General features: G+C 53.8%; 102 protein-coding genes (2 of these 102 cut by a window edge). 39 read left to right on the top strand and 63 right to left on the bottom strand.

From position 1 onward, the window contains the following. The 13 genes from FDW88_RS05280 to napF all read right to left on the bottom strand — a co-directional run. Window positions 1-1233 carry the 5' portion of a heme lyase CcmF/NrfE family subunit gene (locus tag FDW88_RS05280; RefSeq protein ID WP_115257952.1) on the bottom strand. It extends 723 nt beyond the left edge of the window, so only the first 1233 of its 1956 coding nucleotides appear in the window; it begins with the start codon at window positions 1231-1233; the stop codon falls past the left edge of the window. Next, window positions 1230-1709, bottom strand: a complete 480-nt coding sequence (gene ccmE / locus FDW88_RS05275) for a cytochrome c maturation protein CcmE (protein WP_096756438.1) — start codon at window positions 1707-1709, stop codon at window positions 1230-1232. Before ccmE ends, FDW88_RS05280 begins: the two co-directional genes overlap by 4 nt. Further along, window positions 1706-1918, bottom strand: a complete 213-nt coding sequence (ccmD, locus tag FDW88_RS05270; RefSeq protein ID WP_096756437.1) for a heme exporter protein CcmD — start codon at window positions 1916-1918, stop codon at window positions 1706-1708. Before ccmD ends, ccmE begins: the two co-directional genes overlap by 4 nt. Further along, the gene (locus tag FDW88_RS05265) at window positions 1915-2652 is read right to left on the bottom strand and encodes a heme ABC transporter permease (protein ID WP_096756436.1); all 738 of its coding nucleotides are present in this window, start codon (window positions 2650-2652) and stop codon (window positions 1915-1917) included. The genes ccmD and FDW88_RS05265 overlap by 4 nt, the downstream gene beginning before the upstream one ends. An 82-nt stretch (window positions 2653-2734) precedes the next feature. Then, window positions 2735-3394 carry a heme exporter protein CcmB gene (gene ccmB / locus FDW88_RS05260; RefSeq protein WP_045445367.1) on the bottom strand — a complete coding sequence of 220 codons (660 nt, stop codon included), beginning with the start codon at window positions 3392-3394 and terminating at the stop codon, window positions 2735-2737. Continuing rightward, entirely contained in the window at window positions 3391-4017 is a 627-nt protein-coding gene (gene ccmA, locus FDW88_RS05255; RefSeq protein WP_096756435.1) for a cytochrome c biogenesis heme-transporting ATPase CcmA, read from the bottom strand. Before ccmA ends, ccmB begins: the two co-directional genes overlap by 4 nt. A 13-nt stretch (window positions 4018-4030) precedes the next feature. Beyond that, the gene (gene napC, locus FDW88_RS05250) at window positions 4031-4633 is read right to left on the bottom strand and encodes a cytochrome c-type protein NapC (RefSeq protein ID WP_137362156.1); all 603 of its coding nucleotides are present in this window, start codon (window positions 4631-4633) and stop codon (window positions 4031-4033) included. A gap of 9 nt (window positions 4634-4642) precedes the next feature. Further along, entirely contained in the window at window positions 4643-5092 is a 450-nt protein-coding gene (gene napB, locus FDW88_RS05245; RefSeq protein ID WP_096756433.1) for a nitrate reductase cytochrome c-type subunit, read from the bottom strand. After that, the gene (gene napH / locus FDW88_RS05240; RefSeq protein WP_137362155.1) at window positions 5089-5952 is read right to left on the bottom strand and encodes a quinol dehydrogenase ferredoxin subunit NapH; all 864 of its coding nucleotides are present in this window, start codon (window positions 5950-5952) and stop codon (window positions 5089-5091) included. The genes napB and napH overlap by 4 nt, the downstream gene beginning before the upstream one ends. After that, window positions 5939-6634, bottom strand: a complete 696-nt coding sequence (gene napG / locus FDW88_RS05235; protein ID WP_115257949.1) for a ferredoxin-type protein NapG — start codon at window positions 6632-6634, stop codon at window positions 5939-5941. Before napG ends, napH begins: the two co-directional genes overlap by 14 nt. 6 nt (window positions 6635-6640) lie before the next feature. Further along, a complete protein-coding gene (gene napA / locus FDW88_RS05230; RefSeq protein WP_096756430.1) occupies window positions 6641-9127 on the bottom strand; it encodes a nitrate reductase catalytic subunit NapA in 2487 nt (828 codons plus the stop codon). Continuing rightward, complete coding sequence (gene napD / locus FDW88_RS05225) at window positions 9124-9387, bottom strand: chaperone NapD (RefSeq protein ID WP_096756429.1); 264 nt, start codon at window positions 9385-9387, stop codon at window positions 9124-9126. Before napD ends, napA begins: the two co-directional genes overlap by 4 nt. After that, on the bottom strand, window positions 9377-9868 hold the full coding sequence (napF, locus tag FDW88_RS05220) for a ferredoxin-type protein NapF (RefSeq protein WP_096756428.1): 492 nt from the start codon (window positions 9866-9868) through the stop codon (window positions 9377-9379). Before napF ends, napD begins: the two co-directional genes overlap by 11 nt. Before the next feature lie 415 nt (window positions 9869-10283). Here napF and eco point away from each other — a divergent pair, with 415 nt between their 5' ends. Continuing rightward, a complete protein-coding gene (eco, locus tag FDW88_RS05215) occupies window positions 10284-10781 on the top strand; it encodes a serine protease inhibitor ecotin (RefSeq protein WP_096759370.1) in 498 nt (165 codons plus the stop codon). A 100-nt stretch (window positions 10782-10881) separates the two neighbouring features. Here eco and mqo read toward each other — a convergent pair whose 3' ends face one another. After that, window positions 10882-12543, bottom strand: a complete 1662-nt coding sequence (mqo, locus tag FDW88_RS05210; RefSeq protein ID WP_135911709.1) for a malate dehydrogenase (quinone) — start codon at window positions 12541-12543, stop codon at window positions 10882-10884. 279 nt (window positions 12544-12822) lie between these two features. On the opposite strand from mqo, the gene FDW88_RS05205 reads away from it, so the two are divergent. Beyond that, window positions 12823-14070, top strand: coding sequence for a SulP family inorganic anion transporter (locus tag FDW88_RS05205; RefSeq protein ID WP_137362154.1), 1248 nt, complete (start codon window positions 12823-12825; stop codon window positions 14068-14070). On the opposite strand, the gene mgtE is transcribed toward FDW88_RS05205, so the two are convergent. The 6 genes from mgtE to FDW88_RS05170 all read right to left on the bottom strand — a co-directional run bounded on the left by mgtE (window position 14033) and on the right by FDW88_RS05170 (window position 21406). Then, window positions 14033-15469, bottom strand: a complete 1437-nt coding sequence (gene mgtE / locus FDW88_RS05200; RefSeq protein ID WP_137362153.1) for a magnesium transporter — start codon at window positions 15467-15469, stop codon at window positions 14033-14035. The genes FDW88_RS05205 and mgtE overlap by 38 nt on opposite strands. Window positions 15470-15620: 151 nt before the next feature. Further along, window positions 15621-17264, bottom strand: coding sequence for a multidrug ABC transporter permease/ATP-binding protein (locus FDW88_RS05195; RefSeq protein ID WP_115257945.1), 1644 nt, complete (start codon window positions 17262-17264; stop codon window positions 15621-15623). A 75-nt stretch (window positions 17265-17339) separates the two neighbouring features. Beyond that, on the bottom strand, window positions 17340-17990 hold the full coding sequence (alkB, locus tag FDW88_RS05190) for a DNA oxidative demethylase AlkB (protein ID WP_096756423.1): 651 nt from the start codon (window positions 17988-17990) through the stop codon (window positions 17340-17342). Further along, complete coding sequence (gene ada / locus FDW88_RS05185) at window positions 17990-19054, bottom strand: bifunctional DNA-binding transcriptional regulator/O6-methylguanine-DNA methyltransferase Ada (RefSeq protein ID WP_137362152.1); 1065 nt, start codon at window positions 19052-19054, stop codon at window positions 17990-17992. The genes alkB and ada overlap by 1 nt, the downstream gene beginning before the upstream one ends. 79 nt (window positions 19055-19133) lie before the next feature. Then, window positions 19134-20189, bottom strand: a complete 1056-nt coding sequence (gene apbE, locus FDW88_RS05180) for an FAD:protein FMN transferase ApbE (protein WP_137362151.1) — start codon at window positions 20187-20189, stop codon at window positions 19134-19136. Between the two features lie 116 nt (window positions 20190-20305). Continuing rightward, window positions 20306-21406, bottom strand: coding sequence for a porin OmpC (locus tag FDW88_RS05170; protein WP_137362150.1), 1101 nt, complete (start codon window positions 21404-21406; stop codon window positions 20306-20308). 740 nt (window positions 21407-22146) lie between these two features. On the opposite strand from FDW88_RS05170, the gene rcsD reads away from it, so the two are divergent. Continuing rightward, entirely contained in the window at window positions 22147-24816 is a 2670-nt protein-coding gene (rcsD, locus tag FDW88_RS05165; RefSeq protein WP_117343435.1) for a phosphotransferase RcsD, read from the top strand. A 16-nt stretch (window positions 24817-24832) separates the two neighbouring features. Further along, on the top strand, window positions 24833-25483 hold the full coding sequence (rcsB, locus tag FDW88_RS05160) for a response regulator transcription factor RcsB (protein WP_045445418.1): 651 nt from the start codon (window positions 24833-24835) through the stop codon (window positions 25481-25483). A gap of 113 nt (window positions 25484-25596) precedes the next feature. Here rcsB and rcsC read toward each other — a convergent pair whose 3' ends face one another. Continuing rightward, window positions 25597-28443, bottom strand: coding sequence for a two-component system sensor histidine kinase RcsC (gene rcsC, locus FDW88_RS05155; RefSeq protein ID WP_115257940.1), 2847 nt, complete (start codon window positions 28441-28443; stop codon window positions 25597-25599). A 167-nt stretch (window positions 28444-28610) separates the two neighbouring features. Here rcsC and atoS point away from each other — a divergent pair, with 167 nt between their 5' ends. The 6 genes from atoS to FDW88_RS05125 all read left to right on the top strand — a co-directional run bounded on the left by atoS (window position 28611) and on the right by FDW88_RS05125 (window position 35874). Continuing rightward, window positions 28611-30449: a two-component system sensor histidine kinase AtoS gene (gene atoS, locus FDW88_RS05150; protein ID WP_137362149.1), complete on the top strand. Its 1839-nt coding sequence runs from the start codon at window positions 28611-28613 to the stop codon at window positions 30447-30449. After that, window positions 30446-31831: an acetoacetate metabolism transcriptional regulator AtoC gene (gene atoC / locus FDW88_RS05145; RefSeq protein WP_137362148.1), complete on the top strand. Its 1386-nt coding sequence runs from the start codon at window positions 30446-30448 to the stop codon at window positions 31829-31831. Before atoS ends, atoC begins: the two co-directional genes overlap by 4 nt. Window positions 31832-32027: 196 nt before the next feature. Continuing rightward, window positions 32028-32687: an acetate CoA-transferase subunit alpha gene (atoD, locus tag FDW88_RS05140; RefSeq protein ID WP_117343431.1), complete on the top strand. Its 660-nt coding sequence runs from the start codon at window positions 32028-32030 to the stop codon at window positions 32685-32687. A 2-nt stretch (window positions 32688-32689) separates the two neighbouring features. Further along, a complete protein-coding gene (locus FDW88_RS05135) occupies window positions 32690-33340 on the top strand; it encodes a 3-oxoacid CoA-transferase subunit B (RefSeq protein ID WP_115257936.1) in 651 nt (216 codons plus the stop codon). Next, window positions 33337-34659 (top strand): TIGR00366 family protein, encoded by a 1323-nt coding sequence (locus tag FDW88_RS05130; protein WP_115257935.1) that lies wholly within the window; start codon window positions 33337-33339, stop codon window positions 34657-34659. Before FDW88_RS05135 ends, FDW88_RS05130 begins: the two co-directional genes overlap by 4 nt. Before the next feature lie 30 nt (window positions 34660-34689). Continuing rightward, window positions 34690-35874, top strand: coding sequence for an acetyl-CoA C-acetyltransferase (locus FDW88_RS05125; RefSeq protein ID WP_137362147.1), 1185 nt, complete (start codon window positions 34690-34692; stop codon window positions 35872-35874). Window positions 35875-35917: 43 nt separating this feature from the next. Here the strand turns inward: FDW88_RS05125 and gyrA are convergent, their stop codons facing one another. Further along, the gene (gyrA, locus tag FDW88_RS05120) at window positions 35918-38554 is read right to left on the bottom strand and encodes a DNA topoisomerase (ATP-hydrolyzing) subunit A (RefSeq protein WP_096756410.1); all 2637 of its coding nucleotides are present in this window, start codon (window positions 38552-38554) and stop codon (window positions 35918-35920) included. Window positions 38555-38712: 158 nt separating this feature from the next. On the opposite strand from gyrA, the gene ubiG reads away from it, so the two are divergent. From ubiG to yfaE, 4 genes are all read left to right on the top strand, one after another. Beyond that, on the top strand, window positions 38713-39441 hold the full coding sequence (gene ubiG / locus FDW88_RS05115) for a bifunctional 2-polyprenyl-6-hydroxyphenol methylase/3-demethylubiquinol 3-O-methyltransferase UbiG (protein ID WP_096756409.1): 729 nt from the start codon (window positions 38713-38715) through the stop codon (window positions 39439-39441). Between the two features lie 369 nt (window positions 39442-39810). Continuing rightward, the gene (nrdA, locus tag FDW88_RS05110) at window positions 39811-42096 is read left to right on the top strand and encodes a class 1a ribonucleoside-diphosphate reductase subunit alpha (RefSeq protein ID WP_096756408.1); all 2286 of its coding nucleotides are present in this window, start codon (window positions 39811-39813) and stop codon (window positions 42094-42096) included. 112 nt (window positions 42097-42208) lie between these two features. After that, on the top strand, window positions 42209-43339 hold the full coding sequence (gene nrdB, locus FDW88_RS05105; protein ID WP_137362146.1) for a class Ia ribonucleoside-diphosphate reductase subunit beta: 1131 nt from the start codon (window positions 42209-42211) through the stop codon (window positions 43337-43339). Then, complete coding sequence (gene yfaE, locus FDW88_RS05100) at window positions 43339-43593, top strand: ferredoxin-like diferric-tyrosyl radical cofactor maintenance protein YfaE (RefSeq protein ID WP_096756406.1); 255 nt, start codon at window positions 43339-43341, stop codon at window positions 43591-43593. The genes nrdB and yfaE overlap by 1 nt, the downstream gene beginning before the upstream one ends. Window positions 43594-43596: 3 nt before the next feature. Here yfaE and FDW88_RS05095 read toward each other — a convergent pair whose 3' ends face one another. Next, window positions 43597-44787, bottom strand: coding sequence for an MFS transporter (locus tag FDW88_RS05095; protein ID WP_117343430.1), 1191 nt, complete (start codon window positions 44785-44787; stop codon window positions 43597-43599). Window positions 44788-45004: 217 nt separating this feature from the next. On the opposite strand from FDW88_RS05095, the gene FDW88_RS05090 reads away from it, so the two are divergent. Then, window positions 45005-45883 carry a LysR family transcriptional regulator gene (locus FDW88_RS05090; RefSeq protein ID WP_137362145.1) on the top strand — a complete coding sequence of 293 codons (879 nt, stop codon included), beginning with the start codon at window positions 45005-45007 and terminating at the stop codon, window positions 45881-45883. Window positions 45884-45943: 60 nt separating this feature from the next. Here the strand turns inward: FDW88_RS05090 and glpQ are convergent, their stop codons facing one another. Together glpQ and glpT are read right to left on the bottom strand one after the other, a co-directional pair. Further along, complete coding sequence (gene glpQ, locus FDW88_RS05085; RefSeq protein ID WP_096756403.1) at window positions 45944-47011, bottom strand: glycerophosphodiester phosphodiesterase; 1068 nt, start codon at window positions 47009-47011, stop codon at window positions 45944-45946. A gap of 3 nt (window positions 47012-47014) precedes the next feature. After that, entirely contained in the window at window positions 47015-48373 is a 1359-nt protein-coding gene (gene glpT / locus FDW88_RS05080) for a glycerol-3-phosphate transporter (RefSeq protein WP_096756402.1), read from the bottom strand. Between the two features lie 274 nt (window positions 48374-48647). On the opposite strand from glpT, the gene glpA reads away from it, so the two are divergent. The 3 genes from glpA to glpC are packed head-to-tail and all read left to right on the top strand — an operon-like array spanning window position 48648 to window position 52712. After that, window positions 48648-50276, top strand: a complete 1629-nt coding sequence (gene glpA, locus FDW88_RS05075) for an anaerobic glycerol-3-phosphate dehydrogenase subunit A (protein ID WP_117343428.1) — start codon at window positions 48648-48650, stop codon at window positions 50274-50276. Then, window positions 50266-51525: a glycerol-3-phosphate dehydrogenase subunit GlpB gene (gene glpB / locus FDW88_RS05070; RefSeq protein ID WP_137362144.1), complete on the top strand. Its 1260-nt coding sequence runs from the start codon at window positions 50266-50268 to the stop codon at window positions 51523-51525. Before glpA ends, glpB begins: the two co-directional genes overlap by 11 nt. After that, window positions 51522-52712: an anaerobic glycerol-3-phosphate dehydrogenase subunit GlpC gene (glpC, locus tag FDW88_RS05065; RefSeq protein ID WP_096756399.1), complete on the top strand. Its 1191-nt coding sequence runs from the start codon at window positions 51522-51524 to the stop codon at window positions 52710-52712. Before glpB ends, glpC begins: the two co-directional genes overlap by 4 nt. Before the next feature lie 125 nt (window positions 52713-52837). Here glpC and FDW88_RS05060 read toward each other — a convergent pair whose 3' ends face one another. Both FDW88_RS05060 and FDW88_RS05055 read right to left on the bottom strand, forming a co-directional pair. Then, window positions 52838-54034 carry a nicotinamide mononucleotide deamidase-related protein YfaY gene (locus tag FDW88_RS05060; protein WP_117343426.1) on the bottom strand — a complete coding sequence of 399 codons (1197 nt, stop codon included), beginning with the start codon at window positions 54032-54034 and terminating at the stop codon, window positions 52838-52840. Window positions 54035-54158: 124 nt separating this feature from the next. Further along, window positions 54159-54701, bottom strand: a complete 543-nt coding sequence (locus tag FDW88_RS05055; RefSeq protein WP_137362143.1) for a YfaZ family outer membrane protein — start codon at window positions 54699-54701, stop codon at window positions 54159-54161. Window positions 54702-55017: 316 nt separating this feature from the next. Here FDW88_RS05055 and nudI point away from each other — a divergent pair, with 316 nt between their 5' ends. From nudI to arnF, 8 genes are all read left to right on the top strand, one after another. Next, on the top strand, window positions 55018-55443 hold the full coding sequence (gene nudI, locus FDW88_RS05050) for a nucleoside triphosphatase NudI (RefSeq protein ID WP_137362142.1): 426 nt from the start codon (window positions 55018-55020) through the stop codon (window positions 55441-55443). A gap of 288 nt (window positions 55444-55731) precedes the next feature. After that, entirely contained in the window at window positions 55732-56871 is a 1140-nt protein-coding gene (arnB, locus tag FDW88_RS05045; RefSeq protein WP_137362141.1) for a UDP-4-amino-4-deoxy-L-arabinose aminotransferase, read from the top strand. A gap of 2 nt (window positions 56872-56873) precedes the next feature. Next, window positions 56874-57857 (top strand): undecaprenyl-phosphate 4-deoxy-4-formamido-L-arabinose transferase, encoded by a 984-nt coding sequence (gene arnC / locus FDW88_RS05040; RefSeq protein WP_137362140.1) that lies wholly within the window; start codon window positions 56874-56876, stop codon window positions 57855-57857. Next, window positions 57854-59836: a bifunctional UDP-4-amino-4-deoxy-L-arabinose formyltransferase/UDP-glucuronic acid oxidase ArnA gene (arnA, locus tag FDW88_RS05035; RefSeq protein ID WP_137362139.1), complete on the top strand. Its 1983-nt coding sequence runs from the start codon at window positions 57854-57856 to the stop codon at window positions 59834-59836. Before arnC ends, arnA begins: the two co-directional genes overlap by 4 nt. Continuing rightward, on the top strand, window positions 59833-60735 hold the full coding sequence (gene arnD / locus FDW88_RS05030; RefSeq protein WP_137362138.1) for a 4-deoxy-4-formamido-L-arabinose-phosphoundecaprenol deformylase: 903 nt from the start codon (window positions 59833-59835) through the stop codon (window positions 60733-60735). The genes arnA and arnD overlap by 4 nt, the downstream gene beginning before the upstream one ends. After that, window positions 60732-62387, top strand: coding sequence for a lipid IV(A) 4-amino-4-deoxy-L-arabinosyltransferase (arnT, locus tag FDW88_RS05025; RefSeq protein ID WP_137362137.1), 1656 nt, complete (start codon window positions 60732-60734; stop codon window positions 62385-62387). The genes arnD and arnT overlap by 4 nt, the downstream gene beginning before the upstream one ends. Beyond that, window positions 62384-62719, top strand: a complete 336-nt coding sequence (gene arnE / locus FDW88_RS05020; RefSeq protein ID WP_137362136.1) for a 4-amino-4-deoxy-L-arabinose-phosphoundecaprenol flippase subunit ArnE — start codon at window positions 62384-62386, stop codon at window positions 62717-62719. Before arnT ends, arnE begins: the two co-directional genes overlap by 4 nt. Then, the gene (gene arnF, locus FDW88_RS05015) at window positions 62719-63117 is read left to right on the top strand and encodes a 4-amino-4-deoxy-L-arabinose-phosphoundecaprenol flippase subunit ArnF (RefSeq protein ID WP_137362135.1); all 399 of its coding nucleotides are present in this window, start codon (window positions 62719-62721) and stop codon (window positions 63115-63117) included. Before arnE ends, arnF begins: the two co-directional genes overlap by 1 nt. Here arnF and menE read toward each other — a convergent pair. The 8 genes from menE to FDW88_RS04975 all read right to left on the bottom strand — a co-directional run bounded on the left by menE (window position 63065) and on the right by FDW88_RS04975 (window position 71041). Next, a complete protein-coding gene (gene menE, locus FDW88_RS05010; RefSeq protein WP_137362134.1) occupies window positions 63065-64477 on the bottom strand; it encodes an o-succinylbenzoate--CoA ligase in 1413 nt (470 codons plus the stop codon). The genes arnF and menE overlap by 53 nt on opposite strands. Next, window positions 64474-65436 (bottom strand): o-succinylbenzoate synthase, encoded by a 963-nt coding sequence (gene menC, locus FDW88_RS05005; protein WP_137362133.1) that lies wholly within the window; start codon window positions 65434-65436, stop codon window positions 64474-64476. The genes menE and menC overlap by 4 nt, the downstream gene beginning before the upstream one ends. Continuing rightward, the gene (menB, locus tag FDW88_RS05000; protein ID WP_096756386.1) at window positions 65436-66293 is read right to left on the bottom strand and encodes a 1,4-dihydroxy-2-naphthoyl-CoA synthase; all 858 of its coding nucleotides are present in this window, start codon (window positions 66291-66293) and stop codon (window positions 65436-65438) included. The genes menC and menB overlap by 1 nt, the downstream gene beginning before the upstream one ends. A gap of 14 nt (window positions 66294-66307) precedes the next feature. Further along, entirely contained in the window at window positions 66308-67066 is a 759-nt protein-coding gene (menH, locus tag FDW88_RS04995) for a 2-succinyl-6-hydroxy-2,4-cyclohexadiene-1-carboxylate synthase (RefSeq protein ID WP_137362132.1), read from the bottom strand. Continuing rightward, entirely contained in the window at window positions 67063-68733 is a 1671-nt protein-coding gene (gene menD / locus FDW88_RS04990) for a 2-succinyl-5-enolpyruvyl-6-hydroxy-3-cyclohexene-1-carboxylic-acid synthase (RefSeq protein ID WP_115257916.1), read from the bottom strand. Before menD ends, menH begins: the two co-directional genes overlap by 4 nt. A gap of 84 nt (window positions 68734-68817) precedes the next feature. Continuing rightward, the gene (menF, locus tag FDW88_RS04985; protein ID WP_117343413.1) at window positions 68818-70116 is read right to left on the bottom strand and encodes an isochorismate synthase MenF; all 1299 of its coding nucleotides are present in this window, start codon (window positions 70114-70116) and stop codon (window positions 68818-68820) included. A gap of 104 nt (window positions 70117-70220) precedes the next feature. Beyond that, window positions 70221-70526, bottom strand: a complete 306-nt coding sequence (elaB, locus tag FDW88_RS04980) for a stress response protein ElaB (RefSeq protein WP_096756382.1) — start codon at window positions 70524-70526, stop codon at window positions 70221-70223. Window positions 70527-70579: 53 nt separating this feature from the next. Next, entirely contained in the window at window positions 70580-71041 is a 462-nt protein-coding gene (locus FDW88_RS04975; protein WP_096756381.1) for a GNAT family N-acetyltransferase, read from the bottom strand. Window positions 71042-71108: 67 nt separating this feature from the next. Here FDW88_RS04975 and rbn point away from each other — a divergent pair, with 67 nt between their 5' ends. Together rbn and FDW88_RS04965 are read left to right on the top strand one after the other, a co-directional pair. Next, complete coding sequence (rbn, locus tag FDW88_RS04970) at window positions 71109-72026, top strand: ribonuclease BN (protein WP_137362131.1); 918 nt, start codon at window positions 71109-71111, stop codon at window positions 72024-72026. Window positions 72027-72090: 64 nt separating this feature from the next. Beyond that, complete coding sequence (locus tag FDW88_RS04965; protein ID WP_137362130.1) at window positions 72091-73095, top strand: chemotaxis protein; 1005 nt, start codon at window positions 72091-72093, stop codon at window positions 73093-73095. Between the two features lie 58 nt (window positions 73096-73153). Here FDW88_RS04965 and nuoN read toward each other — a convergent pair whose 3' ends face one another. The 14 genes from nuoN to lrhA all read right to left on the bottom strand — a co-directional run bounded on the left by nuoN (window position 73154) and on the right by lrhA (window position 89958). Next, the gene (nuoN, locus tag FDW88_RS04960) at window positions 73154-74611 is read right to left on the bottom strand and encodes an NADH-quinone oxidoreductase subunit NuoN (RefSeq protein ID WP_115257911.1); all 1458 of its coding nucleotides are present in this window, start codon (window positions 74609-74611) and stop codon (window positions 73154-73156) included. A gap of 6 nt (window positions 74612-74617) precedes the next feature. After that, window positions 74618-76147, bottom strand: a complete 1530-nt coding sequence (nuoM, locus tag FDW88_RS04955; RefSeq protein WP_117343410.1) for an NADH-quinone oxidoreductase subunit M — start codon at window positions 76145-76147, stop codon at window positions 74618-74620. A 251-nt stretch (window positions 76148-76398) separates the two neighbouring features. After that, on the bottom strand, window positions 76399-78240 hold the full coding sequence (gene nuoL / locus FDW88_RS04950) for an NADH-quinone oxidoreductase subunit L (protein ID WP_096756376.1): 1842 nt from the start codon (window positions 78238-78240) through the stop codon (window positions 76399-76401). Continuing rightward, complete coding sequence (gene nuoK, locus FDW88_RS04945) at window positions 78237-78539, bottom strand: NADH-quinone oxidoreductase subunit NuoK (protein ID WP_006683663.1); 303 nt, start codon at window positions 78537-78539, stop codon at window positions 78237-78239. The genes nuoL and nuoK overlap by 4 nt, the downstream gene beginning before the upstream one ends. Continuing rightward, complete coding sequence (nuoJ, locus tag FDW88_RS04940; RefSeq protein ID WP_096756375.1) at window positions 78536-79090, bottom strand: NADH-quinone oxidoreductase subunit J; 555 nt, start codon at window positions 79088-79090, stop codon at window positions 78536-78538. The genes nuoK and nuoJ overlap by 4 nt, the downstream gene beginning before the upstream one ends. A gap of 11 nt (window positions 79091-79101) precedes the next feature. Next, entirely contained in the window at window positions 79102-79644 is a 543-nt protein-coding gene (gene nuoI / locus FDW88_RS04935; protein WP_096756374.1) for an NADH-quinone oxidoreductase subunit NuoI, read from the bottom strand. Window positions 79645-79658: 14 nt separating this feature from the next. Then, window positions 79659-80636, bottom strand: a complete 978-nt coding sequence (gene nuoH, locus FDW88_RS04930) for an NADH-quinone oxidoreductase subunit NuoH (RefSeq protein ID WP_003028063.1) — start codon at window positions 80634-80636, stop codon at window positions 79659-79661. Then, on the bottom strand, window positions 80633-83359 hold the full coding sequence (gene nuoG, locus FDW88_RS04925; protein ID WP_137362129.1) for an NADH-quinone oxidoreductase subunit NuoG: 2727 nt from the start codon (window positions 83357-83359) through the stop codon (window positions 80633-80635). The genes nuoH and nuoG overlap by 4 nt, the downstream gene beginning before the upstream one ends. A gap of 183 nt (window positions 83360-83542) precedes the next feature. Next, complete coding sequence (gene nuoF, locus FDW88_RS04920; RefSeq protein ID WP_096756373.1) at window positions 83543-84880, bottom strand: NADH-quinone oxidoreductase subunit NuoF; 1338 nt, start codon at window positions 84878-84880, stop codon at window positions 83543-83545. Then, on the bottom strand, window positions 84877-85377 hold the full coding sequence (gene nuoE / locus FDW88_RS04915; protein ID WP_003028069.1) for an NADH-quinone oxidoreductase subunit NuoE: 501 nt from the start codon (window positions 85375-85377) through the stop codon (window positions 84877-84879). Before nuoE ends, nuoF begins: the two co-directional genes overlap by 4 nt. A 2-nt stretch (window positions 85378-85379) precedes the next feature. Then, window positions 85380-87182, bottom strand: coding sequence for an NADH-quinone oxidoreductase subunit C/D (nuoC, locus tag FDW88_RS04910; RefSeq protein WP_096756372.1), 1803 nt, complete (start codon window positions 87180-87182; stop codon window positions 85380-85382). A gap of 89 nt (window positions 87183-87271) precedes the next feature. Then, window positions 87272-87934 (bottom strand): NADH-quinone oxidoreductase subunit NuoB, encoded by a 663-nt coding sequence (gene nuoB / locus FDW88_RS04905; protein ID WP_003028075.1) that lies wholly within the window; start codon window positions 87932-87934, stop codon window positions 87272-87274. A 15-nt stretch (window positions 87935-87949) separates the two neighbouring features. Further along, window positions 87950-88393, bottom strand: coding sequence for an NADH-quinone oxidoreductase subunit NuoA (nuoA, locus tag FDW88_RS04900; RefSeq protein WP_003028077.1), 444 nt, complete (start codon window positions 88391-88393; stop codon window positions 87950-87952). Window positions 88394-89019: 626 nt separating this feature from the next. Next, window positions 89020-89958 (bottom strand): transcriptional regulator LrhA, encoded by a 939-nt coding sequence (gene lrhA, locus FDW88_RS04895; RefSeq protein WP_117343408.1) that lies wholly within the window; start codon window positions 89956-89958, stop codon window positions 89020-89022. A 924-nt stretch (window positions 89959-90882) separates the two neighbouring features. Between lrhA and alaA the strand changes: the two genes are divergently transcribed. Beyond that, the gene (alaA, locus tag FDW88_RS04890) at window positions 90883-92100 is read left to right on the top strand and encodes an alanine transaminase AlaA (protein ID WP_096756369.1); all 1218 of its coding nucleotides are present in this window, start codon (window positions 90883-90885) and stop codon (window positions 92098-92100) included. Between the two features lie 207 nt (window positions 92101-92307). After that, window positions 92308-92907 carry a 5'-deoxynucleotidase gene (gene yfbR, locus FDW88_RS04885; protein ID WP_115257908.1) on the top strand — a complete coding sequence of 200 codons (600 nt, stop codon included), beginning with the start codon at window positions 92308-92310 and terminating at the stop codon, window positions 92905-92907. Window positions 92908-92995: 88 nt separating this feature from the next. Here the strand turns inward: yfbR and FDW88_RS04880 are convergent, their stop codons facing one another. The 4 genes from FDW88_RS04880 to yfbV form a co-directional block, all read right to left on the bottom strand. Beyond that, window positions 92996-94828: an SLC13 family permease gene (locus tag FDW88_RS04880; RefSeq protein WP_135911680.1), complete on the bottom strand. Its 1833-nt coding sequence runs from the start codon at window positions 94826-94828 to the stop codon at window positions 92996-92998. 77 nt (window positions 94829-94905) lie between these two features. Beyond that, complete coding sequence (locus FDW88_RS04875; protein ID WP_137362161.1) at window positions 94906-95583, bottom strand: sugar phosphatase; 678 nt, start codon at window positions 95581-95583, stop codon at window positions 94906-94908. After that, the gene (locus FDW88_RS04870; RefSeq protein WP_096756365.1) at window positions 95576-96070 is read right to left on the bottom strand and encodes a YfbU family protein; all 495 of its coding nucleotides are present in this window, start codon (window positions 96068-96070) and stop codon (window positions 95576-95578) included. The genes FDW88_RS04875 and FDW88_RS04870 overlap by 8 nt, the downstream gene beginning before the upstream one ends. 83 nt (window positions 96071-96153) lie before the next feature. Continuing rightward, window positions 96154-96609, bottom strand: coding sequence for a terminus macrodomain insulation protein YfbV (gene yfbV, locus FDW88_RS04865; protein WP_045445597.1), 456 nt, complete (start codon window positions 96607-96609; stop codon window positions 96154-96156). 340 nt (window positions 96610-96949) lie between these two features. Between yfbV and ackA the strand changes: the two genes are divergently transcribed. From ackA to yfcC, 3 genes are all read left to right on the top strand, one after another. Further along, on the top strand, window positions 96950-98152 hold the full coding sequence (ackA, locus tag FDW88_RS04860; protein WP_115257905.1) for an acetate kinase: 1203 nt from the start codon (window positions 96950-96952) through the stop codon (window positions 98150-98152). 75 nt (window positions 98153-98227) lie between these two features. Further along, window positions 98228-100372 carry a phosphate acetyltransferase gene (gene pta, locus FDW88_RS04855; protein WP_096756363.1) on the top strand — a complete coding sequence of 715 codons (2145 nt, stop codon included), beginning with the start codon at window positions 98228-98230 and terminating at the stop codon, window positions 100370-100372. A 214-nt stretch (window positions 100373-100586) separates the two neighbouring features. Further along, on the top strand, window positions 100587-102107 hold the full coding sequence (gene yfcC / locus FDW88_RS04850; RefSeq protein ID WP_137362128.1) for a putative basic amino acid antiporter YfcC: 1521 nt from the start codon (window positions 100587-100589) through the stop codon (window positions 102105-102107). 81 nt (window positions 102108-102188) lie between these two features. Here yfcC and yfcD read toward each other — a convergent pair whose 3' ends face one another. From yfcD to yfcF, 3 genes are read right to left on the bottom strand one after another with little or no spacing between them, the layout of a single operon-like run. Next, window positions 102189-102743, bottom strand: coding sequence for an NUDIX hydrolase YfcD (gene yfcD, locus FDW88_RS04845; RefSeq protein WP_096756361.1), 555 nt, complete (start codon window positions 102741-102743; stop codon window positions 102189-102191). 56 nt (window positions 102744-102799) lie between these two features. After that, window positions 102800-103351, bottom strand: a complete 552-nt coding sequence (yfcE, locus tag FDW88_RS04840; RefSeq protein ID WP_137362127.1) for a phosphodiesterase — start codon at window positions 103349-103351, stop codon at window positions 102800-102802. Window positions 103352-103406: 55 nt separating this feature from the next. Then, on the bottom strand, window positions 103407-104051 hold the full coding sequence (gene yfcF / locus FDW88_RS04835; RefSeq protein ID WP_135911678.1) for a glutathione transferase: 645 nt from the start codon (window positions 104049-104051) through the stop codon (window positions 103407-103409). 134 nt (window positions 104052-104185) lie between these two features. Here yfcF and yfcG point away from each other — a divergent pair, with 134 nt between their 5' ends. The 4 genes from yfcG to FDW88_RS04815 all read left to right on the top strand — a co-directional run bounded on the left by yfcG (window position 104186) and on the right by FDW88_RS04815 (window position 106740). Then, a complete protein-coding gene (gene yfcG, locus FDW88_RS04830) occupies window positions 104186-104821 on the top strand; it encodes a GSH-dependent disulfide bond oxidoreductase (RefSeq protein ID WP_137362160.1) in 636 nt (211 codons plus the stop codon). Between the two features lie 54 nt (window positions 104822-104875). Next, window positions 104876-105238 (top strand): dihydroneopterin triphosphate 2'-epimerase, encoded by a 363-nt coding sequence (gene folX, locus FDW88_RS04825; RefSeq protein ID WP_096756358.1) that lies wholly within the window; start codon window positions 104876-104878, stop codon window positions 105236-105238. A 19-nt stretch (window positions 105239-105257) separates the two neighbouring features. Beyond that, complete coding sequence (locus tag FDW88_RS04820; RefSeq protein WP_096756357.1) at window positions 105258-106151, top strand: TIGR01777 family oxidoreductase; 894 nt, start codon at window positions 105258-105260, stop codon at window positions 106149-106151. A 70-nt stretch (window positions 106152-106221) separates the two neighbouring features. Beyond that, window positions 106222-106740, top strand: coding sequence for a GNAT family N-acetyltransferase (locus FDW88_RS04815; RefSeq protein ID WP_137362126.1), 519 nt, complete (start codon window positions 106222-106224; stop codon window positions 106738-106740). Window positions 106741-106771: 31 nt separating this feature from the next. Here FDW88_RS04815 and hisP read toward each other — a convergent pair whose 3' ends face one another. The 7 genes from hisP to FDW88_RS04780 all read right to left on the bottom strand — a co-directional run bounded on the left by hisP (window position 106772) and on the right by FDW88_RS04780 (window position 112858). Further along, the gene (gene hisP, locus FDW88_RS04810; protein WP_096756355.1) at window positions 106772-107545 is read right to left on the bottom strand and encodes a histidine ABC transporter ATP-binding protein HisP; all 774 of its coding nucleotides are present in this window, start codon (window positions 107543-107545) and stop codon (window positions 106772-106774) included. Between the two features lie 7 nt (window positions 107546-107552). Beyond that, on the bottom strand, window positions 107553-108266 hold the full coding sequence (gene hisM, locus FDW88_RS04805) for a histidine ABC transporter permease HisM (RefSeq protein ID WP_096756354.1): 714 nt from the start codon (window positions 108264-108266) through the stop codon (window positions 107553-107555). Further along, on the bottom strand, window positions 108263-108949 hold the full coding sequence (locus FDW88_RS04800; RefSeq protein ID WP_096756353.1) for a histidine ABC transporter permease HisQ: 687 nt from the start codon (window positions 108947-108949) through the stop codon (window positions 108263-108265). Before FDW88_RS04800 ends, hisM begins: the two co-directional genes overlap by 4 nt. A 186-nt stretch (window positions 108950-109135) precedes the next feature. Beyond that, window positions 109136-109918 (bottom strand): histidine ABC transporter substrate-binding protein HisJ, encoded by a 783-nt coding sequence (gene hisJ, locus FDW88_RS04795; protein WP_096756352.1) that lies wholly within the window; start codon window positions 109916-109918, stop codon window positions 109136-109138. Window positions 109919-110164: 246 nt separating this feature from the next. Next, window positions 110165-110947 carry a lysine/arginine/ornithine ABC transporter substrate-binding protein ArgT gene (gene argT / locus FDW88_RS04790; protein WP_096756351.1) on the bottom strand — a complete coding sequence of 261 codons (783 nt, stop codon included), beginning with the start codon at window positions 110945-110947 and terminating at the stop codon, window positions 110165-110167. Window positions 110948-111234: 287 nt separating this feature from the next. Next, the gene (locus FDW88_RS04785; protein ID WP_096756350.1) at window positions 111235-111804 is read right to left on the bottom strand and encodes a UbiX family flavin prenyltransferase; all 570 of its coding nucleotides are present in this window, start codon (window positions 111802-111804) and stop codon (window positions 111235-111237) included. A gap of 40 nt (window positions 111805-111844) precedes the next feature. Next, complete coding sequence (locus tag FDW88_RS04780; protein WP_117343401.1) at window positions 111845-112858, bottom strand: LacI family DNA-binding transcriptional regulator; 1014 nt, start codon at window positions 112856-112858, stop codon at window positions 111845-111847. Between the two features lie 340 nt (window positions 112859-113198). Here FDW88_RS04780 and FDW88_RS04775 point away from each other — a divergent pair, with 340 nt between their 5' ends. Beyond that, window positions 113199-114602, top strand: a complete 1404-nt coding sequence (locus FDW88_RS04775; protein WP_115257898.1) for an MFS transporter — start codon at window positions 113199-113201, stop codon at window positions 114600-114602. A gap of 7 nt (window positions 114603-114609) precedes the next feature. Continuing rightward, window positions 114610-115343: the 5' portion of a glycoside hydrolase family 127 protein gene (locus FDW88_RS04770; protein ID WP_137362125.1), read on the top strand. The gene runs 1234 nt beyond the window's last position; 734 of the gene's 1968 nt are visible here — the first part of the coding sequence; the start codon lies at window positions 114610-114612; the stop codon falls past the right edge of the window.

Here is a 115343-nt window from a genome sequence, read left to right as displayed (position 1 = left end):
CAGCGGCCCAATCCCCAGCAACAGCGCGAACGGTGCCATCAGCCAGGTGAACATGGTATTAAAGAACGGCTCACCAATCGAAATACTGCCCAGCCCCAGCTGTTTATGCACCAGCGGCAGCAGCGTGCCCAGCAGGACTACCAGCATGGCGGCAATCAGCAAAACGTTGTTCCCCAGCAGCAGCGATTCACGCGACCACAGTGCGTTATTGACCCGCGAGCGAACCTTATGCCCACGTACCGCAAACAGCAGCAGTGAACCACCAATCACCAGCACCATAAAGGCCAGGATAAACATCCCGCGCGACGGGTCGGAGGCGAAGGCATGTACCGACACCAGCACGCCCGAGCGCACGAGGAACGTCCCCAACAGGCACAGTGAGAACGCGCAGATCGACAGCAGTAACGTCCAGGCCTTAAAGCTGGCGCGTTGCTCCGTAACGGCCAGGGAGTGCATCAGCGCCGTCCCCACCAGCCACGGCATAAACGAGGCGTTCTCTACCGGATCCCAGAACCACCAGCCGCCCCAGCCCAACTCGTAGTAAGCCCAGGCCGAACCGAGCACAATACCCAGCGTCAGAAACACCCACGCCGCCAGCGTCCACGGGCGTGAAAAACGGGCAAAGGTGCTGTCCAGACGCCCGCTCATCAGCGCTGCAATGGCAAAAGCAAAGGCAACGGAGAAGCCGACATAGCCCATATACAGCAGCGGTGGGTGGAAAATAAGTCCCGGATCCTGCAACAGCGGGTTCAGATCGCGCCCTTCTATCGGGAAGTCCGGCAGCGTGCGGGAAAACGGGTTGGAGGTAAACAGAATAAACAGCAGGAAGCCGACGCTAACCATCCCCATCACCGCCAGCACACGGGCGACGATATCCAGCGGCATACGCTGACTAAACAGCGCCACGGCAAAGGTCCAGCCACTCATCAGCAGCACCCACAGCAGCAGCGAGCCTTCATGCGCGCCCCACGTGGCCGCCACACGATACCAGACCGGAAGCTGGGTATTGGAGTTACTGGCGACGTAGGTCACGGTAAAGTCATTGACCACAAAGGCGTTAATCAACACCAAAAACGCGCCCATCACACAGATAAACAACAGCCAGGCAAAGGGCCGCGCAGAGGCCATCATCCGTACATCGCCGCGCGCAACGCCCCACAGCGGATAAACCGAGAGCAGCAATGCGACGCCAAGCGCCAGGCACAGCAGCCCGTTGCCAATTTCAGGCATCATGACGTTTTATCCTTATACACACTTTCCGGGCGACGATGGTTTTCCTGCATCGCTTTTTCGACTTCCGGCGGGGTGTAATTCTCATCATGTTTGGCGAGAACTTCTTTTGCCTGAACATGATTCCCCTCGCCCAGCTCACCCTGAACAACGACGCCCTGCCCTTCACGGAACAGATCCGGCAGGATGCCTTCATACGTCACATCCACCACGCCTTCGGCGTCATAGATGCTGAAATTCACCTTCAGCGATTGCGGGTCACGCTTTACACTGCCCGGCATGACCATGCCACCCACGCGCAGGCGTTGGCCGACTTCTGGCATCTGCTGGGTTTCACGCTTGCCGTAGAGGATTTCGCCCGGCGTATAGAACAAGTCGATATTGGAACGCAGCGCGTAAAGCACCAGCGTGATGGTCAATGCCAGGCCCGCCAGTACCGCACAGGCTATCCATAGCCGATTTTTACGTCGAATATTCACGCCGCCTCCCGTTGTACTTGCGCCGCACGCATGCGGGCTTCTCTTGCCCGCTGCTGCGCCACGCCGCGTAAAATCGCGCGGTGCTGTAGCGCGGAATGCAGTACCAGCACCGTCAGCGGGATAACGCTCATCGCCACGGCCAGCCAGACATACAAGGCGTAACCGCCCATGGCGAAAAAATCACTCCAGGATGCAAATGCAGGGGTCATTGGCGGCCTCTTTTTAAGATCAGTTCACTCACCCACGGGCGGCGTTTTTCCATCAACAAAATCAGGTTACGCATGCGCATCAGCGTCAGCGTGACAAACAGTAACAGGTAACCGACGATCGCCAGACGCAGCGGCGCGCGCATCGCCGGGTCGATACTTTGCTGCATACGGGTTGACCCCTGGTGCAGCGTATTCCACCACTCTACCGAGTAGTGAATGATCGGTAAGTTCACCACGCCAATCAGCACCAGAATCCCCGCGGCACGCCCTGCTACACGGCGGTCATCAAATGCGTGCCACAGCGCAATCGCGCCAACGTAGAGAAACAGCAGCACCAGTTCAGAGGTGAGTCTGGCATCCCACACCCACCAGGTTCCCCACATCGGTTTACCCCATGCAGAACCGGTCACCAGGGCAATAAAGGTAAACACCGCACCAATGGGCGCCATCGCCGCCAGCGCCAGGTTGGCCATTTTCATCTGCCAGACCAGGCCGATAAACGCGGCAACCGCCATCGAGGCGTAAATGCCCATCGACCAGATTGCCGCCGGGACGTGCAGGTAGATGATGCGATAACTCTGTCCCTGCTGATAATCCGCGGGTGCAAAGCCAAATCCCCAGATCCAGCCCGTTACCAGTACCACTGCGCTGGCAATGGCCAGCCACGGGATAAACCAGCCACAGATCTGATAGAGCCGTGGGGGCATCGCCAGTTGATGAAGTATTTTCCACATAGTTCAGTCACCAGACTCAAGCAAAACAAATGAAATTACCTTGGTGCCAGATGGCCGCGCTTGCGCCTTATCCGGCCTACAGTTACTGCACGCTAATACGTAGCGCCGCCGCTGTCGCAAACGGACTTAACGTTGCGCTGCCAACCAACAGTGCGCCCAGAATCGCCATGTAGCCTTCAACGGGTAAGTGCATTGAGGCAGCATCCATCGCGGCGGTAGCAAAAATCAGTAATGGAATCGTGAGCGGTAGCACCAGTACACTTAACAATACGCCGCCACGCTTTAATCCCACCGTTAACCCCACGCCCGGTGCCCCGAGAAAACCCAGTGTTGGCGTGCCGAGCAGCAGGGTTAGCGCCATAATTTGCCACCCGTACATATCCATGCCCAGCAGCAACGCCACCAACGGCGAGAGGATCAGCAGCGGCAGGCCAGTCACTACCCAATGCGCCATCACCTTCGCCAGCACCACAGCCGGTAACGGTAACGGCAACAGCATCAACTGCTCAAGGCTACCGTCCTGCAGGTCATCACGGAATAAGCGTTCCAGCGCCAGCAACGACGCCAGTAATGCCGCCACCCAGATAATCCCCGGCGCAATGCGCGCCAGCAGCTGTGGCTCTGGGCCAATGCTCAGCGGGAATAACGTAATCACAATCAGGAAGAACCATAACGGATTGGCGATCTCCGCACTATGACGAAACGCAACCCGCAGTTCTAAACGGAAAATTCGCCACATCATTGTGCTGTCCTCTCGCGGGTCAGCGCGATGCGCCGCACTTTATTGGTTTCTACATTGAGAGGTTGGTGAGTCGTCAGAATAACAACTCCGCCCTGCTCCGTATGCTGAGCCATACGTTGGGTGAGACGCTCAACGCCATTAACATCAATCGCGGTGAACGGTTCATCGAGGATCCACAGTCGGGCACGGGTTAGCCACAGGCGAGCCAGCGCAACACGACGCTGCTGCCCGGCGGAGAGCTGATTGACCGGAATATCTTCATATCCGGCAAGACCTGCCTGTGCCAGCGCCTCCAGACACTGGGCGATATCGCCATCATGATGGAAAAACCGCAGATTCTCCAACGCCGAAAGCCGGGTTTTTATCCCCGGCTGATGTCCGATCCACAGCAGTTCCTGATGGAAATTGTCCCGCACCTGATGCAGCGGTTGACCTTGCCAGAGAACGTCTCCGGCATCAGGACGAGCCAGCCCGGTAAGCAACCGCAACAGGGTCGTTTTCCCCGCACCGTTACTTCCGGTAATTTGCACCCATTCCCCTGCGTTAACGCGAAATGACAGCTCGCTAAACAGTATTCTGTCATCTCGCTCACAGAGCAGTTCTCTGGCTTCAAGCATCCTGATTATTTACATCCTGTTAAAAGCCCGGTTTGACTTCGCGCATATCAGGCAGCTTGTGTGCAATCCCTTTATGACAGTCAATACACGTTTGCCCTTCTTTTACGGCCTGGTCATGCATTTTAGCCGCCACGCCTTTCTGGGCAGTTAAATCCATAAACTCGAAGTTGTGGCAGTTACGACACTCTTGCGAATTATTGTCTTTCATACGCCGCCATTCATTTTGCGCCATCGTCAGACGATGGTCTTCAAATTTTTGCGGTGTATCTATCAACCCCAGTGCTTTCGCGTACAGTTCTTTGCTGGCCTTGATTTTACGGATCATTTTCGGGCCCCACTCGTGCGGGACGTGGCAATCAGGACACGTAGCTCGTACACCACTGCGGTTGTTGTAGTGTACGGTTTCCATGTATTCCTGGTATACCGTGTTGCGCATTTCGTGACAGCTAATGCAGAACTCTTCCGTATTGGCCTTTTCCATACCGGTATTAAAGCCGCCCCAGAAAATAATGCCGCCCACAAAGCCGATTAACAACAGCGTGCCGAGCGCCAGACGGCTGGGGCGACGCCACCATTGCCAGACGCGCTTAATCCAGCCTAGTTTACGGTTAGAATTTTCCATAATGACCTCTTATTTCCCGTAACCTTTCGAGGGGGTGAAGGTATTTTCGACAATCGGTGCAGCATCCGCCTGCGGGACATGGCACTGCAGACAGAAATAGCGACGCGGCGCGACTTCCGCCAGTACTTTGCCATCGCTATCCATAAAGTGCGTCGGGCTAATGCGCGGCGCGCCGGTGGTGCGATAGCTTTCGACGCCGTGGCATTGCAGGCAGCGGTTGGTGTTGGTCGTTACCTGGTAACCGTCAACGCTGTGCGGGACCATCGGCGGCTGGTTAACATAGTTCAGCGGCATACGCTCCTGCTCTTTCGGCATGCGAATCGCCCCTTCCTGGGTCCCCGAGACTTCCGGTGACTGGCTCAGATCCACTCCGTTTGCAGCCCAAACGGCCCCACTCACTACCAGGGCCAGCGCGGCCGCCATTTGACTCAGCGCTTTAATCAGGTCATGGCTTTTCATGATTTCGCTCCCGAACTCCATCGTGTTGTTATTGTAAAAACATCCTCAGAACAGACATCCACACAGCGACCGCAACCCATGCAATCGCGACTGGTTACCTGCACCGGACTTTGCTCATCCAGCACCGGGGCACGTAGCACATGCGGTTCCGGGCAAACATGAAAACAATCCATACAGCGGTTACATCTCTCGCGTTCTTTTGCTGACACGGTTAACACCCCTTTGCTTCCCAGCACGCTATACAGCGCGCCTAATGGGCAAAGGTGCCCGCACCAGCCATGCTCAACAACCAGTAAATCAAATAAAAACAGTGAAATAATCAGCAGGATACCGCTACCGAATCCCATTACCAGGCTACGTCCCAGCAAAGAGACCGGGTTTATCCACTCCCACAGCAGCGTACCGGTCAGCGCGGATCCCACCAGGATAACGACCAGCAGGACGTACCGTATATGGCGCGGAATAGTCGCAGACTGATTCAGGTCAAACCTTCTGCGTAACACACTTGCCAAATCAGTGACCGGGTTCATTGGGCAGACCCAGCTGCAAAACAACCGCTTACCGGCCAGGGCATACAGCCCCGTAATAAGTGCAGCACCGATTAACGCTACGGTCGCAGGCAGATGTCCACTGGCGAGGCTTTGCAGCGTAATCAGCGGATCGGTGAATGGGATGGTATCCAGCAACAGGCTGCTGCTGTAATTGCCATACAGGATCCACACCCCTAACCACGGGCCGCTGAGAAACATTGCCAGCACCAAAAACTGCGTCAGACGACGCAGCACCAGCCAACGGTGGCTGCGCCACCAGCCTTTTTTCTCCCGCGCTTCACGCCCGGCATCACGTTTACGATTTGCCATTGTTCCCCTCCAGCCAACCGAAGCGGTAATGGTGTCCCAACTCCCCTTTCGCCAGCGACAGCGGCAGCACTTTTATTGCCGGCTGTTCCAGCACGCAGACCTTTTCACATTTACCGCATCCGGTGCAGGCATCGCTGTGTACGGTCGGAATAAACCGCGCGTGCTTACCGGTGCGCATATTGCGATCCAGTTCCAGGGTGATGGCCTCGTCTATCTTTGGGCATTCGCGATAACAGACATCGCAGCGCAGCCCTTGATAGTTGAGGCAGTTCTCGTGATCCAGCAGTACCGCCAGTCCCATGCGTGAATCGTCAATGGATTCGATCTCCCTGTCCAACGCGCCGCTTGGGCAGACTTTGGCGCACGGGATGTCTTCACACATTTCGCAGGGAATGTCGCGCGCGACAAAATACGGTGTCCCCGCCGCCAGCCCGGAGGCCAGCGTCGCCAGTTTCAGCGTGTCGTACGGGCAAGCCTGAACGCACTGTCCACAGCGCACGCAGGCGCTGGCAAAGGCGTCTTCAGCCAATGCCCCTGGCGGGCGCAACCGCACGCCGGTTGCACGTGCAGTTTGCTGTTGCAACCCCAGCACCACGCCAACGGCAGCCAGCCCGCCCGCTGCGCGAACCATATCGCGCAGAAAGCGGCGGCGGCCATTTTGGGGTTTTGCTGACCGGGACATAACGCGTTACACCTTCGCCAGCTTCACGGCGCACTTCTTGAAATCCGTCTCTTTAGAGAGCGGATCCGTCGCATCCAGCGTCAGGTTGTTCACCAGCTGTGCGGCGTCGAAGAACGGCATGTACACCAGCCCCTGCGGTGGACGGTTACGACCGCGGGTTTCAACAATCGAAATCACTTCGCCACGACGGGAAACCACTTTCACCTTGTCGCCACGACGCAGATCGCGGGCTTTCGCATCCAGCGGATGAATAAACAGGACGGCTTCCGGGAAGGCGCGGTGCAGTTCAGGTACGCGGCGCGTCATGCTACCGGTGTGCCAGTGCTCCAGCACGCGACCGGTGGAGAGCCACAGGTCATACTCTTTATCCGGTGCTTCTGCGGCGGGTTCAAACGGCAGCGCGAAGATGACCGCTTTGCCATCCGGCTTGCCGTAGAACTTGTAGCTTTCGCCCACCTTCACGTAAGGGTCGTTACCTTCGCTGTAGCGCCACTGGGTCTCTTTACCGTCGACCACCGGCCAGCGTAAACCACGCGCTTTGTGGTAATCGTCAAATGGCGCCAGATCGTGACCATGACCGCGACCAAACCAGGCGTACTCTTCGAACAGCCCTTTTTGCAGATAGAAGCCCAGTTCGCGGGATTCATCGTTCAGCTGATCGTCAGCCAGTTCCGTCAGCGGGAATTTCGTCACCGCAGGCGTGGCGAACAGGACGTCGTACAGCGTTTTACCGCGCAGCTCCGGTTTCTGTGCCAGCAGTTCCTCCGGCCAGACCTCTTCGGTTTTGAAACGACGGGCAAACTGCACCATTTGCCATAGGTCAGACTTCGCTTCACCCGGCGCTTTAATTTGCTGACGCCAGAACTGAGTACGACGCTCGGCGTTACCGTAGGCCCCTTCTTTTTCTACCCACATTGCGGTCGGCAGGATCAGGTCGGCAGCCAGAGCGCTGACGGTCGGATACGGATCGGACACGATGATAAAGTTGCGCGGATCGCGCCAACCCGGCATACGCTCTTCGTTGATGTTTGGCCCGGCCTGCATGTTGTTGTTACACATCACCCAGTAGACATTCAGCTTGCCGTCTTTCAGCGCACGGTCCTGCGCCACGGCGTGCAGACCGACTTTCGCCGGGATGGTGCCGGTCGGAAGATTCCAGTGTTTTTCACAGATATCGCGGTGCTTCTCGTTAGTCACCACCATGTCTGCAGGCAGACGGTGAGAGAACGTCCCCACTTCACGGGCGGTACCACAGGCGGAAGGCTGACCGGTCAGCGAGAACGGTCCGCAGCCAGGCTGAGAGATTTTGCCGGTTAGCAGGTGCAGGTTATAGACCAGGTTATTGGCCCATACGCCGCGAGTATGCTGGTTAAAGCCCATCGTCCAGTAGGAGATAACTTTCTTCTTCGGATCGGCATACAGTTGCGCCAACTGTTCCAGCTGATCTTTCGGCACACCGGTCATTTCTGCGGTTTTATCCAGCGTATAGTCCGCAACAAACGCCTTGTACTCTTCGAAGCTGATCGGCTCAGACGCATCGGAACCTGGGTTTTTCGCGGCTTTTTCCAGCGGATGCGTTGGGCGTAAGCCGTAGCCAATATCCGTCGCACCTTTGCGCAGGTTAACGTGTTTGCTGAAGAAATCCTGGTTTATCGCATTGTTTTGAATGATATAGTTGGCGATATAGTTGAGGATCACCAGGTCGCTTTGCGGCGTGAAGACCATGCCGTTATCTGCCAGCTCAAAGCTACGATGCTGATAGGTAGAGAGAACCGCAACGTTGACGTTGGGATCGGACAGACGACGGTTAGTGATGCGCGACCACAGAATTGGGTGCATCTCCGCCATATTCGCGCCCCACAGCACGAACGCATCCGCATGTTCGATATCGTCATAGCAGCCCATCGGCTCATCCATACCAAAGGTACGCATAAAGCCCACCACCGCCGACGCCATGCAGTGACGTGCGTTCGGGTCGATATTGTTGGTACGGAAACCGGCTTTGAACAGCTTCGCGGCGGCGTAGCCTTCCCAGATGGTCCACTGACCGGAACCAAACATGCCGATGGCATCAGGTCCTTTCTCTTTCAGCGACGTTTTGAATTTTTCTTCCATCACATCAAAGGCCTGATCCCAGCTAATCGGGGTGAACTCGCCTTCTTTGTGATATTTACCGTCCTTCATGCGCAGCATTGGCTGCGTTAAACGGTCTTTTCCGTACATGATTTTGGGTAGGAAATACCCTTTAATACAGTTAAGTCCACGGTTAACCGGCGCTTCCGGGTCACCCTGGCATGCCACAACACGGCCTTGCTGGGTGCCAACCAATACGCCACAGCCAGTACCGCAAAAACGGCACGGGGCTTTGTCCCATTTGATCGCTTCTTGCTGACCGACTACCGCGCGGGCAACGCCCGGCACGCTTAACCCGGCAGCCGCCGCAGCGGCCGCAACGGCGTTAGCTTTCATAAAGCTACGACGACTGAGTTTCATGGTGTTTCCTCACCTTGCTCATCCTGCTGGTGATAAACCAGCGACACCGCCAGTACGCCCGCAACGTTGCGCACTGACTCAATTGTTTTCATTAGTGTTTCACTGTGTTCTGCTTCTACCACCACAATCAGTTGGCCGCTTTCCACATCGCTGAGTGCAACTTCACAACCTGGAAATGTACGTAACTGCGTAGCGATATCGTTGATGTGCTGACTTTTGGCCTGAACGACCAGGCTGCAAACCTGCCAGTTAGTGTCCATGGTGGTACTCCGCATTAATGGCTGATACCGGACAGGTCGCGACACACGCACCACATCCGCTACAGGCTTGATTGTCGAGCTGTGGCTGATATATACCGGACAGCGTGGGGCGAAAGGTAATGGCCATGGGTTCACAGCTATCCTGACAGCGATGGCACTCTACAGATTGATTGGCGAGACAGTTTTCACCGATCGTAACATTCAGATCCCAGGCCCTGGTGTGGCGCGGAAGAAAGAGTGATTCGGGACAGGCCTCTGCGCAGGCGTAACAAAAGCTGCACTCGCCGTGTTTGAAATTTACGCTCGGAAAACCGCCCTGGCCTCGCTGCAGGATGCCGGTTTCACACGCCTGGACGCAGGCGTCACAACGCAGGCAATGCGCCAGAAAGTGAGATTCTTCCATGCTCCACGGCGGACGGATCCCCGTACTGGCGTTACGCCAGCTACCTGTCAACATGCCTCGACGGGATAAATCAACCATGACATTGTCCTTCCATAAATGACGCTCTCCCTGAGCGGGTTGAACGACAATAAGTAACCGCACTATTTATGAGTAGTTATTTTTAACAGTAAGATATTTCAGGATGTGTTAGAGGTGCATACCCCAATCGGGGTAAATGCTGTTGCCGGATCAAAAGAGTGTAGGGTTGGTATAAAAAAACGCGCTTTTACTCACATTTCAATGAGTTATATAAACAACTATACAGCGAATGCACACGCAAGAGAATAATCTTAAAAATAGGATAATTCTTAGCACATGTCTCTACTTAATAAGTAAACATTCAATTAATACACCTTAAATATAAGTAAATTTAGATTAATAGCGCATGTGAATATGCTAACCTGCGACAAACACGTTCAGAAGACAGAAGAAAGGAAACACTGTGAACAATAAGATGAAGACCATCGTCCCTGCCATCCTGCTAGCCACGTTTGCCAGCACCTCTGCATGGGCAGCAACCAGTGATACTCCCGCGCAGCCGCTGGAAAAAGTCGCCCCGTATCCGAAAGCAGACAAAGGGATGAAACGCCAGGTTATCCAGCTTACTCCTGAGAAAGATGAATCTACTCTAAAGGTAGAACTGCTGATCGGCCAAACGCTGGACGTTGACTGCAACCAGCATCGCCTGGGCGGAGAACTGGACAGCAAAACGCTGGAAGGTTGGGGTTATGACTACTACGTATTCGACAAAGTTACCTCTCCGGTGTCAACCATGATGGCCTGCCCGGACGGCAAGAAAGAGAAGAAGTTTATTACCGCTCATTTAGGTGACGACGGTATGTTGCGTTACAACAGCAAATTACCGATTGTGGTCTACACCCCGGAAAACGTAGAAGTAAAATACCGTATCTGGAAAGCAGAAGAGAAGATTCAGGACGCAGTCGCGCGATAAATGAGAATGTGCCGGATGGCGGCGTACCGCCTTATCCGGCCTACGTATAGCGTGTTGTAGGCCGGATAAGCGCAGCGCCATCCGGCATGCAACCATGCGATTACAGTGCGATATCCGCAACCGCTTTCTGCTCTGGCTGCGGTTGAGCCTGAGGTTTTAACTGCGGTTGAGGCGTTTCATCAGCCACCTGCGGTTTATCGTATTTCAGACCCAGAACGCCACTGGTGTACTGCAGCTCTTGTTCCGTGGCCTCGACGTTACCGTTCAGCTTGGTGCCGTAAGACGGAATAATCGTTTTCAGCTTCGCCTGCCATTGCGGGCTGGCGACTTTATCTTTAAACACTTTTTCCATCAGATGCAGCATGATCGGTGCCGCCGTTGACGCGCCCGGTGATGCACCCAACAGTGCGGCAATCGTGCCGTCTTTGTCGCTCACCACTTCGGTCCCCAGACGCAGAACGCCGCCCTTGTCTTCATCACTTTTGATGATCTGCACGCGCTGGCCCGCCTGCCACAAACGCCAGTCTTCTTTCTTCGCCTGCGGGTAGTATTCCTGCAGCGCAGCAAAACGGTCGTCGTCGCTGAGCATGACCTGGCTGACCAGATATTTCACCAGATCGAAATTATCCAGACCCACATTCATCATCGGCATAACGTTTGAAGTGGTGGTAGAACTCAGCAGATCCCACAATGAACCGTTTTTCAGGAACTTGGTGGAGAAGGTCGCAAACGGTCCAAACAGCACCACGCGTTTGCCATCCAGAATACGGGTGTCAATGTGCGGTACGGACATCGGCGGTGCACCGACAGAAGCCTGACCGTATACTTTCGCCAGGTGGCGATTCACCACATCCGGGTTTTCCGCCACCAGGAACTGTCCGCCAACCGGGAATCCGCCGTAGCCTTTCGCTTCCGGGATGTCGGTTTCCTGCAACAGTTTCAGCGCAGCGCCACCGGCGCCAATAAAGACAAACTTAGCCTTGATGTCGCGTTCCGCTGCGTTGTTTTTCAGATCGGCAACCGTAACAGTCCAGCTGTTATCAGCGTTACGCTTAAAACCCCGTACTTCGGTACTGAGTTGCAGCGCAAAGTTAGGTTTTTTCTGTAACGAGGCGATCAGCTGGCGCGTAATTTCGCCGTAGTTGACGTCAGTCCCAATCTCGGTACGCGTTGCTGCCACTTTCTGGTTTGGATCGCGTCCTTCCATCACCAGCGGTGCCCACTCTTTGATCTGGGCGTGATCTTCGGAGTAGCGCATGCCACGGAACAGCGAACTTTGCTGCAGGGCTTTATAACGCGCGCGCAGGAAGTTAACGTTCTCATCCCCCCAGACAAAGCTCATGTGGGGAACGGTAGTGATAAATGAGCGTGGGTCATGCATCACGTCGTTGTTGACCTGATAGGCCCAAAACTGGCGGGAAATCTGGAAGGCTTCGTTAATTTCAACGGCCTTTTCAATGCTGACAGTACCGTCGGCTTTTTTCGGCGTGTAGTTCAATTCCATCAGCGCGGAGTGGCCCGTGCCGGCATTGTTCCAGCCGTTTGAACTCTCCTCGGCCACACCATCCAGTCGCTCGACCATGGTCATAGACCATTGTGGTTCCAGTTCCTGTAAATAGGTTCCCAATGTGGCGCTCATGATGCCGCCGCCAATCAACAGTACATCCGTTTCCTGCTCTTCCACTGCTTTCGCTTTTGCCGCCATCGAGACAACATTCAGCCCCAGGGCCATGGTGAAGAGCATGGCTGTCACTTTTTTCATAATGTTAATGCCTTACTTTTAGTATCGCTTTTTGCTTTTCATGCAGGTGAAAATCGAACGGCCCAACGGTAACACTTAAGTAAAAAATAATAAAATATTGTTTATAATTTATGTTTAAATTTTAAAAAATGTTATTAATAGGTTGATTCTTTATACGGTTATTGACAATCATTTCTGGAAACCTACCCGTCAGGCGGGTACTATGCAGCGCTTTGCTATTCACCGCACGGATGCCTGCCGGTCTGCTGTTATCAGGCCATTTCTGACCTGAGAGTAACTATGTCTGCGACTGATTCATCCCCTGCCGCCGTGGCGGAACATTCCGTCGGCGTTGTGCTGCGTCAACCCCGCCTGCTGATGCGCGAAACACTGGCCGGCGTGGTCACGGCGCTGGCGCTGATCCCGGAAGTGATCTCGTTTTCTGTTATCGCCGGCGTAGACCCCAAAGTCAGCCTGATAGCCTCGGTTGTCCTGTGTCTGGCGATGTCCTTTTTAGGCGGACGTCCGGCCATGGTTACCGCCGCAGCCGGATCGGTGGCGCTGGTGATTGGCCCAATGGTGCATCAGCACGGCGTACAGTACATCCTGCCCGCGGTGCTGCTGGCCGGGGTTATCCAAATCCTGTTTGGTGTATTGGGGATGGCACGACTGATGCGTTTTATCCCTGGGGCCGTGATGACCGGCTTTGTTAACGCGCTAGGCATCTTGATCTTCTTTGCTCAGGTTCCGCACTTCTGGAGTAAAAGCCCGTTGATTTGGGGGCTGTTTGTTCTGACGCTGCTTATCGTGCTGTGGGTACCGCGGTTTATTAAAAGTATTCCCGCGCCGCTGATTGCCATCGTGCTGCTGACGGTCTTCACCGTAACCAGCGAGCAGTTGTTGCCTACCGTCGGTGACGAAGGCTCATTGAGCGGTGGATTACCCGGATTCACGCAGCTGTTGGTGCCTCTCAACCTGCACACGTTGGCGATTATCTGGCCCTGCGCGCTGAGTATTGCCTTTGTCGGCTTGATGGAGTCGCTGCTTACCGCCCGACTGGTTGACGATCTGACGGTCACGCCCTCGAATAAAAATCGTGAAAGTACGGGGCTGGGGATAGCCAATATTCTGGCCGGGTTATATGGCGGTATCGCCGGATGCGCGATGATTGGTCAAACGATTGTTAACGTTGAGATGGGTAAAGGACGCAGCCGCGTCTCCACGTTCGCCGCTGGGCTGGTCTTGCTGCTGTTGGTCACTGCGTTAAGCGACATGATGGCAAAAATCCCCATGTCAGTGCTGGCAGGTATTATGGTCATTGTGGCGGTGAAAACGTTCAGTTGGCACAGCATTCAGCCAGCGACACTGGCGAAAATGCCGGTCAGCGAAACGCTGGTGATGCTGATTACCGTTGCTGCAACGGTGTCGACCGGCAACCTGGCTATTGGCGTGGTTGCCGGGGTATTGACGATGCTGGTCCTGCCACGCATCGTCAGAGGCAAACGCCCGACTACACCAAAAACAGCGTCGCCAGACCGAGAAAAATAAAGAACCCGCCGGTGTCGGTAATAGCGGTGATCATCACGCTTGAGCCGATCGCCGGGTCGCGCCCCAGCTTGACCATGGTCATTGGAATAATCACCCCCATCAGCGCTGCCATTAACAGATTAAGCATCATTGCCAGGGTCATCACGCCGCCGAGCGCCATGTCATCGTACAACCACCAGGTGATACCGCCCATAATCCCGCCCCAGACCAGCCCGTTAATCACCGCCACGCTCATTTCGCGCAGGATCAGGAACGTAAGGTTTCCTGGCTGAATGTTTTGCAGCGCCAGCGCGCGGACAATCATGGTGATGGTCTGATTACCGGTATTGCCGCCGATCCCCGCCACGATGGGCATGAGCGAGGCCAGCGCCACCAGCTGTGAAATCGTGTGTTCAAAACCGTCGATGACGCGCGATGCGATAAATGCGGTACAGAGATTAACGGCCAGCCAGGCCCAACGGGTTTTTACCGCTTTGGTAACCGGGGCAAAGACATCTTCTCCGGCGCTTAAGCCCCCCATCCGGCGCAGATCGGTGTCCGTTTCTTCATACACCACATCGACGATCTCATCGATGGTTAAACGCCCCATCAGCTTGCCGGTTGGGTCCACCACCGCCGCACTGACCAGGTTATCACGTTCAAAGGTACGCGCGGCGTGCTCGGCGATATCTTCCGGAGCAAAGGTGAGCGGATCGTCTTCCATCACCTCACTGACTTTGCGTTGCACGTCATTGAGCAGAATACGGGTTAACGTCAGCTCGCCCACCAGCACTTTATTGCGGTCGGTGACGAAGAGTTTATCGGTGTTCTCCGGCATTTTACCCAGCCGTCGCAGGTAGCGTTGTACCACCTCCAGCGTCACGTCCGGGCGCACGGTAATGACCTCGAACTCCATGATCGCACCGACGCGATTCTTCTCGTAGTGCATCACCTGGCGCACGCGCGCCCGCTCTTCCGCCGGTAACGTCGCCAGCAGTCGACCGGTCAGGTTACGCGGTAAATGCTGCACCACGTAAATCTGCTCGTCGATGTCGAGGTATTGCAGCGCGTCGAGCAATTCCCGGTCCGACATTTCATCGATCAGATCGTCCCAGACGTTTTCAGACGCCTCCAGCAACACATAACCACGCTTGTCGCTTTGGATCAGCCGCCACAGCGCGTGACGCTCTTCGGAGGGTAATGCTTCGAGGGTATCGGCCAGATCGGGTGGCGGCAAATGCTCCACCAGCGCCCCTACCTCAGCAATATCGTCGGCAAGCGTACCGACGTCATATTGCTCAGCCAGGGTAAGCTTGCCCAACAGCGTTGAAATAATGGCTTTATCAGTGGTCAGCAGCCAGATCAGGCGGGCACGTTCTTCATCACGTAGCCTGGCGCTATTTTTGTTTATTACGGACATCAATCATAAATCCATGATATGAAATATCATTAATCATGATGCCGAATTATGTAAATAACAATAAACGAAGCCGCCGGATGGATAAAAAACCGGCGGCACGCGGAGTTATAGGCCCGATAAGCGTAGTGCCATCGGGTAACAACTCACCGATTCAGGCAGTACGTGCGACGGCATCACGCGAGGCAGCGTCGCGATCGTCGCCCAACAGCTCAGTCAGCTGGCCATTGCGCATCTCAAGCAAGCGATCGGCATGAATAAAGTAGTGATCATCGTGGCTAATGGCAAAAATGGTTTTGCCCATCTCCTGCATCAACGGCAACAGCACCTGGTAGAATTCGCGCCGGAAGTGCGGGTCCTGATCGGCAGCCCATTCATCCAGCAGAATAATGTCGCGTTCCTCGGCTAACGCCAGCAGCAGTGCCACGCGTTTTTTCTGCCCTTTCGACAGCTTAAGATTCAGAATGCGCCCGTCGTTCAGCTCCAGCTTGTGCGCCATCTGCAGATGTTCCAGCCACTTATCGACCAGCGCCGGGTTGGCCGATTGACCTTCCGGCCCCAGCAGTTTGTCAAACAGCCAGACGTCGGTAAACACGGCGGAGAACAGCTTGCGGTAGTCTTCAGGTTTGTCGACCGCCACCGCCTTACCGTCGAGCAGGATCTCGCCAGACTGCGGCTGGTATAACCCGGTCAGTAACATGGCCAGCGTAGATTTCCCGCTGCCATTGCCGCCAATCAGGAAGATCAGCTCGCCACGGTGAATGGTCAGATTGACCGGCCCAACGGAGAAAGCATTGTCCTGATAGTGGAAAACTACGTTACGTAGCTCGAGCGTTTTCCAGTTTGGGAATGCAGTAGGACGAGGGAATTCAGCCTTGAACGGTGCCAGTGCAAATTTATTCAGTTTATTAAACGCCACCTGAGCGGTGAGCAGCGTGGGCAGCGCGCCAACGGCAGACAGCAGCGGCGTACGCAGGAACAGCAGCGTCAGCGAATAGGTTGCCGCGACGTTGGTATCCGCCCAGCCGAGGCTGTTAGCCATCCAGAACACCAGGCCAATGGCACCCAACATCATAATGTTCGACCAGTTGACCGCGCTCAGGTGGAAGGTATCGGCACGAATAATATGGTGGCGGTACTCTTTGGCATCCGGGACGTACAGTTGATTAAAAATATGCTCAGCACGTTCACGGTTAAGGGTCAGCTCTTTGCGCCCTTCCAGCACCGTCTGGTAATCGTTGTACAGCTTGTCTTCGGTTTCACGCAACGTGGCCATGTGTTTGTACACCCGCGCCACCAGCACAAATCCACCCCAGATGGTGATCGCCATCCAGATTGCCGTCACCAGCAACATTTTGGTCGACAGCATAGCCAGATATGCCGCAGACCCGACGGTCAATATAATCCCCTGCACCAGCTCCGGCAGGCGGACAAAGGCGATGGTGATATTGCGGATATCGCTGGTTAAGCCAGCCAGCAACGCGGCGCTACCGAGCTGTTCGATGCGCTCGACGTGAGTATCCAGAATACGTTTGATAAATTCGCTACGCAGACGGTAGACAAAGTGGTGTCCCAGCGTGGTCAACGCCAGCTGTGAACCAAGGGTCACGATCATCAGCAACAGCAGCAGGCCGAGAAACTCCGGCAGCACCATAAGCGTGGTGTCGACCGTTTCAATCAGGCGCTGGTTGATAAACGCAATCAGCCCAATCCCCAACGCAGCACTGGCAAGGCTGAGCGCCATGACGCTGATAAATGGCCAGCGATACTGCCGCCAGACAAGAAGTAAAAGTTCCATGTGTTCAACCCGGGCAAGTAATAACAGCCCGCAGTTTAAACATCTCTTCGCCGACAGCAATAATAATTCTTATTTTTATTCTTCTTTACTCGCCCGGCGAAAAGTCAGATTGTAACGGCAGTCCGTTGTCAACGGATGGTAGCCAGTCTTAAGCGGCTGTATACCATGATAAAACAAGCGCGATTTCCCGCCCCACACCACCACATCACCGTGTTCCAGCAGCAGCCGCTTTAACGGATCGTTGCGCTTCAAACCACCGAACTGAAAGATTGCCGGCAGGCCCAGCGAGACAGAAACAATAGGCGCTTGCAGGTCGGGTTCGTCTTTATCCTGATGCAAAGACAGTTTTGCCCCTGGCGTATAGCGGTTGATCAAACAAGCATCTGGTCGGAAATCGGGATAGCCCGCAGCGGTCGCCGCCTGTTGACACAGTTCGGCAAAAACGTCAGGTAAACGCGGCCAGGCGCTACCGGTCAACGGATCGACCGGAGAATAGAGGTAGCCATGCTGATCGGTCGTCCACCCCAATTGACCACAGTTGGTCATCGCCACCGACATCGTATATCCGCCGGGGGTCACCATCTGGCGAAACGGCGATTGTCTGACGACAACCGCCATTTCCTGTAATAAAGAAGGCGCGGCATCAAACGCAAAACGGCGCAAAATGACCGCACCGGACGCCAGCGGCTCCTGCCAGGGTTTTGCCTGCGCAAAGAGATCAAGCATTATCTGTCCTCACCTGTGGTTTCACGGTGCAGCAGTTGCGCCTTGCGGGCGACGCCCCAGCGATAACCCGAAAGCACGCCATCGCCGCGGATCACCCGATGACACGGGATCACAATCGCCAGCTTATTTGCTCCGCAGGCACTCGCCACAGCGCGCACCGCTTTCGGTTTCCCCACAGCATTCGCCAACTGCTGGTAGCTCACCGTTTCGCCACAGGGAATGTCACGCAGCGCCTGCCACACCTGCTGCTGAAACGCGGTTCCCCGAATATCCAGCGGCAGCGACAATGGGGTATTACGTGAGTTAATGACCGCGATCACTTCGCGCACACGCTGTTGAAAATCGGGATCCGCAGGCACACCACGTGCTGCAGGAAACAGTTCATGCAGCTCAGATACCAGCGTTGCATCGTCGTCGCCGAGTAAAATTGCGCAGATACCGCGTTCACTTTCCGCTACCAGGCAGCGGCCCAGTGCGCAGTCCGCCACGGTATAGCGAATCGCCAGCTTATCGCCGCCTTGACGAAACTGCTTTGCCGTCATGCCCAGCGCTCCATCCGCTTTACGGTAATAGCTGCTGCTGTCGGGGAAGCCGGCATTCAAAATCGCCTGGGTCACCGGTGCGCCTTTCGCCAGCGCGTCACGCAAACGCCTGACGCGCCAGGACTGCTGCCACGCTTTCGGCGTCATGCCCGTCGTAGCTTTAAACAGACGATGTAGATGAAACGGGCTCATCGCCACTTGCTGGGCTAAAGCCTCCAGCGTGAGCGGCGACTCCTGCTCTAACAGCTGGCACGCCAGGCTAATCTTCTCCAGCCGCTGCTGCTGCGCGTTGGCTTTATCCGGCTGACAGCGTTTGCAGGGACGAAATCCTGCCGCTAACGCCTGCCCGGCATCGGCAAAGAAACGGACATTTTTACGCAGCGCATGTTTAGCCCGACATGACGGTCGACAAAAGATACCCGTGGTCTGTACGGCAAAAACAAACTGACCGTCAGCGTCCGCATCACGCTGTAACACAGACTGCCAACGGTCCTCATCGGTTACGCGTTGAAGATTATTCATAATGGACTCCTTTGTTAAGCATAGTGCTTAGCCTCAGTGTGTCCGCATTGCAGGGCGTAAAAACCTGCAATCTTGCTTTTTAATTTTTATCGCTGACCAGAAAGCTTTCGAACTGCGGCGACATCCAGGTTTTAAACCCCTCGCCTTCTTTGACAATCATATAAACCGCCAGCCCTTCACGACGCACCACCTCTTTGGCTTTATCCGTGCCGAGCACCATCAGGCCGGTATCCCAGCCGTCGGCTTCCAGTGCCGTAGGCGCAATCACCGTCACCGAGACCAGATTATGCTCAATTGGCCGACCGGTTTGCGGATCGATCACATGCGACAGACGCTTTCCGTCCAGTTCGTAATAATTGCGATAACTGCCGGACGTGCTGATACCATGACCGTTAATATCGACAACCGCCTGCACCGCGTTTTCCCGATCGGTGGGTTTCTGGATCGCTACTCGCCACGGACGTCCCTCGGCGTTCATCCCCCGGCTGTTCAGCGCCCCACCAACGGACACCAGATAGCGGGCGATCCCCTCCTGCTCCATCAGTCGGGCCAGATGATCGGCAGCATAACCTTCACCAACGGTAGAGAGATCGACATACAGATCCGGTAGATCTTTCTGCAGATAGTTCTGCCGCGTGTCATTAATTACGCTCAGGTGCTGCAGCCCGGTTTGTGCTTTTGCGGCATCAATTTGTGCCTGCGTGGGGATATGCAGCGGCTGCTTGTCCGGACCAAATCCCCACAGGTTAACCAACGGGCCGACGGTGATGTCCATCGCGCCATCGGTTTTCGCGCCAATACGCAGCGCCGAGGTGATGATATCCGCCATGGCATCGTTGACCGGCCAGGGCGACAGGCTTTTCGACAAGTTAAAACGCATCAGCGCAGAATCGTTTTTATAGGTAGAGAGCAGCTGATCGTCAGCATCAAGCTGCGTCTGGATCTTGACCCGCAGTTCTTCGGCGCGTTTAGCATCAACGTTCACCACGCTAACCCGCCAGAAGGTGCCCATCGTTTTGCCTTCCAGTACGGTGGCCGCAGGCGGTGTGGTCTGAACCGGCTTTGGTGCGTTATCGCAGCCGACAAAAAAGATCGTCACAGCCAACAGGGCTGCGCGGCAAAAATTCATATCCATACGTGATTATCCTCATGCGAACGGACGCAAGAGTACACCAAAAAGGGTTGCCTGTACGCCGGAATAACGGCATTAAAAAAGGCCCCGCAGGGCCTTTTAATAACAATGAACGCAGATTAGAACTGGTAAACCAGACCCAGCGCTACGATATCATCGGTAGAGATACCGGCACGTTGGGTGAAGTTGTTGTCATCCAGCAGGTTGATTTTGTAATCAACATAAGTAGACATGTTTTTGTTGAAGTAGTAAGTCGCACCAACATCAACATACTTCAGGATATCCTGGTCGCCATAGCCATTGTTCAGGTCTTTACCTTTGGACTGCAGGTAAGCTACGGACGGACGCAGACCGAAGTCGAACTGGTACTGTGCAACAGCTTCGAAGTTCTGCGCTTTGTTAGCCCAACCCAAGTTGCCCGCACGCGTTGCGTTGTAGGTCTGGGTGTACTGTGCCGCCAGGTACACGTTGTTCGCGTCGTATTTCAGACCACCGGTGTAGGTTTCAGCACGATCGCCAGTACCGAAGTTCAAACGGTTCTGCTCGTCAGTACGTTTGGAGCTGGTGACTGCGGTACCCAGCGCGAAGCCTTCACCGATATCATACGTGATCGATCCGCCAACACCGTCGCCATTCTGACGCAGTGCATCACGACCGTTGCCGGTCACTCCCGTCATGCCTTCGCCTTCCGGGCTACCGTTTTTACCCTGGTACTGAATGGCAAAGTTCAGACCATCAACCAGACCGAAGAAATCGGTGTTACGGTAGGTCGCGAAGCCGTTACCACGCTGCTGCATGAAGTTGTCAGAACCGTAGGTGTCGCCGCCGAATTCCGGCAGAACGTCGGTCCAGGACGTTACGTCGTAAACCACGCCGTAGTTACGACCGTAGTCGAAAGAACCGGCATCAGCGAATTTCAGACCCGCAAACGCCACACGGGTCCAGGCGTTGTTTTCGTTTTCAGCAGAGTTACCCTGAATCTGGTATTCCCACTGGCCGTAACCGGTCAGTTGGTCGTTAACCTGAGTTTCGCCTTTGAAGCCGATACGCATATAAGTCTGATCGCCATCTTTAGAAGAGTCATCAGAGAAATAGTGCAGACCGTCGACTTTACCGTACAGGTCTAATTTGTTGCCGTCTTTGTTGTAAATTTCAGCCGCATTCGCGGTACCTGCTACCAGCAGAGCTGGGACCAGGAGGGACAGTACTTTGACTTTCATGTTATTAACCCTCTGTTATATGCCTTTATTGCTTTTTTTATGCCACTGCATACTGATTACGTTCATTAACCAGTCGGCAACTTCATTCTCCGCAAAAACACAGAATAATCCAACACGAATATGATACTAAAACTTTAAAGGTGTTTCATTTATCCACATAGATGTTTCAAAATGTTAATATCAGGGAACTTTTTAAAAATCAAAAAATGAGCAAAATAAGCACGAATAGTCAAGAAACATACAGATAACGATATAAATCAATCAATTGCATTCAAAAAACCCATAGCACTGAATGACAAAACAAAATCTTCACTCGCAACTAAAATAGCACTGCTATCATCATTAACTTTATTTATTACCGTCATTCATTCTTGAATGTCTGTTTACCCCTATTTCAACCGAATGCTCTGCGTTCGGTTTTTTTTTACCCTAATTTACACAAAACTGACAGTCCTGTGCTACCAACCAAAAACTATAACAATTATTAACTATTTCTCTGTGCATTAATCACATCTAAACTTATCTAATAATTTCTTGTTATTTAATGCTAATTTCTTAGGTTCAAGATTTCTATTTGTACCTGACACTGTGGACTGTACAGATTGACCACGGCGTGACGAAGCAAGATGTGCGGTAAACACATGCCATGCGTCCGGTGCTGCGAGAGTATGGCAATTCATCCATTACCCTTTATACTGCCCCTTCATCTTAAGCATCGTTCTAACAGGTCTTAAACACGAATGAGTCAGTCAGACACAACGGCTTCTACCCGATTTTCCCTACTTCCGGGAAGTATTACCCGTTTCTTCTTATTACTGATCGTTGTGCTGTTAGTGATGATGGGCGTGATGGTCCAGAGCGCGGTCAACACCTGGCTAAAAGATAAGAGCTATCAGATTGTCGATATCACGCATGCCATCCATAAACGAGTAGATACCTGGCGGTACGTCACGTGGCAAATTTATGACAATATTGCCGCCACCCCGCAATCCGCCACAGCGGATGGACTACAAGAAACCCGTTTGAAACAAGATATCTACTATCTTGAGAAACCACGCAGAAAAACCGAAGCGCTTATTTTTGGCTCGCATGACAGCTCAACGCTGGAGATGACCCAGCGTATCTCAACCTACCTGGATACCCTGTGGGGAGCCGAGAATGTCCCATGGTCAATGTATTATCTCAATGGCCAGGACAACAGCCTGATCCTGATTTCGACGTTGCCACTGAAAGATCTGACCTCCGGCTTTAAAGAGTCGACGATTGGTAATATCGTCGATTCGCGCCGTGCAGAAATGCTACAGCAGGCCAATGCGCTGGATGAACGTGAAAGCTTCTCCTCGCTGCGCCGCCTGGTCTGGCAAAACGGCCATTACTTCACACTGCGTACCACCTTTAATCAGCCGGGACATCTGGCCACCGTGGTGGCGTTTGACCTGCCCATTAATGATCTGATCCCGCCAGGCATGCCGCTGGACAGTTTTCATTTGGAACCTGATGCCACCTCAACGGTCGAGCACAGTAATGAAAAAGAGTCGCCTGACAGCGTCAGTATCAGCTTCAATAACGCCAAAATTGAGATTTCATCGGCGCTAAACTCAACGGATATGCGACTGGTCTGGCAGGTCCCGTTCGGTTCATTGCTGCTCGACACCTTGCAAAATATCCTGCTGCCGCTGTTGCTGAACATCGCATTGCTGGCACTGGCGTTGTTTGGCTATACCACCTTTCGCCACCTCCCTGCCCGCTCGACCGACGTGGCGCCAAACCTTGCCGCCAATAATGAATTACGCGTTTTGCGAGCAATCAACGAAGAGATTGTTTCACTGCTGCCGCTGGGCTTATTGGTGCACGACCAGGAAGCCAACCGTACGGTCATCAGCAATAAAATTGCCGACCACCTGCTGCCGCATTTGAATTTGCAAAACATAACCAGCATGGCTGAGCAGCATCAGGGCGTGATCCAGGCCACCATTAATAATGAACTGTATGAAATCCGACTGTTCCGCAGCCAGATATCACCGCGTACGCAGATCTTTATTATTCGCGACCAGGACAAAGAAGTGCTGGTGAATAAAAAACTGAAACAAGCCCAGCGCCTGTATGAGAAAAATCAGCAGGCCCGCGCCGCATTTATGCAGAATATCGGCAGTGCCCTGAAAGATCCGGCCAGAATACTGGCCGTTAATGCCGCCGCACTCAATACGCCTGACAGCCAAAAACTGGCAAATCAGGCCGATGTGCTGGTGCGAATGGTTGATGAAATTCAGTTGGCCAATATTCTCGAGAGCGACAGCTGGAAAAGCGAGTCCACGCTGTTCTCCGTTCAAACGTTAATTGATGAAGTGGTGCCTGACGTTCTGCCAGTCATTAAACGCAAAGGCCTGCAGCTGCTGATTAAAAATAACCTCAGTGCCAGCGATGAACGCCGCGGCGACCGTGACGCCCTGCGCCGTATTCTGCTGCTGTTGATTCAATACGCGGTAACCACCACGCAAATTGGGAAAATTACCCTCGAAGTTGACCAGGATGAATCAGAGGCAGAGCGCCTGACCTTCCGTATTCTGGATACTGGTGAAGGCGTAACGTTGAATGAAATTGATAATCTACATTTTCCGTTCATCAATGAAACGCAGGGCGATCGCTATGGCAAAGCCAACCCGCTGACCTTTTGGCTATGCGATCAGCTGGCCCGTAAACTGGGCGGGCACCTGAATATCAAAGCGCGTGAAGAACTTGGAACGCGTTATATCGTCCATGTTAAAATGCCGCTGCATGACCAACATGCTGACATTGAAGAGCGCCTGTTGGATGACGTCTGCGTGATGGTTGATGTCACCTCCAGTGAGGTACGTAGCATCGTATTACGTCAGCTAGAAAACTGGGGAGCCACCTGCATCACGCCCGATGAACGGTTGAGTAGTCAAGAATATGATCTCTTTTTAACTGATAATCCGTCTAATCTTACTGCCTCGGGCTTGCTTTTAAGCGATGATGAGTCTGGCGTACGCAAAATTGGCCCTGGCCAGCTGCGCGTCAACTTTAATATGAGCAATGCTATGCAGGAAGCTGTCCTCGAGCTAATAGAAGAGCAGCTGGCGCAGGAAGAGATCCAGGAAATCCCCCTCGGCGGAGATGAAAACGCCGAACTTCATGCCAGTGGTTACTATGCACTCTTTGTAGACACAGTACCGGATGATGTTAAGAGGTTGTATACTGAGGCGGAAACCAGCGATTTCGCTGCGTTAGCCCAAACCGCCCATCGCCTGAAAGGCGTGTTTGCCATGCTTAATCTGGTACCCGGCAAGCAGTTATGTGAAGCGCTGGAACATCTTATTCAAGAAAAAGATGCTCCAGGTATAGAAAAGTACATCAGCGACATTGACACTTACGTCAAGAGCTTGCTGTAGCAAGGTAGCCCAATACATGAACACTATGAACGTAATTATTGCCGATGACCATCCGATTGTACTGTTCGGTATTCGTAAATCACTTGAGCAAATCGAATGGGTGAACGTTGTCGGCGAATTTGAAGACTCCACTGCACTGATCAACAATTTGCCGAAATTAGACGCGCATGTGTTGATAACCGATCTCTCTATGCCGGGAGATAAATACGGTGACGGGATCACGTTAATTAAATACATCAAGCGCCATTTCCCAAGCCTGTCGATCATCGTCCTGACCATGAACAACAACCCGGCGATCCTCAGCGCGGTGCTGGATCTCGACATTGAAGGGATCGTGCTGAAACAGGGTGCGCCAACGGATCTGCCAAAAGCACTGGCGGCGCTGCAAAAAGGCAAGAAATTTACCCCAGAAAGCGTTTCTCGTTTGCTGGAGAAAATCAGTGCCAGCGGGTATGGTGACAAACGTCTTTCGCCGAAAGAGAGCGAAGTTCTGCGCCTGTTCGCGGAAGGTTTCCTGGTCACTGAAATCGCCAAAAAGCTCAACCGCAGCATTAAAACCATCAGTAGCCAGAAAAAGTCCGCGATGATGAAACTGGGCGTTGAAAACGATATCGCCCTGCTGAATTATCTCTCGTCCGTGACGCTAAGCCCGTCCGACAAAGACTGATTCCTTTTCCATCAACATGCCTGATGGCGCTACGTTTATCCGGCCTACGAACGATACCTCATTGAGGTATGTTCCGTAGGCCGGATAAGGCAAACGCCGCCATCCGGCATTTTTTATCCCCTCGTTTTTCTCACTCTTTCCGCATACACCGTCAGCGTCTGCTTCAGCACATCCAACGTCACCGGCTTGGATAAGCAACTATCCATCCCTGACTCCAGACAACGCTGCTTCTCTTCTGCCAGTGCGTTCGCCGTTACGCCAACCACCGGCAATGTGAGCCCCAGCTGACGAATGCGCTGCGTCAGGCGGTAACCGTCCATATTCGGCATGTTGACGTCGCTCAACACGATATCGATATGATTTTTGCTCAGCACATTGAGTGCGTCTACACCATCATTGGCCGTTTTACACTGATACCCCAACGATCCCAACTGATCGGCCAACAAGCGGCGGTTGATCGGATGATCGTCAACCACCAGAATCATCATGTCATCGTGGGTACTGCCGATTTTATCCGGGGCAGGCAGCGCGCTGGAGAGATTTTCATCCTCCAGCTCAACGCGATATATATGCGCCAGCAGCGCAGGCAGCTCGTGCGGTGAGGCCACGCTGTGCACCCACTCACCCGGCGCTCTCTCCTGCGGAATGCCGATATGTCGGCGACAGAAAATCACCGCGGCGCGTCCCTGCCATGCCTGTTCCTGCACATCATCGGCAATCAGCACGTCATCAGCGTCGGGTTGCTGACCTTCATAGCGCAGCACCGTCATCCCGTTACGCGTCAGGCTGGCTTCGATAAAGCGATACAGTGAAGCATTACGTACCGCCAGCCAGCAGCGGGTATTGGCCAGCCCTTCCACACTTTTCTTCAGCGGATACTGCGCACCATACAGTGGAATACGCACCGTAAACTGGCTGCCCATTCCGGGTTCGGAATCGACGGATATATCACCATCCATCATGCTGATCAGTTTTTCACAAATCGCCAGCCCCAATCCGGTCCCCTGGAAATTACGCTGAACCCCGGTGCCGACCTGAAAGAACGGATCGAACAGACGCACGACTTCTTTGGCCGGAATGCCCACGCCGGTATCACGTACGCGAATACTGAGATAATCACCATGACGCTGCACATGCAGCACAATGCAGCCGGTATCGGTGAACTTAATCGCATTGCTCAACAGATTAGAGATCACCTGCTGCAAGCGCATGGGATCGCCATTCAACGCCACCGGCACATCCGGTTCGATGAAACAGTACAATCCCAGCTGCTTACGTACCACCAGCGGCAGGTAGTTGGCCGTTATGTGGTTCATCACCTCGCGCGGTGAAAACTCACGCGGCTCAATCTTAAGCTGTTCAGATTCAATTTTTGAGAAGTCGAGAATATCGCTGATAATTTTCAGCAGCAGGCTTGAGGAGTTGTTCATCGCCGTGACCAACCGATCGACACCACTCGGCAACTCTTTGGTTTGCAGCAAATCCAGGTTGCCGATAATGCCGTACAGCGGCGTACGCAGCTCATGGCTGACCGTGGCGAGGAACATCGATTTAGACTGGCTAGCCTGCTCCGCTGCCTGCGCCATCTCCTGCAGCGACTCTTCCATTTTGACACGTGCGCTAACATCAACCAGTACGCAAATCGCCACGTTTTCATTGCGATAGCGCGAATGCACAAAGCTGATTTGCAGATTGGTATTATTGCTGGTGAGCACATCAACGAAATTAACCTGCTGACCGCAGATGATCTGTGTTAGCCGCTGCCTGTCCTCGTGGGTCAACATATTCAGATAGGTATGCGCCAACTCGTTACTCAGGATGTTAATACCGTCGATAGTGCGCAGAATACAAATACCGACTGGCGCAGAGGCAACAATTTTACGGTTAAACTGTTCATGTTCTTCCAGACGCTGGGCATCGCTTTCCGCAGGGATAAAAATACGTCGCTCATACATACGTGCCAGCATAAACAACGCCGCGCCCACAAGCACATTCAACAGAATAGCGTTGAGGATCAACATGCGAATACGTTCCAGCACCAGATCGACCGGGACGGAATACACAATACTGAGCGATGATGGCGGCAGATTTTTCTTCAGCACCAGCTCGCGAAAACCCGGCGTATAACCAAACCAGGAACGCTCCTGCATCCAACGCGGTTCAGCTTTGATCGTCCCCTCAGGGCCAGCCAGCGAAATCAGCGCGTGACCATTTTCATCAAGGATAGTCACGCCCATCGGCAGATTACCCGGCGTGAAGAAGTTTTCCATACGAATCGGCTGCTCAACGCCAAGCAGCGCCTGCAGGCGATTCGCCAGATACACCGGCGTCAGCGCATAAAAATAGCCCACGCCCGGACGCGGCCCCTGGCTTATCCAGAACAGGTTATTGCCGTTTTCGTCCTGCGGCGCATTGCGGTACTTAACGATGCGTTCATGCAACGCTTTCAACGCCTCATCGCGTTCAACGGGCATATCACGCAGACCAAAGTTGGCCATACACAGGTTATCGCTGCCGATCAGAAACACGCGATTTAAGTCATAGGCGGCGGAGAAATTGTCGCGCCAGTAGCGCATAAACCACGCCAGCGATTCCAGTGAACCACGCCAGGCGTTGCCCATCACCGCACAGTCGGAATCAGCAAACAGCGGCTCAAAATTGGGCACAACGGTTTTGTCATCCCGCGCCCGCAACGACATCACGCCGTTTTCCGCTGTTAAGCGGTTCTCTGCAATATATTTCAGCTCTTTGATCACATCAGACGTGCGCTGAATGTAGCGCTGCGCCTGATCGGAGCTAAGCGTAAACTCCTGACGGATCTCCGATTCTCGCTGATGCAGCGCATTCACAATGTAGAACACACTCGCAAAAGCAATCAGAAGCCAGACCAGCAGCGCCAGCGCTCTGAACAGGTAGCGTGAGACTTTTAGGGTTGCATGAACAGAAGCAAGGTATTTCAAAGGGGCGAAGCTCCGCCTCAGGGTATGAATAAGTGTGGTTAAGGTAGCGGTAAATGCCCGGCGTCGCAATGCCCTCTCTTTACGGGAATATGATACACCGCTGAGAAAACATTATCTTAACCCCTGATAATCGTCGTTTGACTTAAATACCTTGTACGGATGTCAGAATGCCCGACCTGAAATGGCTGACGCGTCGTTTAACCCCGCGACGTTTACGCAACCAAATGATCATGATGGCCATTCTGATGGTGACAGTACCGACGATATCCATTGGTTATATCGTAGAAACCGAAGGCCGTTCAGCAGTCTTATCTGAAAAAGAGAAAAAACTGTCATCGGTGTTAGCCCTGCTAAACGATGCCTTGGGCGATCGTTTTAGCGACTATGCAAATTTGCCGCGTGACGCGCGCATTCGTGCGCTTAATCAGGCGCTGGGCCCCATCACCGAGCGCATCACACAGGCGTTTCCCGGCGTGGGCGCGGGCTACTACCACAAAGCCCTCGATGCCGTGATCACCTACTCCCCTTCTGCGCTTTATCAGGGCAATGTGGGACTCACTATCTCACCTGACCACCCAGGACGTGACGTGATGAGCACCCAGTCGGCCATCGTCGTCTCAGGCCAACAGGTGCGCGGCGACATCCTTAATTCAATGCTACCGATCAAACGTCATGGTGAGGTTATTGGCTATATCTGGGCCAACGAACTGACGGAAGATATTCGCCAGCAAGCGAGAAAAATGGACGTCAGAATCGTCGCCGTGCTGGCGGCAGGACTGCTCATCAGCCTGCTGCTGATCGTGCTGTTCTCCCGCCGTCTCAGCGCCAATATCGACATCATCACCGACGGTCTGTTAACGCTGGGACAAAAGACGCCAACCCGACTGCCAGAATTGCCCGGCGAACTGGGGCAAATTAGCCGCAGCGTCAATGCGCTGGCGCAAACGCTGCTGGAAACCAAAACCCTTAACGATCTGATTATTGAAAACGCCGCCGACGGGGTGATTGCTATCGACAGGCAGGGTGATGTCACCACGATGAACCCCGCAGCGGAACAAATTACCGGTTACACGTTGCATGAGTTAGTCGGGCAACCTTATGCCAGGATTTTTTCCAACACCCCATTTTCCAGCCCGGTGCTGGATACGCTGGAACATGGTACCGAACATGTCGCTCAGGAAGTCAGTTTTCCCGGACGCGACCGTGTCATTGAGATAAGCGTCACTTCCAGCCGGATCCATAATGCACACGGTGAACTGATCGGCGCATTGGTTTTCTTCTCCGATTTAACCGCCCGTAAAGAGACCCAGCGGCGACTGGCACAAACTGAACGGCTTGCCATCCTCGGCGAACTGATGGCCGGAGTGGCTCATGAAGTGAGAAATCCGCTGACGGCAATCCGTGGTTATGTGCAGATTATCCGCCAACAAACGACCTTGCCGGAGCATCAGGAATATTTATCCGTGGTGCTGAACGAAATTGATTCAATCAATAAAGTTATCCAACAACTGTTGGATTTCTCACGCCCGCGACAAAGCCAGTGGCAGCAAGTGCAGCTCAATGCGTTAATTGAAGAGACGCTAATCCTGGTGCAAACCTCCGGTATTCAGGCGCGTATCACCTTTACCACCGAATTAGATACCCACCTGCCAGCAATCGTCGCCGATCGCGAACTCCTCAAGCAGGTGATCCTCAACATTTTAATCAACGCGGTACAAGCCATCAGCGCACGCGGTGACATTAAGATCCGTACCTGGCAATACACGGCATCACAACAGGCGGTGACCATCGAGGATAACGGCTGCGGCATCGATATTGCGCTGCAGAAAAAAATATTTGATCCGTTCTTCACCACCAAAGCCTCGGGAACAGGGCTTGGTCTGGCCCTCAGCCAACGGATTATTAACGCCCATCAGGGCGATATTCGCGTCGCCAGCATGCCGGGCTGCGGTGCAACCTTCACCCTTATTTTACCGACTCATCCGCAGGAAACCCCGTCAGAATGAAAACCACCTACCGTATTCTCATCGTTGATGATGAAGCCAATGTTTGCCGTATGCTGACTACCGCGTTTTCTCTACAAGGACATGAGACGCACAGCGCCTGCGACGGTGAGGCTGGCCTGGCGCTGTTTAACGAAAAGCAGCCTGACGTAGTGTTGATGGACATTCGCATGCCGGTCATGGACGGTATTGAGGCACTGAAAGTCATGCGTACTCAGCAACCGCGTATCCCCGTCATTTTGATGACTGCTTACGCTGAAGTCGAAACGGCGGTAGAAGCCTTACGCAGCGGCGCATTTGATTACTTGATCAAACCTTTCGATCTGGATGAGCTTAACCTGGTTATCCAGCGCGCGTTGCAGCTACAGGCGATGAAGCAGGAGATCCGCAACCTGCATAAAGCACTAAGCACCAGCTGGCAATGGGGGCATATCCTGACCAACAGCCCGCTAATGCAGGATATCTGTAAAGATACGGCGAAAATCGCCCTCTCGCAGGCCAGCGTGTTGGTAAGCGGTGAGAGCGGCACCGGAAAAGAGCTGATCGCCCGGGCGATCCATTACAACAGCAGACGCGCCAACGGCCCTTTTATCAAAATCAACTGCGCCGCCCTGCCGGAATCGTTACTGGAAAGCGAGCTGTTCGGTCATGAAAAGGGGGCGTTTACCGGGGCGCAAACGCTACGCCAGGGTTTATTCGAACGCGCCCATCAGGGTACGCTTTTCCTTGATGAAATTGGCGAAATGCCACCAGGCCTGCAGGCGAAGCTGCTGCGCATTTTGCAGGAAAGAGAATTTGAACGCATCGGCGGGCATCAAACCATTCGCGTCGATATCCGCATTATCGCCGCCACCAACCGTAGCCTGCAAACAATGGTGAAAGCAGGCACTTTCCGCGAAGATCTGTTTTATCGTTTGAATGTCATCCACCTTCAGCTGCCACCGTTACGTGAGCGGCGGGAAGATATCGCCCTGCTGGCCAACCATTTTTTACAAAAATTCAGTTCTGAGAATCAGCGCGATATCATCGATATCGACCCAACAGCAATGTCGATCCTCAGTGCCTGGTCGTGGCCGGGCAATATCCGTGAACTCTCCAATGTGATTGAACGCGCGGTGGTAATGAACACCGGCGCGGTGATTTTTGCCGACGATCTTCCCGACCAGTTCCGTTCACCCATCAGCGCAATAACCGAAGTAAAACCCACTCAAACGGGGGAACGTAGCCTGAAAGAAGAAATTAAACGCGAGGAAAAACGGATCATCGTGGAGGTTCTTGAACAACAGGACGGAAACCGCACCCGCACGGCGCTGATGCTGGGTATCAGCCGACGCGCCCTGATGTATAAACTTCAAGAATATGACATCGACCCGACAGGGGTTTGAGACAGAAAGTTGCTATGCAGAATTTTGCACACTGCGCAAAACTCTGCATAGCCCCCCCATCACTATCACATAGCCTGAGAACAAATAACCCTACAGATTCAATGAATTAACGATATTCCTTTCTATTTCACCATTCTGGCATCCCGCTTGCAATTCCCTGATGTACCCAAAATGGACCAGGCAACAGGGAAATAGAATGAAAACAAAACTTCTTACCTTACAAGACGCTACACATTTCTTTCGCGACGGCATGACCATCATGGTCGGGGGCTTTATGGGCGTAGGTACCCCACCCCGTTTGGTTGAAGCTTTACTTGAGTCCGGCGTCAGAGACCTGACACTTATCGCTAACGATACCGCCTTTGTCGATACCGGGATCGGGCCGCTGATCGTCAATGGCCGTGTGAGCAAAGTGATTGCTTCGCACATTGGCACCAATCCTGAAACCGGTCGACGCATGATTGCCGGTGAAATGGAGGTTCAACTGGTGCCGCAAGGTACCCTGATAGAGCAAATCCGCTGCGGCGGCGCGGGGCTTGGCGGTTTTCTGACGCCTACCGGCGTTGGCACCATTGTCGAAGACGGCAAGCAGACCCTGACGCTTGATGGCAAAACCTGGCTGCTTGAACGCCCGTTGCGTGCAGACCTGGCGCTGATTCGTGCGCACCGCGCAGACATGCTTGGCAACCTCACCTATCAACTCAGCGCGCGCAATTTCAACCCACTGATCGCCCTTGCCGCCGACCTCACGCTGGTGGAGCCGGATGAAATGGTCGAAATAGGTGAGCTTCTCCCTGACCAGATAATCACCCCCGGCGCCGTTATCGACCACATCATTTGCCCTCTGGAGGCCTGATTATGGATGCTAAACAACGTATTGCGCGCCGCGTGGCGCAAGAACTTCGCGACGGCGACGTGGTGAATTTAGGTATAGGTCTGCCGACGATGGTCGCCAACTACCTGCCAGCCGATATTCACATTACCTTGCAGTCCGAGAACGGTTTTCTCGGGTTGGGTCCGGTCACCACCGCCCATCCCGATCTGGTCAACGCCGGTGGGCAACCGTGTGGTATTTTGCCCGGTGCCGCAATGTTTGATAGCGCTATGTCATTCGCGTTAATTCGCGGTGGCCATGTTGATGCCTGTGTCCTCGGTGGGTTGCAGGTTGATGAACAGGCTAACCTCGCCAACTGGGTGGTTCCCGGTAAGATGGTGCCCGGTATGGGCGGCGCAATGGATCTGGTCACCGGCGCGCGTAAAGTCATTATCGCCATGGAACATTGTGCAAAAGATGGCGCGGCTAAAATTCTCCGCCATTGCACCATGCCACTGACGGCCCAGCACGCGGTACATATGCTGGTCACCGAACTCGCCGTTTTCCGCTTCATTGACGGTAAAATGTGGCTCACAGAAATCGCGGAAGGCTGCGATATCACCGCCCTGCGTGAGAAAACCGACGCACAATTTGCTGTCGCCACCGACCTGGTCATCCTGCGAGGTGACGTATGATTGGCCGTATGTCACGCTTTATGACGCGTTTCGTCAGCCGCTGGCTGCCCGATCCGCTGATCTTCGCCATGCTGCTGACGCTGATAACGTTCGCCATTGCGCTGTGGTTGACGCCGCAAACACCGATCAGCATGGTCAAGTTTTGGGGAGATGGCTTCTGGAATCTGCTGGCATTTGGTATGCAGATGGCGCTGATCATCGTCACCGGCCACGCGCTGGCCAGCTCCGGTCCGGTTAAAAGTCTGCTGCGCACCGCCGCTTCAGCCGCTAAAACCCCCACACAGGGCGTTATGCTGGTGACATTCTTTGCCGCGGTCGCCAGCGTCATCAACTGGGGCTTTGGTCTGGTGGTGGGAGCGATGTTTGCTCGTGAAGTCGCCCGTCGGGTACCCGGCTCTGACTACCCGCTGCTGATTGCCTGCGCCTACATCGGCTTTCTGACCTGGGGTGGCGGCTTCTCCGGCTCAATGCCGTTGCTGGCAGCAACGCCGGGCAACCCGGTCGAGCACGTTGCCGGGTTAATTCCGGTCAGCGACACCCTGTTTACCGATTTCAATATTTTCATCACTCTGGCGCTCATTGTGGTCATGCCGTTCATCACACGCATGATGACGCCGAAACCGTCTGATGTGGTAAGCATCGATCCAAAATTATTGCTGGAAGAAGATGATTTCCAGAAGAAACTCCCGCCAGACGCACCGCCGTCCGAGCGTCTGGAAGAGAGCCGTATTCTGACGCTGATCATTGGCGGACTGGGGATTGCTTACCTGGCACTGTATTTCGCCGACAAGGGTTTCAACCTCACCATCAACACCGTCAACCTGATGTTTATGATTGCCGGTCTGCTGCTGCACAAAACGCCAATGGCCTATATGCGTGCCGTCAGCGCCGCCGCCCGCAGCACCGCGGGGATCCTGGTACAGTTCCCCTTCTACGCCGGGATCCAACTAATGATGGAGCATTCCGGTCTCGGCGGGCTGATTACCGAATTCTTCATCGACGTCGCCAACAAAGACACCTTCCCATTAATGACTTTCTTCAGTTCCGCGCTGATTAACTTTGCCGTGCCATCAGGTGGCGGACACTGGGTTATTCAGGGACCGTTCGTGTTGCCTGCCGCGCAGGCGCTCGGTGCCGACCTGGGTAAATCGGTGATGGCCATCGCCTACGGCGAGCAGTGGATGAACATGGCGCAACCGTTCTGGGCATTACCTGCGCTAGCTATCGCCGGGCTGGGCGTGCGCGACATTATGGGCTACTGCATCACCGCCCTGCTTTTCTCCGGCGTCATTTTCGTCATTGGATTGACCTTGTTCTGACGGCAACCACTTATTTAAGGGAACAGAAAAATGAAAAATTGTGTCATCGTCAGTGCGGCGCGTACCGCAATCGGTAACTTTAATGGTTCACTGGCCACCACCGGCGCCGTCGAACTCGGAGCAACCGTGATTAAAGCCGCGCTAGAGCGCGCCCGCCTTGACCCACTCCGGGTTGACGAGGTGATCATGGGCAACGTGCTGCAGTCTGGTTTAGGACAGAACCCTGCACGCCAGGCGCTGTTAAAAAGCGGTCTCGCCGACACCGTATGCGGTTTTACCCTCAACAAAGTGTGCGGCTCGGGCCTCAAAAGCGTGGCGCTTGCCGCTCAGGCAATCCAGGCCGGACAGGCTCAGGCAATTGTCGCCGGTGGCATGGAAAACATGAGCCAGGCACCGTACCTGTTAGACGCCAAAGCCCGCTGGGGATATCGCCTCGGGGACGGACAGTTGTCAGATGTAATCCTGCGCGACGGTCTGATCTGCGCCGAGCATGGCTACCATATGGGGATCACCGCTGAAAACGTTGCCAAGGAGTATGGCATTAGTCGGGAGATGCAGGATGAACTGGCGCTGATGTCGCAGCGTAAAGCGGTATCGGCAATAGAGTCAGGCGCATTTGAGGCAGAGATCGTCCCGGTGAGTGTGGTATCGCGGAAAAAAGCGATCATGTTTGATCGTGATGAATTCCCTAAAGCTGACACCAGCGCGGAAGGTCTGGCTGCATTGCGTCCCGCTTTCGACAAAACAGGAAGCGTCACCGCCGGAAATGCTTCGGGGATCAACGACGGTGCTGCCGCGCTGGTAATCATGGAAGAAGCGGCGGCGCTGGCTGCTGGGCTGAAGCCGCTGGCGCGCATCAAAGCCTATGCCAGCGGCGGCGTCGCACCCGCCATCATGGGCATGGGGCCGGTTCCGGCGACGCAAAAAGTGCTGCAACTGAGCGGGCTTCAATTGTCTGATATCGACCTGATTGAGGCCAATGAGGCGTTTGCCGCACAGTTTCTGGCAGTAGGGAAAACGCTGGGATTTGATGCACAAAAGGTGAATGTCAACGGCGGAGCAATCGCGCTTGGGCACCCTATCGGCGCCAGCGGGGCGCGTATTCTGGTCACGTTGCTTCACGCGCTACAAGCGCGGGATAAAACCCTCGGACTGGCTACGCTGTGCATCGGCGGCGGTCAGGGGATTGCAATGATTGTGGAAAGGATGAACTAAAAAAAAGGGCCGGATTTCTCCGGCCCTTCTCATTACGACTTAATTACTCTTCTGCGTCATCCGCCGCATCGTCATCGCTTTCTGCTTCAGGCGCGATATCATCGTCCCCTTCCGCAGCACTTCCGTCGATAGAATCCAGTTCTTCGTCATCAACCGGTTCAGCTACACGCTGCAGACCCACCACGTTTTCATCATCCGCCGTGCGGATGAGGATAACGCCCTGGGTGTTACGCCCAACCACGCTGATTTCCGACACGCGAGTACGCACCAGCGTACCAGCATCGGTGATCATCATGATCTGGTCGCTATCGGTCACCTGCACCGCGCCAACAACGGAACCGTTGCGTTCGGTGACTTTGATGGAGATAACGCCCTGCGTCGCACGCGACTTGGTCGGATACTCTTCTGCCGCAGTACGCTTACCATAACCGTTTTGCGTCACGGTCAGGATAGCGCCTTCGCCACGTGGAATAATCAGAGAAACGACTTTGTCTTCGCCCGCCAGTTTGATACCACGTACGCCGGTCGCAGTACGACCCATCGCACGAACGGCGTCTTCTTTGAAGCGCACCACTTTACCCGCGGCAGAGAACAGCATCGCTTCGTCAGACCCGGAGGTCAGATCCACGCCAATCAGCTCGTCGCCTTCATTCAGGTTAACCGCAATAATACCGGCAGAACGTGGACGGCTGAACTCGGTCAGCGCCGTTTTCTTCACGGTACCGCTAGCGGTTGCCATAAAGACGTTCACGCCCTCTTCGTACTCGCGTACCGGCAGAATCGCGGTGATACGTTCGTTGGCTTCCAGCGGCAGCAGGTTGACGATTGGACGTCCACGCGCACCACGGCTCGCTTCCGGCAGCTGATAGACCTTCATCCAGTACAGACGACCACGGCTGGAGAAGCACAGGATCGTATCGTGGGTGTTGGCCACCAGCAGGCGGTCGATGAAGTCTTCTTCTTTAATACGTGCTGCTGATTTACCCTTACCGCCACGACGCTGTGCTTCGTAATCGGTTAACGGCTGATATTTAACGTAGCCCTGGTGAGACAAGGTCACGACAACATCTTCCTGGGTGATCAGATCTTCGATGTTGATGTCAGCGCTGTTGGCGGTGATTTCGGTGCGACGCTCATCACCGAACTGCTCGCGAACCAGCTCCATCTCTTCACGGATCACTTCCATCAGGCGATCGGCGCTGCCCAAAATGTGCAGCAATTCAGCGATCTGCTCCAGCAGCTCTTTGTATTCGTCGAGCAGTTTTTCATGCTCAAGGCCGGTCAGTTTCTGCAAGCGCAGATCCAAAATCGCCTGGGCTTGCTGTTCAGTCAGGTAGTACTGACCGTCACGCACGCCAAACTCAGGTTCCAGCCATTCAGGACGGGCAGCGTTATCACCGGCACGTTCCAGCATCGCCGATACGTTACCCAGCTCCCACGAACGGGCAACCAGTCCGGCTTTCGCTTCAGCCGGGGTCGGCGCACGACGGATCAGTTCAATGATCGGATCGATGTTGGCCAGTGCAATCGCTAACGCTTCAAGGATGTGGGCACGATCGCGGGCTTTACGCAGTTCAAAAATAGTACGGCGAGTAACCACTTCACGACGGTGACGTACAAACGCAGCGATAATATCTTTCAGGTTCATGATCTTCGGCTGACCATGGTGCAGCGCAACCATGTTAATACCGAAGGAAACCTGCAGTTGGGTCTGGGAGTAAAGGTTGTTGAGAACCACTTCCCCAACCGCGTCACGTTTGACTTCAATCACGATGCGCATACCGTCTTTATCAGACTCGTCACGCAGCGCGCTGATGCCTTCAACGCGTTTGTCTTTTACCAACTCGGCAATTTTCTCAATCAGGCGCGCTTTGTTCACCTGATACGGAATTTCGTGCACGATGATGGTTTCACGACCGGTTTTCGCGTCAGCTTCAACTTCCGCGCGGGCGCGAATGTACACTTTACCGCGACCAGTACGATAGGCTTCTTCAATACCACGACGACCGTTGATGATCGCGGCGGTCGGGAAGTCCGGGCCAGGGATGTGTTCCATCAGCCCTTCAATGCTGATGTCTTCATCGTCAATGTAGGCCAGACAGCCGTTAATCACTTCTGTCAGGTTGTGCGGCGGAATGTTGGTCGCCATACCTACCGCGATACCGGACGAACCGTTCACCAGCAGGTTAGGAATTTTGGTCGGCATGACGTCCGGAATGCGTTCGGTGCCGTCATAGTTATCGACGAAATCAACCGTTTCTTTTTCCAGGTCAGCCATCAGCTCGTGGGCGATTTTCGACATACGGATTTCCGTATAACGCATCGCTGCGGCGGAGTCGCCATCGACAGAACCAAAGTTACCCTGACCATCCACCAGCATGTAACGCAGGGAGAATGGCTGCGCCATACGAACAATGGTGTCGTAAACGGCGGTATCACCATGAGGGTGGTATTTACCGATTACGTCACCAACGACACGGGCAGATTTTTTATAGGCTTTATTCCAGTCGTTGCCCAATACGTTCATGGCGTAAAGTACGCGACGGTGAACCGGCTTCAGGCCATCTCGGACGTCCGGCAGCGCACGGCCAACAATGACCGACATCGCATAATCCAGATACGAGCTCTTCAGCTCTTCCTCAATGTTGACCGGTGTAATTTCTCTCGCAAGGTCGCTCATCTAACCGCTATCCCTCTACTGTATCCCGGATTCAAAGGTCGCAAATTATAACACATCCGTGCAGATTCAGGTAAATGGATTCCCCCTGAGAGAGGCTTTATTCATCCTGCCAGGCTGATATACTCGTTTGTATTGCTAATTAAGGAGTAGAAGCCCCAATGAATGCCGAAAAAGCCCCGGTGACTCAGAACGTTGACCATGAAGAAATTGCCAAATTTGAAGCAGTCGCGTCGCGCTGGTGGGATCTTGAAGGTGAATTTAAGCCTCTGCACCGCATTAACCCGCTGCGTCTGGGTTATATCACCGAGCGCTCAGGCGGGCTGTTTGGTAAAAAAGTGCTCGACGTCGGCTGCGGCGGCGGCATTCTGGCTGAAAGCATGGCGCGCGAAGGCGCGACGGTCACCGGCCTGGATATGGGTTTTGAACCGCTACAGGTGGCAAAACTGCATGCGCTGGAAAGTGGCATTCAGGTGGAATACGTACAAGAAACTGTGGAACAACACGCCGAAAAACATGCACACCAGTATGACGTGGTGACCTGCATGGAAATGCTGGAACACGTACCGGATCCGCAGTCGGTGGTCAGAGCCTGCGCGCAGTTAGTGAAACCTGGCGGCGAGGTGTTTTTCTCCACGCTCAATCGCAACGGCAAGTCGTGGCTGATGGCAGTGGTTGGCGCGGAGTACATTCTGCGCATGGTGCCCAAAGGCACGCATGATGTGAAAAAATTTATTAAGCCTGCGGAATTGTTACAGTGGGTTGATCAGACAGTGTTAAAAGAGCGCCACATGACCGGCCTGCACTACAACCCTATCACCAACACCTTTAAGCTGGGTCCAGGCGTGGACGTGAACTATATGGTGCACACCACCGCGAAAGCCGAGTAACTTATCTGCACGCCTGATGACGTTTCGCTTATCAGGCGTACAAACTCTGTGCCAGATCATATAACGTAATCGCTCTTCGATGAAGAAATCAGCACTCGATCAAATTTTCTATTTTTTTTCTCAATTATTGACATCCTCGCCAGGCCTTATAAGACGCGCACTTAGCGATTATTACCCTTTTGCAACCTCAATTTAACGCCAAAATCAACTCTTGTACTGAAAAGAATCCCTACTAGAATACTCACCATATAGCGTCTATCTTATCAAACAACCCCTACATATAGTATTTATCCACAGACTTAGTCACAACATGGCACTGTGGATAATACGGGGGATATTTTTTTCTTTCACGGACAGGTAAAAAACCACATGAATCAGAGTCTGCTGGTGACAAAGCGTGATGGTAGTACAGAGCGCATCAATCTCGACAAAATCCACCGAGTTCTGGATTGGGCGGCAGAAGGACTGAATAACGTATCGATTTCTCAGGTCGAGCTTCGCTCCCACATTCAGTTTTATGACGGCATCAAGACTTCCGATATTCACGAAACGATTATCAAAGCCGCCGCCGATCTGATCTCCCGCGATGCACCGGATTATCAATATCTGGCCGCTCGTCTGGCGATTTTCCACCTGCGCAAGAAAGCCTACGGTGAGTTCGAACCGCCAAAACTGTATGACCATGTTGTTAAAATGGTTGAGATGGGCAAATACGACAATCATCTGCTGGAAGACTACACGGAAGAAGAGTTCAAGCAGATGGACTCGTTCATCGAACATGACCGCGATATGACCTTCTCCTATGCTGCCGTGAAGCAGTTAGAAGGCAAATATCTGGTACAAAACCGCGTCACCGGTGAAATTTACGAAAGCGCTCAGTTCCTCTATATTCTGGTAGCAGCTTGCCTGTTCTCGAACTACCCGCGTGAAACCCGTCTGGAATACGTTAAGCGTTTCTACGACGCCGTTTCGACGTTTAAAATTTCGCTGCCAACGCCAATCATGTCTGGCGTGCGTACCCCAACCCGTCAGTTCAGCTCTTGCGTTCTGATCGAGTGCGGCGACAGCCTGGATTCCATTAACGCGACCTCCAGCGCCATCGTGAAATACGTTTCCCAGCGCGCTGGTATCGGCATCAACGCTGGACGCATTCGTGCGCTGGGTAGCCCGATTCGCGGCGGTGAAGCGTTCCACACCGGCTGTATCCCGTTCTATAAACACTTCCAGACTGCGGTGAAATCCTGCTCTCAGGGCGGCGTACGCGGCGGTGCGGCCACGCTGTTCTACCCGATGTGGCATCTGGAAGTTGAAAGCCTGCTGGTACTGAAAAACAACCGTGGCGTCGAGGGCAACCGCGTACGTCACATGGACTACGGCGTACAGATCAACAAGTTGATGTACACTCGCCTGCTGAAAGGCGGCGACATCACCCTGTTCAGCCCGTCTGACGTTCCGGGCTTGTACGACGCGTTCTTCGCCGATCAGGACGAATTCGAGCGCCTGTACACCCAATACGAAAACGATGACAGCATTCGTAAACAACGCGTAAAAGCGGTTGAGCTGTTCTCGCTGATGATGCAGGAACGCGCCTCTACCGGTCGTATCTACATTCAGAACGTTGACCACTGCAACACCCACAGCCCGTTTGATCCTGCTATCGCACCAGTGCGCCAGTCCAACCTGTGCCTGGAAATCGCGCTGCCGACCAAACCGCTGACCGACGTTAACGACGAAAACGGTGAAATTGCCCTGTGTACGCTGTCTGCCTTTAACCTCGGCGCTATCAACAGCCTCGACGAACTGGAAGAGCTGGCCGTGCTGGCGGTACGTGCACTGGATGCGCTGCTGGATTATCAGGATTATCCGATCCCGGCAGCTAAACGCGGTGCCATGGGTCGCCGTACGCTGGGTATTGGCGTGATCAACTACGCTTACTGGCTGGCGAAGAACGGTAAACGTTACTCTGACGGCAGCGCCAATAACCTGACCCACAAAACCTTTGAAGCCATTCAGTATTACCTGCTGAAAGCCTCGAATGAGCTGGCTAAAGAGCAAGGCGCGTGCCCGTGGTTTAACGAAACCACCTATGCCAAAGGTATTCTGCCGATCGATACCTACAAGAAAGATTTGGATGCCATCGTCAACGAACCGCTGCACCACGACTGGGAAGCGTTGCGTGAATCGATCAAGACTCACGGTCTGCGTAACTCCACACTCTCTGCTCTGATGCCGTCTGAGACCTCTTCGCAGATCTCCAACGCCACCAACGGCATTGAGCCACCGCGCGGTCACGTGAGTATCAAAGCCTCGAAAGATGGCATCCTGCGTCAGGTAGTACCGGATTACGAACACCTGAAAAATGCCTATGAACTGCTGTGGGAAATGCCCAATAACGACGGCTACCTGCAACTGGTTGGCGTGATGCAGAAGTTTATCGATCAATCGATTTCAGCCAATACCAACTACGATCCGTCCCGCTTCCCGTCAGGGAAAGTGCCGATGCAGCAATTGCTGAAAGACCTGCTCACCGCCTACAAATTTGGTGTCAAAACGCTGTATTATCAGAACACCCGCGACGGTGCTGAAGATACTCAGGACGATATGGTGCCGTCTATCCAGGACGATGGCTGCGAAAGCGGCGCATGTAAGATCTGATGAATAATGCCGGGTGGCGCTACGCTTACCCGGCCTACGATTGCACGGTTTGTAGGCCGGATAAGGTGCTTGCACCGCCATCCGGCGCTCATCCCACAAAGGATTCACATCAATGGCATACACCACTTTTTCACAGACGAAAAATGACCAGCTTCTGGAACCGATGTTCTTCGGCCAGCCGGTGAACGTCGCGCGCTATGATCAGCAAAAATATGACATCTTCGAAAAACTGATCGAAAAGCAGCTCTCTTTCTTCTGGCGTCCGGAAGAGGTCGATGTTTCTCGTGACCGCATTGACTTTCAGGCGCTGCCAGAACATGAAAAACACATTTTTATCAGCAACCTGAAGTACCAGACCTTACTGGACTCCATTCAGGGGCGCAGCCCGAACGTGGCGTTGTTGCCGCTGATCTCAATTCCTGAGCTGGAAACCTGGGTGGAAACGTGGGCCTTCTCCGAAACCATTCACTCACGCTCTTACACCCATATCATCCGTAACATTGTTAACGATCCGGCGGTGGTGTTTGACGATATCGTCACCAATGAGCAGATTCAGAAGCGTGCGGAAGGCATCTCCAGCTACTACGACGAGTTAATCGAGATGACCAGCTACTGGCATCTGCTGGGCGAAGGTACGCACACGGTTAATGGTAGGACGGTTGTCGTGAACCTGCGCGAGCTGAAGAAGAAACTGTATCTGTGCCTGATGAGTGTTAACGCACTGGAAGCGATCCGCTTCTACGTCAGCTTCGCCTGCTCTTTTGCTTTTGCCGAGCGCGAACTGATGGAAGGCAACGCGAAAATCATTCGCCTGATCGCCCGTGACGAAGCCCTGCACCTGACCGGGACCCAGCATATGCTGAACCTGTTGCGCAGCGGCGTAGACGATCCGGAAATGGCAGAGATTGCCGAAGAGTGTAAACAGGATTGCTACGACCTGTTCGTACAGGCCGCTGTGCAGGAAAAAGAGTGGGCTGATTACCTGTTCCGCGACGGTTCAATGATCGGTCTGAACAAAGATATTCTGTGCCAGTACGTCGAGTACATCACTAACATTCGTATGCAGGCCGTAGGGCTTGACCTGCCGTTCCAGACGCGTTCGAACCCCATTCCGTGGATCAACACCTGGCTGGTGTCCGATAACGTGCAGGTTGCACCGCAGGAAGTGGAAGTCAGCTCTTATCTGGTCGGGCAAATCGATGCCGAAGTTGATACCGACGATCTGAGTAATTTCCAGCTCTGATGGGCCGTATTACCCTGCGCATCTCTGGCACGCAGCTGCTGTGCCAGGATGAACATCCTTCCCTGCTGGCCGCGCTTGAATCGCACAATGTTGAGGTCGAGTATCAATGTCGTGAAGGCTACTGCGGCTCCTGCCGTACCCGCCTGGTAGCGGGTCAGGTTGACTGGATTGCAGAGCCTTTGGCCTTTATTCAGCCGGGTGAGATACTGCCCTGCTGTTGCCGGGCAAAGGGTGACATTGAGATTGAGATGTAACGCCTAGTGAACTTCATGCGCGGAGACCAGCACCACGTCTCCGCGTTTTTTCATCTGCATGATGTACAGCGCTCCGGCAAGAACCACCAGCACGGCACCGACCAGATAAATCGCCCGATACCCCACGCCTTCTACCATCATCCCCATAATAAATGCCCCAATCGCCATTCCCGCATCCATTGCGTTGAAAAAAAGCGAATTGGCGATGCCAATTTTATGCGGCTCTACCGCGCTAATAATTTGCGTCTGGAACACCGGTGTCACCGAGCCGTAGCCAATGCCAATCAGCCCTCCGGCAATAATCATCATGATGCTGCCGTGGGTATATCCGAGCACCACAAGCCCTACAGTAAAGGCGACCAGGCACGGGTAAACCACGTATTTCGGTCCTTTTTTATCACAAATATTGCCGGTAAACGTTCGGCAGATCATTAGGCAGACAGCGTAGCAAAGCAGGAAGTTACTGGCGGCGGCCATCAGATCCAGCTCGCGTGCATACAGCGCCAGGAAGGCAGATACCCCGGCGTAGGAAAAGGTCATGAAGAAGGTCACCATGGCAAAAGGCAAGGCGGCACGGTCAAACATGGCGGCAAATCCCAGCTTAGGCTGCGAGCCATCGGCATGACGAATCACCGGCGGCACGGCAACAATCAATGACAGCACAATGCCCACCGCCGCTACCGCTGTACAAAGCCAGAACGCGGAAGTAAAGGCCTCCCAGCGCGCCATGTTCAGACCCACCCATGGCCCAACGACCATCGCCAGTCCCATAGCTAAAGAGAAAAAGCTGATGCCCTCCCCACGTCGGGAGGCCGGTATCAACCGCGCGGAAATCGTCCCTTTTACCGTAGTAATAACGCCAAACGTGACACCATGAAGCACCCGAATAAACAGCAGTGATTCAATTGAATGGCAGACAGGATACAGCGCAGTGACCACCAAAAAGGCCAGAGAAGAGAGCACCAGAATCGTTTTATTCGAATATTTTCCCACCCATTGTCCGGCAAACGGACGTACCACAATGGCGGCCCCCAAAAAGAAGGTGACTAATAAACCCGCCTTATCAGGGGTCGCATGGAGACGCTCCAGGATATAAATCGGCAACAGCGTCAGCAGGACATAAAAAACAAAAAAGATAATAAAGCTGATAATCGTGATGGCCCAAAAATCTTTCGTCCACAATTTTTCTTTCATACTCGGCAACCTGTCCCGACGGCGCACGCAGGCAACGCTCAGAGCGACTGAACAACGGACAGGTGCGTCAAAATGTGATTTATCCCCGTCATAGTTCACGTTGCTTGTGTGTCGGCTACGCAAATTATTTTGGGTATTTAAGGTAGAAAGTCAGTATAAACAGGCTTATTTTATTAGAGAAATTAATCATTTTAATAGTATTAATTAGAGATAACTAATGACACTAACCCAGATCCACGCCCTGCTGGCCGTGCTTGAGTACGGTGGTTTTACCGAAGCCAGCAAGCGGCTATACACCACCCAGTCCGCCGTCAGTCAGGCTATTTCGGCGCTGGAAGAAGAGTTAGGGGTTAATATTTTGATCCGCGAGCGGCGCAAAGATATTCAACTTACCCCGGTAGGTATCCGGCTGCTCCCGCATTTACGGACCATCATTGGACAAACGAACGCCGTAAAAGAGATCGCCGAACAGGAGAAACAAAACCCCGCCCGAACCTTGCACATCGGCTGTTTTCCCAGCGCCTGCGCCTGCATTTTGCCCGGTATCATCCGCTACTTTGAACAGCATCACCCCAACATCAAAATCATTCCCTATGAAGAGAACAGCAGTGCCATTATTGATTCGCTGCAGAGTGGAGGCATTGATGCGGGTTTTGTGCATTTTCCGGTCAATGGCATGTACTGCGTGCCGGTTTATCGGGACAAATTCACCGTTGTTGTCCCCGAGGCTCACCCGCTGGCGGCCAAAGCCACAATCTCAGTAGAAGAACTGGTGGGAGAACCGCTGATTATCAGTAAAGGGCGCTATGAATTAAGCATCATGACGTTATTTAAAGAACAAGGTATTGAGCCAATCATTAAGTACGAATTCAACCACCCGGATACGGCAATCAGTTTTATTCGTCAGGGGCTGGGGATCGCATTGTTACCGGAGCTCACATTAAAGGCGGTTGGCGGGCAAATACGTTCGGTGGCGCTGGAGCCAACGTTTTATCGGCAAATATCATTATTGGCAAAAGAGCCGCCGGTAGACGGCAGCCCTTTATATTTACTGCAGGCATGTATGGAAACACTGACCGCCGACGGTCTGATCTAACCGTCGGGAATGCGCCGGTGAAAAGGCCTGCAATATCATGCTATCGCAGGCCTGATACCGTTACTGCTTATGCAGGAACATCACCGCTTTGTCGGGGAAGTCGGTGAACAACCCGTCAACGCCCGCCTTGTTATACAGGATGTCATACAGCTGATTCACATCCGTCGCGTAGTCCGGCAGCTGATCGGCCCGCACAGTATAAGGATGCACCGTCATCTTGTTCTGATGCGCATCCTTCACCATCCCGGTCAACACGATGTTGCCTTTCTTCGACTTCTCATCAACCAGCATGTGATAGTCCGGGCCAATGCCATCCGCGTACTCAGCAACCTGCTTCATCGCGCCCGGTTTAAACATCCAGTCATAGTTGTAATTCACCCAACTGCCGTCCGGTTTTTTCTCCTGGGTTTCATTCCAGTCGGTATAGGCAATCAGCTGCACCAGGTTGAGGTCCATCCCCATTTTAGGTTCCAGCTCATTCTTGATGCGCTTGAGTTCCGCCACATCAAAACTTTGCAGATAGACCTTATCCTGTTTGTCGCTGTAGCCGTACTTTTTCAGCACTTCCAGCGTCTTCGCAGCAATGTCCTTCCCTTCCTGGTGATGGAACCACGGCGCTTTAATTTCCGGATAGATACCGATGTTCTTACCGGTGGAATGATTTAATCCCTGAACAAACTCGATCTCTTCTTCGAACGTATGCACACGGAAATCAGATTTACCCATCGGGAAGCGCCCTGGGTAGGTCTGCACCTGTTTGCCATTTTCGATATCGAAACCTTCGGTAAATTTCAGCGATTTGATCTCATCCAGCGTAAAGTCGATGGCGTAGTAGCGACCATCTTTACGGGCGCGATCCGGGAAACGCTCGGCGACATCGGTGACCCGGTCAAGATAGTGGTCATGCAGAACGACCAGATGGTCGTCCTTGGTCATCACCAGATCCTGCTCGAGATAGTCCGCGCCCTGCGCATAGGCCATCGCTTTTGCCGGCAGCGTATGCTCCGGTAAATAGCCGCTGGCCCCACGGTGAGCAATCACAATCTTGTCTGCGGCGATGGCTGCGCTGCTGACCACCATACCGGTCAGCATTAACGCGACGCTAAGACTTTTCAATGTGGTTTTCATCTATTATCCCCCGTTACGCTTCAGTTCCATCTCTGCGTGATGGCGCTTTTCACCAAACATGACGACCACCAGCAGAATAACCGCCAGCACGCTGCCGCCAATCATCACCATAAAGCCACCGTCCCAGCCGAAGAAGTCAACGGTGTAACCGACAATGGCGCTCGCTGCCACAGAGCCGCCCAGGTAACCAAACAACCCGGTGAAGCCTGCCGCCGTACCCGCCGCTTTTTTCGGTGCCAGTTCCAGCGCGTGCAGACCAATCAGCATGACCGGACCGTAGATCAGGAAGCCGATGATAATCATACATGCCATATCAACGTTCGGATTGCCCGCCGGGTTCATCCAGTAAACGATCGTTGCAATGGTCACCAGCGTCATGAAGAACACGCCGGTTGCGCCACGGTTGCCACGGAAGACTTTATCCGACATCCAGCCACACAGCAGGGTGCCCGGGATACCCGCATACTCATACAGGAAGTAGGCCCAGGAGGATTTATCCAGCGCGAAATGCTTCACTTCTTTCAGGTAGGTCGGCGACCAGTCGAGGATGCCGTAACGCAGTAAATAGACAAACACGTTGGCGATCGCGATGTACCACAGCAGTTTGTTTGGCAGCACGTACTGCATGAAGATCTGCTTCGCAGTCAGCTCTTCTTCGGCTTTTTCGCTGTAATCATCCGGATAGTCGTTCTTATACTCTTCAATCGGCGGCAAGCCACAAGACTGCGGCGTATCGCGCATCAGGGCAAAAGCAATCAGGGCGACAACAATCGCACCGAATGCCGGCATGTACAATGCCGCTTTCCAGTCGTTAAACCAGGCCATACCCAGCAGGAACAGCAGCGGAGGCAGACCACCACCGACGTTATGCGCGCAGTTCCACACGGACACAATACCGCCACGCTCTTTCTGCGACCACCAGTGCACCATGGTACGACCGCACGGCGGCCACCCCATCCCCTGGAACCAGCCACACAGGAACAGCAGCACAAACATCACCGCGATACTGGACGTCGCCCACGGCACAAAGCCCATGAACAACATCACCGCCGCCGCCAGAATCAGACCGGCAGGCAGGAAAACGCGCGGATTCGAGCGGTCCGAAATGGACCCCATGATAAATTTCGAAAAACCATAGGCAATGGAAATACCGGATAACGCAAAACCCAGATCGCCACGGGAGAAACCCTGCTCAACCAGATACGGCATCGCCAGGGCAAAGTTCTTACGTACCAGATAGTACGCCGCATAACCAAAAAATATCCCCAAGAAAATCTGCCAGCGCAATCGACGATAGGTGGGATCGATTTCCGCTGCAGGTAAGCGCGCCGTATGTGACGCGGGTTTAAAAATGCTCAACATAGTATGTAGCCTCCGTGGCCGTCTTTTGTTCGAAGGAAACACTGTAAGTACGTCATCACGACGCAACCTCCCCCAGTGTGGCCGCGATGTTAAGGAAAGATTCAGCACAAAAATGTGAAACACAGCACAGATTGTTACAGATTTATGACAAATGTTCATAAAGGCGCACGAAATCACGTTTCATTTTCGAATAATGAGCGATTATGCGCGAAATCAAACAATCCATGTTTTTTATGTGGCTAAATGATAAAAAAACGAACTGTGAGGAAAAACAATGAAAACTCGCGACTCGCAAACAAGTGACGTGATTATCATTGGTGGGGGAGCAACAGGTGCCGGGATCGCACGCGACTGTGCTCTGCGCGGATTGCGCGTCATCTTAGTAGAACGCCACGATATCGCTACCGGCGCAACGGGACGTAACCACGGCCTGCTGCACAGCGGTGCGCGCTATGCCGTCACTGACGCAGAATCTGCGCGTGAATGTATTAGCGAAAACCAAATTCTGAAACGTATCGCCCGCCACTGCGTAGAGCCTACGGACGGTCTGTTTATCACACTGCCGGAAGATGAACTCTCCTTCCAGGCCACCTTTATTCGTGCCTGCGAAGATGCGGGCATTCGTGCAGAAGCGATCGACCCTCAACAAGCGCGCATTATCGAGCCCGCAGTGAACCCGCAGTTGATTGGCGCAGTCAAAGTGCCAGACGGTACCGTGGATCCCTTCCGTTTAACCGCTGCCAACATGCTGGATGCCAGAGAGCATGGCGCGGTCATTCTGACTGCCCATGAAGTGACCGGGCTGATTCGTGAAGGTGCAACCGTCTGCGGCGTGAACGTTCGCAATCATCTCACCGGCGAGATGCAGTCCCTGCATGCGCCGGTGGTGGTGAACGCTGCCGGGATCTGGGGCCAGCGGATCGCGGAATATGCCGATCTGAGCATCCGCATGTTCCCGGCAAAAGGCTCGTTGTTGATCATGGATCATCGCATTAACCAGCATGTCATCAACCGCTGCCGTAAACCGTCGGATGCCGACATTCTGGTGCCTGGCGACACCATCTCGCTGATCGGCACCACCTCGCAACATATTGATTACGATGATATCGACAGCAACCGCGTCACCGCTGAAGAGGTGGATATTCTGCTGCGTGAAGGGGAGAAGCTGGCGCCGATTATGGCGAAAACGCGCATTTTACGCGCCTACTCCGGCGTGCGTCCGCTGGTGGCCAGCGACAATGATCCAAGCGGTCGTAACGTCAGCCGCGGCATTGTGTTGTTCGATCATGCTGAACGCGACGGTCTGGATGGCTTTATCACCATTACCGGCGGCAAACTGATGACCTACCGCTTGATGGCTGAATGGGCCACCGACGCTGTTTGCCGCAAGCTGGGCAACACTCGCCCTTGCACCACGGCGGACGTCGCGCTGCCAGGTTCGCAGGAATCAACCGAGCACACGCTTAAGCGCGTGATCTCGTTGCCCGCACCGCTACGCGGCTCGGCAGTCTACCGTCACGGCGATCGCACCCCGGTCTGGCTGAGCGAAGGTCGTCAGCATCGCAGCCTGGTCTGCGAGTGCGAGGCGGTCACCGCAGGCGAAGTCCAATACGCCGTGGAAAATTTAACCGTCAACAGCCTGCTGGACTTGCGCCGACGAACTCGCGTCGGGATGGGGACATGCCAGGGCGAACTGTGCGCCTGCCGCGCCGCAGGGTTACTGCAACGTTTTAATGTTACCACCGCCGCGCAGTCCATCACCCAGCTCTCCGAGTTTCTCAACGAACGCTGGAAAGGCGTGCAGCCGATTGCCTGGGGAGACGCACTGCGCGAAAGCGAGTTCACGCGCTGGGTGTATCAGGGGTTATGCGGTCTGGAAAAGGAGCACCAGGATGAAATTTGATACCGTCATTATCGGCGGCGGTCTCGCCGGACTGCTGTGCGGTCTGCAACTACAAAAAAGCGGGTTACGCTGCGCGATTGTTACCCGTGGCCAAAGCGCCCTGCATTTTTCCTCCGGCTCGCTGGATTTACTCAGCACGCTGCCGGATGGACAGCCGGTGAGCGATATCGAGGCAGGCCTGAACGCACTGCGCACTCAGGCCCCCTTGCACCCTTATAGCCTTATCGGTACGCAAAACGTCCTGTCACTGGCGCAGCAGGCGCAAACCCTGTTGAAAGAATCCGGTGCCCAGTTGCAGGGCGAGGTGCATCAGGTACATCAGCGCGTAACGCCGCTGGGGACCTTGCGCTCAACCTGGCTCAGTTCGCCGGAAGTACCGGTCTGGCCGCTGTCTGCTCAGCGTATCTGCGTGGTGGGCATCAGCGGGTTACTGGATTTTCAGGCACACCTCGCGGCGGCCTCACTGAGCCAGCGTAACCTCAGCGTCGACACCGCAGAAATCGAGCTGCCGGAACTGGATGTTCTGCGCGACAACCCCACCGAGTTTCGCGCGGTTAACATCGCACGCCTGCTGGATAACGAAGATAAATGGCCACTGCTCTGTGACGCGTTGCTGCCAATAGCAAAAACCTGCGACATGATTATTATGCCAGCCTGCTTCGGTCTCGCCGATTCCCGGCTCTGGCAGTGGCTCAACGAGCGTCTGCCCTGCTCGCTGATGTTGTTACCTACCTTACCGCCTTCTGTTCTCGGCATGCGCCTGCACAATCAATTACAGCGTCAGTTTGTACGCCAGGGCGGCGTATGGATGCCCGGTGACGAGGTGAAAAAAGTCACCTGTCAGGACGGTGTGGTAAGTGAAGTGTGGACCCGCAATCATGCTGATATTCCATTGCGTCCACGTTTTGCCGTGCTCGCCAGCGGCAGTTTCTTCAGCAGCGGACTGGTGGCAACACGCGAGGCTGTCCACGAGCCGATCCTCGGCCTGGATGTCCAGCAAACAGAGACCCGTGCGCAGTGGTATCAGCGCGACGTCTTCGACCCGCAGCCGTGGCAACAATTTGGTGTGAATACTGATAACACCCTGCGCCCAACGCTTGCGGGAAAAACGGTAGAGAACCTGTTTGCCATCGGGTCGGTGCTTGGCGGTTTTGACCCTATCGCCCAGGGTTGCGGAGGCGGCGTGAGCGCAGTCAGCGCCTTGCATGCCGCACATCATATTGCAAAACGAGCAGGAGGCCAGCAATGAGCGACACACGTTTTGAAAGTTGTATCAAATGCACTGTGTGCACCACTGCCTGCCCGGTCAGCCGCGTCAATCCGAGCTACCCAGGACCCAAACAGGCCGGGCCGGACGGGGAACGTCTGCGTCTAAAAGACGGTGCGTTATACGATGATGCGCTGAAATACTGTATCAACTGCAAACGCTGCGAAGTCGCCTGCCCGTCAGATGTTAAAATTGGTGATATCATCCAGCGCGCGCGCGCCAAATATGACACCACGCGTCCGTCGCTGCGCAACTTTGTCTTAAGCCATACCGATTTGATGGGCAGCGTTTCCACACCGTTCGCGCCGATCGTCAATACCGCCACCTCGCTGAAGCCCGTGCGTCAGCTGCTCGATTACGCGTTAAAAATCGATCATCGCCGGACGCTGCCAAAATACTCCTTTGGTACCTTCCGCCGCTGGTACCGCAGCGTTGCCGCACAGCAGGCGCAGTATCAGGATCAGGTCGCCTTTTTTCACGGCTGCTTTGTGAACTATAACCATCCACAGCTTGGCAAAGACCTGATTAAAGTGCTGAATGCGATGGGGACCGGCGTACAGTTGCTGAGTAAAGAGAAGTGCTGCGGCGTGCCGCTGATCGCCAACGGTTTTACCGATAAGGCACGTAAGCAGGCGGTCAGCAACGTAGCTTCACTCAGAGAAGCCATTGACGGGAAAGGTATTCCGGTGCTTGCCACCTCATCAACCTGTACCTTTGCGCTTCGCGATGAATATCCCGAAGTGCTGGATGTCGACAACACGGGTCTGCGTGAACATATTGAGCTGGCCACCCGTTGGCTGTGGCGCAAACTGGACGGCGGGCAAACGCTGCCGCTAAAAACACTGCCACTGAAGGTGGTCTACCACACCCCCTGCCATATGGAGAAAATGGGCTGGACGCTCTACACGCTGGAGCTGCTGCGTCAAATTCCTGGTCTGGAACTGACGGTGCTGGATTCCCAGTGCTGCGGCATCGCCGGGACCTACGGCTTTAAAAAGGAAAACTACCCCACTTCGCAATCCATTGGCGCCCCGCTATTCCGCCAGATCGAAGAAAGCGGGGCCGATATCGTCGTCACCGACTGCGAAACCTGCAAATGGCAGATTGAGATGTCCACCAGCAAGCGCTGTGAGCATCCAATAACCCTGCTGGCACAGGCGTTAGGCTAACTAACCAAGCCTACATCCCAATTGTAGGCCGATAAGCGAAATGCCATCTGGCAAAACATCTGCCGGATGGCAGCGTAAAACGCCTTATCCGGCCTACAAAATCTTCGCCATCAGGCAATAACAAACTATACGGTCAGTGATTCAACCACTTCAATCCAGCCATGCTCGGTGGCAATATCCTGATCGTTAAGCCAACGGCGCAGCATATTCAGAGCCATCATGGCGCACACTTCCTGACGCACCGGCAAGCTGTAGCGATTAGCGCTAAGTCGTACGCGTAATGCATGCGTGCCCTCAGACGTTGCCAGCGCAAAGTTAATATGTTCGTTTTCGAAACCCGATACCGCCAACGCCAAATCTGCGTAATGATTGCCGCGTCGCTCGGTTATCCAGTGCGCGGTTTGCGCCAGCGTTTCCTCCTGAGAGGGCACCACTTCACTGGCCAACAGCGGGGCGTTGGCGCGAGAAAGCTGGAGGGCGACCAGGCCCGCGGTAAACTGTTCGCTGAGCGTCAGGCTGTATTGCCGTTCCTGTAACGTGCGTGCAATTTGCGCGGGCAGCCCTTCCGTGCCTTCAAAAATCATATTCTGCCCGGCAACCCGCTTCACCTCCGGCCAGAGCGCCAGCATTGCTTCACGTTGGGAATCCGGCCCGGTAAGCTTCAACTCGATAATCGGCATTGATGAGCGATACCCCATCGTGACCCCGGCAGGCAAAGGCAGCGGATCCAAACTTTGCGCCAGCTCGCTTTCAGAACGGCCAAAGGTGGTTAGTCGCAGGCATAGCGGGGGTTGCGAGAGTGAGAATCGCTCCCGCAGACGCGGTAGGATCTCATGCTCGATCATCACTTTAAACTCTGACGGAACGCCCGGCGTAAAGAACATCAAACAACGGTTGAGCTTCACGGCAAATCCGCAGGCGGTACCCACTGGGTTATTGATAAACTCGGCGCTGGCAGGTAATTCAGCTTGCTTACGGTTGCTCGGTGCCATAATACGACCGCGTTCGCGGAAGTAATGCTCCATCTGAGCAAGCCATGCCTCGTGCAGCACCAGCTCTTCACCTTTTGCCGTTGCCGCAGCCAGCGCGCTCAAATCATCGCTGGTTGGCCCTAAGCCACCGTTCACAATCAATACATCGGCATGTTCGCTGCGTTCGCGCAAAATGGCGACCAGGTCGTCGAGATTGTCGCCCACCGTGTTGCGGCGTGTTAACGGTAATCCCTGATTGAAGAAAAAATCAGCCAGCCAGGCGGCATTGGTGTCGACGATCTGGCCGTGCAACACTTCATCCCCGGTGGATAGCATCTCCACGTTTAACATTGTGTTCTCCTGCTTATGCAATCAAAACACTATAACGCAATGGCGAGGGAACATGGAGGATGGAGGGAAAGAGAATGAGTAAGAGAAGGAAAAACAGGCGCAGCTGAACGCCGCGCCAGGGACATCAGAAACTGGCGTTCACCCCAACGTACGGGCCGTCAGCAATCGCATTGTCACGGTTGCCATCTTTACCCGCCAGGTTCAGGTAGCGATAACCGGCTTCGATACTCAGTGGGCGAATAATGGTCAGACGCGCGCCCGCATTGGCTTCTTCGTAGCTATCAATACCGCTGGAAAGCGAATCCGGAGAGTAGTAGTACTCGCCAAACAGACGGAAGCTGTCGCCAATCGGCCACTGCAAGCCACCACCAACCGCCGCCGCATAGCCTTCATCGCCGTCGTTTGGGTTGGTATAAACGCCTTTCCCGCCAACGGTGGCCAGCAGAGGACCAATCGGGATATTCAGGCCAAGACCGACGCCGGCAACATCACCATCATCGTCGTTATGCATCCAGTTACCGCTGGCTGCCAGCCCGGAGGACTCGGTACCGAAACCGAAGCCAAGGTTGGTGTAATTTTCACCCGCCTGGCCGCTGATGCTTACCGCGTTCGCCGACGCAGAAACAAACAGCATTCCAGCAAGGCCCAATAAAATACTTTTTTTCATTTTCTATCCTTTCCAGCAAGAAACTAAACATAGCCCCAAAACCGCTGGATTGTACTGCCTGATGGCGAGGAATCAATGAGCTAAAAAGGCGATGCAATAACATATTGTAACTAAATACTACTCAGAATGTTTAGCAAAGGTTAAGTTAACGGCCAACTTACGCCGCAGCAAGGGCCTGAGGCGTGTTTTCTGTTATCGCATTCATTTAATCCCGCTTCTCCTTTAAATCGGCCTGGACGCATTTTTTCTGCGTCTGGTAACAGGTAAGATGAGTGAAAGATGGACTCACTGAACAGACACACTAAGGAACAGACTTATGCGTCAAAGAACGATTGTTTGCCCATTAATTCAAAATGAAGGGTGTTATTTACTGTGCAAAATGGCCGAAGATCGCGGCGTGTTCCCCGGTCAATGGGCACTTTCAGGTGGCGGCGTTGAGCCGGGTGAGCGTATCGAAGAGGCCTTGCGTCGCGAAGTGCGCGAAGAATTGGGCGAGCAGTTGGTGCTCACAGAGATAACTCCGTGGACCTTTAGTGATGATATCCGCACCAAAACCTATGCTGATGGTCGCCAGGAAGAGATCTACATGATTTATCTGATCTTCGATTGTGTTTCAGCCAATCGTGAGGTGAAGATTAACGAAGAGTTTCAGGACTTCGCCTGGGTTAAACCGCAGGACCTCGCCTATTACGACTTAAACGTCACAACCCGAAAAACGTTAAAACTGAAAGGACTACTGTAGTTTTTGTCACGATGAAATTGGCTGTATGTGTACCGGCATTGCTTAATTTTTTAATAAAATGGAGTAATGTCGGTAGCTCGCGACGAAAAATAAAATATAAAAACATTTCACTTTCAAAGTGATAATCACAAAAATCAAAACACTCCACATTATTTCTCAACCTTAAACTCTTAAGGATAAATTAACCTTCAATCATTAATCTTTGCAGCCTGATGAAATAATTAACGACACCTCTATTTATCATCCTAATAAATATGCGATGGCGTTTAATGGCTTGAAGGAATAATGATGTCTGACTTTTTGCCTTTCTCTCGCCCGGCCTTCGGTACTGAAGAGCTTGCCGCCGTCAAAACCGTTCTGGACTCAGGATGGATAACCACCGGCCCTAAAAATCAGCAACTGGAAGAGGCATTCTGTCGGCTGACGGGAAACCAACATGCCGTTGCCGTCTGCTCAGCTACAGCAGGTATGCACATCACGCTGATGGCGCTGGACGTAGGCGCAGGTGATGAGGTGATCACCCCGTCGATGACGTGGGTTTCCACGATCAATATGATTGTCCTGTTGGGTGCGACGCCGGTGATGATCGATGTCGACCGCGATACGCTGATGGTCACTCCCGAACAAATCGAAGCGGCCATCACCCCACGAACCAAAGCAATTATTCCGGTGCATTACGCCGGCGCTCCTGCCGATCTTGATGCGATTTACGCCATCGGCGAACGTTATGGCATCCCGGTCATCGAAGACGCCGCACATGCGGTGGGAACCTTATACAAAGGCCGTCATGTTGGCGCCCGCGGTACGGCGATTTTCTCCTTTCACGCCATCAAAAATGTTACCTGCGCGGAAGGTGGACTGATCGTGACCGCCGACAGCGCGCTCGCACAACGTCTGCGTAGTCTGAAATTCCACGGTCTGGGCGTGGATGCCTATGACCGGCAAACCTTTGGTCGTGCACCGCAGGCGGAAGTTATGGCCCCAGGATACAAGTACAACCTGACCGATATCAATGCTGCCATCGCCCTGGTGCAACTGGATAAACTGGGTCGAATAAATGCACGTCGCGCTAAAATTGCGCACCAGTATCAGCACGCGCTGGCCGATACACCTTTTCAGCCGTTGAGCTTGCCCCAATGGTCGCACGTTCACGCCTGGCATCTGTTTATTATTCGTGTTGACGAGGCACGCTGCGGCCTGAGCCGGGACGCCTTAATGGAAGCACTGAAGGCTGAAGGTATCGGTACCGGTCTGCATTTTCGCGCGGCGCACACGCAAAAGTATTATCGCGAACGCTTCCCCACCCTGTCGCTCCCCAACACAGAATGGAATAGCGCCCGCATCTGTTCACTGCCTTTATTTCCCGACATGACCGCCGACGATACCCAGCGCGTCATCACGGCACTTCGCCGGATAGCAGGACAATGACCATGTTTGAAGCCACACCGATTAAAAAAGTCTCGGTAGTCATTCCCGTTTTTAACGAACAGGAAAGCCTGCCGGAGTTAATCAGACGTACCTGTGCCGCCTGCGAAAAACTGGGGAAAGACTATGAAATCCTGCTGATCGATGACGGCAGCAGCGACAATTCCGCACAGTTGATGATGGATGCCTCACAGGCCCACAACAGCCATATTGTCTCTATTCTGCTGAATCGCAATTACGGGCAGCACTCGGCGATTATGGCCGGTTTCAGCCACGTCACCGGTGATTTGGTCATCACGCTGGATGCAGACTTGCAGAACCCACCAGAGGAGATCCCTCGCCTGGTCGCCACCGCAGACCAGGGCTTCGACGTGGTCGGAACGGTGCGCCAAAACAGGCAAGACAGCATCTTTCGTAAGACGGCCTCGAGGATGATCAACCATTTGATTCAACGTACCACCGGTAAAGCAATGGGGGATTATGGCTGCATGCTACGCGCCTATCGCCGTCATATCGTTGATGCCATGCTGCATTGCCAGGAGCGCAGCACCTTCATTCCCATTCTGGCCAACATCTTTGCCCGTCGCGCGACGGAAATCCCGGTGCACCATGCAGAGCGTGAATTTGGCGACTCTAAGTACAGCTTTATGCGTTTGATTAACCTGATGTATGACCTGGTGACCTGCCTGACCACCACACCGCTGCGCATGCTGAGCCTGCTAGGCAGCATGATTGCCGCCACGGGTTTCACCCTGTCCGTTCTGCTGGTCGTTCTTCGCCTGACGCTGGGTCCGCAGTGGGCAGCTGAAGGGGTCTTTATGCTGTTTGCCGTGCTGTTTACGTTTATCGGCGCACAGTTCATTGGTATGGGTTTACTCGGCGAATATATCGGTCGCATCTATAACGATGTCCGCGCCCGCCCCCGCTACTTTGTTCAACACGTTATTCGTCCACACACCACGCAGTCAAACGAGGAAAACCACGCATGAAAGCCGTCGTATTTGCTTATCACGATATGGGATGTCAGGGAATTCAAGCTTTGCTGGATGCGGGTTATGACATCGCTGCTATTTTCACACACACCGATAATCCCGGTGAAAATGCGTTTTTTGGCTCCGTTTCCCGGCTTGCGGCCAGCGCAGGGATCCCGGTCTATGCCCCGGACAACGTCAATCATCCGTTGTGGGTTGAGCGCATCAGCCAGCTCGCCCCTGAGGTCATTTTTTCGTTCTACTATCGCCATTTACTCAGCGATGAGATTCTTCGCCTCGCACCTGTGGGCGCATTCAACCTGCACGGCTCGCTGCTGCCGAAATACCGTGGTCGCGCCCCGCTGAACTGGGTGCTGGTCAATGGCGAAACGGAAACGGGCGTCACGCTTCACCGTATGGTCAAACGCGCAGATGCCGGGGCGATTGTTGCCCAGCAGCGTGTGGCTATTTCACCCGATGACGTGGCATTAACGCTGCATCATAAACTGTGCCAGACGGCCCGCCAAATGCTGGAACAGGCGCTGCCTGCTATCAAAACGGCTGACTTTCAGCAGCGCCACCAGCAGGAAGCCGATGCAACCTATTTTGGTCGTCGCACGCCGGACGACAGCGTCCTTGACTGGAACAAACCGGCCGGGCAGTTACATAACAGGGTACGTGCGGTCTCCGATCCCTGGCCCGGCGCGTTTAGCTATGCAGGAACACAAAAATTTACCGTCTGGTCATCACGCCCGTGTACGAATACCATCGGCGCACAACCGGGCACCGTGATAAGCGCATCGCCATTGCAAATAGCCTGTGCCGATGGCGCACTTGAAATCATTACCGGGCAAGCGGGCGATGGCATTGCCATGCAAGGTTCACAGCTGGCGCAGGTTCTGGGTCTGGTGGTGGGGTCTCGCCTGAACGGCCAGCAGGTTTCCGCCAGCAAACGTCGTACCCGTGTTCTGATCCTCGGTGTTAACGGTTTTATCGGTAACCACCTGACCGAACGCCTGCTGCAAGAAGATAACTACGAGGTTTATGGGCTGGATATCGGCAGCGATGCGATTGGACGTTTTTTGTCACACCCCCGCTTCCATTTTGTCGAAGGCGATATCAGTATTCATTCTGAATGGATTGAATACCATGTGAAAAAATGCGACGTCGTGCTGCCGCTGGTGGCGATTGCCACGCCGATTGAATACACCCGCAACCCGCTGCGTGTCTTTGAACTCGATTTTGAAGAAAACCTGAAAATCATTCGCTACTGCGTGAAATACCGCAAGCGCATCATTTTCCCGTCAACGTCCGAAGTGTACGGCATGTGTAGCGATAAGGTCTTTGATGAAGACAGCTCAAACCTTACCGTCGGCCCGGTCAATAAGCCGCGTTGGATCTATTCCGTTTCTAAGCAGCTTCTGGATCGCGTTATTTGGGCGTACGGCGAAAAAGAAGGACTGCGCTTCACGCTGTTCCGTCCATTTAACTGGATGGGACCACGTCTCGACAGCCTGAACGCTGCCCGTATCGGTAGCTCACGCGCCATTACTCAGTTGATCCTCAATCTGGTGGAAGGTTCGCCGATTAAGCTGATTGAAGGTGGTAAGCAGAAGCGTTGCTTTACTGATATTCGCGACGGTATCGAGGCGCTGTTCCGCATCATAGAAAACGCCGGTGGATGCTGTGACGGCGAGATTATCAACATCGGTAACCCGGATAACGAAGCCAGCATTCAGGAACTGGCAGAAATGCTGCTGAGCTGCTTTGAAAAACATCCACTGCGTCAGCACTTTCCGCCGTTCGCCGGCTTCCGTGACGTTGAAAGCAGCAGCTACTATGGCAAAGGTTATCAGGACGTTGAACACCGTAAACCGAGTATTGTTAATGCCCGACGCTGCCTGAACTGGGAACCGACCATCGACATGCGGGAAACGGTAGAAGAGACGCTCGATTTCTTCTTACGCAGCGTGGATATCACGGAACACACATCATGACCAAAGTGGGCTTGCGCATTGATGTCGATACCTTCAGGGGGACGCGCGAAGGCGTGCCCCGCCTGCTGGAGACATTAAACCGACATAACGTTCGGGCAAGTTTTTTCTTTAGCGTTGGACCTGACAACATGGGACGCCATCTCTGGCGTCTGGTGAAACCGCAATTTTTGTGGAAGATGCTGCGCTCAAACGCAGTCTCTCTCTACGGGTGGGATATTTTACTGGCCGGCACCGCGTGGCCAGGAAAAGAAATAGGCCACGCGAATGCCGCCATTATTGCGCAAGCCGCCCGGGTTCACGAAACCGGCCTGCATGCCTGGGATCACCATGCCTGGCAGGCGCGAAGTGGCACCTGGAATGACAAACAACTGATTGATGATATTTCTCAAGGTATTACCGTGCTTGAGGCCATCACCGGACAGCCTGTCACCTGCTCAGCCGCTGCCGGATGGCGTGCTGACGAACGCGTCGTCCACGCCAAAGAAGCCTTTAACCTACGCTACAACAGCGATTGTCGGGGCTCTTCACTATTTCGCCCGCTGCTTGCGACGGGGAAAGCCGGCACGCCGCAGATTCCCGTCACTTTACCGACCTGGGATGAAGTGATTGGCCGGGAAGTGCAGGCTGTCGACTTCAATGCCTGGATCCTCTCCCACATGCTGATGAACACAGCAACGCCGGTGTACACCATTCATGCGGAAGTTGAAGGGATCGCCTGCCATCACGATTTTGATGACTTGCTGACTCGAGCCGCTGATGCGGGCATTACGTTTTGCACACTTGGTGAGCTCCTGCCAGACGATATCACTACGCTACCAACAGGCCAGGTCGTTCGCGGCAAAATACCCGGCAGAGAGGGATGGCTCGGCTGTCAGTACCCGGTGAGTGTGTCACGATGAAATCTCTACGTTATACCGTGGCGTTTATCGCCTTTATTGCGCTGTATTATATTGTTCCCATCAATAGCCGCCTGCTGTGGCAGCCTGACGAAACGCGCTACGCAGAAATTAGCCGGGAAATGCTCAACTCGGGCGACTGGATAGTCCCGCACTTTCTCGGGTTACGCTATTTTGAAAAACCGATTGCCGGATACTGGTTAAACAGTATCGGGCAGTGGTTATTTGGTGCAAACAATTTTGGCGTCAGGGCGGGCGCTATTTTTGCCACCCTACTCACCGCGCTACTGGTGGCCTGGCTTGCCATGCGACTCTGGCAGGATAAACGCACCGCCATACTCTCCTCAGTAATTTTCTTAACGTTTTTTTCCGTTTACAGCATCGGCACCTACGCAGTTCTCGATCCTATCATCGCCCTGTGGCTGATGGCGGGCATGTGCTGTTTTTGGCAAGGCATGCAGGCCACCACTAAAACCGGCAAAATCATCGCCTTTTTGCTGTTGGGGCTGGCCTGCGGCATGGGGGTGATGACCAAAGGTTTTCTCGCACTGGCGGTCCCGGTTCTCAGCGTGCTGCCGTGGGTATTAGTACAAAAACGATGGAAAGATCTCTTTCTCTACGGTCTGCTGGCGGTAGTCGGTTGCATTGCCATTGTGTTGCCGTGGGGAATCACCATTGCACAACGCGAGCCGGATTTCTGGCATTACTTTTTCTGGGTCGAACATATTCAGCGTTTCGCACTGGCGGATGCCCAGCATAAAGCTCCGTTCTGGTACTACCTGCCCGTCCTTATCGCGGGCTGTTTGCCCTGGCTTGGTCTTCTGCCTGGCGCGCTGCGAACAGGCTGGCGTGAGCGGGATATCCCGCGAGGTGCGCTGTACCTATTGGGCTGGATTGTCATGCCGATTGTGTTTTTCAGCATCGCTAAAGGAAAACTCCCCACCTATATTCTTTCCTGCTTCGCGCCGCTGGCTCTCCTCATCGCGCGTTTCGGTGTGCAGGCGGCGGAGAGAGGATCTGGCGTCCTGCGCGTCAATAGCGGGATCAACATCCTGTTTGGGGTGATCGGCATTGTCGCCACCTTTGTGGTGTCTACACTGGGGCCGCTGCCGTCTCCCGTGTGGACGCATATCGAAACTTATAAGGTTTTTTATTCGTGGGGCATCTTTCTCATCTGGACTTTTTTCGGCTGGTATACGCTGACCAATAGCCAAAAAACCTGGAAATATGCCGCATTCTGCCCATTGGGGCTGGTGCTGTTGTTTGGATACGCGATACCCGACAGGGTCATGGAAGCGAAACAACCGCAGTTTTTTGTTGAGATGACCAAAGAGGTGTTACAACCGAGTCGCTACGTGCTTGCGGACAACGTTGGCGTCGCCGCAGGTCTGGCCTGGAGCCTGAAACGCGATGACATCATCCTGTACGGGCAAATGGGCGAGCTAAAATATGGCCTGAATTATCCCGATGCCCAGGGTCGCTTTGTCAGTCAGACTGGCTTTCCCGACTGGTTAGCCCAACATCGCCAGGAGGGTATTATTACGCTGGTGCTGTCGATTTCGAAGGATCAGGATATGACCCAACTTGCCATTCCCCCCGCGGATTACGTTGATAATCAGGGGCGTCTGGTCTTGATTCAGTACCGGCCCCAATGATCTGGCTGGCGTTAGTCCTCGCCAGTCTGCTCAGCGTAGGTGGGCAACTGTGCCAGAAGCAGGCCACCCGCCCGGTGGCCATCCGCGCGCGCAAACGCCACATTGCGTGGTGGATGAGTCTAGCTCTGGTAAGCCTCGGTCTGGCGATGCTGTTATGGCTGGCAGTGTTGCAGAATATTCCGGTTGGCCTGGCCTATCCGATGCTGAGCCTTAACTTTGTCTGGGTCACGCTGGCAGCCTGGAAAATCTGGCGAGAGCCTGTCACAAAGCGCCATTGGCTGGGCGTGGGGCTGATTATCACCGGTATTTTTATTCTCGGGAGCGCGGTGTAATGGGGATATTCTGGGGGCTATGCAGCGTCATGATTACTTCGCTGGCTCAGTTGAGTCTCGGCTACGCGATGGACAATCTGCCGCCGATACTGCATCCGTTGCGATTTATGGAAGCGATATTTTCCGCAAGCGTCGGGACGTTAACGCTGTACGCGGGACTGGTGGGGTATTTACTGTCGGTTATCTGCTGGCACCATGCCCTGCACCGACTGGCACTGAGCAAGGCCTACGCCCTGCTCAGCCTCAGCTACGTGCTGGTGTGGCTCGCCTCAATGTTCTTACCTGGCTGGCAGGGTTCATTTTCATGGCAGGCGCTCATCGGCGTGCTGTGCATTATGGCAGGGCTTATGACGATTTTTCTCGGACCCAGTCCAGCAATGCGCGGCGAGAAACCTTAATACCGCCACTTTTCAGCTCTGGCGGTAATTCCAGCCAGCGTACCGGTTGTTGAAAACGGGCCAGTTTATCTTTAACCCATTCAGCAAGATTGGCGTCATCCGCACGGATATCGTATTCAACGACCGCCACCGGACGATGGCCAAACTCATGGTCTTCCAGCGGAACAACAAAGGCTTGCAGCACGTGCGGATGGGCGGCGATCACGCGTTCCACCTCTTCCGGCTGAATACCTTCCCCGCCGCTAAAGAACAGGTTGTCCATGCGACCGACAATCGTGAGCTTACCGTCGTTTAACACCCCGCGATCGCGGGTAGCAAACCAGCCTTCGCCATTAACCAGCGGAATAAGCTGCCCGTTGCGCCAGTAACCTGACGCCATGCTGGCAGCGCGCAGCCAGACTTCATCATCCACGATCCTGACCTCTCTGCCCGGCAAGGCAGAGCCGACATCGCCCAGGCCATCGGCCTCTTTCGCACAAACCGTGGAAGCAAACTCCGTCAGCCCGTAACCACACCAGCAGCGAATCCCCTGCTCACGCGCCTGCTCGGTCAGCTCAACCGGAATGGCCGCCCCCCCCAGCAGTACCGCTTTCAACGTGATCGGTGCGTTGTTTACCAGCAATCGCCAAAGCTGCGTCGGTACCAGCGAGGCATGAGTGCAGCCCGCCAGCATCTGTTCCAGCGGTTGCTTGTCACGCACGGTCATGCGCGCACCGGCCAATAACCAGCGCCACAAAATACCCTGACCGGAAACATGAAACAGCGGTAGCGAGAGCAGCCAGTCATCCTCTGTGCCAAACGGCATTAATGACAGCACCCCCTGCGCACTCGCCAAATGTGCCTGACAGGTATGCACCGCTGCCTTAGGCAACCCGGTTGAACCGGATGTGAGTGTCATTGAACTCAATCGCAGAGGCAGCCAGTCGGCTGCATGCTCGCCAGACAGTTGCAGGATCTGCAGCGGCATCAGCCCCGAAAAGGGGTCATTGCTTTGCAGATCCAGCGCAAAACGCAGCGTTAAATCAGGGATCAACGCATCCAGCAGAGACTTCGGCAGCTGCGGGTTCACCGGTAACACCCGCGCCCCGCACTGCAACAATGCCAGCCAGGCAAGCGCAGACGAAGGGTGATTCCAAGCACGCAGCAGCACGCCGTCGCCCTCTTTCCCCCCCTGAGCGGCAAACCCCGTGGCCAGCGCGTCGACGCGCGTACAGAGCTCGCGCCAGTTCAGCACCTCATCATTGAGGCGTAACGCTGGCGCCTCTGCCCGAACCTGCCGCCAGTGACGCCACGGCCAGTCGGTAAACGCCGTCACCAGGCCCGATATGCTTGTGACATCGGGCATGTCCTGCACGGTCATAGCAGTCGTTCCAGCGCATCCACGTTAATACATGGCAGCACACTGCCGGGCCAGCTGCGAACCTGCTGGCACTGCATCAGGCTCAGCGTGTCCAGACCCGGTATGGTCTGCGGCGTCAGCCAGGCGGCAATCCGCGCCAGTTGGGTTAACCCCAGGCTTGACTCAATAGACGAACTGATTACCGCAGTGAGTCCGAGCGCATGCGCGGCTGCAACCTGCTCGCGAACCTTATCCAGACTACCGGTGAGCGTAGGCTTGATGATCACCGCACTCACGCCTTCTTCCGCCATAAAGGTAAAGTCGGCTTCACGCAGGCTTTCATCCCAGGCAATGGCAATCCCGGTTTCCCGCGCAAAGGCGCGAGAATCTTCCCGGGTTTTGCACGGCTCTTCGAGGAAGGCAATGCGCCCGCGATAATCCGGATTGACGTATTTAGCAAACTGCTGCGCCTTCAGTGGCGTCCAGGCACGGTTAGCATCAAGACGTAAATGCAGATCGGGGATCGCCTCCAGCAGCAGGTTGGCCACCATGCCGTCACGTATAGCTTCATACAGGCCAACTTTGATCTTCGCGACTTTTTCGCCCGGCATGTCCGCCAGTTGCAGCACCAGATCGTCAGGGTCGCCGGTACACAATGGCGCGGCGCGATAATTCGCCGCCTCCGGCAATGTCCCGTCAAGCTCGGCGAGTGCGCAGCTAGCACCAAAAGCCACCGAAGGCAGCTGTGGTAAAGAGGTTTCCCCCTTCAGCCAGCCGTTTACCCAGGCCAACAGAGCCGTTTGCGCCTCTTCCCAGGTTTCCTGGCTGAAGCCCGGCAAGGGGGAGATCTCTCCCCACCCTTCACGCTCGCCGTCACGAAGACATACGTACAGCCCATCACGCGTTTTTAACCGCCTGTCACGCAAAATCACCCCCGCGTCCATGGGGATCTGCCAGCGGTATACCTGCGCGCTACGCATTACGGATTCCGTTTGAATTTGCTGAAGTCAGGCTGACGTTTCTGGTTGAACGCATTACGGCCTTCTTGACCTTCTTCCGTCATGTAGAACAGCATGGTGGCGTTACCGGCCAGCTCCTGCAGCCCCGCCTGACCATCGCAGTCGGCGTTCAGCGCTGCTTTCAGGCAGCGCAGCGCCATTGGGCTGTTTTGCAGCATTTCACGACACCAGCGCACGGTCTCTTTTTCCAGATCCGCCAGCGGAACCACGGTGTTGACCAGGCCCATATCCAGTGCCTGTTTCGCATCGTACTGACGACACAGGAACCAGATTTCACGCGCTTTTTTCTGACCGACGATACGGGCCATATAAGACGCACCCCAACCGCCGTCAAAGGAACCCACTTTCGGGCCTGTCTGACCAAAGATGGCGTTTTCAGCCGCGATAGTCAGGTCACACATCATGTGCAGCACATGGCCGCCACCGATGGAATAACCCGCAACCATCGCCACAACCGGCTTCGGACAGGTACGGATCTGACGCTGGAAGTCCAGCACGTTCAGGTGATGTACACCGGAGTCATCCTGGTATCCGCCGTAGTCGCCGCGTACTTTCTGATCGCCGCCCGCGCAGAACGCTTTGTCGCCTGCGCCGGTCAGGATAATCACGCCGATATTGTCGTCATAGCGCGCATCAGACATCGCCTGAATCATCTCTTTGACGGTTACAGGACGGAAAGCATTGCGTACCTGCGGACGATTGATGGTGATTTTTGCAATACCGTCGGTGGATTTTTCATAGCGAATGTCGGTATAGCCTTCAGAGCAATCGAGCCATTCTACCGGTGCGTAAAGCATTGTTTCATCAGGATAGATCATAAAATGTCCTTTAGTCAGCGACGCAGAATCTGAGCCAGACAGTCTACTACGCCCGCGGGATTGTCCCGATGCGCGTTGTGTCCAGCGTGAGGAATCACATGGTTCGGTACAGACATTTCCGTCGCCAGAGCGCAGAATTTATCGTCACGTTCACCACATAAATAATAAAACGGAAATGTGCGCGTGGTGAGAGGCGCACGTAAATCGGGTTGACCCGCCAGCGAGGTGGCCTCCAGCATAGCGGCAAGCGTAACGCCATTGTTCTGGCTACGCAGGTCAACCAGCACCTGCCGTTGCGCAGGGCTTAGCGAGGCAAAAACCGGTTGTTGGTACCAGTCGTTAAAAACATCACGTAGCGGCTCGTGGCGAAAACGTGCGGCCCAGCGACCGTCGGACAGGCGACGCTGCGCGCGCTCGTCTTCACTTTGCAGCCCCGGATGCCCGCCTTCGACCACCAGGCCGCAAAGCCCTGACATCCCCTGGCAAGCCGCCATCATCGCCACTCGGCCGCCAAGAGAATATCCCACTAGCCAGTAGTTAAGTATGTTGTAACTAAATAAAGTATTACGCAGCAGTTCGCTGACGTCATCAAATCCGCTGACGTGAATATCCGCAGAACCGCCGTGTCCGGGCAAATCAATATACAGCCGTGAACAGTCCGCAAACTGCTCCCCGACCGGCTGCCATTCCCGGCAATCGCCGGAGAAGCCGTGCAGGAAAACCAGCCAGGGGGCATCCGCCTGGTCCTTGTTCGCCTGCGCGTGCAGGATCATAGATGACTCACCTGCGCCAGCAGCTGCTGCAGGGTTTGCGCCCCGTCAGTCTCATTGACCACCAGCTCAATCACCGTGGCGGCCGGAGTACGCCAGGCTCCTGCCAGTGCACGTTCCAGCTGTTCCCAGTTTTCCGGGCGGTGATATTTGAGGTTAAACATCGCTGCCGCATGATCAAAATGGACGTTCTGCGGCATCAGATAGAACCGTTCACGCTCACTTTGCGGTGTCGGCAACAGGGAGAAAATCTGCCCGCCGTTATTGTTCACCACAATCAGGACAAACGGTGCGGAGACCTGGCGCAATAAGGCCAGCGCATTCAGATCATACAGCGCCGATAAGTCGCCGACGATGGCCAGCGTCGATTTCGCGCTGGCTCGCTGTACACCTGCCGCGGTTGACAGTAGACCGTCGATACCGCTGGCCCCGCGATTGCTGTACACCGGATACCCTGCCGGAAGCTGAGACAGTGCGTCAATCAGACGTACCACCAAACTGTTGCCGACAAACAGCTGGCCCTGTTCAGGCAGATACTCGCGAATGCGGTGCGCCAGCTGCGCCTCACCAAACGCCTCGCGACGCGCTGCCACCGTCTGCCACGCCTGTTCCGCGAGGCGTGGAACATCGACGCACCAGGGCTGGCGTTTCTCTGCCGGATGCAGATCCAGCCAGTCGCTAACCTTCGCGACTAACCTGCGTCCACGATGATGAGCGGGATCCAGCCGTCCTTCGATATTGTCGACAATCCAGTATTCTTGCGGGTTACAGGTAGCCTGCCATTGCAACAGACGTTTTCCGGTCAGGCTGCTGCCCAACTGCACCACAATCTGTGCCTGCTGTAATTCGGTCACCGCTTTCGCATTGCCCAACCACAGGTCGGCACACGGCAGCGGCTGTCCGGTTTGCGACAGCACATCGCCAATCAGCGGCCAGCCTAACGTCTGCGCCCACAGCGCGACTTTCTTACCCTCTTCCGCCGTCATACGCCCGGCAATCACCACGCCGCGCTTTTGCCGCCAGAAGAACCAGTCGCGCTGTTTGTCACTTTCCAGCCGACGCGCTTCGCGCAGCCAGGGTTTATCATCCTGCCACCAGTCACCCAGCCGCTGCTGCCACTCAATGCCTGTGTCGTCCATCTCGCCATACAGCGGCTCCGCAAACGGGCAGTTAATGTGTACCGCACCGCTGTGCAGTGAAGCCATGGCATTATCGAGGGTGGAAACCAGCCAACTGGCGGGAATGTCCTGCGTCGGACGCGGTAAAGAGAGCGTTTGCGATGGATGAGAAGCAAACATTCCCGGCTGACGAATCGCCTGATTCGCCCCGCAGTCGATAAGCTCAGGCGGTCTGTCCGCCGTGAGTAAAATCAGTTTTTCACCGGTAAGACCGGCTTCGATAAGCGCCGGATACAAATTCGCTACCGCCGTACCGGAGGTCACAATCACCGCAACCGGCTGCCGGCTGACCTTGGCCAGACCTAAGGCCAGATGCCCCAACCCGCGCTCGTCAAAGTGGGTATGGTGGATAAAGGCAGAATTCTCCGCTGCGGCCAGCGTCAATGGCGTCGAACGAGAGCCAGGCGCAATGCAAACATGCCTGACGCCGTGCCGAGTGAGTGCTTCCAGTATGACCGCCGCCCAGCGTCGGTTAAATGCGCTTACTGACATAAGATTGTCCGGTATCAATATTGCGACACAGTATAAAGAATCGAATAAATGGATTTTTGATATGAGTCGATAATGTGTGACTCATTAGGCTTCCATCTGTAATAAAGTACGTAAACCCGCCGCTTTATTGTCTATTTCCTGCCATTCTTGTTCGGGATCGGAGCCGCGCACAATCCCGGCCCCAGCGTACAGGCGCACCACATTGCCGCTAATTTTCGCCGAACGTAGCGACACGCAAAACTCACTTTGTTGCAGGGAGAGATATCCCGCAGAGCCGGCATACCATTCTCGTTCAAAAGGTTCATTATGCTGGATGAATGCGCGCGCCCGTTCACGCGGAATGCCCGCCACTGCCGCGGTCGGCTGGAGCTGCATCAGGCAAAGCGTATCGTCCGGTTGATTCAGCGCAGTCCAGATACAGCGGCGCAGATGCTGCACTTTGCGCAGTCTGAGCACCTGCGGTGGCAGCACGTCGAGGGTTTGCGTACAGTTTTGCAGTCGCTGACAGATATCTTCCACCACCAGCATATTCTCACGCTGGTTTTTATCGTCCTTCATCAGCCACTCGCCGAGCTGCCAGGCCCGGTGGTCGTCAGGATGATTAGCGACGGTTCCGGCCAGCGCTTCGGTACGCAGCGCCGTGTCACGCCGCCGATACAGACGTTCAGGAGACGATCCCAAAAAAGCGCACTCGGCGGAAAACGCCATAAAGAAATGGTAGCAGTTAAGGTTTAAGCGACGACTGGAGGCCATCACCGACGCGGCGTTCACCGGCTGTGAGAACTGTAAATCGGTTGCCCGCGCCAGCACCACTTTGTCGAGCGCTTCCCCGGCAATGGTTTGGGTCGCCAGTTCAATCAGGCGCGTCCAGCCCGCTTTATCCGGCCAGTGCTGCTCAGCGGTTAAATTCAGGCGCAGTGCGGGAAGCGGCTTCACGTTGGCAAGCGTTGAAAGGAAGGCGCGCGCGTGCACGGCATCGTCTTGCAGCGACACGTCGCTATACAGGTGTAACCGTAAGGTTGCCACGCCTGCGCAACGCCGCCATTCCAGGCGAGGTAGCAGTAAATTGCCGCGCTGGGGTTCAAACGCATTCAGGCCCCAGATGCGCAGTTCAGGATGGTCTTCATGCTGGTGTAAAAACTGCTGAGCGACGGCCAGAGAGGAAAACGTTGCCACGGCACCCAGCACGGCGGCTTCTTCATCACCGTTACGCTGTTGCCAATAAAACTGCGGCCAGACGGGTTGACTGGCCAGCCAGCCCAAAGCGTCGAAAGCATCATTCAGAGGGAAAGGGATGTCGTAAATACGAATGCCAGGTGCTGCCGGTATCTCTTGCGTCAAAAGGCGCATCAGATTTTCCAGCGCAGTAGTAATTGAATGCACGCAGACCTCTCCCTGTTAAAAACCTCTCATTATACGGGGTACTGACGAGAAAAAGCAGTACCCCCGTTTAGGGAGTACTGACAAATGCGATGAAGGTGTCGAATTTATCGCCGTGCTAACAATAAACCCATCACTAAACCGACCGTTGCACCCACGCCGATCCCGCGCCACGGTTTATCATGCACATAGTCATCTGCCCGGCAAACGGCCTTTTTCGCGCGATAATAATAGCTGTCCGAAGCGTGGCTGACGCGATTTCTCACCTCTTCTAACGCCTGTTCGGCTTTCGCTTTTAACTCCAGGTACTTCTGGTCGGCAGGATCGCCCGACGAGCGCAGCACTTCTTCCAGCGTTTCGCTGAGTAATTCCAGGTCATCATCAATACGTGATTCATAAGAATGAAAAGACATTATTTTCTCCCTTTCTATTTACGTACCCGCTAACTATAGACGACCTGAGCTGTTTACGCTTGATGTCCCTCACGCGCCATGCCGATGTGCGGAATACCATCTTCATCATAGATATCCGTCACCGGAACGAAACCAAAGCGCGCGTAGAAAGGTTGCAGATGCGCCTGCGCGCCCAGATACAACGCCTTGTGCGGCCAGTGCTGAGCACAGGATGCCAGCGTCTGCGTCATCAGCTGCTGCCCCAGTTTTTCCCCGCGTAACGCAGCGCTGACAATCACCCGACCGATAACCACCGGTTCGAGATCGTCGTCGCTTTTCAGAATCCTCGCATACGCCACCAGCCGATCATTATGCCATCCCAGAAGGTGTCGGTTTTCACCCGTCAAGTCATCGCCGTCCACATCCTGATACGGACACTGTTGCTCAACAACAAACACCGCACAGCGCAGCTGAAGAATGGCATACAGTTGCTGGACGGTCAGTTCTGTATGGTGGAGATCTTGCCAGTGAATCATTGTCTGCCCCTTGGTTGTGATAACCTGAACACCCTGCCTTATTGATGGCGAAAAGTGTAATACTAAGATGGAATTAATTTTTTTAGGCACGTCTGCGGGAGTCCCCACGCGCTCCCGCAATGTAACGGCAATATTACTCAATCTGCAACACCCTACTCAGGCGGGATTGTGGCTTTTCGATTGCGGCGAAGGAACGCAGCACCAGATGCTGACCACGCCATTCAATCCGGGAAAACTCGATCGTATTTTTATCAGCCATTTGCACGGCGATCACCTTTTTGGCCTGCCGGGACTGCTGTGCAGCCGCTCGATGGCCGGAAACGTCCAGCCGTTGACGCTGTACGGGCCAAAAGGGTTACGTGAATTTACCGAGACTGCATTACGCCTGAGCGGCTCCTGGACCGATTATCCGCTGGAGATTGTGGAAATTACCGCCGGAGAAATTCTCGACGACGGTCTGCGTAAAGTAACGGCTTTCGCGCTGGCGCATCCGCTCGAATGCTACGGTTTTCGCGTTGAAGAACATGACAAACCCGGTGCGCTTGACGCCAGCGCGCTGAAGGCAGCGGGCGTTAAGCCAGGGCCGTGGTTCCAGGATCTCAAAGCCGGTAAAACCGTCGTGCTGGAAGATGGTCGTTCCCTTAACGGTGCTGATTTTCTCGCCCCGGCGATTCCGGGCAAATCCGTGGCGATATTTGGCGATACCGCGCCGTGCGCCTCCGCCCTCGAACTGGCAAAAAGGGTGGATGTGATGGTACATGAAACCACGCTGGACGCCTCGATGGAAGAAAAGGCCAACAGTCGGGGACACAGCTCCACCCGCCAGGCTGCGATGCTGGCACGGGAGGCAGGTGTGGGCCGATTGATTATGACTCACGTCAGCTCGCGTTATGATGAAAAAGGCTGCCAACGTTTGCTCGAAGAGTGCCGGGCGCTGTTTGCGGACACCGAACTGGCGCACGATTTCGCCGTTTTCACGGTTTAACGCTCTATTTTTCCGCCTCAGTGCCGATAACAGTGAAAAGGCTGGCGTTCACACTGAGGACAGGATGAATAATATTCAGAAAGACATTGATGACAGGACAAACCTAACCCTGTCTAACCGCTTTGAACTGCTGCTGTTTCGCCTCGGCACATCGCTGGATGAGCAGAAATCAGAGCTGTTTGGCATCAACGTATTTAAGCTGCGCGAAATTGTCCCCATGCCCGCATTTACGCGTCCGGCGGGCATGAAAGCCCCGTTGCTGGGCATGGTGAACATTCGCGATCAGGTGATCCCGGTGATCGACCTGCCCGCCGTTGCCGGATGCAAGCCTGAGACCGGACTGAACATCCTGCTGATCACCGAATACGCCCGTAGCGTACAGGCGTTTGCGGTAGAGTCAGTGGAAAACATTATGCGCCTGGACTGGCAGCAGGTGCATACCGCCGAGAAAGCCGTCAACGGTCGCTATATCACCAGCATCGCCTGTCTGGATGATAACAAAGAAACAAACAACCTGGCGCTGGTACTCGACGTCGAACAGATCCTGTATGACATTGTGCCGTCAAACCACGATCTGCGCGCCACCCACCTGGAGACCAGTAAATTCAATATCACCCCAGGTGCCGTGGCGATTGTGGCAGAAGACTCCAAGGTCGCCCGGGCGATGCTGGAAAAAGGGCTTAACGCCATGAACATTCCGCACCAGATGCATGTCACCGGCAAAGACGCGTGGGAAAAAATTCAGCAGCTGTCCCTGGAAGCACAGGCGGAAGGCAAGTCCATCAGCGAGAAAATTGCGCTGGTGCTTACCGATCTGGAAATGCCGGAGATGGACGGCTTTACGCTGACCCGCAAGATTAAGACCGATGAACGCCTGAAGAAGATCCCGGTCGTCATCCACTCGTCCCTTTCCGGCAGCGCCAATGAAGATCAGGTGCGCAGAGTGAAGGCCGATGGCTACGTGGCGAAATTCGAGATCAACGAGCTGTCTTCCGTAATCCAGGAAGTGATGGAGCGCGCGGCGAAAGACATTAATGGGCCACTGGTGAGCCGCCAGATTTCAGCCTGACTGAACTCAGCACATAAAAAAACCCGCCGCGGCGGGTTTTTTCGTTTTAGCGTATCGCTTACATCAGCGGCGTCGCTAACTGCACGATGCTGATCAGCGGTTGCGGGTAGATACCCAGCACCAGCACCAACAGCGCAGAGATCAGCACCACGATGCCGCCCGCGCTGTACTGCCAGTTAGACGGTGCATCACGGTTCAACTGCTGCGGTGCGCTCAGGTACAGGCTCACGGCAACGCGCAGGTAATAGTACAAACCAATCGCGGAACCGACCACCACGGCGGCAACCAGCCACCACAGGTTAGCCTGCACACCGACGGCCAGCACGTAGAACTTACCGATAAAGCCCAGCGTCATCGGGATACCCGCCAGAGACAGCATCATCACCGTCATCACAGCCGCGAGGATCGGACGATGCCAGAACAGACCGCGGTAGGAGAACAGTGAATCCGCATCCGGACCACGATACGGGCTGGACATCAGGCTGACCACACCGAACGCGCCGAGGCTGCTGAACAGATAACCAGCCAGGTACACGCCTACTGCTTCCATCGACATCTCGCCACTTTGCAGGGCAATCAGCGCCACCAGCAGGTAACCAAGGTGAGAGATAGACGAATAACCAAGCAGACGCTTGATGTTGGTCTGGCTCAGCGCCATCAGGTTACCGAAGATGATAGAGGCAAAGGCAATCACGCCCAGCACAATACGTACTGCTTCGCTGTCGCCAACCGGCGCGTACAGGAACAGACGCATCACCACGCCGAAGATAGCGATTTTGCTCGCCGTCGCCAGGAAGGTGGACACCGGAGCCGGAGCACCCTGGTAGACGTCTGGCGTCCACAGGTGGAACGGCACCAGAGAGAGCTTAAAGCCCAGACCGACGATCATCATCCCGAAGCCTGCCAGCAGCAGCGGTTCGTTCAGCATACCGTCGCCGAGGCTCTTACCGAGTGCCACGAACGACAGGTTGCCGGACTGCGCGTACACCAGCGCCATACCAAACAGCAGGAATGAAGACGCTGCGGCAGACAGAATGGTGTATTTGATACTGGCTTCCAGCGAGCGTTTCTGACGAAACGCATAGCCCACCAGACCAAACAGCGGCAGAGAGATCAGTTCGATACCGAGGAACAGCGCCGCCAGATGGTTAGCGTTAGCCAGCAGAATACCGCCCAGCGCGGCAATCAGCACCAGCAGGTAGAACTCTTCCCGGTTGTCGTCATAGCCTTCCAGCCATGGGTAGGCAAAGGTACAGGTAGCAAGGCTCGCCAGCAGGACCATCCCGGTGTAGAGCATCGCGAAACCGTCAACCCGCATCAGCGGGGTGACGTCCATGGCGCCTGCCTGGCCAACAAACCAGAGCGAAACCAGCGCGGCGTTAAGCCCAATGACCGACAGCGTGGCATTGAGGAAGTGATTGCGTCGCCACGCAATGGAGAGCATCACAACCACCACCGTCAAGCCGACGATCAGCAGCGGTAGCAGCGCAATCAGGTGTTGTGGAGTTATTGTCATGGCGATTTACGGCCTTGTAGTAGTAACGGAATTAACAAACCACTGCTGGATGTTGCTCATCGCAGAATGCGAGGTATCCAGAATCGGCTGCGGATAGAAGCCAAGCAGTACCAGAAGCACGACCAGCAACAGGATGATAAACAGCTCACGCAGCGACATCCCTGGCAGTTCAACACTGGCAATCTGGCTTTTCGCTTTACCAAAGTAAGCGCGATGCAGCATCGCCAGCGAGTAAACAGAGGCAAACACCAGACCGAAGGTCGAGATCACGGTAATGACCGGAACCACCTGGTAGCTGCCGAACAGAATCATAAATTCGCCAACGAAGTTACCGGTTCCCGGCATACCCAGCGTACAGACCGCGAAGAACATCGACAGCGCAGGCAACCATTTCATTTTGCCCCACAGGCCGCCCATCATACGCATATCACGCGTGTGCAGACGTTCGTACAGCTGACCACACAGAATGAACAGGCCGGCCGCAGACAGACCGTGCGCAATCATCTGGATAACCGCACCCTGGTACGCCAGCTGGCTACCGGTGTAGATAGCAATCAACACGAAGCCCATGTGCGAGACGGAGGTGTAGGCAATCAGACGCTTGATATCGTACTGATTAAAGGCCATCCACGCGCCGTAGAAAATACCGATAACACCCAGCCACATAGCGATAGGTGCGAACTCCGCAGACGCGTTCGGGAACAGCGGCAGGGAGAAGCGCAGCAGACCGTAGGCCGCGGTTTTCAGCAAAATCCCCGCCAGGTCAACGGAACCTGCGGTCGGTGCCTGGGAGTGCGCATCCGGCAACCAGCCGTGCAGCGGAACCACCGGCATTTTCACCGCAAAGGCGATGAAGAAGCCCAGCATCAGCAGATATTCCACGCCGTGGGACATCGGTGTGTTCAGCAGTTCTTCATAGTTGAAGGTCCAGACGCCGGTGGCTTTGTAGTGCACAAATACCAGCGCCAGGATGGCAATCAACATCACCAGACCACTCGCCTGGGTATATATGAAGAACTTGGTGGCCGCCGTGATACGCGTTTTACCGTCGGACGCTTTATGCCCCCACAGCGCGATCAGGAAGTACATCGGCACCAGCATCATTTCCCAGAAGAAGAAGAACAGGAACATGTCGATGGCCAGGAACACGCCGATCACGCCGCCGAGGATCCACATCAGGTTCAGGTGGAAGAAGCCCTGGTACTTTTCAATTTCATTCCAGGAACACAGTACCGCCAGAACACCGAGCAGACCGGTCAGCACCACCATCAGCAGCGACAGACCGTCGATAGCTAAATGAATAGAGATGCCAAAGCGCGGGATCCACGGCATGACGAACTCAGACTGCCACTGCGGAATACCAGCGGATTGCGTCAGTGAATAACCGCCCTGCAACCACAATTGTAGGCCAAGCGCCAGCGTCAGTCCCATGGTAATCAGCGCGATCCAGCGCGGTACCTTCACGCCAAAGCGTTCGGTCTGCCAGCACAGGAAACCACCGATAAAGGGGATTAATATCAACCAAGGTAATAACATAGCTAAGTATGTCCCTTATATTTATTCCTGCTCAGGCTATCTCACTCGTCAGCCCAAATCCCGGCAGTGCTCGCAATCCTCACGTACTTCAGTACGCTCCGGTTGCTCTGCGCTGGCGGTATTCGGTCTGACTTCGCCGATGACGCCTGTACTTCAGGAACAGATTTTCAACGAATTCTAAAAATTATTTTTGGGTTTGTAGGCCGGATAAGCGCAGCGCCATCCGGCAGTCGTTCATCCGGCCAACAAACTCAACGCAGTACCATCAGCAGTGCCAGCACGACAACCGCACCGATGCTCATTGACGCGACATACCAGCGCAGATACCCGTTCTCACTGAGCAGCAGACCTTTGCCTGCAAAGCGGGAGAGGATCGCTGGAATGTTCATCATTGCGTTCATCGGGTCGCGTTTCAGCAGCCAGGCAACGCCAAGGAACGGCTTGACGAACACTTTGTCGTACAGCCAGTCAAAGCCCCAGGCGTTATACCACCAGGTGCCCAGCAGACGGCCCGGCGCACTGTTGGCAATCGAGGTCACAAGCGTACGTTTACCCAGCCACAGCCATGCTGCAATCAGGATCCCCGCAATCGCGACGATGCCAGAGGTAATTTCCAGCGTCATCACGCTACCATGCGGCAGCTCGGTGGTTGCCGGAAGCACGCCATGCAACGGAGGCACAATCAGCGCGCCAACGAAGGTGGACAGGATCATCAGCACAATCAGCGGCAGATGGTGGGTAATCCCCTTCCCTGCGTGCGCGTGAATTTGTTCTTTACCGTGGAACACGATGAAAATCATACGGAAGGTGTACAGAGAGGTCATAAACGCACCGACCAGACCTGCCACCATCAGATTGATATGACCGTTCGCCATCGCACCGGCCAGAATCTCATCCTTACTGAAGAAGCCTGCGGTAATCAGCGGCAGAGCCGACAACGCCGCGCCGCCAACCAGGAAGCTGAGATAAACCAGTGGGATTGACTTACGCAAGCCGCCCATTTTGAAGATGTTCTGTTCGTGGTGGCAGGCCAGGATCACCGAACCCGATGCCAGGAACAACAGCGCTTTAAAGAAGGCGTGCGTCATCAGGTGGAAAATCGCCGCATCCCAGGCCTGAACGCCAAGCGCCAGGAACATGTAGCCAATCTGGCTCATGGTGGAATACGCGAGAACGCGTTTGATGTCGGTTTGTACCAGTGCGGCGAAGCCTGCCAGAACCAGCGTGATCGCCCCGATAATCCCCACCAGGTGCAGAATTTCCGGCGTCAGCAGGAACAGGCCGTGGGTACGCGCAATCAGGTAGACACCAGCAGTAACCATCGTTGCGGCGTGGATCAGCGCGGAGACAGGCGTCGGGCCAGCCATCGCATCAGCAAGCCAGGTCTGCAACGGCAACTGCGCCGATTTACCGACCGCACCGCCCAGCAGCATCAGGGTTGCCCACATCAGCATGTCATTGCCCGCGGCAAAGTGCGCCGGTGCCAGTTCAACCATTTCGCGGAAGTTCAGCGTGCCCAGCTCGTTGTAGAGAATGAACAGCGCGAACGCCAGAAATACGTCGCCGACACGGGTTACCACGAAGGCTTTCATTGCCGCTGCGCCATTCTTCGGATCGGTATAGTAGAAACCGATCAGCAGATAGGAGCACAGGCCCACGCCTTCCCAGCCGAGGTACATCAGCAGCAGGTTATCCGCCAGTACCAGAATCACCATGCTGGCGATAAACAGGTTGGTATAGGCGAAGAAACGGGAGTACCCCTCTTCCCCGCGCATGTACCAGGAAGCGAACATGTGAATCAGGAAACCAACGCCGGTTACTACTGAGAGCATGGTCAGCGACAAGCCGTCCAGCACCAGATTAAAACCGATGTTAAAGTCGCCAACAGACATCCACGTCCACAGCGGAACGCTAAATGCCTGTTTACCGTTAGCGAAGAAATCGACGCCAATAAATGCAGTGACCAGCGCCGCCAGGCCAATCGACCCGACGCCCACGGTAGCGGACAGATTTTCTGACCAACGACCACGAGAGAACGCCAGTAATACAAAGCCAAGAAATGGCAGAATAATGGTTAAGGCAAGCATGTTCATCCACGCATCTCACTTACTGAATCGATGTTCAGGTTCTGGCGGCGGCGATGAAGTTGCAGCAACAGCGCAAGTCCAATGCTCGCTTCCGCAGCCGCAAGGCTGATGGCGAGAATGTACATCACCTGACCATCGGTCTGGCCCCAGTAGCTTCCGGCGACCACAAAGGCCAGCGCAGAGGCGTTAATCATGATTTCCAGCCCAATCAGCATAAACAGCAGATTGCGGCGGATAACCAGACCGGTTAAGCCCAGTACGAATAAGACAGCCGCGAGGATCAGTCCATGTTGTAAGGGGATCATGCGTGCTCCTCCGTTTTTCTTTTCGCGCGGTCATCCGTGCGGTTGCTCAGCACTTCGCCAGAACGCTCTTCGCGACCGACGTGGAAGGCCACAACCAGACCCGCCAGCAGCAGCATTGACGCCAGCTCAACCGCCAGGACATAAGGTCCGAACAGCGAGATGCCGACCGCTTTCGCGCTAATTGGCGTCCCGTCGATGCCCTGATCGTTAACGCCAAGAATCGCGTAGACAATCACCGCCAGCATGATGGCCGACAGAATCGCCGGACCAATCCACACCTGCGGCCTCAGCCACTGACGTTCCTGTTCGATTTCAGCACCGCCCAGGTTGAGCATCATGACCACGAACACGAACAGCACCATAATGGCGCCCGCGTACACGATAATTTCCAGCGCACCGGCAAAGTAAGCGCCCAGCGAGAAAAACACCCCAGAAATCGCCAGCAGCGAAATAATCAGGTACAGCAGTGCGTGTACCGGATTGGTGTGAGTGATGACCCGCAAGGTTGCGAGAATGGCTATCAGGCCACAGATATAAAAAGCGAACTCCATTGCCCCTCTCCTTACGGTAACAGGCTCTTGACGTCGATAGGCTTGGCTTCGTTCTCTGCTTCGCCCTTATCTTTGCCGTCGATTGCCATACCTGCCATCCGGTAGAAGTTATATTCCGGATATTTACCCGGACCGGAGATCAGCAGATCCTCTTTCTCGTAAACCAGATCCTGGCGCTTATACTCACCCAGTTCGAAATCTGGAGTAAGCTGAATAGCCGTTGTCGGACAGGCTTCTTCGCACATACCGCAGAAAATGCAGCGTGAGAAGTTGATGCGGAAAAACTCCGGATACCAGCGACCATCTTTAGTCTCTGCTTTTTGCAGAGAGATACAGCCGACCGGACAGGCTACCGCACACAGGTTACAGGCAACGCAGCGCTCTTCGCCGTCCGGGTCGCGTGTCAGTACGATACGACCACGAAAACGGGGCGGTAGATAGACCGGCTCTTCCGGGTACATCTGCGTTTCGCGTTTGGCGAACGCATGCAGGCCGATCATCCAGATACTACGAAGCTGGGTGCCTGCGCCTACAAGTAATTCTTTTAAGGTCATGGTCTTTGTGTCCCTTATTGCGCCTGCCACAGAATGACAGCCGCCGTTACCAGCAAATTGACGAGCGTCAGCGGCAGACAAACTTTCCAGCCGAAGGACATTACCTGGTCATAACGAGGACGCGGTAACGACGCACGAATCAAAATGAACATCATCATAAAGAACGCGGTTTTCAGCGCGAACCAGACGAATGGCGGTAAGAACGGGCCATGCCAGCCACCGAAGAACAGGGTAACCATCAGCGCAGAAATGGTGACGATACCGATGTACTCCCCCACGAAGAACAGGCCGAATTTCATCCCGGAATATTCAATGTGGTAACCATCGGCCAGTTCCTGCTCGGCTTCCGGCTGGTCAAACGGGTGACGGTGACAGACCGCGACGCCCGCGATAGCAAAGGTGACAAAACCAAAGAATTGCGGAATAACGTTCCAGATATCAGCCTGGTTATTGACGATGTCGGTCATGTTAAATGAACCGGCCTGCGCCACCACGCCCATCAGGGAAAGTCCGAGGAACACTTCATAGCTCAGGGTCTGCGCAGACGCACGCATTGCGCCGAGCAGCGAGTATTTGTTGTTGCTCGACCAACCGGCAAACAGCACCGCGTACACCGCCAGACCGGCCATCATCAGGAAGAACAAGATCCCGATGTTAAGGTCAGCGACCACCCAGTTCGGGCTGACCGGCACAATGGCGAAGGCCAGCAGCAGCGAAGTGAAGGCGATCATCGGTGCCAGCGTAAAGATGACGCGATCCGAGAATTTCGGGATCCAGTCTTCTTTAAAGAACATCTTGATCATGTCCGCGACCAGCTGGAGCGAACCGCCCCAGCCTACACGGTTCGGTCCATAACGGTTCTGGAACAGACCCAGCAGACGACGTTCGCCAAAGCTCATGAATGCCCCGCAGGTGACCACCACCAGCAGGATCACCACCGCTTTGAGAATGCTCAGCAGGATCTCAATCAGATCGGGTGTAATCCAACTCATTGTTGTGCCTCCTGCAGATCCTCAAGACGCGCACCAGCCAGAACCGGCGCGATACCCGGCATACCCATCGGCAAACCAACCTGCCCCACCGTCAACCCTTCTGCGATTTCAACCGGTAATGTGACCGTGTTGCCATCGTAGCTAAAGGAAACGCGCGTACCCGCATTGACGCCCAACTTCTCGGCATCAGCCGGGTTGAGTTTAATGTACGGCTGCGGCATGCGGGTCTGGATAACCGGCGCGCGCTGGGACATTTCGTCGCTACCAAACAGATGATAGTACGGCGCGATACGCCATTGACCATCCTGCGCCTGGAAGCTCGCCGGAACGGTAGTGAAGTAGTCCAGACCGCCTTCGGAGGCTTCAATCAGACGCACGCCCGGATCGCCATGGCGCAGTTTGCCGCCCACTTCATCCTGGAACTTGTTCCACGCTTGTGGTGAGTTCCAGCCTGGTGCCCAGGCAAACGGAATTTGTGAACGCGGCGCAGACGGCTGGTTGTTCCCTTCCATCGAGAAGGCAAACATAGTGTCTTTGTCCTGCGGTTGACGCGGTTCATGCACGCTAATGTTGGCACGCATGGCGGTACGACCACTGTAACGATGCGGCTCACGTGCCAGTTTCTGCCCACGAATACGGAAGCTCGCGTCCGGCGCGGCATCTTTAATGCCAGCCAACTGCGGCAACGCGGCTACGGCGGCGTCGATGACGTGATCGAGCTGCGTCCAGTCCACTTCACGGCTCTGCACGGTGCTGTGCAGCGAGTGCAGCCAGCGCCAGCTTTCCAGCATCACAATGTTGCTGTCGTAGTAGCTTGGGTCATATACCTGGAAGAAACGCTGTGCGCGGCCTTCGTTATTGATAACCGTACCGTCGCTTTCGGCAAAACTTGCTGCAGAAAGGACCAGATGGGCATTGTCCATAATCGCGGTACGCTGATGGTCAACGACCAGTACCAGCGGTGCTTTCGCCAGCGCAGCGTTAACGCGAGCGGCAGACGCATGGCGATGCAGGTCATTTTCCAGTACCACCACGGCGTCAGCACGACCTGTTTCCAGTTCGGTCAGCGCATCATCAAGTGAACCGCCGCCAATCATGCCGAGGCCCATACTGTTAACAGAGCGGGCAATCATAGTGATGCCGACGTCTGCGCCACGACCTTTCAGCGCCTTCGCCACGTTAGCAGCAGCCTGAATCACTTCAGCGCTACCGGCGTTGGTACCGGAGATAATCAGCGGTTTCTTCGCGCCAGCCAGGGCCTGAACGATGACGTCGATTTTGTTCTGCAGGTCACGGTCAATACCGTCAACGGCCGGAGCGGTGTTATCCAGCGCGTGGGCAATGGCGAAACCTAAACGCGCCTGATCTTCAACCGGCGCACGGTAGGTCCATGCTGCGATATCATCCAGACGGGTGTTATCCACGTTGGTCACGAACAGCGGATGCTTGGCACGTTGGCCGATGTTAAGGATCGCGGCAATCTGCCAGTCAGCCACTTTCTGCGCTGCTGCCATTTCGCGTGCTTTACCTTTCACCGCCTGACGTACAGCCAGCGCAACGCGTGCGCCGGTCTGGGTAACATCTTCGCCCAGCACCAGAACCGCATCGTAAGATTCAATCTCGCGCAGTGCCGGGGTATGAATACCGCCGTCACGCAGCACGCTCAGCGCCAGTTGCAGACGTTCCAGTTCGCCTTGAGCGATACCGGTATAGAAGTTTTCCGCACCCACCAGTTCACGCAACGCAAAGTTGCTTTCAACGCTGGCGCGCGGGGAGCCGATGCCGATCACTTTCTTCGACTGACGCAGAATGTCAGCCGCGCCCTGCATCGCCTGCTCGGCGTTGAGGGTGATCAGATCGTCGCCACGACGCTGAACCGGCTGACGCGGACGGTCTTTCAGGTTCACGTAACCATAGCCAAAACGACCACGGTCGCAGAGGAAGTAGTGGTTAACGGTACCGTTATAACGGTTTTCGATACGACGCAGTTCACCGTAACGCTCACCCGGGCTGGTGTTACAGCCAATGGAACACTGCTGGCAGATGCTTGGCGCAAACTGCATGTCCCATTTACGGTTATAACGCTCGGAGTGCGTTTTATCGGTGAACACGCCGGTCGGGCAGATTTCTACCAGGTTACCGGAGAATTCGCTTTCCAGCACGCCGTCTTCCGGGCGACCGAAGTAGACGTTGTCATGTGCGCCATAGACGCCCAGATCCGCGCCGTCAGCGTAATCTTTGTAGTAGCGAACGCAGCGATAGCAGGCGATGCAGCGGTTCATTTCGTGAGAGATGAACGGCCCCAGGTCCTGGTTGCGGTGGGTACGCTTGGTAAAGCGGTAGCGACGGAAGCTATGACCCGTCATCACGGTCATATCCTGAAGGTGGCAGTTACCGCCCTCTTCGCAGACCGGACAGTCATGCGGGTGGTTAGTCATCAACCATTCCACCACGCTTTCACGGAACTGTTTCGCTTCTTCGTCATCGATAGAAATAAAGGTGCCTTCGGTGGCCGGTGTCATACAAGACATCACCAGGCGACCACGCGTATCTTCCGCGTTTTGATATTGCTTCACCGCACACTGGCGGCAAGCACCGACGCTTCCCAGCGCCGGGTGCCAGCAAAAGTACGGAATATCAAGGCCGAGGGACAGACAAGCTTCTAGCAGGTTGTCCGCGCCGTTGACCTCATATTCTTTGCCGTCTACATGAATCGTAGCCATAGTCAGCATGCTTCCAGTTGGCTTAGTCAGTGACCAAGCGTTAATCGAATTTCTTTTCCGCTTTATCCTTCAAGCTGCCTCGGCGTTGGCTTCTCTCGTTCACCCCAGTCACTTACTTTAGTAAGCTCAGGGATTCTCTCGGTTGCCGCCTTGACGCATCTTGAATGCTTTCGCGTAAAACGTTTACCAGCGCTCTTTCAACAGGTTCGGCTGAATACCACCAATCGCATGGGTATTGCTGAAGGTCTGCTTGATGCCAGCTTCGAATTCTTCGCGGAAATATTTAATGGCGCTCTGCAGCGGTTCGACCGCACCCGGTGCGTGTGCACAGAAGGTTTTACCCGGACCGAGGAAACGACACAATTGCTCAAGTGTCTCGATATCCCCAGGCTGGCCTTCGCCACGCTCCAGCGCACGTAGAATTTTTACGCTCCACGGCAAACCATCACGGCACGGCGTACACCAGCCGCAGGACTCGCGGGCAAAGAACTCTTCGAGGTTACGCACCAGCGGCACCATGCCAATCTCGTGATCGACCGCCATCGCCAGCGCCGTACCCAGACGGCTACCCGCTTTACCGATGCTTTCGAACTCCATCGGCAGGTCAAGGTGCGCTTCGGTCAGGAAGTCAGTCCCAGCACCGCCCGGCTGCCAGGCTTTGAACTTCAGGCCATCACGCATGCCGCCCGCGTAATCTTCGAGGATTTCACGCGCGGTGGTCCCAAACGGCAGTTCCCACAGTCCCGGATTCTTCACACGACCGGAGAAGCCCATCAGCTTGGTGCCTGCGTCTTTGCTCTTCGAAATATTCTGGTACCACTCCACGCCGTTGGCGAGGATAGCCGGTACGTTACACAGAGTTTCGACGTTGTTCACGCAGGTCGGCTTACCCCATGCGCCAGAGCTTGCCGGGAACGGCGGCTTGGATCGCGGGTTAGCACGACGACCTTCGAGGGAGTTGATCAGGGCGGTTTCTTCACCGCAGATGTAGCGCCCTGCCCCGGTGTGCACAAACAGTTCGAAGTCGAAACCGGTGCCCATGATATTTTTGCCAAGCAGACCCGCTTCGGTCGCTTCAGCAATGGCGCGACGCAGATTCACCGCCGCTTCAATGTATTCACCGCGCAGGAAGATGTAACCGCGGTACGCTTTCAGCGCAAACGCGGAGATCAGCATGCCTTCCACCAGCAGGTGTGGCAGCTGTTCCATCAACAGACGGTCTTTATAGGTGCCCGGCTCCATTTCATCGGCGTTACACAGCAGGTAACGGATGTTCATGGATTCGTCTTTCGGCATCAGGCTCCACTTCAGACCCGTGGAAAAGCCTGCGCCGCCGCGCCCTTTCAGGCCAGCGTCTTTCACCTGATTAACGATTTCGTCCGGTGACAGCCCGGTCAGGGCCTTACGCGCACCTTCGTAACCGTTTTTGCTACGGTATTCATCCAGCCATATTGGCTGGTTGTCATCGCGCAGACGCCAGGTCAGCGGATGCGTTTCGGGAGTACGGATAATATCTTTCATTTATACCGCTCCAGCAGTTCGGGAATGCCTTCCGGAGTCAGGTGAGCATGCGTGTCTTCATCGATCATCATGTTCGGCCCCTTGTCGCAGTTCCCCAGGCAACAGGTCGGCAGCAACGTAAAGCGACCGTCAAAGGTCGTCTGCCCCGGCTTGATGTTGAGTTTTTTCTCAAGTGCCGCCTGGATCCCTTGATAGCCGTTGATATGGCACACCACGCTGTCGCAGTAGCGGATCACGTGGCGACCGACCGGCTGGCGGAAGATCTGGCTGTAAAACGTGGCAACACCTTCAACGTCGCTTGCCGGGATACCCAGCACATCAGCGATCGCATAGATCGCCCCATCCGGCACCCAGCCACGCTGTTTCTGAACGATTTTCAGCGCTTCAATGGACGCCGCACGCGGGTCTTCGTAGTGGTGCTTCTCGTGCTCAATCGCTTCACGCTCAGCCGCACTCAGCTCAAAAGCCTCGGTTTGTGGTTGTTGATTCTCGTGCATAATTAGCGGTCCACATCTGACATAACAAAATCGATACTACCCAGATGGACGATAAGGTCGGACACCAGGCTGCCACGTACCGCTACCGGGATCTGCTGCAAATGCGCATAGCTCGGTGTACGGATACGAGTACGGTAACTCATGGTGCTGCCATCGCTGGTCAGGTAGTAACTGTTGATACCCTTGGTCGCTTCCACCATCTGGAAGGATTCCTGCGCCGGCATAACCGGGCCCCACGACACTTGCAGGAAGTGGGTGATCAGGGTTTCGATATGCTGTAGCGTGCGCTCTTTCGGCGGCGGCGTGGTCAGCGGGTGATCCGCTTTGAACGGGCCTTCCGGCATGTTGTTGAGGCACTGCTCAAGGATGCGCAGGCTCTGGCGCAGCTCTTCAACTTTCAGCATCACGCGGGTGTAGCAGTCGGAAACACCACCGCCCACCGGGATTTCGAAGTCGAAGTTTTCATAGCCAGAGTACGGACGTGACTTACGCACGTCGAAATCAATACCGGTTGCACGCAGCGCAGCACCGGTACAACCCCAGTCCAGCGCTTCTTTCTTACCGTAAGCGGCAACACCCTGCGAACGGCCTTTCAGGATGGTGTTGCGCAGCGCAGCTTTCTCGTAGGAATCCAGACGCTTCGGCATCCAGTCGAGGAAATCACGCAGCAGCTTGTCCCAACCGCGCGGCAGGTCGTGTGCAACGCCACCGATACGGAACCAGGCCGGGTGCATACGGAAACCGGTGATCGCTTCTACCACGTCATAGATTTTCTGACGGTCGGTAAAGGCGAAGAACACGGGGGTCATCGCGCCGACGTCCTGAATGAACGTGGAGATATACAGCAGGTGGCTGTTGATACGGAAAAGTTCGGAAAGCATAACGCGGATCACGTTGACGCGATCCGGTACGGTAATGCCCGCCAGCTTTTCTACCGCCAGCACGTACGGCATTTCGTTCACGCAGCCACCGAGATATTCGATACGGTCGGTGTACGGAATGTAGCTGTGCCAAGACTGACGTTCACCCATCTTTTCGGCGCCACGATGGTGGTAGCCGATGTCAGGCACGCAGTCGACGATCTCTTCGCCGTCAAGCTGAAGAACAATACGGAATGCACCGTGAGAAGACGGGTGGTTCGGACCGAGGTTGAGGAACATAAAGTCCTCGTTTTCGGTACCACGCTGCATGCCCCAGTCTTCAGGTTTGAAGGTCAGTGACTCCATTTCCAGATCCTGCTTGGCTTTGGTCAGCTCAAACGGATCGAATTCGGTCGCACGCGCCGGGTAATCTTTACGCAGCGGATGGCCTTCCCAGGTATGCGGCATCAGAAGACGCGTCAGGTGCGGGTGGCCTTCGATATCAATACCAAACATTTCCCAGGTTTCACGCTCATACCAGTTGGCGTTCGGGAACAGTTTGGTGAACGTCGGCACGCGCAGATCGTTTTCAGACAATGCCACCTTGAGCATGATATCGCGATTGCGTTCAATGGAGATCAGGTGATAGAAAACGGAAAAATCCGCGGCAGGTAACCCTTCGCGGTGCGTACGCAGACGTTCATCCATGCCGTGTAAGTCAAACAGCATGACGTAAGGTTTCGGCAATCTCTTTAAGAAATCACCCACTTCCAGGAGTTGTTCACGCTTGACCCAAACAACGGGTACCCCGGTGCGAGTCGCCTGAACGGTAAAGGCATCCGGCCCAAAACGGTTGCGCAGTTCGCCAATGACCGGGTCATCGAGATGATCCCGTGTTTGCCAGGCAGCGTCTTGCGCGGTTAAGTCGGTCATATTGTTCACCATTGCAAATGGTTCGTGGTGACTGTTAAGCCTGGCTTCGCGCTATTTGAATAGTGATATGCGAAGGTAATCCCCAGGCCGACAGGCGCAGATTAAATCTCGTCCGGTGTGCGAAGATTCGTTACAGCAATACGTTCGCCGCGCTTACGCTCGCGCTCTGACTGCATATTGGCGCGATAAACGCCCTGATCGCCAACCACCCATGAGAGCGGACGACGTTCTTTGCCAATGGAGTCTTGCAGCAGCATCAGTGCCTGCATGTAGGCTTCCGGACGCGGCGGGCATCCCGGGATGTACACATCAACCGGAATAAACTTATCAACGCCCTGCACAACGGAGTAAATATCGTACATACCGCCGGAGTTGGCACATGCGCCCATGGAAATAACCCATTTTGGTTCCAGCATCTGATCGTAGAGGCGCTGAATAACCGGGGCCATTTTGGTAAAGCAGGTGCCGGCCACGACCATCAGGTCGGCCTGACGCGGAGAGGCACGCAGAACTTCTGCGCCAAAACGGGCCACGTCATGCACGGCGGTGAACGAGGTCACCATCTCAACGTAGCAGCAGGAAAGGCCAAAGTTGTATGGCCAAATTGAGTTTTTACGGCCCCAGTTAACCATGTCATGCAGTTTGCCCATGAACACGTTTTTGTTAACTTCTTGTTCCAGGGGGTCGGTTACGATCTCCTGTTTTTGCAGGGGGTAACGGTCGTTCTCACCGTTAGGATCTATGCGGGTGAGCGTATAATCCATCTTAATGCCTCGCGGTTAGCGTTGACGATTAGCGATACTGTTCGTTTCCGGGTTCATACGCTCGCGGCGTGAACGCGCGGGCGTCCAGTCCAGCGCGCCAATACGCACCAGATAAACCAGACCTGCCAGTAACACAAAAATAAAAATTGCAGCTTCCACAAAGCCAATCCAGCCGCTTTCACGGATAGATGTTGACCATGCAAAAAGATACAGCGCTTCAACGTCGAAGATAACGAAGAACATGGCTACCAGGTAAAACTTGGCAGACAGGCGCAAGCGGGCGGTGCCGACCGAGTCGATACCTGATTCAAACGGCACGTTTTTAGATCTCGCGCGCGCGCGACCCCCTAAAAACCAGCCGCCGACGAGCATCAGGCAGCACAGGCCAATGGCAACAATAAGAAAGATAGCGAATGCCCAGTGATGAGCGATGATTTCAGTGGATGTTGACATACTCATTGCTTACTCATCAAAAGTAGCGCCAAATTCTCTGCTCTTTACGGCAGATGAACGCCACATCGATTCATGGGGAGGAATAAAAAAAACCTTACAATCACTGTAGAAAACCATTTATACAGCCAATTGATGGGGTTTTTTACTCCTTTCTATAACCTTTTGTCAACTTTAACAAAAGTTTCCTCACATTATTTTACACCAATTCAGTATCATTAACATAAAGTGCTATTTAGACTCATTTCAATCCTGTCATTAGCCAATTTTAATGTTGTTGAATCGTGTCCGTAGTGAAGTAAAAAAGATAATACACCTCTATTTTGACAGGAATTCGTGCAGATGCCTCCCCCTAAATGTGAGTATTTTCTTGATCTGTGACACGCTTTTGTTAATCCATCATAAAAAACAGCAACAATTTCTCTAGTTTTTTAACATGAAAATAATAGGCCCTTCTTTTGTTTATTTTTCGCTCAATTCAATCGAAAATCTTTTACCTACTGATTTTATTCACTTTTCATTTACAAACAGGCCATAGACTGCCTGTTTTGTATAAAAAAAGAGCCACTGGAAGTTATTTCATCTTTAGTGGCTCTTTTTTGCACTTACATTTTAAAACGATTATTTGTGACGCATTACTCAAAGTCACCTTCAACGATCAGCGAATCATCTCCCCCTTCAGGGGTAAACTGATTGTATTGCCATGGGTTTTGGTACGTTTGCATCGACTTAAAGATAACCTGAGCTAACTCGTTTTGCGTGCTGGTATCGCAGCACAGCAGGTATTCGGTTTCTGGCAACGGTGGCAAACCATCCACCGCACCTAACACGCGCAAGTCCGGACTCATCATTTCTACCGGACGGGCCGTGACGCCCAATCCTGCTTTTACTGCAGCGCGAACCGCAGGCAATGTTGACGCCACATAGGCCAAACGCCACGGGATCTGAGCAGCATTTAGCGTAGACAGCACGATATCGCGAAACGGGCTGGGATCGTCCAGCAGGACCAGCGGCACCGGTTCCCCTTTTTGCAGGATGTATTCAGCCGCACAATACCAGTGCGTCGGAGAGGTACGCAGATTCAGGCACTCGAAATCCCCAGGGCGGTTGGTGGTCACCACCAAATCCACTTCCTGTGACTTCAGCATATCCACCATAAAGGCGTTACGCTTGACCCTCACATCCAGCGCAAGCTTCGGATAAACCGAACTGATGCGGTTGAGCAAAAACGGCAGTATCGTATCGGCGGATTCATCAGAGGCGCCAATAGTTAACACGCCCTGAAGATTATTGAACATTAATGATGAGCAAGCCTCATCATTGAAGCGCAGAATTTTTCTGGCGTAACCCAACAGCTGGATACCGTGTTCCGTCAGCAGTTTGTTACGTCCATGGCGCGCGAACAACTCTTTCCCGACAAGTTGCTCAAGGCGTTGCATTTGCTGGCTCACCGCAGACTGAGTGCGACATACCGCAGCAGCCGCAGCCGCGAAAGTATTCAGATCGGCAACAGCAACAAACGTTCTCAGCAGATCGAGATCGAGGTTAATTATCGGACGATTTGCATTTATCATAAATTTTCACTTACTCGCGGGTCATTCCGGGTTAATGCTGTGCATTCAGAAACAAAAATTCCATTTGTAATGTGCCTGCCTTGTAGTTTCACTTAGTGTAACTAAGTGAAAATAAGGATGTATTAGATGTAACAACTGAAACAACCCTCTTACTTCGCTATATAATGCGCCGCATGGCTCATCAGAATATAGCAAAGAGAAAGCGCCATTTTTTAGCTACAGGCAGATTCTTACTAATGGAAAACATGTAAATTTTGTAAATATGAAAAAATAGTTTATGGACGTCAATTTACACATTAAAATATAATTTTTCAGTATGTTATGGACAGCGTGCCAGCATTAGAATTATCAAAGAACATACGCAACACACCATTTCATGGGACTTATCTTAACCCAAAACCACTATATTTATAAGTGTTATCGTGAATAATCTGATGCGCAAAGGTGTTATGTCAGGCTAGCCGTTTTCGTATTATTAACGCATTCAATAAGCGCTGTTTAAATATTAAATAATAATTAATTAAAATTTCCACCATTCATTAATTATGCTTAACAATAGATTCACACTGTAGCGCTGACCGATCATGCCGATAACAGGCAGTGGAGATAAGTGTTCCGTATTTCCGAATTCTTCTTTTCACCCCAGAGAATGATTGCTTTCGCGCCCGATACATAACTATTTCTTACCAGATAAACGACCACAACACTGGCATCACATCAAAACAGATAACTACGAAATATACATTATTAAGAATAAAACTCTAAATTATAATGATTTAACAGCCATTAATGGTTGATTATAACTGCGTAGTTCATCAAAATCTTCTGCTAAAGACCCTTCAAAATGCACCGTTGGAAGAGTACATTGTTCTGTGCTGACTTCCACGGCAGGGAGTGGCATTCACAGCTAAAAGGTCAAGATTCATGTCCCCTATTGAAAAATCCAGCAAATTAGAAAATGTCTGTTATGACATTCGTGGCCCGGTTCTGAAAGAAGCAAAGCGTCTGGAAGAAGAAGGCAATAAGGTTCTGAAACTAAACATCGGCAACCCAGCGCCATTCGGGTTTGAAGCACCGGATGAAATTCTGGTTGATGTGATCCGTAATTTGCCTACCGCGCAAGGGTATTGTGACTCAAAAGGCCTTTATTCCGCCCGCAAAGCCATCATGCAGCATTATCAGGCACGTGGGATGCGCGATGTTACCGTGGAAGACATTTATATCGGCAACGGTGTTTCCGAATTGATCGTGCAGGCGATGCAGGCATTGCTGAACAGCGGGGACGAAATGCTGGTACCTGCGCCTGACTATCCGCTGTGGACGGCGGCGGTATCGCTTTCCAGCGGTAAGGCTGTGCACTACCTGTGTGATGAATCCTCTGACTGGTTCCCGGACCTCGACGATATTCGCGCCAAAATTACTCCTCGCACGCGTGGGATTGTTATTATCAACCCCAACAACCCTACCGGCGCAGTCTATTCTAAAGAGCTTCTGCTGGAGATTGTTGAAATTGCACGTCAGCATAATCTCATTATCTTTGCTGACGAGATTTACGACAAAATTCTTTATGATGACGCAGAGCACCATTCTATTGCCCCGCTGGCACCGGACCTGCTAACCATCACCTTCAACGGCCTGTCAAAAACGTACCGTGTTGCGGGTTTCCGTCAGGGCTGGATGGTACTGAACGGACCGAAGAAACACGCGAAAGGGTATATTGAAGGTCTGGAAATGCTAGCGTCTATGCGTTTATGCGCCAACGTTCCAGCACAGCATGCTATTCAAACCGCACTGGGCGGATACCAAAGCATTAGCGAATTCATCATGCCTGGCGGACGTCTGTATGAACAGCGCAACCGTGCCTGGGAATTACTCAACGACATTCCCGGCGTTTCTTGCGTGAAACCGCGCGGCGCACTGTACATGTTCCCGAAAATTGACGCCAAACGCTTCAATATTCATGACGACCAGAAAATGGTGCTCGACTTCCTGTTACAGGAAAAAGTGCTGCTGGTGCAGGGCACAGCCTTCAACTGGCCGTGGCCGGATCACTTCCGTATCGTGACGCTGCCGCGTATTGACGATATCGAAATGTCGCTAAGCAAATTTGAGCGCTTCCTGTCTGGCTATCACCAACTGTAAGTCGAAAATCAGCAACCGGAATACTCTAAATAATTCGAGTTGCAGGAAGGCGGCTACGCAATGAATCCCCAGAAGCTTACAAAAGTAAGTGACTGGGGTGAATGAGGAAAGCCAACGCGCATGCGACTTGAATTATGACGAGTATTTGCATCTGACAGCCTTCTCTGCGCAAAATGACTCTTAGGTTGCCATCATATAAGGGTCGTTATGAAGCAGAGCCATTTTTTTGCCCACCTCTCCCGTCTGAAACTCATTAACCGCTGGCCGCTGATGCGCAACGTGCGCACCGAAAACGTATCTGAACACAGTCTGCAAGTCGCGATGGTTGCGCATGCGCTGGCGGCAATCAAGAACCGCAAGTTCGGCGGTCAGGTTAACGCGGAACGCATTGCCCTGCTGGCGATGTACCACGATGCCTCCGAAGTGCTGACCGGTGACCTCCCGACCCCGGTGAAATACTTTAACTCGCAAATCGCCCAGGAATATAAAGCCATTGAGAAAATTGCCCAGCAGAAACTGGTCGACATGGTACCCGATGAACTGCGCGATATTTTTGCGCCGTTAATTGATGAACACGCCAGCAGCGAAGAAGAGCGCGCGATTGTTAAACAGGCCGATGCGCTTTGCGCCTATCTGAAGTGCCTTGAGGAACTTTCAGCCGGAAATAATGAGTTTCTGCTTGCGAAAACGCGGCTGGAAAAAACGCTGGAATCGCGTCGCAGTGAAGAGATGGACTATTTTTTAGACGTATTTGTACCGAGTTTCCATCTCTCGCTGGATGAAATTAGCCAGGATTCACCATTGTAAATTTGCGGCGACGTTGCCTTTGTAGGCCGGATAAGACGTTTACGTCGCCATCCGCCTACAAGACCCGCGAAACGACACCAGGGAAGCATTAGAACGGAAACAGCATCGGGATCATCACAATACAGACCACCATGACAATCAGTGTAAACGGCACGCCAATCTTCACGAAGTCGCTGAAGCTGTAGTTACCCGGTCCCAGTACCAGCGTGTTAACCGGTGACGATACCGGCGTCATAAAGGCTGCAGATGCCGCCATCGCAATGACCATCGCAAAAGGATACGGTGAAACGCCCATCGACTTCGCTGCCGCCAGTGCAATCGGCGCCATCAACACCGCCGTCGCGGTATTCGAAATAAATAACCCGATGGTGGCGCACAGTACGAACAGACAGCCCAGCATCATGTACGGCCCGTATCCCCCACCCACGTCCATCAGGCCTTTCACTACCAGATCGACGCCACCGGTTTTTTGCAGGGCCAGCGCAAAAGGCATCATTCCGACAATTAAAATAATGCTCGGCCAGTGAATGGCTTTATACGCACTTTCTGCGTCAATACAGCGGAATTTACCCATCAGCAGGCAGGCGATAATCGCAGCAACCGTATTGGGGATTTCATCGGTCAGCATCAGGGCAACCATCAGGACCAGGCAGAAAATCGCATGCGGTGCCTGGCTGTGCGCCGGAGACGCTTCACTGACCTCAACGGGCATATTCAACACCACAAAATCGCGTCCCTTTTTCCCCAACGCGGTGATCAGTTTCCAGTTACCCACGACCAGAATAATATCGCCCATCAGCAGCGGCTCATTGACGACCGCCCCGGCTAGCGCCGCGCCATCACGCTTTAATCCGACAACGTTAAGTCCATAGCGGGTACGAAATCCAATCTCCCGCACCGTTTTACCGATCAATTCCGATTCCGGGATCAGCGAAATTTCCGCCATACCCACATCCAACGCCTGCTCGGAGAAATATTCGCCGCGCAGCACCATCGGCTCCAACAACTGCTCGCTACAAAATTCGCGCAGGTCGACATCGGCTGAAGACATATCGATCAACAAAACATCACGGGCACGAAACTCAGAAACACCGTTTACGTCAACAATGACACGGCGAAAACGACGCCAGCGCTCAACGCCAATGACGTTCGCCCCGTAGCGTTCACGCAGTTTTAAATCATCCAGACGTTGACCAATCATCGGTGAGCCGGGGCGAATAGCCAGTCGGCGCGCGCGTCCCGTAAGGCGATATTCTTTGATCAAATCGCGAAAAGTCCGGCGCTTCCAGACATCGCCCTGCTGACCGGCATCATCGCCCTTCAGCATAAAGCGCATCAGCAGCATATAAATAATGCCGAGCACCAGCACCACCAGACCCAGCGGCGTCACGCTAAAGAAGCTGAAACCGTTAAGGCCTTCGCGCAAGAGTTCGCTGTTGACGACCAGGTTAGGCGGCGTTGCCACCAGCGTCATCATGCCGCTGATCAATCCGGCAAAGCTGAGCGGCATCATCAAGCGTGAAGGTGAGGTTTGCATGCGCATGGAGACGCTTAAGACAACCGGGATAAAGATAGCGACAACGCCGGTAGAACTCATGAACGCGCCGAGTCCGGCGACGGTTATCATCAGCAGCACCAGCATTTTTACCTCGCTGCTGCCAGCGACCTTCACCAGCCAGGCCCCCATCACGGTCGCCACCCCGGTGCGCACCAGGCCGTCGCCAATAATAAACAGAGCGGCTATCAAAATAACGTTAGGATCGCTGAAACCGGAGAAGGCCTCAGAAATGCTCAGCGTTCCACTCAAAACAAAAGCAATAATGACCAGCAAAGCGACCGCATCCATACGCACTCTGCCCGTCGCAAACAAGACCACGGCAACTGCCAGCAATGAGAGAACCCAGATCAATTCACCGTTCACAACATATCCTTGTTAAATGAGAGGGATGGACCGATTCTGCCATAAAAAAGCCCCAACAATCTGGGGCTAAATCATGTTCAGGTATTTCTTACAACGACCACATTTCCGTTGGGTTGTTTAGTCACGGAAATATGCTCCAGACTGGTCAGCGCAAAATCGACCTCATCCAGACGCGGCGTATCCGCCGGCGCGTTCACAGCGATGACATGACACCCTGCCGCCAGACCAGAGAGCACCCCGGCTGGCGCATCCTCAACAACGGCACATTCACGCGGCGCAAGACCCAGCAGTTGCGCGCCTAACAGATAGGCGTCAGGCTCTGGCTTACCTCTTTTTACCCGCTCGGCAGTAACAAACACTTCCGGAGCAGGCAGACCCGCAACACGATGGCGCGCCCGCGCCACCGGCATGGATCCCGACGTGACGATCGCCCAGGGGATCCCGGCTTTATTGAGGTGATTGAGTAAATCCACCGCCCCTGGCAGCGCGGTGATGCCGGCGGTCTCCGTTGCCTCTATTTGCTCCAGGCGCGTAAATTCCGCGGCAATCTCCGCCTCTGATTTGCCCACCATAAAGTGTCGCAAGGAGGTAATCGCCTGCTTACCGTGAATAAAGCCCAGCACCTCATCGTGGTCAAGCCCAAAACGATCGGCCCAGTTGCACCATGCACGTTCTACAGCAGGTAAGGAATCGACCAGCGTACCATCCAGATCAAACAGAAAGCCTTTGCACTGCACGCTCGCCCCCTCAGGCATTAATGATTTGGTTAATTTCATTCGCGCTCAGGTGGTACTGACGCGGGCAAGAATGCCAGACACTCAACATACGCTGATATTTTTCCCACATCGGCGTCTGGGCGTTAAAACCATGCGTCCCGGCATCAAAGTGGGTATAACGCCCTTCCACATTGACCATAAAACGCACGTATCCGAGGAAGCGCGCTTCCGTTGCGGCATCAAAGCCCAAAAATGTGACGCGGCGCTCATCAATGGACTGGGCGTCTTTAAGGTTAGTCCATGAAACATGTAATGCGTGATACATCTCCATGATATCGATAATGGTGCGGCAGGTTTCTTCTGTCAGCTCACCAAACTCACGATCTAGCTCGCGCATCTGCAAGCCATAACCGCGTTCAATAATCGTCTGTAAACGACGATAACGCTCGGCGTTGGTTGGATCGAGCATAGTCATCATTTTGTACTGGTTAGATAAAATGAGACGTTGAGCGTTGGTCATTTCCATTTGGGACTCCTGTATCACTACTGCTGCGATGAAAAAAAAGAAGGCATCTTATGCCTTCTTTTATATGCGTAATCAGGGGTCAATTACAAATCATCGAGAAAAGTTTTATCCAGTTGTTTGAAGGCGCGCTTAAGCGTGTCAGCTAGCGCTTGATAATCAGGCTTCCCTTCCACCGGAGCTAGTGCCTGGCCGGCCTCTTGTAATTTACCCCGGACTTCATAGAACCAGTTGAGAATCGAGGGCGGCAACGGCGTAACGGAACGTTTACCTAACCACCACATGCCCTGCATTGGCAGGCTGAGCGCAAACAGCGCGGTCGCTACGGCCGGTCCCAGTTGCCCACCCAGCGCGATTTGCCAGCACAGGGTAAAGACGGCAATCGGCGGCATAAAACGGGTCGCGTAACGCGTCATGCGGATTACGCGATTCTCAACAAATACGGGTGCCAGGCGCTTTTCCATCGGCCACGTCTTAGCGTAGTGCTGCCCCCGGCGAAACAAACTGAAAAAATTTACGGAGCGATTATCCGGTGTCGACATGGCGGTTACCTCAACTTCACATATAAAATTTAAAAAATTTGTGCAAAACAACAACTGCAAGGGACATCGTTCAAAACATTTTGTCTTCGATACCCACAATCAGGTATCCTGTGTCGGCCTGTAAGGCCTTTAGTCCAAAATCATTGAGTCGTCAAATTGGCATACAGTATGCCATTGGCTGAAAAATACGCAAAATGACATAGACTCAAAGGTATTTATTCCATCATGCCCAAAAAGACAACGGCGCATGATGTTAATCATAAACGTCGGTGTCATCATGCGCTACGCTCTTTGACTCCATGACGTTTTTTTAGCCACGTATCCATAAATAGGTACTTCCATGTCGAGTAAGTTAGTACTGGTTCTGAACTGCGGTAGCTCCTCACTGAAATTTGCCATCATCGATGCAGTAAACGGTGAAGAATACCTTTCTGGTTTAGCCGAATGTTTCCATCTCCCAGAAGCACGTATCAAGTGGAAAATGGACGGCGGTAAACAAGAAGCGGCTTTAGGTGCAGGCGCCGCTCACAGTGAAGCGCTGAACTTCATCGTTAACACTATTCTGGCACAAAAACCGGAATTGTCCGCGCAATTGACTGCGATTGGTCACCGTATCGTACACGGCGGCGAGAAGTATACCAGCTCCGTGGTTATCGATGATTCCGTTATTCAGGGCATCAAAGATTCTGCCTCTTTCGCACCGCTGCACAACCCGGCTCACCTGATCGGTATTGCAGAAGCGCTGAAATCTTTCCCTAATCTGAAAGACAAAAACGTGGCCGTGTTTGACACCGCGTTCCATCAGACTATGCCGGAAGAATCTTACCTCTACGCTCTGCCGTACAGCCTGTACAGAGAGCACGGTGTTCGTCGCTATGGCGCACACGGCACCAGCCACTTCTTCGTCACTCAAGAAGCGGCAAAAATGCTGAACAAACCGGTTGATGAACTGAACATCATCACTTGCCACCTAGGCAACGGTGGTTCTGTGTCTGCTATCCGTAACGGTAAATGTGTTGATACCTCCATGGGTCTGACCCCGCTGGAAGGTCTGGTGATGGGTACGCGTTCCGGTGACATCGACCCGGCGATTATCTTCCACCTGCACGACACCCTGGGCATGAGCGTTGACCAAATCAACAAAATGCTGACCAAAGAGTCTGGCCTGCTGGGCCTGACCGAAGTCACCAGCGACTGCCGCTATGTTGAAGACAACTACGAGACCAAAGAAGACGCTAAACGTGCAATGGACGTTTACTGTCACCGTCTGGCGAAATACATCGGTTCTTACACTGCACTGATGGACGGTCGTCTGGACGCCGTCGTCTTCACCGGTGGTATCGGTGAAAACGCCGCGATGGTTCGTGAACTGTCCCTGGGCAAACTGGGCGTTCTGGGCTTTGACGTTGACCACGAACGTAACCTGGCCGCACGTTTCGGCAAATCTGGTTTCATCAACAAAGAAGGTACCCGTCCTGCGGTGGTTATCCCAACCAACGAAGAACTGGTTATCGCGCAAGACGCGAGCCGTCTGACTGCCTGATTTCACACCGCCAGCCTAGCTGGCGGTGCTGTTTTGTAACCCGTCGAAATCGACGGTAACGAAAGAGGATAAACCGTGTCCCGTATTATTATGCTGATCCCTACCGGAACCAGCGTCGGTCTGACCAGCGTCAGCCTTGGCGTGATCCGTGCAATGGAACGTAAAGGCGTAAGTCTGAGCGTCTTTAAGCCGATCGCTCAACCGCGTGCCGGTGGCGATGCGCCAGACCAGACTACTGCGATTGTCCGTGCGAACTCGTCTCTGCCAGCCGCTGAGCCGCTGAAGATGAGCCACGTTGAGTCTCTGCTCTCCAGCAATCAGAAAGATGTGCTGATGGAAGAGATCATCGCAAACTATCACGCGAACACCAAGAATGCTGAAGTGGTGCTGGTTGAAGGCCTGGTCCCAACCCGTAAGCACCAGTTCGCTCAGTCTCTGAACTACGAAATTGCGAAAACGCTGAATGCGGAAATCGTCTTCGTAATGTCTCAGGGCACTGACACCCCGGAACAGCTGAACGAGCGTATTGAACTGACTCGCAGCAGCTTCGGCGGCGCTAAAAATACCAACATCACCGGCGTTATCGTTAACAAACTGAACGCACCGGTTGATGAGCAGGGCCGTACTCGCCCGGATCTGTCCGAAATTTTTGACGACTCCTCCAAAGCGAAAGTGGTTAAAGTTGACCCGGCTAAACTGCAAGAATCCAGCCCGCTGCCGGTTCTGGGCGCGGTGCCGTGGAGCTTTGATCTGATCGCCACTCGTGCAATCGATATGGCGCGTCACCTGAACGCCACCATCGTTAACGAAGGCGATATCAATACCCGTCGCGTGAAGTCTGTGACTTTCTGTGCACGCAGCATTCCGCACATGCTCGAGCATTTCCGTGCCGGTTCTCTGCTGGTGACCTCTGCCGATCGTCCTGACGTGCTGGTTGCAGCATGCCTTGCGGCAATGAACGGCGTAGAAATCGGTGCTCTGCTGCTGACTGGCGGTTACGAAATGGACGCGCGCATTACAAAACTGTGCGAACGTGCATTCGAAACCGGTCTGCCGGTATTCATGGTAAACACCAACACCTGGCAGACCTCCCTGAGCCTGCAGAGCTTCAACCTGGAAGTCCCGGTTGACGATCACGAGCGCATCGAGAAAGTTCAGGAATACGTTGCTAACTACATCAACGCTGACTGGGTTGAATCCCTGACTGCGACCTCTGAGCGCAGCCGTCGTCTGTCTCCGCCAGCGTTCCGCTACCAGCTGACCGAGCTGGCGCGTAAAGCAGGCAAACGCGTAGTTCTGCCAGAAGGCGACGAACCGCGTACTGTTAAAGCGGCAGCTATCTGTGCTGAACGTGGTATCGCGACCTGCGTACTGCTGGGTAACCCGGATGAAATCACCCGTGTTGCAGCGTCTCAGGGCGTTGAACTGGGCGCAGGCGTAGAAATCGTTGACCCGGATGTGGTTCGCGAGAGCTACGTGGCCCGCCTGGTCGAACTGCGTAAAAACAAAGGTATGACTGAAACCGTTGCCCGCGAACAGCTGGAAGACAACGTGGTTCTCGGTACCCTGATGCTGGAGCAGGACGACGTTGACGGCCTGGTTTCCGGTGCTGTTCACACCACCGCAAACACCATTCGCCCACCGCTGCAGCTGATCAAAACTGCACCGGGCAGCTCTCTGGTGTCTTCTGTGTTCTTCATGCTGCTGCCGGATCAGGTTTACGTTTACGGCGACTGCGCGATCAACCCGGATCCGACTGCAGAACAGCTGGCAGAAATCGCCATCCAGTCCGCAGACTCCGCAACGGCCTTCGGTATTGAACCTCGCGTAGCGATGCTCTCCTACTCTACCGGCACCTCTGGTGCAGGTAGCGACGTTGAGAAAGTCCGCGAAGCAACACGTCTGGCTCAGGAAAAACGTCCAGACCTGATGATCGACGGTCCGCTGCAGTACGACGCCGCTGTTATGGCTGACGTTGCGAAATCTAAAGCGCCGAACTCTCCGGTTGCAGGTCGCGCTACCGTGTTCATCTTCCCGGATCTGAACACCGGTAACACCACCTACAAAGCGGTACAGCGTTCTGCCGACCTGATCTCCATCGGGCCGATGCTGCAGGGTATGCGCAAGCCGGTGAACGATCTGTCTCGTGGCGCGCTGGTAGACGATATCGTCTACACCATCGCACTGACCGCGATCCAGTCTTCCCAGCAACAGCAGTAATTTGCTGCGTGTGTCGGATAGTGGCGCTAAGCGCCTTATCCGGCCTACACATCATGCTCATAAAAGCCAGAACTAGCTGATATTTCTGGCTTTTTTATCTCCACAATAACAGTCGCAAATTCTGAAAATTTTGCTTAGCTGCGCTGCATCAATGAATAACTATTCTTCTCTTCTCATACTTAGTCTCTTTGCTTTGCAACAGGGATAGTCTGTCATGTCTGCAGTTACAGAATCACAATCCGCGAAAAAATGGGCTATGCCCGATACGCTGGTGATTATTTTTTTCGTCGCTATTTTAACCAGCCTGGCCACCTGGGTTGTTCCCGTCGGCATGTTCGACAGTCAAGAAGTGCAGTACCAGGTTGATGGGCAAACCAAAACCCGTAAAGTGGTCGATCCCCACTCTTTTCGCATTCTGACCAACGATGCCGGCGAAGAGCAGTATCACCGGGTGAAATTTTTCACCACCGGCGATGAAAGTCCCGGGCTGATGAATTTTCCGTTCGAAGGGTTAACCTCCGGCTCTAAATTCGGTACTGCCGTTGGCATCATTATGTTTATGCTGGTGATCGGCGGCGCGTTTGGCATTGTTATGCGCACCGGAACCATTGATAACGGCATCCTGGCGCTCATCCGCCATACCCGGGGTAACGAGGTCTTGTTCATCCCGGTGCTGTTTATCCTCTTCTCATTGGGTGGCGCGGTCTTTGGTATGGGAGAAGAGGCGGTCGCCTTTGCCATTATCATCGCTCCACTCATGGTGCGCTTAGGTTACGACAGTATTACCACCGTGCTGGTGACCTACATTGCCACCCAAATCGGCTTTGCCAGTTCATGGATGAACCCGTTCTGTGTGGTTGTCGCACAGGGCATTGCAGGCGTCCCGGTACTCTCCGGCTCTGGTTTACGTATCGTGGTGTGGGTCGTTGCCACAATGATTGGCCTGACTTTTACGCTGGCCTACGCAACACGCATCAAGAAAAACCCCCTGCTATCCCGCGTTCATGAATCAGACCGTTTTTTCCGCGAACAGCAGGACGAGGTGGTAGAGCGACGCTTCACGCTGGGTGACTGGCTGGTACTGATCGTCCTCACTGCGGTAATGATCTGGGTTGTCTGGGGCGTTATCGTCAACGCATGGTTCATTCCTGAAATCGCCAGCCAGTTTTTCACTATGGGTCTGGTGATTGGCATTATCGGCGTTGTCTTCCGGCTCAACGGAATGACGGTTAACATCATGGCTTCTTCATTCACTGAGGGGGCACGCATGATGATTGCCCCGGCCCTGCTGGTCGGTTTTGCCAAGGGGATATTACTGCTGGTTGGTAATGGTGAGGCAGGCGATGCGAGTGTGCTGAATACCCTGCTGCACAGCATTGCCAACGGCATTAGCGGCCTGGACAATGCCATTGCGGCGTGGTTTATGCTGCTGTTCCAGGCGGTATTTAATTTCTTCGTCACTTCCGGTTCGGGTCAGGCAGCGCTCACTATGCCACTGTTAGCGCCTCTGGGCGATCTGGTCGGCGTAAACCGTCAGGTGACCGTGCTGGCCTTCCAGTTTGGTGACGGATTCAGCCACATTATCTATCCAACATCAGCATCATTAATGGCGACGTTAGGCGTTTGCCGGGTGGACTTCCGTAACTGGCTGAAGGTAGGTGCCACACTGCTGGGCCTGCTGTTTATTATGTCCAGCGTGGTGGTGATTGGTGCGCAGATAATGGAGTATCACTAATTCACAACGCCGGTTGGCGATGTCAAAGCGTGTCACCCGGCCTACCCGATTGCATTACTGGGTAGGCTGGATAAGCGGTGTTTACTCCGCCTCTTCCTGTTTTTCGGCTTTCGCCCCTTCATTCTTGGCGTTGCGGGTCATCCACAGCGCCAGCGCTTTCAGCGAGTCCGGTGTGAACTCATCACAGCGCGCGGTAATTTCTTCCGGCGTTAGCCAGCAGACTTCGCTAATTTCTTCTTCCTGCAGCGCGAACGGCCCGTGGGATACGCAGCTAAACAGCCCTCCCCATACGCGACAGTGTTGGTCCTCAAAATAAAACTGACCGTGTTCAGCAAACGGTACGCCTGCAATGCCCAACTCTTCTTCCGCTTCACGGCGGGCAGATTCAAGCATTTGCTCATCAGCCTGAACAACACCACCCGCGGTAGCATCCAGCATGCCGGGCAAAAAATCTTTTGTCTCGGTACGACGCTGAACCAGAATTTTGCCCATACCATCATGCACGACGATATACGTTGCGCGATGACGTAAGCGCTGCGCCCGCATTTGTTCACGGCTGGACTGTGCGATGACTTCATTGTCTTCATTCACAATATCCACCCATTCCGTACTTGCCAAACGATGCTGTTCCACCATCAGGAAACCTTCTTTTTTCTAGCGCTCTTACGGCGCGTTTACGTTTGTGGGGTAACTTACGGATTAATCTCGATCTGCGCAATGATACTTTGATCATTGAGTGCCATTACGCTGAGAACATTATCATCCAGAATCCCGTAACTTGCCGTAAAACCCCCTTTCGGAATACTGACCGAGCCGGGGTTAAAGTGGTAAATATCACCACGCTTCTCGGCAACCGGCAGATGCGTATGCCCATAAATCAGCACATCACCCGCATTCAGCGCCGGGAGGTTTTCCGGGCCATAAAGATGCCCATGCGTCAAAAAGAGCCGCTGATTATCCATCAGAACCTGCTGCCATGGCGCAGTTATTGGAAAATCCAGGAGCATCTGATCCACTTCGCTATCGCAATTACCGCGTACCGCAATAATACGTGACGCCAGCGCGTTCAAGCGGTCAGCAACCTGCGCAGGTGCATAACCTTGTGGCAGCGCATTACGCGGTCCGTGGTTTAAAATATCACCCAATATCACCAGCCATCGCGCCCCGCTTTGGGCAAACAGTTCAAGTACGCGCTCCGTGGCTGGCAACGACCCATGAATGTCCGATGCGAACATCAGCTTCATCACTCACTCCTCGTCATATAATACCGTTTAATGATACTGGATTATCGCTCGATTATCAGCAGGAACGCTTCGCTGAAAGCGCGATAAAACGTTGTACCGAAGCCCGCTGCCACTGGAAGGTGGCGTAGTCTGCTAACGCCTGTGGAACGTCATCTCCGTTTAGCACCAGACGATTAAGCATTAGCGCTAAATCACAATCTGCGATACACCATTCGCCAAATAAATTTTGTTTCCCATGAGCAAGCAAACTTCCCGCCGTGGCGAACAATTTTTCTGCGCTGGCTTTACCCGCTTCACTCAACGGCGCTTTCTTCACCCCAGCAAACACAACGTCCGTGGAACGTTCTTCACGAATAGGCATCAGGTCGCTGCGGATCCACGCCTGAACCTGGCGGGCACGCGCGCGTTTTTGCACATCATGCGGATAGATGCGTTCCCACTGCGGCGGCGAGAAGGTCTCTTCCAGGAACTCGGCAATCGCCGATGATTCGCTCAATTCAAAACCGTCAATCTCAAGAACCGGGACGCGACGCGTCAGCGCATATCCTTGCCAGGTGGGTTGTAAATGCTCGCCCGCACTGAGATCAACGGTTTTCAGCGTAAAAGGCAGCCCTTTCTCCTGTAGCGCAACGTAAACGGACAACACATAGGGGGAGAAAAAGTTGGCATCTGACCACAGCGTAATTGCAGGTTTGCTCATAATGACCTCGGGATTGGATTGGCTAGCTTTCAAAATATAGAGTCTTTCTCACCCTGTCACTTGATGAAAACTCACGCACGCCAACAGGCTCTATACTTGTCATGACCCGGTTCATCACTCAACGGACGCTGAAAATGATCGACCTCTACTACACACCAACGCCCAACGGTCACAAAATCACGCTGTTTCTCGAAGAGGCGCAGTTGAAATACCGTCTGATTCCTGTCGATATCAGCAAAGGGAATCAATTTCATCCGGATTTTCTGCAGATCTCGCCGAACAATAAAATCCCGGCCATTATCGATAACGCCCCGGAGGACGGCGGTAAGCCGCTCAGCCTGTTTGAATCGGGTGAAATTTTGCTGTATCTGGCGGAGAAGAGCGGCAAGCTACTCAGCGGTGAATTACGCGAACGCCACACCACGTTGCAGTGGCTGTTCTGGCAGGTGAGCGGTCTGGGTCCCATGTTGGGCCAGAATCATCATTTTAATCATTTTGCGCCCCAAACCATCCCTTACGCCATTGAGCGCTATCATGTTGAAACTCAGCGTCTGTACAACGTGATGAACAAACGTCTGGAAATGTCCCCCTGGTTAGGTGGCGATCACTACAGCATTGCGGATATTGCTTGCTGGCCGTGGATTCATGCTCATCAGCGTCAGCGTATCGACCTCGATACCTATCCGGCGGTTAATAACTGGTACGAACGCATTCGTACCCGTCCCGCCACGGAACGTGCGCTGCAGCACGCACCGAGTGAGAACCGGTAACGCAATTCGATTCTCGTGTATCATTACGAGGTTCATACATGGAGGAAACCTGCAATGTCACAACCTGACGCAATTATTCGTATAAAAAACCTTCGTCTGCGCACGTTTATTGGCATCAAAGAAGAGGAGATCCTGAACCGTCAGGATATCGTCATTAACATCGCCATCCACTACCCGGCAGACAAAGCCCGCGCCAGCGAAGATATCAACGATGCGTTGAATTATCGCACCATTACCAAGAGCATTATTTCGCACGTAGAGAGTAACCGCTTCTCATTGTTAGAAAAATTAACCCAAGATGTGCTCGATATCGCACGCGAACATCACTGGGTCACTTATGCTGAAGTAGAGATCGATAAACTTCACGCATTGCGTTACGCCGACTCCGTGTCCATGACGCTGAGCTGGCAGCGCTAATCGTTATCCGGGAGGCAATATGCAGATTCTGATTACCGGTGGTACTGGCCTGATTGGACGCCATCTGATCCCCCGCTTGCTGGAATTGGGGCATCAGATAAGCGTTGTAACACGTACCCCTGATAAGGCCCGTCAGATTCTGGACTCCCGGGTTACGCTGTGGAAAGGGCTGGAGGACAGGCCCAACCTCAATGGCATCGACGCGATTGTTAACCTTGCCGGAGAGCCCATCGCCGATAAGCGCTGGACGGCTGAGCAAAAGGAGCGTTTGTGCCAAAGTCGCTGGGGTATCACCCAGAAACTGGTCGATTTAATCAACGCCAGCGATACGCCACCGACGGCGTTGATCTCAGGTTCGGCTGCCGGATACTACGGTGACTTAGGTGAAGTCGTCGTCACGGAAGAAGAACCGCCGCACAATGAATTTACCCATAAGCTCTGCGCCCGGTGGGAGCAAATTGCCTGCGGCGCGCAAAGCGATAACACGCGCGTATGCCTGCTGCGTACCGGTGTCGTACTGGCACCTGCGGGCGGTATCCTCGGAAAAATGGTTCCGCCGTTTCGCCTTGGTCTGGGCGGCCCCATCGGTAACGGACGTCAGTATCTGGCCTGGATCCATATTGATGATATGGTCAATGCGATCATCTGGCTGCTGGATAACGATTTGCGTGGCCCATTCAATATGGTCTCGCCGTACCCGGTGCGTAATGAGCAATTTGCCCATGCGCTGGGCCATGCGCTGAATCGCCCTGCTGTCTTACGCGTTCCCGCAACCGCAATGCGCTTGCTGATGGGGGAATCCTCGGTGCTGGTTCTCGGCGGTCAGCGCGCATTACCTAAGCGGCTGGAAGCGTCTGGTTTTGCGTTTCGCTGGTATGATTTAGAGGAAGCACTGGCCGACGTCATTCGATAAGCGCGAAGACTGTTCACTGTCGCCATTACGGTGGTAAGGTTATAAGCCTGACTTCTGTAATGGCGAATTTATGGCGATAATTACCACCCCGCGACTTATCCTCTCCCCGTTTCAACCGACTGACTGGCCGTTTTTCCTGCGACTACGCGAAAACCCGGACATCATGCGCTTTATGGGCACTATCTCCCCGATAAAAGAAACACGCCTGCTGTTCGCCCGGCGCCTTAATGCACCCCATACGTTTGTCATCCGCCAACATCATGACACGACTCCGCTCGGTGATATTGGTTTGCAGATTAGTCATCACTTTCCGCAAGAGGCTGATATTGGCTATTGCATTATTTCACGCGCTCAGGGAAAAGGGATTGCCAGTGAAGCGGTACGCGCGGTGTGCGACTATGCCTTTGAACACGCTGGCGTAATGGCGATAAACGCATGGGTGCTGGCGGACAACAAAGGCTCGGTACGCATACTGGAAAAGACCGGTTTTGTGCGCACACAGGTGCTCGAGCAAGCCTATGAAGTGAATGGTGTGCATTATGACGACTGGGGTTATCGTCTGGAGTGCGGGAAGCCGAAGGCCCGGTAAGCAACAAAAACGCCACCGGGCAATCGAGCGCTTATTTCAGCGATCCTTTAAGGAACTGCTGTAAACGTGGACTTTGCGGATTACCGAAGACCTGCTCCGGATCGCCTTCTTCTTCAATTTTCCCCTGATGCAGGAAAATCACGTGCGTGGAGACATGACGGGCAAACCCCATTTCGTGGGTGACGACCACCATGGTTTTCCCCTCTTCGGCCAGCTGTTGCATGATACGCAATACTTCCCCCACCAGCTCTGGGTCAAGCGCTGACGTCGGTTCATCAAACAGCAGAACCTCCGGCTCCATAGCCAGCGCGCGCGCAATGGAGACACGCTGCTGCTGACCACCGGACAGGTGCACCGGATACTTACCCTGAGCGCGTTCATCAATACCCACTTTAGCCAGATATTTCACCGCACGCTCGCGGGCTTCCTGCTTGTTCAGCCCTAATACCTGAATCGGCGCTTCCATGACGTTTTCCAGCACCGTCATGTGGCTCCACAGGTTAAAGTGTTGAAAGACCATGGTCAGGCGCGTACGCAGCAGGCGCAGCTGATTTTTGTCCGCCACCTTAAGCTGACCGTCTTTGTCACGGACCAGGCCAATGTTCTGACCGCTGACCACAATCGACCCAGCGCTCGGTTTTTCAAGAAAGTTAATACAGCGCAGGAACGTACTTTTGCCAGAGCCTGACGAGCCGATAATACTGATCACATCACCCGCATTGGCCTGCAGCGATACCCCTTTCAGCACTTCATGTTCGCCGTAGTGTTTGTGTAAATCGATAACGTTTAATTTATTCTCAGACATCATGTTCTCAGTGCGTCGAAGGTTTTACATGCTGCAACCAGCGTTTTTCCGCTTTACGGAACAGACTGATCAGGACATACGAAATCATCAAATACAGCACGGCGGCAATACCGAAGGCGGTAAACGGCTGGTAGGTCGCCGAGTTGATATCGCGGGCAATTTTCAACAAATCCGGTACCGTGGCCGTAAAGGCCAGCGCCGTTGAGTGCAGCATTAAAATAACCTCATTGCTGTACGCAGGCAGCGCAATACGCAATGCGGAGGGCAAAATAATGCAGCGATACATCTTGAATGAAGAAAAACCGTAAGCGCGCGCGGCTTCAATCTCACCATGAGGCACCGAACGAATCGCCCCGGCAAAGATCTCGGTGGTATAGGCGCAGGTATTCAGCGTTAATGCCAGCACGGTGCAATTCAGCCCGCTGCGGAAAAACGCGTTGAGAAGGTCCGTCCCTTTGACAATTTCCAGCGTGTACATCCCGGAATAAAACACCAGTAGCTGAACGTAAAGCGGCGTGCCACGGAAAATATAGGTAAATAGCCAAATGGGGAACTGGATAAACTTATTGCTGGATACGCGACCAATCGCCAAAAACAGCGCCAGAATGCCGCCCATCACTACGGATGAAATCAGCAACCACAGGGTGATCGCTACGCCGGTAAAGCGATAGCCGTCGGTCCACAACAGGGATTTCCAGTACTCCTGAATAATCTCAATCACAGGTCAGCCCTCTTCACACCCACAGAGTAGCGGCGCTCAAGGTACAGCAGCACACCATTAGACACGGTGGTAAACACCAGATAGATAAGCCCGCACACGACGGCAAAATAGAATGGCTCCCAGGTGCTCTTCCCGGCAAGCTGCGTCGCTTTCACCACGTCTTCCAGTCCGAGCAGCGAAACCAGCGCCGTCGCCTTCAAAATGACCTGCCAGTTATTGCCAATCCCCGGCAGCGCGTAGCGCATCATCGCCGGGAACATAATCCGGCGAAAAATCTGCGAAGAGGTAAACCCAAACGCCGTCGCCGCTTCAATATGGCCTCTTGGAACCGCCATAAACGCGCCACGGAACGTTTCAGTAAAATAGGCCCCGTAGATAAAACCGAGCGTAATAATCCCCGCCACCATCGGATCAATATCAATCTGGCTGATACCAACCGCGTCAGTGACCGTGTTCAGTGCGATTTGTAATCCGTAGAAAATGAGCAACATCAAGACGAGATCGGGTACCCCACGGATCAACGTCGTGTACCCTTCGAAAATCAGCGCCATTGCCCGGCTTTGCGACAGCTTTGCGCCCGCGCCGACAAGGCCTATCAGAACCGCCAGTACCACCGAGCTAAGAGCAAGCTCAAGCGTCACGATTGCGCCCTGTAAAATAACACCTGAAAAGCCATACAACATGCTGCCTGTCCTGTCGTGTGTGGTGAAGTAAGAAGCCTCTTTTGATTTCAGACAAACTGTTAAATGCCGGATGGCGGCATTGCCTTATCCGGCCTACAAAATCGCTGTAGGCCTGATAAGCGCAGCGCCATCAGGCATAAATTCAACACGTCAAAAATCTACGGGCTTTATCAGCACCAGCGGTGATTAACCGCCATAAACATCAAAATCAAAGTACTTTTTCGCCAGCTTCTCGTAAGTTCCGTCAGCGCGCATTTCTGCAAACGCTTTATTCAGTGCTTCGCGCAGTTCGTTATCCTCTTTGCGCAGCCCCATACCGGTACCCACTCCGAACAATTTCTCGTCTTTCACAGACGGGCCGCCGAATTTGTAATCTTTGCCTACCGGCTGCTTCAGGAAACCTTCGCTGGCCGCAACTTCATCCTGGAACGCGGCGTCAATACGCCCGGCCGTCAGGTCAGAGTAGATATTGTCCTGCCCCTGATAGGAGACAATTTCAATACCTTTCGGCGCCCAGTGTTCATTGCCAAACGTTTCCTGAGTCGTGCCCTGCAGTACACCGACACGTTTGCCTTTCAGCGACTCAATGGTCGGCTGGATAGCCGAATCTTTCGCGACCACCAGACGAGAGTCTGCTGCATAAAGCTTGTCGGTAAAGGCGATTTCCTGCTGACGTTTTTCAGTGATCGAAAGTGACGACATGATGGCATCAATTTTCTTCGCTTTTAACGAAGGGATCAGCGCATCCAGCGGGTTTTCAACGAAGGTACATTGTGTATTAATACGCTTGCACAGTTCTTTTGCCAGATCGATGTCAAAACCGACTAATTCACCCTGCGAATTTTTCGATTCAAACGGGGCATAAGTGGGGTCGGTACCGATCCGCACTTTTTGCGGAATAGCGGCAAATGCTGCGGTAGCACTGGAGAACGCCAGAACCAGAGAAAGAGACAACACCAGTTTTTTCATAACTATCCTCAACAGACTGTCTTATATAGGGGATCTTTACAGGACCAGGTGCAGTTATCGTGCCATTAATCAGGCCAACATGGCAAAGCATTCTGCCCTGTTGGCGGTATTTTTTTGCATGAAAAGCGCTTAAGTATGCATTCATGCTCATTATGTCAGCGATAAAAGCACCAAAATAGTGCACTGTAACTATCATGCACCGTAATCGTTCCCCGTTACGGTGCAATCGCTTCCCGTATTGGCGTATTAGTCGCCGTAGACATTAAAGGCAAAGTACTTTTTCGCCATTTTGTCGTAAGTCCCATCCTGACGCAGTTCGCCGAGCGCTTTATTAAAGGCCGCTTTCAGCTCTGCGTCATCTTTGCGTAAGCCAATCCCGGTTCCGTCACCAAAGTACTTTTTGTCTTTTACCGAAGGACCCGCAAAATCGTAGTCCTTGCCCGCAGGCTGTTTCAGGAATCCTTCGCTAGCCGCAACTTCATCCTGCAACGCGGCATCCAGACGTCCTGCCGTCAGGTCAGAATAGATAAGATCCTGGTTCGCATAGGCCACCACATCCACGCCTTTGCTGCGCCAGGTATCGTTAGCATAGGCTTCCTGGGTTGAGCCTTGCAGTACGCCAACATGTTTTCCCTTCAGCGAATCAAGGGTCGGTTGGATCGGGGAACCCTTCGCAGCAATCAGACGTGAGTCTGCGGCGTAAAGTTTGTCTGAGAACGCGATTTCTTGCTGGCGCTTTTCGGTAATAGACAGAGAGGAGATAATGGCATCGATTTTCTTCGCTTTCAGAGAGGGGATCAGCGCATCAAAGTCACTGGCAACCCAGGTACATTTGATCTGCATACGTTTACACATCTCATTGCCGAGATCGATATCAAACCCGACAAAATCCCCTTTGGCATCTTTAGAGGAAAAAGGGGCGTAGGTGGTATCTGTACCAATACGAACTGTCTGCGGAAGCGCTGCGTAGCTGGCCGCGGTGGCGGAAAGTCCTACCAGCAATGACAAAGCAAGTACCGTCTTCTTCATACATAACCCTCAAGTGGCGAAATTTTATTATGTTTTACGTTGTGTTGTGTGTTTGCAGACTTTTTCATGCAGGTCTTATGCCATTTTCGCGTCGATGAGGATATTCGACGTTAAATATGTTAATAAAACGTTGCAATATTGTCCTGATTTTGAAGATAGCAGGTATGACGGTTGAACCGCAGCGTTTCGTTACGTTTTAACGAATTAAATGTTGAGGATATGATCGCGGTTACAAAATTGCCCTGAAACAGGGCAAGGAATGCAGATATGCACGCTGGCGGAGCGGCTTATGCCCCCTGCCAACGGGTAAACAGATCGTGCGGGAGAGCAATGTCGAACTGGTCGAGTACACGGTTAACCGTTTGATTAATCACATCATCAAGCGTCTGGGGACGATGATAAAACGCCGGAACCGGCGGCATAATTACCGCGCCTATTTCCGCCGCCTGGGTCATCAATCGCAGATGCCCCAGATGTAGCGGTGTCTCACGTACGCATAGCACCAGTGGACGACGCTCTTTCAGCACCACGTCAGCGGCGCGGGTCAACAGCCCATCGGTATAACTGTGGACGATACCGGAGAGCGTTTTAATGGAACAAGGCAGAATGACCATCCCCGCCGTCTGGAATGAGCCAGATGAAATACTGGCGGCGATATCACGCGCGTCGTGATTCACATTGGCTAATGCCTGCACCTCACGTACGGACAGGTCTGTTTCCAGCGCCAGGGTCTGACGTGCCGCCGCACTCATTACCAGATGGGTTTCCACATCAGCAACGTCACGCAAAACCTGTAACAGCCGCACGCCATAAATTGCACCGCTGGCGCCAGAAATACCAATGATGAGTCGTTTCACTGTGAGAGCCCTTTGTTCTTCATGGCGTGACTGTGCCGGATTACCGCGTAGGGTGCAACTGTGAATGTGCAGTCGCACTCAGCGAGCTTTCGCGGATCACCAGCCGCACCGGCAGCAGTAAATTTCGCTCATGTTGCTCGCTGAGCAGTAAACGAAACGCATCTCGCCCAAGCTCGCGCTTATCTACCGCCACGGTGGTTAACGCCGGATGCGCCCAGGCAGCGGCATCGATGTCATCAAAGCCAACAATCGCGATATCTTGCGGCACGTTGATCCCCTTACGCGCGCAGACGCGCATCGCCACCAGCGCGGCAATATCGTTATAGGCAAAGATAGCATCCGGCGGCTGCGGCAGAGCTAACAGTTTGTCCATGCCCTCGACCAGCGCCTGTTCAATATCTTTGACCGGCGGTGCTTCAACACGATATTCCGCGGGTAAAGACAGCCCGGCGTCAAATAACGCCTGCTGATATCCTTCTACGCGCTGACGGATACTGTAATGGCGTTGCGAATGGCCGAGAAACGCAATGCGTTTGCGCCCTTGTTCAAGCAGATGCCGTGTCGCAATGAAGCCCCCATGAAAGTTATCCGGATTGACGCAGGGAAAATCCGCTGCCCACAGATCCACCAGCGTGACCGGCAGTGCCAGTTTACGCAGCTCGACCAGAGTTTCCGTTTCCAGATACCCTGCGGCAATCAGCGCGTCAGGCTGATGCAAATTAATGAGTTCAGCCAGCGAATCTTCCGGGCCAATCGGCAAGAAACTCATCGCAATATCGTTTTCCCGGCAAGCGTCAGCCACCCCAAGCATCACGCTGGAATAGAACGGCAATGCACTGGCTATATTGTGCTCGCGGTGCAGCAGAAATAGCAGCCGCTTAATGCGACCACTGCGCAAACGACCGAAATCGTAACCTTCAGACTCGGCAATCGCCAGTATCCGCTGTCGGGTCTCTTCGCTCAGTCCTGGCTGCCCTTTCAGGGCCCGGGACACGGCGGCAATCGACACACCGCACGCCATTGCAATATCTTTGATTCGGGTCTTGTTTGCCATTCCGTTCGTTTTTACCTGTCACGCGTGGTTAAGCCGATGTCGGGTTCCTTAAGCGCTAAGAATACCACTAACGCGCCAATGATTAACTCTCCCTCATTTCCCTACAGAATAACTAACAGAACCACTAATGGCGCCTCCCAACGCCACTATCGTGACACCGATCACTATAAAATAATTATTTCTAGTAAAAACCAGGGTCATTTTCACAGAGAAAGAAAACCGTCATATACCGAAACACCGGTACAGTCCTATGCTCAGAACCGTTACATCTTTAGTAAAAACTGTCAGAGATAAGCCGTAATGACTTTTTAAATCATCCCCCCTTGTTCGAGGATTGGTTATGACAATTGCTGATAACCTGGATTCTGATGCACAAACCGTTGATGCGGGAGAAACGCTCTCAACCCGCGAAAAGATAGGCTATGGATTAGGCGATGCTGGTGGACACTGCATCTCAGATTTAATAAGCGGCTTTTTACTTTTTTTCTACACCGACGTGTTCGGGCTTAGCCCGGCCATTGTCGGGGCAATGTTTTTTGTTCTACGCATATTCGACGCCGTCTCTGACCCTGTGATGGGCGTGGTTGCCGACCGAACCCGCAGTCGCTGGGGGCGCTTTCGTCCGTGGCAATTATGGACAGCCGTTCCCTTGGGCATTATCGGTATCCTGACCTTTACCGTCCCGGATATCAGCCCCAACATGAAAATCGCCTGGGCATTCGGTACCTACTTCCTGCTTTCCCTGGGCTATACCGCCAACAATGTGCCCTACTGTGCGCTGATAAACGCCGTCACGAACCGCCACGATCAGGTGATGTCGTGTCAGTCCTGGCGTTTTGTATTAAGCGGTATTGCCGGCTTTCTGGTTGCGGTCGGTCTGCCGTGGATGGTGGAATTCTTTGGTCAGGGCAATCTGGCCAAAGGTTATCAATATGGCGTCACCGTACTGTGCTGCGTGGGCATGGTGATGTTTTTACTGTGCTTCCTGTGGGTGAAAGAACGCGTACCGCTGTCGCTGGTCGGCAAATTTACCCTGCGTGAGCATCTGGCCGGGCTGCGTAAAAACGATCAGTTACTGATGATGCTGGTGATGTCCTTCCTGCTGGTGAATATCCTGTGTATTCGCGGCGGCGGCTACATGTACTTTATTTCATATGTTCTGCAGGGCAGCGCCGGGTTTATGTCGCTGTTTTTCGGTGTACTGACAGTGGCGGGCATTTTAGGCGCGATCATCGTTAATCCCCTCTCGCGGCGTTTCGATATGGTGCGCTTGTATATCTGCACCAACCTGATTCTGGTGGTATTTGGCATTGCGATGTGGTTCCTGCCAACCGGAGCTGATTACCGTATGCTGTGGCTGGGCTGCATTGCGCTAAACGGCGTGATCCTCGGCTTCACCCTCCCCCTGCACTTCTCAATCATGGCCTTCGCCGACGACTACGGCGAATGGAAAAACGGCGTGCGCTCATCCGGGATGAACTTCGCTTTTAATCTGTTTTTCATCAAGCTCTCGTGGGCATCTTCCGGCGGCATTATCAGTATTCTGCTGATCATGGTGGCCTACCAGCCAGGTCTTGAAAATCAGACCGCAGCTTCTCTTCAGGGCATCACCCTATTGCAAAGCATTGTGCCGGCCATTTTCCACCTCGCACTGGCGCTGTGCCTGCTCAAATGCCGCCTCAATGGCCCGATGATGCAGCGTATTTCAACCGATCTTCACCAACGACATTCACACATTTCCTGAGGTATACATGATGCAGTCTGCTGTGATTGAAGCCGATCTCAACCGAATCACCATCACCGATCCATTTCTGGGTGAATACCAACGCTTGATTCGCGACGTAGTGATCCCGTACCAATGGGAAGCACTGAACGACACGATTCCCGAGGCAGAACCCAGCCACGCGCTGGCTAACTACCGCATCGCCGCCGGTCTGGAACACGGCGAGTTTTACGGCATGGTCTTCCAGGACAGCGATGTCACCAAATGGCTGGAAGCCGTAGCCTGGTCGCTGTGCCAGAAGCCAGATGCAGTGCTTGAAAAAACCGCCGACGAGGTGATTGAGCTGCTGGCTCAGGCGCAGTGTGACGACGGCTATCTCAACACCTGTTATACCGTAAAGGAGCCAGGACTGCGCTGGACCAACGTCGCCGAATGCCACGAGCTCTACTGCGCCGGACACCTGTTTGAAGCGGCAGTCGCCTTCTTCAACGCCACCGGAAAACGTCGACTGCTGAACATCGCTTGTCGCTTTGCCGATCACATCGACACGGTGTTTGGTCCCAAAGAAGGCCAACTGCGCGGCTATCCTGGGCACCCGGAAATCGAGCTGGCGTTGATGCGTCTGTATGAAGTCACTCAGGAACCGCGCTACCAGGCGCTGGCCTGCTATTTCGTCGAGGAACGTGGCAAACAACCCTACTATTACGATATTGAGTTCGAAAAACGCGGCGGTACCCGACACTGGGTTGGTTGGGGCGACGC

It is taken from the genome of Citrobacter sp. wls829 (genome assembly GCF_005280825.1).
In the GTDB taxonomy this organism is placed as follows: Bacteria; Pseudomonadota; Gammaproteobacteria; order Enterobacterales; family Enterobacteriaceae; genus Citrobacter; species Citrobacter gillenii.
This window is presented reverse-complemented; position numbering and strand designations above follow the sequence as displayed.

Bases quoted from the DNA above. Each gene is read 5' to 3' on its own strand.
- elaB (WP_096756382.1), bottom strand. From the start codon at position 70,526: ATGTCTTTTCATTCTTATGAATCACGTATTGATGATGACCTGGAATTA.
- menE (WP_137362134.1), bottom strand. From the start codon at position 64,477: ATGACCGTGCAGGACATGCCCGATGTCACAAGCATATCGGGCCTGGTG.
- glpC (WP_096756399.1), top strand. From the start codon at position 51,522: ATGAGCGACACACGTTTTGAAAGTTGTATCAAATGCACTGTGTGCACC.
- FDW88_RS05265 (WP_096756436.1), bottom strand. From the start codon at position 2,652: ATGTGGAAAATACTTCATCAACTGGCGATGCCCCCACGGCTCTATCAG.
- FDW88_RS05170 (WP_137362150.1), bottom strand. From the start codon at position 21,406: ATGAAAGTCAAAGTACTGTCCCTCCTGGTCCCAGCTCTGCTGGTAGCA.
- yfbR (WP_115257908.1), top strand. From the start codon at position 92,308: ATGAAGCAGAGCCATTTTTTTGCCCACCTCTCCCGTCTGAAACTCATT.
- arnC (WP_137362140.1), top strand. From the start codon at position 56,874: ATGTTTGAAGCCACACCGATTAAAAAAGTCTCGGTAGTCATTCCCGTT.
- nuoF (WP_096756373.1), bottom strand. From the start codon at position 84,880: ATGAAAGATATTATCCGTACTCCCGAAACGCATCCGCTGACCTGGCGT.
- atoD (WP_117343431.1), top strand. From the start codon at position 32,028: ATGAAAACAAAACTTCTTACCTTACAAGACGCTACACATTTCTTTCGC.
- nuoM (WP_117343410.1), bottom strand. From the start codon at position 76,147: ATGTTATTACCTTGGTTGATATTAATCCCCTTTATCGGTGGTTTCCTG.
- nuoK (WP_006683663.1), bottom strand. From the start codon at position 78,539: ATGATCCCCTTACAACATGGACTGATCCTCGCGGCTGTCTTATTCGTA.
- FDW88_RS05205 (WP_137362154.1), top strand. From the start codon at position 12,823: ATGTCTGCGACTGATTCATCCCCTGCCGCCGTGGCGGAACATTCCGTC.
- FDW88_RS05090 (WP_137362145.1), top strand. From the start codon at position 45,005: ATGACACTAACCCAGATCCACGCCCTGCTGGCCGTGCTTGAGTACGGT.
- nuoN (WP_115257911.1), bottom strand. From the start codon at position 74,611: ATGACAATAACTCCACAACACCTGATTGCGCTGCTACCGCTGCTGATC.
- napG (WP_115257949.1), bottom strand. From the start codon at position 6,634: ATGTCCCGGTCAGCAAAACCCCAAAATGGCCGCCGCCGCTTTCTGCGC.
- atoS (WP_137362149.1), top strand. From the start codon at position 28,611: ATGCCCGACCTGAAATGGCTGACGCGTCGTTTAACCCCGCGACGTTTA.
- yfaE (WP_096756406.1), top strand. From the start codon at position 43,339: ATGGGCCGTATTACCCTGCGCATCTCTGGCACGCAGCTGCTGTGCCAG.
- FDW88_RS04975 (WP_096756381.1), bottom strand. From the start codon at position 71,041: ATGATTCACTGGCAAGATCTCCACCATACAGAACTGACCGTCCAGCAA.
- yfcG (WP_137362160.1), top strand. From the start codon at position 104,186: ATGATCGACCTCTACTACACACCAACGCCCAACGGTCACAAAATCACG.
- arnB (WP_137362141.1), top strand. From the start codon at position 55,732: ATGTCTGACTTTTTGCCTTTCTCTCGCCCGGCCTTCGGTACTGAAGAG.
- glpA (WP_117343428.1), top strand. From the start codon at position 48,648: ATGAAAACTCGCGACTCGCAAACAAGTGACGTGATTATCATTGGTGGG.
- yfcE (WP_137362127.1), bottom strand. From the start codon at position 103,351: ATGAAGCTGATGTTCGCATCGGACATTCATGGGTCGTTGCCAGCCACG.
- FDW88_RS04800 (WP_096756353.1), bottom strand. From the start codon at position 108,949: ATGTTGTATGGCTTTTCAGGTGTTATTTTACAGGGCGCAATCGTGACG.
- yfcC (WP_137362128.1), top strand. From the start codon at position 100,587: ATGTCTGCAGTTACAGAATCACAATCCGCGAAAAAATGGGCTATGCCC.
- menH (WP_137362132.1), bottom strand. From the start codon at position 67,066: ATGATCCTGCACGCGCAGGCGAACAAGGACCAGGCGGATGCCCCCTGG.
- FDW88_RS05095 (WP_117343430.1), bottom strand. From the start codon at position 44,787: ATGAAAGAAAAATTGTGGACGAAAGATTTTTGGGCCATCACGATTATC.
- FDW88_RS05195 (WP_115257945.1), bottom strand. From the start codon at position 17,264: ATGGAACTTTTACTTCTTGTCTGGCGGCAGTATCGCTGGCCATTTATC.
- FDW88_RS04965 (WP_137362130.1), top strand. From the start codon at position 72,091: ATGAATAATATTCAGAAAGACATTGATGACAGGACAAACCTAACCCTG.
- menB (WP_096756386.1), bottom strand. From the start codon at position 66,293: ATGATCTATCCTGATGAAACAATGCTTTACGCACCGGTAGAATGGCTC.
- FDW88_RS04820 (WP_096756357.1), top strand. From the start codon at position 105,258: ATGCAGATTCTGATTACCGGTGGTACTGGCCTGATTGGACGCCATCTG.
- lrhA (WP_117343408.1), bottom strand. From the start codon at position 89,958: ATGATAAATGCAAATCGTCCGATAATTAACCTCGATCTCGATCTGCTG.
- nrdA (WP_096756408.1), top strand. From the start codon at position 39,811: ATGAATCAGAGTCTGCTGGTGACAAAGCGTGATGGTAGTACAGAGCGC.
- nuoC (WP_096756372.1), bottom strand. From the start codon at position 87,182: ATGGTGAACAATATGACCGACTTAACCGCGCAAGACGCTGCCTGGCAA.
- alaA (WP_096756369.1), top strand. From the start codon at position 90,883: ATGTCCCCTATTGAAAAATCCAGCAAATTAGAAAATGTCTGTTATGAC.
- nuoG (WP_137362129.1), bottom strand. From the start codon at position 83,359: ATGGCTACGATTCATGTAGACGGCAAAGAATATGAGGTCAACGGCGCG.
- glpB (WP_137362144.1), top strand. From the start codon at position 50,266: ATGAAATTTGATACCGTCATTATCGGCGGCGGTCTCGCCGGACTGCTG.
- nuoL (WP_096756376.1), bottom strand. From the start codon at position 78,240: ATGAACATGCTTGCCTTAACCATTATTCTGCCATTTCTTGGCTTTGTA.
- napA (WP_096756430.1), bottom strand. From the start codon at position 9,127: ATGAAACTCAGTCGTCGTAGCTTTATGAAAGCTAACGCCGTTGCGGCC.
- nuoA (WP_003028077.1), bottom strand. From the start codon at position 88,393: ATGAGTATGTCAACATCCACTGAAATCATCGCTCATCACTGGGCATTC.
- yfcF (WP_135911678.1), bottom strand. From the start codon at position 104,051: ATGAGCAAACCTGCAATTACGCTGTGGTCAGATGCCAACTTTTTCTCC.
- rcsB (WP_045445418.1), top strand. From the start codon at position 24,833: ATGAACACTATGAACGTAATTATTGCCGATGACCATCCGATTGTACTG.
- eco (WP_096759370.1), top strand. From the start codon at position 10,284: ATGAAGACCATCGTCCCTGCCATCCTGCTAGCCACGTTTGCCAGCACC.
- ccmD (WP_096756437.1), bottom strand. From the start codon at position 1,918: ATGACCCCTGCATTTGCATCCTGGAGTGATTTTTTCGCCATGGGCGGT.
- gyrA (WP_096756410.1), bottom strand. From the start codon at position 38,554: ATGAGCGACCTTGCGAGAGAAATTACACCGGTCAACATTGAGGAAGAG.
- yfbV (WP_045445597.1), bottom strand. From the start codon at position 96,609: ATGTCGACACCGGATAATCGCTCCGTAAATTTTTTCAGTTTGTTTCGC.
- glpQ (WP_096756403.1), bottom strand. From the start codon at position 47,011: ATGAAAACCACATTGAAAAGTCTTAGCGTCGCGTTAATGCTGACCGGT.
- napB (WP_096756433.1), bottom strand. From the start codon at position 5,092: ATGAAAAGCCATGACCTGATTAAAGCGCTGAGTCAAATGGCGGCCGCG.
- FDW88_RS05060 (WP_117343426.1), bottom strand. From the start codon at position 54,034: ATGTTAAACGTGGAGATGCTATCCACCGGGGATGAAGTGTTGCACGGC.
- arnF (WP_137362135.1), top strand. From the start codon at position 62,719: ATGGGGATATTCTGGGGGCTATGCAGCGTCATGATTACTTCGCTGGCT.
- argT (WP_096756351.1), bottom strand. From the start codon at position 110,947: ATGAAGAAGACGGTACTTGCTTTGTCATTGCTGGTAGGACTTTCCGCC.
- alkB (WP_096756423.1), bottom strand. From the start codon at position 17,990: ATGCTTGATCTCTTTGCGCAGGCAAAACCCTGGCAGGAGCCGCTGGCG.
- FDW88_RS04875 (WP_137362161.1), bottom strand. From the start codon at position 95,583: ATGCCTGAGGGGGCGAGCGTGCAGTGCAAAGGCTTTCTGTTTGATCTG.
- mqo (WP_135911709.1), bottom strand. From the start codon at position 12,543: ATGAAAAAAGTGACAGCCATGCTCTTCACCATGGCCCTGGGGCTGAAT.
- apbE (WP_137362151.1), bottom strand. From the start codon at position 20,189: ATGGATATGAATTTTTGCCGCGCAGCCCTGTTGGCTGTGACGATCTTT.
- nuoE (WP_003028069.1), bottom strand. From the start codon at position 85,377: ATGCACGAGAATCAACAACCACAAACCGAGGCTTTTGAGCTGAGTGCG.
- arnE (WP_137362136.1), top strand. From the start codon at position 62,384: ATGATCTGGCTGGCGTTAGTCCTCGCCAGTCTGCTCAGCGTAGGTGGG.
- hisJ (WP_096756352.1), bottom strand. From the start codon at position 109,918: ATGAAAAAACTGGTGTTGTCTCTTTCTCTGGTTCTGGCGTTCTCCAGT.
- napH (WP_137362155.1), bottom strand. From the start codon at position 5,952: ATGGCAAATCGTAAACGTGATGCCGGGCGTGAAGCGCGGGAGAAAAAA.
- nuoH (WP_003028063.1), bottom strand. From the start codon at position 80,636: ATGAGTTGGATTACACCCGATCTGATTGAGATCCTGCTGAGCATTCTC.
- menC (WP_137362133.1), bottom strand. From the start codon at position 65,436: ATGCGTAGCGCGCAGGTATACCGCTGGCAGATCCCCATGGACGCGGGG.
- FDW88_RS05055 (WP_137362143.1), bottom strand. From the start codon at position 54,701: ATGAAAAAAAGTATTTTATTGGGCCTTGCTGGAATGCTGTTTGTTTCT.
- FDW88_RS04775 (WP_115257898.1), top strand. From the start codon at position 113,199: ATGACAATTGCTGATAACCTGGATTCTGATGCACAAACCGTTGATGCG.
- folX (WP_096756358.1), top strand. From the start codon at position 104,876: ATGTCACAACCTGACGCAATTATTCGTATAAAAAACCTTCGTCTGCGC.
- FDW88_RS04870 (WP_096756365.1), bottom strand. From the start codon at position 96,070: ATGGAAATGACCAACGCTCAACGTCTCATTTTATCTAACCAGTACAAA.
- glpT (WP_096756402.1), bottom strand. From the start codon at position 48,373: ATGTTGAGCATTTTTAAACCCGCGTCACATACGGCGCGCTTACCTGCA.
- nuoI (WP_096756374.1), bottom strand. From the start codon at position 79,644: ATGACCTTAAAAGAATTACTTGTAGGCGCAGGCACCCAGCTTCGTAGT.
- napF (WP_096756428.1), bottom strand. From the start codon at position 9,868: ATGGTTGATTTATCCCGTCGAGGCATGTTGACAGGTAGCTGGCGTAAC.
- ccmB (WP_045445367.1), bottom strand. From the start codon at position 3,394: ATGATGTGGCGAATTTTCCGTTTAGAACTGCGGGTTGCGTTTCGTCAT.
- FDW88_RS05125 (WP_137362147.1), top strand. From the start codon at position 34,690: ATGAAAAATTGTGTCATCGTCAGTGCGGCGCGTACCGCAATCGGTAAC.
- rcsD (WP_117343435.1), top strand. From the start codon at position 22,147: ATGAGTCAGTCAGACACAACGGCTTCTACCCGATTTTCCCTACTTCCG.
- nudI (WP_137362142.1), top strand. From the start codon at position 55,018: ATGCGTCAAAGAACGATTGTTTGCCCATTAATTCAAAATGAAGGGTGT.
- arnD (WP_137362138.1), top strand. From the start codon at position 59,833: ATGACCAAAGTGGGCTTGCGCATTGATGTCGATACCTTCAGGGGGACG.
- atoC (WP_137362148.1), top strand. From the start codon at position 30,446: ATGAAAACCACCTACCGTATTCTCATCGTTGATGATGAAGCCAATGTT.
- nuoB (WP_003028075.1), bottom strand. From the start codon at position 87,934: ATGGATTATACGCTCACCCGCATAGATCCTAACGGTGAGAACGACCGT.
- mgtE (WP_137362153.1), bottom strand. From the start codon at position 15,469: ATGTCCGTAATAAACAAAAATAGCGCCAGGCTACGTGATGAAGAACGT.
- nrdB (WP_137362146.1), top strand. From the start codon at position 42,209: ATGGCATACACCACTTTTTCACAGACGAAAAATGACCAGCTTCTGGAA.
- rbn (WP_137362131.1), top strand. From the start codon at position 71,109: ATGGAATTAATTTTTTTAGGCACGTCTGCGGGAGTCCCCACGCGCTCC.
- ubiG (WP_096756409.1), top strand. From the start codon at position 38,713: ATGAATGCCGAAAAAGCCCCGGTGACTCAGAACGTTGACCATGAAGAA.
- napC (WP_137362156.1), bottom strand. From the start codon at position 4,633: ATGGAAAATTCTAACCGTAAACTAGGCTGGATTAAGCGCGTCTGGCAA.
- FDW88_RS04780 (WP_117343401.1), bottom strand. From the start codon at position 112,858: ATGGCAAACAAGACCCGAATCAAAGATATTGCAATGGCGTGCGGTGTG.
- arnA (WP_137362139.1), top strand. From the start codon at position 57,854: ATGAAAGCCGTCGTATTTGCTTATCACGATATGGGATGTCAGGGAATT.
- menD (WP_115257916.1), bottom strand. From the start codon at position 68,733: ATGTCAGTAAGCGCATTTAACCGACGCTGGGCGGCGGTCATACTGGAA.
- napD (WP_096756429.1), bottom strand. From the start codon at position 9,387: ATGGACACTAACTGGCAGGTTTGCAGCCTGGTCGTTCAGGCCAAAAGT.
- ada (WP_137362152.1), bottom strand. From the start codon at position 19,054: ATGAATAATCTTCAACGCGTAACCGATGAGGACCGTTGGCAGTCTGTG.
- FDW88_RS05135 (WP_115257936.1), top strand. From the start codon at position 32,690: ATGGATGCTAAACAACGTATTGCGCGCCGCGTGGCGCAAGAACTTCGC.
- arnT (WP_137362137.1), top strand. From the start codon at position 60,732: ATGAAATCTCTACGTTATACCGTGGCGTTTATCGCCTTTATTGCGCTG.
- nuoJ (WP_096756375.1), bottom strand. From the start codon at position 79,090: ATGGAGTTCGCTTTTTATATCTGTGGCCTGATAGCCATTCTCGCAACC.
- ackA (WP_115257905.1), top strand. From the start codon at position 96,950: ATGTCGAGTAAGTTAGTACTGGTTCTGAACTGCGGTAGCTCCTCACTG.
- FDW88_RS04815 (WP_137362126.1), top strand. From the start codon at position 106,222: ATGGCGATAATTACCACCCCGCGACTTATCCTCTCCCCGTTTCAACCG.
- yfcD (WP_096756361.1), bottom strand. From the start codon at position 102,743: ATGGTGGAACAGCATCGTTTGGCAAGTACGGAATGGGTGGATATTGTG.
- hisP (WP_096756355.1), bottom strand. From the start codon at position 107,545: ATGTCTGAGAATAAATTAAACGTTATCGATTTACACAAACACTACGGC.
- FDW88_RS05130 (WP_115257935.1), top strand. From the start codon at position 33,337: ATGATTGGCCGTATGTCACGCTTTATGACGCGTTTCGTCAGCCGCTGG.